The organism is Paraplanobispora siamensis (assembly GCF_016863175.1).
Classification (GTDB): domain Bacteria; phylum Actinomycetota; class Actinomycetes; order Streptosporangiales; family Streptosporangiaceae; genus Planobispora; species Planobispora siamensis.
Window position 1 is genome coordinate 1 of record NZ_BOOJ01000043.1, and the last position, 102,929, is coordinate 102,929.

Below are 102,929 nucleotides of genomic sequence, written 5' to 3' on the forward strand. Positions count from 1 at the left end.
CCCCGGCTGAGCCGCATCTCCCGCCGGGCCGTATCCCCGGCTGAGCCGCATCTCCCGCCGGGCCGTACGGCCGTGACGCGGCCGCGAAGCACGCCGTACACGTCGTGCGTGCCGCCGCCGTCCCCCCGCCTGACCGTCGGATCGCACCACCTCCTCAGAGCTGGCCATAAGGGCTGTCCACAAAACGGGGCAAGCCGTGTATATTTTCCGGCATTGAGCTGGTTCTGAGGGAGGATTTATCGTGAGGGCGTTCCCCCGAGTGCTGTTCGACGAGGCGCACAGCGAGTCCTGGACCATCCGGCGGGACACGGCCGAGACGATGAACCCGGGCCATCCCGACGACAACAGCTACGCCCGCGCCGCCGAGCTGCTGCGCCGCCTGGGCCACACCGTCGAGGCGCACACCGAGGGCCCCGTCACCCCGGCCGTGCTGGCCGCCGCCGACGCCTTCGTGATCGCCCACCCGTCGGCCGGCCGCTGGGAGCGCACCACCGGTCTGGGCAGCCCGGTCTTCTCGGCCGGCGAGCTCGACGCCATCGAGGACTACGTGGCCGACGGAGGCGGTCTCGTCGTCCTGGCCGAGTACGAGCAGGACAAGTACGGCAACAACCTCGCCGAGCTGCTGGCCCGCTTCGGCGTCGGCGTCGAGCACGTCACCGTCCAGGACCCCCGGAGCGCGCACAACGGCGTGCCCTCCTGGGTCCTGGGCGTGGCGGGGGAGGGCGGCGAGGAGGACCTGCTGGCCGGGGCCCGCCGGGCGTGCTTCTACCGCACGGGAGTGCTGACCGCCCCCGAGGGCGCGGACGTGCTGTTCTCGACCTCTCCGACCGCCGATCCCGCGGGCCGCCCGCTGGCGGTGGCCGTACGGCACGGCGCGGGACGGGTCGTGGCGCTGGCCGACTCCGACCTGTTCGGCGACGACTCGATCGCCGACTACGACCACGCCGCCCTCTGGGGCAACCTCATCACCTGGGTCTCCCGCATCCCCGCGAAGACCGCGCCGGCCGTCTCGGAGAGGGCCGGGGCGCCGGACGAGGCGCGCCTGGCGTTCGGGCGGCTCAAGGACGCGGTCGAGCGGCTCAAGCCGCTGCAGGCCAAGGACGGCTCGATCGAGGGCGACCGGGACGAGGCCGTCGCGCTGATCTCGGAGATCGTCGGGCACGTCACGGCCCTCGCGCCGCGCTTCCCGCACGACGCGGCCTACCTCGCCGCGGTCGTGGCCGACTTCCGCAAGTGGGTCGAGCAGGGCCTCGGCGTGCCGGACTTCCTCGACTCGCTCGACGCCTTCCACCCCGACACCCAGCGGGTCGACGGCCTGGAGCACCTCGTCGTCTTCCCGATGTACACCCAGAACGGCACCACCTCCCGGCACGTCGAGGCCGTGTGGATCCGGACCGTCTGGCCCGAGTGGCTGGCCGAGCTGGAGCGCACCCGCTACGACAACCCGATGTTCGTGCCGATCGCCTTCGAGGACTTCACCTCCGGCTACGACACCAACTCGGCCGTGCTCTTCCCGGAGACCGTCGCGGTCCGCCAGACCCCGGCCCGCTTCACCTGGGGCGGGATCTTCTGCGACCGTGAGGCCGCCCGCTTCCGCAAGGTCAGCCGGGCCGCCGCGGAGACGCTGAAGCTGGCGCTGCCGCCGGACGCCGCCCGCCTGCTGCAGTCGCAGGAGCTGGCCCAGGACACCTTCGTGCTCTGGGACCTGGTGCACGACCGCACGCACAGCCACGGTGACCTGCCGTTCGACCCGTTCATGATCAAGCAGCGGATGCCGTACTGGCTCTACTCCCTGGAGGAGCTGCGCTGCGACCTGACCGCGTTCGGGGAGGCCGTGAAGCTGGAGGCGGAGGGCGTGCCGCACGCCCGCTACGTCCAGTACGCGATCCTGTTCGACCGGCTCTTCCGCTTCCCGATCACCGGTGACCGGGTCCGCAACTACGACGGCCTCGGCGGCCAGCTGCTCTTCGCCTACCTGCACCGCAACGACGTCGTACGGTGGACCGACAACCGCCTCAGCGTCGACTGGTCCCGGCTCGCGGGCTGCGTGGCGGACCTGCGCGGCGAGGTGGAGAAGCTCTACCGCGACGGCATCGACCGCTCCAAGCTCGCGCACTGGCTGGCCGCCCACGAGCTCGTCGCGACCTATGTCGAGCCGCACCCGGCCTCGGTCTGGGCCAGGGGCGTGGACGCCCTTCCGGTCGAGGGCTTCCCCAAGGCCGTGGTGGACGCGGTGCTGCCCGACGAGTTCCCGCTGAGCATGTTCTACGAGGCCCTGCGTCGTAAGCTCGGCGAGGTCGTCGACTCCACGAAGGGGATCCGAGCATGATCATTCTTGTTGCCGGCGCGGCCGGTCCCGCGGGCCGGGCGGTCGTCCGGCGCTTCGCGGACAAGGGGCACACCGTCATCGGCCTCGACAAGTCCGGCGCCGAGGGAAGCCTTCCCGTCGATCTCCTCGACTTCGACGCGGTGAAGAAGCTCGCCGCGGACGTCGAGGCCGAGCACGGCCGTCTGGACGGCATCGTGCACCTGGTCGGCGGCTGGCGCGGGTCGAAGACCTTCGCCGAGACGAAGCTGGAGGACTGGGCCCTCCTGCACGACCTGCTGGTACGGACCCTCCAGCACGTCACGCTCGCCTTCGAGCCGCTGCTCAAGGCGAGCGAGCGCGGCCGGTTCGCCATCGTCTCCGCCAAGGCCGCCGAGAAGCCCACCCAGGGCAACGCGGCGTACGGCACCGCCAAGGCCGCCGCCGAGGCGTGGACGCTGGCCTTCGCCGACGCCCTGGAGGGCACCGGCGCCACCGCCAACATCCTGGTCGTCAAGGCGCTGGTGCACGAGGCCATGCGCGCGGCCGACCCCGACAAGACGTTCCCCGGCTTCACCGACGTCGACGACCTGGCAACGGCGATCGAGGGCCTGTGGGACACCGACGCCAACGGCACCCGAATGGACCTCACCCTGTGACAGACGCAGTACCCGGTTCCGCGATCGGCGCCGTGACCGACGCGGTCCGCAGGCACGACCCGGCGGTCAAGGGCTTCGCCAGCGACAACTACGCCGGAGTCCACCCGGAGATCCTCGCCGCGATCGCGCTCGCCAACGGCGGTCACCAGACCGCCTACGGCGACGACGTCTACACCGAGGCGCTCCAGGGGGTCTTCCGCCGGCACTTCGGCCCGGCCGCCGAGGCCTGGCCGGTGTTCAACGGCACCGGCGCCAACGTGGTCGCGCTGCGCGCGATGACCGCCCACTGGGAGGCCGTGGTCTGCGCGGAGTCGGCGCACATCCACACCGACGAGGGCGGCGCCCCCGAGCGCACGGCCGGGCTCAAGCTGCTGCCCGTGGCCACCCCGGACGGCAAGCTCACCCCCGAGCTGATCGACCGGCAGGCGTGGGGCTTCGGCGACGAGCACCGAGCCCAGCCCAAGGTCGTCTCGATCACGCAGACGACCGAGCTGGGCACGCTGTACACGCCCGGGGAGATCGCGGCGATCTGCGAGCACGCCCACGGCCTGGGCATGCTCGTCCACCTCGACGGCGCCCGGATCGCCAACGCCGCCGCCGCGCTGGACGTGCCGCTGCGCGCGTTCACCGCCGACGCGGGCGTGGACGTGCTGTCCTTCGGCGGGACCAAGGCCGGGCTGATGTTCGGCGAGGCCGTCGTCGTGCTCAACCCCGAGGCGGTGCGCGGCCTGCGCTACCTGCGCAAGAGCGCGATGCAGCTGGCCTCCAAGATGCGCTTCGTCTCGGTGCAGTTCGAGGCGCTGCTCGCCGGGGACCTGTGGCTGCGCAACGCCCGCAACGCCAACGCGATGGCGCTGCGGCTGGCCGAGGCGGTCCGCGGCGTCCCGGGCGTGCGGATCCCGCGCCCGGTGCAGGCCAACGCGGTCTTCGCGATCCTGCCGCGGGACGTCACCGAGCGGCTGCAGAAGCGCTTCCGCTTCTACACCTGGAACGAGGCCACCGGCGAGGTCCGCTGGATGACCGCCTTCGACACCACCGAGGCCGACGTCGACGCCTTCGCCGCCGCCGTGGCCGAGGAGATAGAATCCCCCGCATGAGCCACCGCAGTCTGGGTCTGTGGCGGGCCGCCTCCCGGCGGACCCGCTAGCCAGCCCAGCCTGCGCACAGAAAACGGCCGCCGTTCACCGGCGGCCCTTTTCTTTTCCCCCGGCCGGCGGTCCGGCGGTCCCTCGACACCGAAGGGGACACACGATGACACCGACTCTCGCACCGACACCGGCCCCGGCGGACGGGCGGCCGACGACCACGCGGGTCTTCTCCGCCTTCCAGGCGACCGGCCGGCTGACGCTCGGCAACTACCTGGGCGCGATCCTGCCCGCCGTACGGCTCCAGGACGAGGCCGACTGCGTCTACGCCGTCGCCGACCTGCACGCCCTGACCGTCAGGCACGACCCCGCGGCGCTGCGCACCCGAACCCGCGAGGTGGCGGCCCTGCTGCTGGCCTGTGGGCTGGACCGCTCCCTGCTCTATCTGCAGTCGCGGGTTCCCGCCCACACCGAGCTGTCCTACCTGCTGGAGAGCACGGCCCACGAGGGCGAGATGCGCAGGATGATCCAGTTCAAGGAGAAGTCGGCGACCCAGAAGGAGGTACGGCTGTCGCTGCTGACCTATCCCGCGTTGATGGCCGCCGACATCCTGCTGCACCGGGCGGACCTCGTGCCGGTGGGGGACGACCAGCGCCAGCACCTCGAACTGACCCGGGACCTGGCGCTGCGCTTCAACCACCTGTACGGCGAGACCTTCGTCGTGCCCCGGGCGGTGCATCCCCGCTTCGCCGCCCGGGTGATGGACCTGGCCGTGCCCACCGCGAAGATGAGCAAGTCCAGCGCCTCGGACGCCGGGACGATCTATCTGCTCGACCCGCCCGCCGACGTCCGGCGCAAGATCATGAGAGCGGTGACCGACTCCGGGACCGAGGTCCGCCACGACCCGGCGGCCAAGCCGGGGATCTCGAACCTGCTGGACCTGCTGGCGGCCTGCTCGGGGCGGCCGGTGGAGCCGTCGTCCTACGGCTCCTACGGCGCGCTCAAGAAGGACGTCGCCGAGGCGGTCACCGAGACGCTGGCGCCGATCCGGGAACGCTTCGAGCTGCTGTCGGCCGACGCCGCGGAGCTGGACCGCCTCCTGGCGGCCGCCGCGGCCGAGGCGACCGAGCGGACCTCCGGCCTGCTGGCGGCCGCCCGGCACGCCATCGGCCTGGCCTGAAGGCGGGTCCCACCGCCCGGCACGCCGTCCGCCCGGCCCGGGGACGGGTCCCACCGCCCGGCACGCCACCGGCCCTGTTCGGAGCGGACGCGCGCGGGGGCGGAGCCGGAAACGCCCGTGCCCGGGGCCCGCCGCATGCCGTGCGGCGGATCCCGGGCGCGGGGCTCACTTCTGGCCGGTCTCGTTCTCGTACTGGGTGAGCTGCTGTTCCAGGGCCTTCATCAGCTCGAACACCTGGCTCGGCGGGATGCGGATCCGGCTGACGATCCGGGTCGGCACGCTGACGAAGTGCTGACCCGAGGACGGGTCGTTGGCGAGCTGGGGCGGTCTGGTGATCACCGCGAAGTCCAGGACGAACCCATCCTGGGTATGCCATACCGAAGCGAAGTTGGCGTACTGCCCCATCTCAACCTCGGCGGAGATGCTCACCTCCAGGCGGTTCTCCGGCTCGTCGTTCACCACTTGAGTCTCCTCCGGCCAGGCTGGCTCCCCGCTGCCCCGGCCGCAATCCGGCCGCGCTGGGGACCACCGGCGTTATTCACGTATGGAAGGCAGCGGCTGGGCACCCCGCTGCCTGAGCATGTCGGTCATCAGCTTGATCTCACCACTCTGCCCGTCGACGATGTGCTGGGCCATCGTGGCGACCTCGTCGCGGTCGGACAGTTTCAGCAGGGCCTCTCCCATCATCACACCCCCCTCATGGTGGCGGATCATGAGCTGGAGGAAGAGGACCTCCTGGTCCTTGCCGGTGGCCTGGCGGAGCCTCGTGAGCTCCTCCTCGGTGGCCATGCCCGGCATCCGGCCCGGCGTCCCGGCGGTCGTCCCGGCCGTGCCGCCGTGGCCGTGACCGGCCATCCACGCCATCGACGGCCGTTCGGAGGCCTGGTCGAGCCCCCACTGCTGCAGCCAGCCCATGAAGATGCCGCGCTGGGCGGTCTGCGTGACGATGATGTCGTAGGCGAGCAGCCGGAGCTTGTCGTCGGTGCTGCCGTCCCTGGCGATGAAGGCCATCTCCACCGCCTGCGAATGGTGGACGGCCATGTCGCGGGCGAAGCCGGCCTCGGGGGAGGCGTCGCTCGGCTCGGCGGTCCGCCCGATGATCAGCCACACGATCGCGACCACGGCCAGGCAGCCCAGCAACACGCCGAGCACCAAGCGGCGTCTGGGGTTCGGAGACTTCTCAGCAGGGCTTTCCATTACCGACCAAGCCTACTCATCCCGGGGAACCCCGCGTTATCGCGCACTGCGCGTCCCTTATTCTCCACATACGGCGCGAGGGCATAAGGTGACCCGGAGTTGTGTGCCGGGTGGAGGAACGATGTCGAAGGACAAGACTCAGGCGAGGCGGGAGCACCTCGCCAAGATGCGCGCCGATCAGAAGGCCAAGGAGCGCAGGACGGCGCTGCTGATGTGGGGGGCCGGAGGCGCGGTCGTCCTCCTGCTCGTCGGATTGGTCGCCTTCTATCTCATCAACCAGGCCAAGGTGACCTCGCTGGACGCCGTCACCAGCGCCAAGTACCCCGGCAGTCTCCACGTCGAGACCAAGGTGAACTACAAGGAGACCCCGCCCATGGGCGGGGAGCACAACTCCACCTGGCAGAACTGCCAGGTCTACGACGCGCCGATCAACAACGAGAACGCCGTGCACTCGATGGAGCACGGCGCGGTGTGGATCACCTACCAGCCCGACCTGCCCAAGGAGCAGGTGGACATCCTCAAGGAGCTGGCCTCGGCCGACTACATGCTCCTGAGCCCGTACCCGGGCCTGCCGTCCAAGGTCGTGATCAGCTCCTGGAACAAGCAGCTCAAGGTCGACAGCGCCGACGACCCGCGCCTGCCGAAGTTCATCCAGAAGTACAAGAACGGCCCCGAGACGCCCGAGCTCGGCGCCTCCTGTGACAGCCCGCTGACCACCACGACGGCCGAGAACCCCATCCCCGAGGCCAGCCCCACGGCCAGCGCCAGCCCGTCCGCGTCGCCGACCACGACGCCCTGACCCTCTCGCGGGGACCCTCACGAGGTCTTCCCGCGCCGGGTACGGCCGCCGCCCCGCGGCGCCGTACCCGGTCGTCGGCCGGCTCCCAGGTCGGCGCCCGCCTCAGGCCAGCACCTGCTCCAGGGGCACCGCCTCCAGCCCGTGCGCCTCGGCCACGGGCTGGTTGGTCAGGTGCCCCTCGTGCGTGTTCAGGCCCAGGGCCAGCGCGGGGTCGCCGCGCAGCGCGTCGCGCCAGCCCGACTCGGCGATGGCCGCGGCGTAGGGCAGGGTCACGTTGGTCAGCGCGTAGGTCGAGGTGTGCGGGACCGCGCCCGGCATGTTGGCCACGCAGTAGAAGACCGAGTTGTGGACCTGGTAGGTCGGCTCGGCGTGGGTGGTCGGCCGGGAGTCCTCGAAGCAGCCGCCCTGGTCGATGGAGATGTCCACCAGCACCGAGCCCGGCCGCATCCGGGAGACCAGCTCGTTGCTGACCAGCTTGGGGGCCTTGGCGCCGGGCACCAGCACCGCGCCGATGACCAGGTCGGCGTTGAGGACCGCGCGCTCGACCTCGTAGGAGTTCGACGCGACCGTCTGGCAGTGCCCCTTGTAGACGACGTCGGCCTGGCGGAGCCGGTCGATGTTGCGGTCGAGCAGCACCACCTCGGCGTGCATGCCCAGCGCGATGACGGCGGCGTTCATCCCGGACACCCCGGCGCCGATCACCACCACGTTGGCCGCGTGCACGCCCGACACGCCGCCCATGAGCACGCCGCGTCCCCCGCCCTGCCGCATCAGGTGGTAGGCGCCCACCTGCGGGGCCAGCCGCCCGGCCACCTCCGACATCGGGGCCAGCAGCGGCAGGAATCCGTTCGGGGTCTGCACGGTCTCGTAGGCGACGCCCGTGACGCCGGAGTCCAGCATGGCCCGGGTGCACGTCTCGGAGGCGGCCAGGTGCAGGTAGGTGAACAGGACCTGCCCCTTGCGCATCCGGTGGTACTCCTCGGGCACCGGCTCCTTGACCTTCAGGACCAGGTCGCCCTCCGCCCACACGTCGTCGGCCGAGGCGAGGATGGTCGCTCCCGCGCTCTCGAAGTCGGAGTCGGGGATCGACGACCCGGTGCCGGCGTCCTTCTCTACGAACACGCGGTGACCGTGCCGGACGAACTCGTGGACCCCTGCGGGAGTCAGGGCCACACGGTATTCGTGGTTCTTCACCTCGCGGGGAACTGCGATCTTCACAACCCCTCCAGGATTCGCGCCTGTCTCCTCTTCACTCTGCGTTCCCGAGAAAAGGGTCACCATGCACAACATGCAAGCAATCGATCGCTTCTGGTAACACTCTGTTAGCTTCCGCGGCTGTCCGTGTTGTCCGCGGGTTCTGTCGGACCGGCCTTGACCGGTTGATTACACGGTCCTTGCATAGATCGGTAGGCTCGCGGCCAGCAGATGTGAGGAACGCTGGATATGACGATGGAGACGCACGCGGGCGGGCCGCCCGGACCCGGGGAGCCTGCCCCCGGTCCTTCCGGTCCCGCGCAGCCCCCGCAGGGGACGGGGCGGCAGCCGTACGGCCCACCGGGATCCCACGTCCCGCAGGGGCCCCACGACCGGGGATTCCAGGGACCCGGCGGCCCGCAGGGCGCCGTGCCCGGGGGACCCCGTGGTCCGCAGGGGGCCGGGCCCGAGGGGCCGGCGAGCCCCCGCGACCCCGGGGCGGGGCCGTCGGACGGGATGCCGCAGGAGCCCCGCGCGAGCCGGGCCACCACCGTGACGCTGATCGTCGCGCTGGTCCTCGTGGTGCTGATCACCGGTGTGCTCGGCACCATCGCCGTGCTCATGACCAGGAACCCCGACACGCCGCTGGGCGCCCCGCCGCCGCGACGGCTGGCGACCCCCATCCACTTCGTCCCGGTCACCTCGGCCCAGCCGGGTCCCTGCACGTCGCCGGAGGGCTATCCCGACGACACGGGGCAGTTCTGCTACATCGTCGCCGCCGGGGTCGAGATCACCGCGGTGCGGAAGATCGAGTCGATCCGCGAGAGCAACGGCACCTACTCCGTCAGGATCGCCTTCGCGCCCGCGTTCCGCGACCAGATCAACAGCGTGACCGAGGAGGCGGCCCGGCAGCAGCTCGCGATCGTCGTGGGCGGCAAGGTCGTGGCGGCCCCCCGGGTGGGCGAGGTGATCACCGAGGACACCCTGCGGATCTCCGGCTCCCTCACCCGCGAGCAGGCCGACGCGATGGTCGTCCGGCTGGGCGGGCCCGTGGCGACCTCCGGGGCGACTCCCGGGGCGAGCCCCGGCACGCCCACCCCCTCCGCCGGGCTCCAGCAGCCGCTCCAGCCCTCCACCGGGACGGCGGCCCCCTCCGGCGGCCCGGCGCCTGCGACCACCGCCCCCGCCGCCGCGCCGACGGCGACCGCCAGGGCCGAGGTCACCGCCCCGGCCGGCGGGCCGACGGCGACCCCCTCAGCCACCGTCACGGCCAGTCCCAAGGACGCGGCCACCGGACGTCAGACGGGCGGCGGGGACAACGACCCCCGCTACCCCAGCTGCAAGGAGGCGGCCAAGGACGGCTACGGGCCGTACTACAAGGAGACCCACGCGGAGTACCACTGGTACGTCGACAAGGACCGCGACGACGTCGCCTGCGACCTCGACGACATGCGGTGACCCGCCGGGGGGCTGAGCGCCGGCCGGTCCGGCGCTCAGCCCTCCAGGAGGGCCTCGATCCCTCCGACGCAGAAGAAGACCACGAACAGGGCCGCGACCGCGTACAGCAGCGGGTGCGCCTCGCGCCACCGGCCCGTCCCCGCCTTGATCACCACATAGGCGATGATCCCGCCGCCCAGCCCGGTGGTGATGCTGTAGGTGAACGGCATCAGCACGATGGTCAGGAAGGCCGGGATCGCCACGCTCAGGTCGTCCCAGGGCACGTTCTTGGCCTGGGTCATCATCAGCGCCCCCACCAGCACCAGCGCGGGCGCCGCCGCGGCGGCGGGGACGACCGTCGCCAGCGGGGTGAACAGCAGCGTCACCGCGAACAGGCCGCCGGTCACGAGGGCCGCCAGACCGGTCCTGGCCCCCTCGCCGACGCCGGCCGCCGACTCGACGAAGACCGTGCCGGCCGAGGCGCTGGACAGGCCGCCGATCGCCCCGGACACCCCGTCCACCGTCAGTACGGCCCCCAGCCGGGGGACCCGTCCCCGCTCGTCGACCAGCCCGGCCTCGTCGCTGACCCCGATGACGGTCCCCATCGCGTCGAAGAACCCCGACAGCACGAGGGTGAACAGCACCACCGTGGCGGTCACCGCCCCGGCGCGGGCGAACCCGCCGAACAGGTCCACCTGCCCGATGAGCCCGAAGTCCGGCGCGGCCACAGGTGAGTCGGGCAGGCGCGGGGCCACCACCCCCCAGGAGGCCGGGTCCACCTTCGCGACGGAGTCGACCACGACCGCCAGCACCGCGGTGACCGCGATGCCGATCAGGATGGCGGCCGGGGTCCTGCGCACGTACAGCACGATCATCAGCAGCAGGCCGAAGCAGAACAGCGCCACCGGCCAGCCCGACAGGTGCCCGGTCGCGCCGAGCTGCACCGGCGTCCCGGTGCCCGCCGCGACGAACCCGGCGTCCACCAGGCCGATCAGCGCGATGAAGGTGCCGATCCCCACGCTGATCGCGTGTTTGAGCGGGAGCGGGATGGCATTCATGATCAGTTGCCGGAGCCCGGAGACCGCCAGCAGCACGATCACCAGGCCCTCCAGCACGACCAGCCCCATGGCCTGGGCCCAGGTCATGTACGGCGCGGCCTGGTAGGCGACCACCGCGTTCAGCCCCAGCCCCGCCGCGAGGCCGAACGGCGCGTTGCCGGCCAGCCCCATCAGGATCGTGCTGACCGCCGCGGCGAAGATGGTCGCCGTGGTCAGCTGCGGGATCGACAGTTTCGCGCCGGTGACGTCGGTCGCCCCGCCCAGGATGATCGGGTTGAGCAGGATGATGTAGGCCATCGCCATGAACGTGGTCAGGCCGCCCCTGACCTCCCTGCCGACCGTCGTGCCCCGCGCCGACAGCTCGAAGAACCGGTCCACCCGTCCCCCTCTCGCGCCGTGGGGGACTTCTCGCTTCCTACCCGCTCAGCGCGATGTCATGGGGGCGGATCGGCACCCGGGGAAGGGCCCTGCCGGTCGCGGCCCGTACGGCGGCCGCCACCGCGGGGGTGGACGACAGCGTGGGAGGCTCGCCCGCGCCGCGCAGGCCGTACGGCGCGTGCGGGTCGGGGTTCTCCAGGATCGACACCTTCATCGGCGGCATGTCGAGGACCGTCGGGATCAGATAATCGGTGAACGACGGGTTGCGCACGACGCCGCCGGAGACCTGGATCTCCTCCATCAGGGCCAGTCCCAGCCCCTGCGCCGTGCCGCCGTGGATCTGGCCCTCCAGCGCGATCGGGTTGAGGATCTTCCCGACGTCCTGCACCGCCGCCAGCTCCACCACCTTGACCAGGCCCAGCTCCACGTCGACGTCCACCACCGCGCGGTGCACGCACAGCGCGAGCTGGGTGTGGGAGTCGCCCTGCCCGGTCACCGGGTCCATCGGGAAGGTCGGGCGGTGGCGGTAGACCCGGGTCTCCTCGACCGGGCCCGTGCGCTCCAGGACCTCGGCCACCGTCGCGCCGTCGGCCCGCAGCTTGTCCAGCCGCTCCCGTACGGCCTCGCACGCGGCCCTGACCGCGCCGCCGGTGACGTAGGACTGCCGGGAGGCCGAGGAGGAGCCCGCCGAGCCGACCGCCGTGTCGGCCGTGGCGACCGTCACCCGGTCGATGCCCAGCTCGGTGCGGGCGATCTGCTCCTGGACCGTCACCAGGCCCTGCCCGACCTCGGCCGCCGCGGTGTGCACCAGCACGTGCGGCTGGCCGCCGAGCAGCTCCACCCGGACCCGGGCGGTGGAGTAGTCGTCGAAGCCCTCGGAGAAGCAGATGTTCTTGATGCCGACGCCGTAGCCGACGCCGCGCCGCACGCCCTCGCCGTGGGTGGTCTGCGAGACGCCGCCGGGCATGTCCAGCAGGTCGTCCCCGGCCGCGGGCGGCAGCGGCATCGCGGCGAGCTCGCGCAGCATGCCGGCCAGCGGGGCGGGGGAGTCGATCACCTGCCCGGTGGCCAGCCGCGAGCCCTGGGAGACGGCGTTGCGGACCCTGATCTCGACCGGGTCCAGCCCGCACGCCTCGGCCAGCCGGTCCATCTGCGACTCGTAGGCGAAGCACGCCTGCACCGCGCCGAAGCCGCGCATCGCCCCGCAGGGCGGGTTGTTGGTGTAGACGCCGTAGGCGTCGATGCGGACGTTGTCCACCTCGTACGGCCCCACCCCGAGCGAGGCGGCGTTGCCGACCACCGCGGGGGAGGAGGAGCAGTAGGCGCCGCCGTCCAGCAGGATCTCCGCCTTGACGTAGAGCAGCTTCCCGTCGCGGGTCGCGCCGTGCTCGTAACGCATCCGGGCCGGGTGCCGGTGCACGTGCCCGAAGAACGACTCCTCCCGGCCGTAGACGATCTTCACGGGCCGGCCGGTGCGCAGCGCCAGCATGCAGGCGTGGACCTGCATGGACAGGTCCTCCCGGGCGCCGAAGGCGCCGCCCACCCCGGCCAGCGACAGCCGTACCTTGTCCGCGGGCAGACCCAGGCACGGCGCGATCTGGTCGCGGTCGACGTGCAGCCACTGGGTGGCGACGAACAGGTCCACCCCGCCGTCCTCCGCGGGCACGGCCAGCCCGGACTCCGGCCCCAGGAAGGCCTGGTCCTGCATGCCGACCTCGTACTCCCCGGAGACCACGACCGGGGCCGTGAACTCCGCGACGTCGAGGCCGACCCGGACCGGCTGGTGGCGCAGCACGTTGCCGCCCTCGTGGACCCGGGGGCAGTCCGGGTCGAAGGCGGCCCGCCACGGGTCGGTCACGGCCTCGCGGACCTCGTAGTCCACCACGATCGCCTGCGCCGCCCGCCGCGCCCGCTCGGGATGGTCGGCGGCCACCAGCGCCACCGGCTCGCCCTGGTAGCGGACCCGGTCGACGGCGAGCACCGGCTGGTCCTTGCGCTCCAGCCCGTAGAACTTCTCACCCGGCACGTCCTCGTGGGTGAGCACGGCGAACACCCCCGGCATCGCCAGCGCGGGCCCGATGTCGATCGACCGGATCCACGCCGACGGATGCGGGCTGCGCAGGGTCGCCCCCCAGATCATGTCGGCGAGGTACAGGTCGGAGGAGTAGGCGAACTCGCCCGTCACCTTCAACGTCCCGTCGGTGCGCAGCACGCTCTCCCCGACGCCGCGTCCCTGCCGTGTCTCGGTCTCGCTCATTTCAGCAGTACATCAAGCGTGTCCGGGGGCCGCCACGGCAGACACCGCGAAACACGCGGCCCGGTATTGGCGAGTGTTGCGGTCACCCCGGGCGCAGGTCCACCGCCGTCGCCTCCCGGGCGGCGAGGACGGCCCGCTCTTCTTCCAGAGCTTGTCTCTCCAGATCCCGGTTCTCCACCGCACGGGCTGTTTCGAGGCTTCGAACCACGTAGAGCGCGGCCTGATCGAATTCGCCGAGAAGGCGGGTGGCACGGGCGAGGGCGAGGAAGAGGTGGGGTTCCGCGATGACCAGCTTGACCTTGCGCGCGAGGGCGAGCGCGTCGGTGAGGTAGGTCATGGCCAGTTCAGGGTTTTCCATATCGAGGGAGACGAGGCCGAGGTGGTTGAGGAAGGCTGTCTCGTAGTAGGTGTCGCCCTGGCCCCGGACCTGGTCCAGCGCCTGCTCCAGTATGGTCATCGCTTCATCGAGCCGACCCAGACGGTGGTGTGCTTCGCCGATCACCGTGAGCGCGTAGTACTCACCTCCCGCGTAGCCGATCTCTTTGGCGAGCGTCTGCTGAGCTCGCGCGTAGTCGATGGCCGTCTCGTAGTCACCCAGCTCGAAATGCATCTTGGCGATGCTGCCGAGTGCTCGCTGTTGCGCATGCATGTCGGATGTCTCGCGAGCGATCGACAACTGCCGCTCGAAATGGACGAGCGCCTGCCGGAAGTCATCTTTCAGTGAGAACGCGACGCCGATGTGGTTGTAGGCGTTCACTGCGATATGCGGATCCTTCAGTCTCTCCGCCGCCTCCAGGGCCCGCCGGCTGGTGGAGAGGATGTGCGAGCCGTAACCGCCATACAGGAGATTCCAGTAGATCCCGATGGCCAGAGCCGCTCCGCGGCGCACGACCCGTTCGTCGGCGGCCGACATGCCCTGGGATGAAGCGGACAGCAAGTTGACCTGTTCCCTCTCCCACCAGATGCGCGCCTGCTCATCCGAGGTGAGAGGGACGGGAGACACTGCGGGATCGATGGAGGGAAACGGGGTGCGAGGATATCCGGACAGTTCCGCCGCATGACGAGCCGTGGCGGCGTAGAGGTCCAGAACGCGCGCCAACGCGACGGCCTGCTCGTCCGCCTGCTCGATTGCGGCCCTCTCGCGGGCGAAGAGCCGTACCAGGTCGTGCAGGCGGTACCTGCCCGGCTCGTCGCACTCGGCGAGGTGGGCGTCCACCAGCCGTTCCAGCGCCCGCTCCGCGAGATCGGCCGGGCCGTCCAGCATGGCCGCCACGACGTACGGCGTCACGTCGGCCACTTCGAGCAGGCCGATCAGGCACAGGGCCCGGGCCGCAGTCCGGTCCAGGGAGGCGCCGCCGGAGAGCAGGTCGTAGCTGACCGCCAGGCTGGAGCGGACCGCCACGTCGCCGACCTCCAGTTCGCGCAGCCGCCTCCCCTCGTCCTCCAGGCGTTCCACCAGGTCGGCCACCGTCCACCCCGGCCGGTTCGCCAGCCGGGCGCCCGCGACGCCCACGGCCAGCGGAAGCCTTCCGCACAGATCGATCAGCCTGCCCGTCGCCTCGCCGTCGACGGCGGCGCGTTCGGCGCCCACCAGCTTCGCGAACATCGCCGACGCCTCGGCCCGGTGCATCCGCCCGATCCGCACCCGGACGCAGTCGTCGACCAATGCGAAGTTCTCCCGGCTGGTGGCCAGGATCGCGTTGCCCTCCGGCACCGACAGCAGCGGGCGGATCTGGGCCATGTTCGCGGCGTCGTCCAGCACGACGAGGATCCGGCGTCCGTCGAGGTGACTGCGCCACATGGCCGCGGCCTGATCCAGGTCGTCCGGTACGGCCTGCGGGGGAGTGCCCAGGTCCCGCAGGAAACGGCCCAGCACGTCCAGAGGGTCGAGCCTGCGGATGCCCGGTGTGGCCCCGTGCAGGTTGGCGTAGAGCTGCCCGTCGGGGAAGGCACCGGCGACCGCGTGGGCGGCCCGGACGGCCAGGGCCGACTTGCCCGACCCGGGCGCTCCGGTGATCGCCACCACGTGGTGCGGGCGGCCGCCGTCCGAGGGGGCGAGCAGGGAGCGCAGCCGGACGAGTTCCTCCGTACGGCCGACGAAGCCGGTGAGATCGCGCGGAAGCTGACGCGGGGGTACGGCTCCACCGGGAGAAGACGAGCCGGCCGGATCGGGGACCGTGGAACCGGAGGCGGACGGATCGGGGGCCGGGGAGCCGGAGGTGAGGATGCGCTGGTGGAGTTCCTGGATCGCCTCGCAGGGCTCCAGGCCGGTCTCCGCCACGAGGGCCTTCCTCAGGCGCTGGTAGGCGCGTAACGCGGCGTTCCGGTCCCCCGAGAGGTGGAGGCCAAGCATGAGCCGCTCCCAGAGCCGCTCGCGCAGCGGATGCGCGTCGGCCTCCGTCCGGAGCCGGGAGACGGCCTCCACATGTCTGCCCATGCCGAACTGCAGTTCCGAGAGCTCCTCCACCACCTCGAGCCGCTCCTCGCAGAGGCGGTTCGCGGCCTCGTCGAGAAGCAGCGTCCCCCGGGCGTCCTGCAGGGCCTCGCCGCGCCACAGGTCGAGAGCGTTCTCGAAGTGGTTGCACGCGGCCTCGCCGTCATCGGTGCGCGTCGCCTGCCTGCCGCGCCGTACGAGGTCGCGGAAGACGAGCAGGTCCAGCTCGTCCGGCCGGACGGCGAGGAGATAGCCGCTTCCGCGGGTCTCGATGGGCGTCGAGCGCGGCTCGCCGGGGGAGAGCAGCTTGCGGAGGGTGTGGACGTAGGTCTTGAGGTTCTGCCCGGCCGAGGCCGGAGGGGAACCGTCCCACAGAGCCTTCGTCAGGTCGTCGGCGGAGACCGGTGTGCCGGCTCTCAGGAGGAGCAGCGCCAGGAGCTGGCGGTGCTTGAGGCGCGCCAGCGGGACGGCGTCACCGTCGGTACGGCGCACCGCCAGGTTGCCGAGGATCGAAAATCTCACGTAGCGGCCTCGAATGGCGGTAACCCGCAGAGCATCTGAAATGTCCAAAAAATAGCCCTATGAGGCTAACTGTGGAAGGTTTCCCAATCAAGCTGCGATCTCGGAAGATGATACGGCGGCATAATGTATCGGCAGTGTATTTCTTCGACCGATCGCGCTTTCGTGAATGGCGCGCACCGGCAAGTGGTCGCTTACGGTGTTGTCATGGTCACCCTTCGCATAACTGCCGGAATGTGTTCGGCGGGCGTGCTCGCCCTGCCTGGGAGGTGGGCTGTCGTTCGGCGCTGACCTGCGGGGTCGATGACTCGGGGAAGGCGGATCTCACGGGTGATTCCATGGCCGGGATGGTTACTGATGAGTTAACCAGTTACGCCGCTATCGGTTGACGGGCCCGCCATCCGGTAATCTCGTTGACCGCCTTCCCGGACTTCTCTTGTGTCGGGCGGTGAAGTTTGGTTTTCTTGCAGTACGTGATTGGTGTCGGAGGAATGCTCAAGACGGGCGGCTGGGGCGCGGGCGGCCCGTTCGCAAGACGGCTGGCGTAGGCCGGGTTACGGGGTGGAGGATGACAGGGGGTTCTGCGGGTGACTTCGCGACTTCGCGCTCGGTGTGCCACCTGAGAAACCGGAGCAAGCCGTTCAGGAGTTGTTGTCCGGATGGGCGGGCCCGAAGAGTGGGTTCCGCAAAGATCGCGGAACCCATAGGCGGCGAAAGAGGACCTTGCTGTGTCAGATGGGCCACTGCCAAGGGCTGGCTTGCTGAGCGGGAACACCCTTTGGAGCAGACGAATCGGCGGTTGCGGCCGTAGCATTACCCATGACGGCCACTGAGGCCGCGAACAGGACGGCGAAGGCAGACAAGGCAAGACGTCGATGCACGGGGAGACTCCTGTCGTAGGCGCTGCTCAATTGACATCTTTCAAGGGGTAACGTGGCTGGTCAAGACTTGGTGGGACAGCGTATCAAGGCTGTCCGGCGTCAGCGCGGACTCTCTCAGGCTCAGCTCGCGCACCCCGAACTCTCCGACAGTTACGTCTCTCTGATAGAGAGCGGCAAGCGCACTCCGACTCCCGCCGTCCTGGAATTGCTCGCTGCGAAGCTGGACTGTTCGCTCACGTATTTGATCAATGGCGTGACGGCCGAGCAGATGGAGGAGATCGAGCTCGGCCTGAGATACGCCGAGCTGGCCCTGCAGAACGGCGAAGTGGTCGAGGCCCGCACCCGCTATGCCGAGCTGCTCGACGGCGGAGGGCTCGCCGGCCTGCCCCAGCTGCGGCAGGACGCCGAGTACGGCCTCGCGCTGGCGACGGAGGCCTGCGGTGACCTGGACGAGGCGATCGCCCTGCTGGACAGGATCCGGCGCTCCGATCCCTCGGAAGTGTCACCTGAGCGGCACATCAGCATCGCGATCGCCCTGTCCCGGTGCCACCGGGAGCGCGGTGACCTGACGCAGGCAGTGGAGGTCGCCGAACGGATTCTGGGCGGTGCCGTCCGTCCGGCATGGAACGAAAAGCTGATCGAGCTCGGCACGACCCTGCTGGCCGCCCATGTGGGGCGCGGCGACCTGCTCCGCGCCCAGCAGATCGTCCCCGAACTGCTCTCGGCGGCCGAGTCGGTGGGCACGCCACGGGCGATCGTCCTCGCGCAGTGGGCGGCCGCGATCGTCGCCGTCGAGGCCGGAAGGGGCGACGAGGCCGTCGCCCTGATGGACAAGTCGCTCGCCATCCACTCGGAGAACGCCGACGTCCGGAGCCTCGCGGTCTTCCGCTGCGACTACGCCTCGGTCCGGCTCATCGCGCGCCCGCTGGACGCGAAACTCTGCCGCGACATGCTGGTGCGGGTGGAGGCGGAGATCCAGGACAGTGCGACCACCGTGCTGCACAAGCTGCGCTGGGCGCTGGGCCTGGCCCGGGCCGAACTGCTGCTCGGGGCTCCCGATCGGGCGGAACCTCAGATCCGGGCCGTCTGCGGGATGCTGGACGGCATCCCGAGTGAGCTGCAGACGGACGCCCGCCTGGTGGCGGGTCAGACCTTCGCCGAGCTCGGCAGATCGGAGGAGGCCCTCCGCGAGCTGGCGGAGGCGGCCGATCTCCTGGAGTCGCTGCCGACCACCCGGTACATCGCCCAGTCCTGGCTGACCACCGCGCGGATCCTCGAGCGCGTCGACGAGCCGGACCGCAGTGTCGAGGCCTACCACAAGGCTCTGGACTGCGTGGGGCTGTAGATCTTCGCCCATTCGAGAGATGGGGCGCGGGACCGGCCCGGTGCGTCGGTAGCCTTGGGGTTGCCATGAAGACTTCCCCTTTCGCCGCCGTGCTCGCCCTGCTGGCCACCCTCGTGCTCGGTACGGTCCTCGCCCCGCCGGCCCTCGCCCATGACACGCTCAAAAGCAGCAACCCCGCCAAGGGGGCGAAGGTCGAGAGCCTGCGGGAGGTGAAGCTGACCTTCACCGCCACGGTGCGCTTCCCCAAGGTCGTCGTACGGACCGGGGACGCGGCCTACCAGGACGGCAAGGCCGCCGTCGACGGCCCCGCGGTGACCCAGAAGGTCAAGGACGACCTCCCGCCGGGCGAGTACGTCATCGCCTACCGCGTGGTCTCCTCCGACGGGCACCCCATCGAGGGGGAGATCCCCTTCACTCTGGAGGGGACCCCGGAGCCGAGCGCCACCCCCGAGGCGTCCGCGACGGACGCGGGTTCGGCGAGTGCGAGTGCGGCTCCCCCGCCGCCGGCGACGGCCTCCGCGCCGCCGAGCTCGCCGCCCGCGGCGGAGCTCGCCTCGGACGAGGAGGATTCCGGCGGCATCCCCGGCTGGGCCTGGCTCGTGGTCGGCGGCCTGACCGGCGTCGGCATCGGGCTGTTCCTCAGCATGCGCAACAAGAAGCAGCCATGAGCAGCACCCCGCGACGGGATGGGACGGGACGGGCGATGAAGGCCGCGCAGGACGGAAACGGCCGGACGACGGAGGCCGCGGGAAACGGCCGGACGGTACGGCTGGCGCTCGCGGGCGCGGGCGTCGCCGTCGTCGCGCTGGTGGTCGCGATGATCGCGGGCGGGGCGGCGTTCCCGCGGATCATCCCCGGCCTGTCCGACGAGGGCGCGCTGACCCGCTGGGGGCTGCCGCTGGCCAAGCTGACCATGGACGCCATGGGCGTGCTCACCGTGGGCACGCTGCTGGCCGCCGCGATCTTCCTCCCCAGTGACAAGGGCCTGCTCGGCAAGCCCGCCCAGGCCTACGTCCGGGCCGCCTCCTGGTTCGCGCTCGCCTGGGCGGCCGCAGCGGTGGCGGCGATGGTCTTCAGCCTTTCCGAGGTGCTCGGCATGCCGGTCACCCAGGTGCTGGGCGGCGACGAGCTCACCAGCTTCGCCAGCCAGGTCTCCCAGGGCATCGCGCTCACCCTGGTCGTGCTGTTCGCGGTGGCCATCGCCCTGTTCGCCCGCGGCGCGATCACCGTGGGGGCGGCGGGCGGCCTGCTCGTGCTCTCCCTGGCGACCATGCTCCCGCCCGCGCTCACCGGCCACTCGGCCTCCTCGCCCAACCACGACCTGGCCACCACCAGCGTCGCGGTGCACCTGGTCGTCCTCGCCCTGTGGGTGGGCGGGCTCGCCGTACTCTGCGCCCACGCGCTGCGCGGCCAGCCGCACCTGGAGGTCGCCGCCGCCCGCTTCTCCTCGATGGCGCTGTGGTGCTTCGTCGGAGTCGGCCTGTCGGGCCTGTTCAGCGTGGTGGCCAGGCTCACCTCCGTCGCCGAGCTGTTCACCTCCGCCTACGGCCTGCTGCTGCTGGCCAAGACCGCGGCGTTCGCGGTGCTCGGCGTCGCCGGCTGGTGGCACCGCAGGCGGACCCTGCCCCGGCTCGCCTCCGGCGGCTCCGGCCCGTTCGTCAGGTTCGCCTCCGTCGAGGTGCTGATCATGTTCGCGGCCGTGGGGCTGGCCGTCGCGCTGTCGCGCACCGCGCCGCCCCCGGCGATCCTGCCGGTGGACCGGGCCTTCGAGGTGCTCGGCTACTCGATGCCGCCGGAGATCTCCCTGGCCAACCTTGCCTCGCTGTGGTGGTTCGACCTGTTCTCCGGCACGCTGATCGCCCTGCTCGCCGGTTTCTACCTCGCCGGGGTCGTGCGGCTGGTCAGGCGCGGCGACTCCTGGCCGTGGGGCCGTACCCTCGCGTGGTTCACCGGCGTGGTGATCCTGCTCATCGCCACCCAGAGCGGCGTCGCCCGTTACGCCAAGGTGCTGTTCAGCGCGCACATGGCCGAGCACATGACACTGTCCATGCTGGTCCCGATCTTCCTGGTGCTCGGCGCCCCGGTCACCCTCGCCCTGCGCGCCCTCAAGCCCGCCGCACGGCGCGGCGACCGCGGGCCGCGCGAGTGGCTGACCACGATCCTGCACAGCAGGTTCGTGCGCTTCGTCGGCCACCCGGCCATCGCCACCGCGATCTTCATCGTCTCGACCTACGCGCTGTACTTCACGCCGCTGTTCGCCTCGGCGATGGAGGAGCACCTGGGCCACATCGCGATGACGGTGCACTTCCTGCTCAGCGGATGCCTGTTCTTCTGGGTGATCATCGGGGTGGACCCGGCGCCGCACCGGCTGCCGCACGTGGCGCGGCTGATCCTGCTGTTCGTGACCATGCCCTTCCACGCGTTCTTCGGCATCGCGCTGATGAACATGGGCACCCCTCTCGCCGCCGACTGGTACGACCAGCTCGGCCGCACCTGGGGCGCCTCCGCGATCGCCGACCAGCGGACCGGCGGCGCCATCGCCTGGGGCTTCGGGGAGATCCCGACGCTGATCGTGCTGATCGCGCTGGCCTTCCAGTGGTGGAGGGCCGACGACCGCAGGGCCCGCCGCGCCGACCGGCGCGCCGACGCCGCCGCGGCGCGCACCGGAGGCAGCGGGGACGCCGAGCTCGACGCGTACAATGATTACCTGGCAGAACTCAACAAACGGCATCGCGCGGAGTAGCCGGACGGCTACTGACCTCTATCCTTCGTCTGGTGCTCCGCCCACCTCCGGGTAACCTTTCAGCAGGAGTTTGGGCATCGCCGCAGCGGGTGCAGCGCCTGCTCGTCACGCACCACGCTCGTTTCACGTGTCCGGTCGGGGGGACCGGTGACCGGACACGTGCCATCAGGAAGGTTGAGGAGTGTCCGAAGAACTCCGCATGCGCGAAGGGCGCAGCCTGGCCCAAGCCCTAGAGGAACATCTCTCCGACTGGTCGAGCCGCACCGGGATCACCGTGGAGATCTGGGCGTTGCCCGCCCACGACGCCCCTCCCCGCATCGCCCGCGCCGTCCTGGCCACGCTGAGGGAGGCGCTGTCCAACGTCGAGCGGCACAGTCAGTCCCAGGTCGTCTCGGTGGCCGTCACCCTCGGCAAGGGCGGCCTGCGCATGACGGTGAGCGACAACGGCGCCGGTTTCACCGGCTCGGTCGCGGGCCGGGGCATCACCGCGATGCGGACCCACCTCAAGGAGATCGGCGGCACGCTGTCGGTCAGCGGGGTCGCGGGCGAGGGCACCACCGTCACCGCCGCGGTGCCCCGCAGCCGGGAGGCGTCCTAGGCTGTGCTTCCTCCGGATCCCCGGCAGAGCGGAGATCCGGAAACGCCCTGATCCGGAAACGCCCTAGGGAAGGGTCAGGATCTCGTGACCGGTCTCGGTGACCAGCACGGTGTGCTCGAACTGGGCGGTCCGCTTGCGGTCCTTGGTCACCGCGGTCCAGCCGTCGGGCCAGATGTCGTAGTCGATCGTGCCGAGCGTCAGCATGGGCTCGACGGTGAACGTCATGCCGGGCTCGAGGGTGACCGCCAGCGACGGGTCGTCGTAGTGCGGGACGATCAGGCCGGAGTGGAAGGTCGTGCCGATGCCGTGGCCGGTGAAGTCGCGGACCACGCCGTAGCCGAAGCGCTTGGCGTAGGCCTCGATGATGCGGCCCACCACGTTGAGCTGGCGGCCGGGGGCGACGGCCTTGATGGCCCGGCTGGTGGCCTCGCGGGTGCGCTCGACCAGCAGGCGTGACTCCTCGTCCACCTCGCCCACCAGGAAGGTGGCGTCGGTGTCGCCGTGCACGCCGTCGATGAAGGCGGTGATGTCGACGTTGACGATGTCGCCGTCGCGCAGCACGGTGTCGTCGGGGATGCCGTGGCAGATCACCTCGTTGATCGAGGTGCACAGGGACTTGGGATAGCCCCGGTAGCCCAGGGTGCTGGGGTAGGCGCCGTGCTCGATGAGGAACTCGTGGCCGATCCGGTCGAGCTCGTCGGTGGTGACGCCCGGCGCCACGTGCCTGCCGACCTCCTGCAGGGCCTGGGCGGCAATCCTGCCCGCGACCCGCATCCGCTCGATGATCTCGGGGGACTTGACGTCGGGCTCGCCGGTCTTCGGGACCTTCTTCCCGACATACTCCGGCCGCCGGATGTGGGCGGGGACCTTGCGCATGGGCGAGACCCGCCCGGGCTGGAGCACTGTCGTCATGGTTGCCAAGTCTAGTTGGGGTTCACACCGGGCAGGATGGTCGCATGGGTGATCAGTGGTGGTTCTGCCTGAAGCACATGGCGGTCGAGCCCGACAAGGGCTGCCCCAACAAGGACCGGATGGGTCCCTACGAGACCCGTGAGGCCGCGGCCAACGCGTTGAAGACCGCGGCCGAGCGCAACAAGGAGTGGGCCGAGCAGGACAAGGACTGGAACAACGGCTGACCGGGCCGTGCCCCCGCGGGCCTCCCCGGTCCGCGGGGGACACGGCTCCCCGTTGCGGTCGGCCGCGTTCCCCTAGTCGTCGGCGATCGCGTAGGCCCGCACCGGGAAGGTCCCCATCCCCGCCACCATGGGCGGAGCGGCGTGGAAGCGGAATCCGGCGTCGGGCAGCGCGGCCAGGCCGGTCATGTGCTCCACGATCGGGATGCCCGCCCCCAGCAGCGCCGTGTGCGCCGGGCGCGGCCCGCGCGGCGGGGTGTCGTCGATGTTCAGCGAGTCGATCCCGACCAGCGCCGCCCCCTGCTCCGCGAGCCACCGCGCCGCCTCGGGTTCGAGGTAGGGGTGCTCGCGCAGATAGGCCTCGGTGCCGAAGTGCCGGTCCCAGCCGGTGTGGATCAGTACGGCCCTGCCGCGCACGTCGAGGTCCTTCAGCAGGCCGAGGCCGGCCGAGCGCAGGCCCTCGGCCCGCACGACCAGGCCGGGCAGGTCGGCGATCTTCTCCAGGGGCACCCCGGACAGGTCGGGGCCGTCGGGATAGCGGTGGTAGGGGGTGTCGAGGTAGGTGCCGGTGTTGGCGACCAGTTCGATGCTGCCGATGTGGAACTCGGTGCCCGGTTCGTAGACCTCGCGTGAGGCCTCCCGGCTCAGGTGCACGCCCAGCCGGGGGCCGGGCACGCCCGGATAGGTGACCATGCCCTCGGTGATCCGGTGGCTCAGCTCGATCAGTCGCGTCACGTGACGTTCACCGTCTTCTTCCTGGACCGGGCCGCGACCAGCTTGGCGACGGAGACCGCGCCGATCGCACCCCAGACGACGTTGAGAATCGCCGACGGCCAGGCGGCGTGATAGGCCGTGTTGATCATCAGGGCGACGGAGCCGGAAAGGTTGACCAGCTGGTACGGCATCCCGTCGCCGGGCATCCGGCCGGCCGAGACCATGGCGTAGCCGTACAGCAGGGCGGCGGCGCCGGCCCAGCCGAGCAGGTTGACGAGGAGGGACACGCGCTCACGCCCCGCCGGAGGAGATGTTCACGGAGCCATGATTTCGAGGGGTAGCACTGAAGGGCAAGTTAAGTCTTCTTACCTTCAACGTAAGCTTAGCTGTATGGACATCGATCCCCGGCGGCTGCGGGTGCTGCACGAGGTGGCCCGCCGCGGCGGTGTGATGCGCGCGGCGGAGGCGCTGCACCTGACCGCCTCGGCGGTCTCCCAGCAGCTCGCCCTGCTGGAGCGGGAGGTGGGGCTGGCGCTGGTCGACCGCTCGCAGCGCCGCATCGCCCTGACCCCGGCCGGCCGGATGCTCGCCGGATACGCCGAGCGGATCGAGGAGGAGCTCGTCGAGGCCCGCCGGGAACTGACCCGCTTCACCGAGCGCCTGTCCGGGCCGGTGTCCGTCGCGGCGTTCCCCACCGTCATCCGGCACCTGCTGGTGCCCGCCCTGGAGGTCCTGGCCGGACGCCACCCGCGGCTGACCCCCCGGATCGTCGAGCTGTACGGCCCGCGCGCGCTGGACGAGCTGCGGCTCGGCGGGATCGACCTGGCCATCACCGAGCACGACGCGGACGACCCCGGCCCGGCGCCGCCCTCGTTCGCCGTCCACCGGATCCATCTGGACCGCTACCGGATCGTCGCGCCGCCGGGCTGGGCCCGGACCCCTGGGGCACCGGAGATCCCGGAGGACGCCGCGGGGCTGGGCGAGGTCCCCTGGATAGCCGGGCCGCCGGGCCAGGCGTGCGCCCGCGCGCTGGACCGGATGGCCGCCCTGCACGGCTTCACCCCGCGCCGGGTCCACGTCATCGAGGAGTTCCCGCCCGTCCTGGCCCTGGTCGCGGCGGGCCACGGCGTGGCGATCGTGCCGTCCCTGGCGCTGCTGGAGGTCCCGGCCGGAGAGGTCGTGGTCACCGGCATCCCGGAGGTCGGCGCCCGCAGACTCGACGCGGTGACCCGCGTCAGCCGTACCGGCTCCGGAGAGCCCGATCCGGTCCAGGCCGCCGTCATCTCCGCCCTCCGGGAGGCCGCCGACGGCCTGGCCGCCCGTCTGGGAGAGCACCGCCGGATGTGACGGCGGTCCGGCGGTCAGTCGGGGACGCGGGGGCCGCTGAGGCGGTCGAGGAGGCGGGCGAGGCGGTCGCGGAAGCCGGGGCGGCGGGGGATCTCGCCGGCGGCCATGCTCACCAGGTGCTGGGCGCCGTCGAAGGAGAGCGGGGCGCGCTCGGGGACGGTCAGCGCGTCGTGGGCCAGGCCCTCCAGCTCGGGGTCGCCGCCGTCCAGGGCCAGGATCGTCGCCCCGACGCGGCGGGCGTCGCTCACCCGCTCCAGCAGCGTCTCGGGCGCCTGCTCCTGCGTCACCACGAACAGCGTCTCGCCGCGCTCCGCCCGCTCGATCCGCTCCAGGCCGACGCGCAGATGGGCGGGGGCGTCCGGGGCCGGGGCCCAGCGCACCAGGGTGGGCGCCAGCTGCGGCAGGCCCGACAGGCGCGCCTCGTCACCGAGGTGCGCGGTCAGGTGCCAGGGCTCCTCGGCGGGGGTGCCGACCACCAGCAGGCCGCCCGGGGAGCGCGTCGTGCGCAGGGCCAGTCCCAGCTCCCGGGTGCGCTCCACCCAGGTGGTCGACTCCAGGACCTCGCGTAAGAATGCCACCGACCCAGCGTCCATGCCGTCAATCGTGCCCCAGGCACCCTGGGACTGTCTGCGGAACCCAGACCTGGCATTATCTGGGCGTGGAGAGCGTGCGGCGAGCCTGAGGGCCCGTGGAGAGGGCCCGGCCCGGACGGCCGACAACGATGAGGAGCGACGAGTGAGCACTGACCTTCCGGACGTGAGCGGCGTCTCGATCGGCATCCTGGGTGGCACCGGCGACCAGGGCAAGGGCCTGGCCAGGCGCTTCGCCCTGGCGGGGCACACCGTGCTGATCGGGTCGCGCACCGAGGAGCGGGCGCGGGAGGCGGCGGAGAGCATCGCCGGAGCCGGGTCGGTGCGCGGCGCCGCCAACGCGGCCGTGGCCGCCGAGGCGGACGTGGTGATCGTGGCGGTGCCGTGGGAGGGGCACAGGGCCACCCTGGAGTCGCTGCGGGCCGAGCTGGCCGGGAAGATCGTCATCGACTGCGTCAACCCGCTGGGCTTCGACAAGCAGGGCGCCTACGCGCTGCCCGTCGAGGAGGGCAGCGCCGCCCAGCAGGCCGCGGCGGTCCTGCCGGACAGCCGGGTGGTCGGGGCCTTCCACCACGTCTCGGCCGTCCTGCTGCTGGACCCCGAGGTGGAGGAGGTCGACCTGGACGTGCTCGTCCTGGGCGACGACCGCGAGGCCACCGACACCGTCCAGGCGCTGGCCAACCGGATCGCCGGAGTCCGCGGCGTGTACGGCGGCCGCCTGCGCAACGCCCACCAGGTCGAGGCGCTCACCGCCAACCTGATCTCCATCAACCGCCGTTACAAGGCCCACGCCGGCTTCCGCGTCACCGACGTCTGAGCGTCGCGGGCCCGGAGCCGGCGGGTCCTCACAGGACCAGCGGCTGCAGGGCCCGGGACCGGCCGCTGCCGTCGTACTCGTGCCAGGCGGCGGCCAGCAGCTCGACGGCCGCGGTCAGCTCGGGCTCGGGGAACAGGAACGGCAGCCGCAGGAAGCCGCCGTGCCCGCCGGAGGGGTCGAACGACCGCCCCGGCGGGATCGCGACCCGGTGGCGCAGCGCCACCTGGGCGAAGGCGTCGGCGTCGCCGTGCGGCAGCCGTACCCAGACGGTCTGGCCGCCGAGCGCGGGCTCGACCCGCCAGGCGGGCAGCGCGCGGGCCAGCTCGGCCAGCAGGTGGTCGTGGCGCCGCCGCAGCACTGCGGTGCGCTCGCGGCGCAGCTCGCCGATGCGGGCGAGCAGCCGGGTGGCGGCCAGCTGGGACAGCACGTCGCCGCCCAGGTCGTGGATGGCCCGCAGGCGGGCGAGCCGGGAGATCACCGGTGGGGCCGCGCGGATCCAGCCGACCCGCAGGCCACCCCAGACGATCTTGCTCAGCGAGCCGACGGTGATGAGCTGCTCGCCCGGGTGGAAGGCGCAGAGCGGGGCGGGCGGCTCACCGGAGAAGCACAGCTCGGCCGGGACCTCGTCGTCGATGACCGGGACGTCGTGCTCGGCGGCGAGCCCGGCCAGGTGGCGCCGGACCAGGGTCGGCATGATCGAACCGGTGGGGTTGTGCCCGGTCGGGATCAGATAGCCCAGGGCGGGACGCTCGGCCAGCGCCGCGCCGAACTCCGCCGCGTCCGAGGCGGTGCGGAAGCGGGCGGCGGCCTCCCGGAAGGGCTCCAGCGCGCCGGGGTAGGTGGGGACCTCGGTCAGCACGGTGTCGCCCGGGGACAGGAACACGCTCGCCAGTAGCGTCAGCGCCTGCTGCGCGCCGTTGGTGACCAGGATCTCACCGGGAGAGGTGGGCACCCCGCGCGCCCGGTAGTAGGCGGCCAGCGCCTCGCGCAGCACCGGGTGCCCGGCGGGGTGGTAGCCGATGTCGTGCCTGATCTTCGCGAGGTCGGCGACGGCCTCGGTGTAGGCCTCGGCCAGCGCGGGCGGCGGCTCGTCGGGGGCCACGCAGGACAGCAGGACGACGTCGTCCGGCAGGTCCAGCAGGTGCAGGAGCAGGGGGTTGGCCACCGTGCCGGTCGGCGTCCGGGTGGCGGGCAGCGCGGCGGCGGCGACCCGGGTGCCGCTGCCCTGCCTGCGCACCACCTTGCCCTCCTGCTGGAGCTGGTCGTAGGCCGCGACCACGGTGCCCCGGCCGACCGCGAGCCGGCGGGCCAGGACCCGTTCGGGCGGCAGCGGGCTGCCGGGGGACAGCTCGCCGTCGTCGATCAGGGCGCGGATCCGCATGGCGAGCAGCAGGTACAGCGGGCCCCTGCCGGAGGACCAGCGGCCGAGCCGTACCGTCAGCTCGTCTAAATTGGTTCGCATGATGAGCCAATCTTGCCCGATTGGCTCTGACCGGCACCACGTTGAACGGACACCCTTGTCATATGACTGATCTTCGACCCGAGACCCGGACCGTCCACCTTCCCCAGCCGCCGCTGAACGGCAGCCGCCCGATCGCGACGCCGCTCTACCAGACCTCCGGCTTCGTGTTCGAGGACCCGGCCGTCTTCGCCGACGGCATGAAGCGTCCCGACGGGGCGTTCGTCTACGGCCGCCTGTCCAACCCGACGGTCCGCGCCCTGGAGGAGGCCGTGGCGGACCTGGAGAGCGGCGTCGCCGCCGTGGCCACCGCCTCCGGCATGGGGGCGATCAACTCCGTCCTGCTGGCGCTGCTGCGGCCCGGTGACCACCTGATCTCCCAGAACGCCATCTACGGCGGCACCGCCTCGGTGATCAACGACCTGGTGGAGCGGTTCGGGATCGAGGTCACCTACGTGCCCGAGGACGACCCGCAGGCGCTGCGCGAGGCGATCCGGCCGTCCACGAAGCTGGTCTACCTGGAGACGATCGCCAACCCGGTGACCCAGGTGGCCGACCTGCCGGGGATGTGCGGCGTGGCCCGCGAGGCCGGGCTGATCTCGGTGGTGGACAACACCTTCGCCTCGCCGATCCTGTGCCGCCCGCTGGAGCACGGCGCCGACGTCGTGGTGCACTCCACGACCAAGTACCTGAGCGGCCACGCCGACGTGCTCGGCGGCGTCGCGGTCTTCGCCGACGACGAGCTGTACCGCAAGATCTGGAAGTTCTCCACCAACCTGGGGGCGACCGCCGACCCGTTCGCCTCCTGGCTGACCCTGCGCGGCATCCAGACGCTGCCGCTGCGCATGGAGCGCCACTGCGCCAACGCCCACGAGCTGGCCCTGCGGCTCGACGCCCACCCGGCGGTCTCGGTCGTGCACTGGCCGGGCCTGCCCTCCCACCGCTCGTACGCGCTGGCGGGCAAGCTGCTGCCGGGCTTCGGCGGGGTCTTCTCCTTCGACCTGGTCGGCGGGCGCGAGGCGGGGGAGAAGTTCATGAGCTCGGTACGGCTGGCGCTGCTGGCCCCCTCGCTCGGCGGCGTCGAGACGCTCGTCATGCAGCCCTCGACCACCTCGCACAAGTCGCTGAACGCCGAGGAGCTCGCCCGGCACGGGATCGAGGAGGGGACCGTCCGGGTCGCGGTCGGCATCGAGCACGTCGAGGACCTGTGGGCGGACTTCGCCCGGGCGCTCTCCTGACACCCGGGCCGCCGCGGGCCCGTGCCCGAGGCGGGGGACGATCGGCCGCCGGGCGTGTCCGGCGGCCGATCGTTAGAGTGGGAACTTCGTGTCTTCCCGAGTGTCTTCGAGTGTCTGTCCGAGTGTCCTTCCGGGCCGAGAGGAGTCGCAGGTGAGCGTGTCGATCGGGGACGTGGAGCGGGCGGCGGAGCGGATCGCGGGACGCGCCCGCCGGACGCCGGTGCTGGAGCTCTCCCCGGGGCTCTTCCTGAAGCTGGAGTCGATGCAGCACTCCGGGTCGTTCAAGGTCAGGGGCGGATTCAACCGCGCGCTGGCCGCGCGGGAGGCCGGAGAGCTGCCCGGGGCCGGGCTGATCGCGGCCAGCGGCGGCAACCACGGCCTGGCGGTGGCCCACGTCGCGCGGGCGCTCGGCGTGCGGGCGGAGATCTTCGTGCCCACGGTGTCCAGCCCGGTGAAGGTCGCCGGGCTGCGGGCGCTTGGGGCCGAGGTGAACCAGGTCGGCTCGATCTACGCCGAGGCCTACGAGGCCTCGGCCAAGCGGGCCGCGGAGACCGGGGCCCTGGAGGTCCACGCCTACGACCAGCCCGACGTGGTCGCCGGGCAGGGGACGGTCGGCCTGGAGACGCTGGAGCAGACCGGGGGAGTGGACACGGTCCTGGTGGCCGTGGGCGGCGGCGGGCTGGTCGCCGGGATCACGGCGGCCGTGGCGGGCCGGGCCCGGGTGGTCGCGGTGGAGCCGGAGCTGATCCCCACCCTGAACCGGGCGCTGGCGTCCGGAGGGCCGGTCCAGGTCGAGGTGAGCGGTGTGGGCGCCGACGCGCTCGGGGCCAGCCGGATCGGCCGGATCGCCTACGAGGTCACCAGCGCCGCCGGGGTCGGGAGCGTCCTGGTCCCCGACGAGGCGATCATCGAGGCCCGCCGGGAGCTGTGGCGCTCCTGCCACGTCGCCGCCGAGCCCGCCGGGGCCGCCGCCTTCGCCGCCCTGCGCTGCGGCGCCTACACCCCGGCCCCCGGGGAGCGCGTGGCCGTCGTCGTCTGCGGCGCCAACACCGACCCCGCCACCCTGGCCTGATCCGCCTCGCCGTACGGCGGCGCCGGGAACGTCCGTGCACCGTCCCGCCGCACCGGCGCCGGTGGGGATGAGGCCGGTGGGCGGGTGTGGCGCGTGCTCGCCGTAGGGCGCCGGTGAAGGCGGGCGACGTCAGGGTGCCCGCCTTCACCGGCGCCGGGGCGGGTGGGTCAGTGGTAGGTGTGCTCGGGGGTGGGGAAGGCGCCCGCGGTCACCTCGTCGGCGAAGGCGCGGACGGCCTGGTCCATCTCCTGGGCCAGGTTGAAGTACTTCTTGACGAACTTGGCCGGGCGCTCGGTCAGGCCCATGAGGTCCTGCCAGACGAGGACCTGGGCGTCGGTGGACGGGCCCGCGCCGATGCCGATCGTCGGGATCGACAGGGAGGTCGTGACCCGCTCGGCCAGCTCGGCCGGCACGCACTCCAGGACGACCGAGAAGGCGCCGGCGGCCTCGAGGTCCTTGGCGTCGGCCATCAGCTCGTCACCGGACTGGCCGCGGCCCTGGACCCGGTAGCCGCCGAAGACGTTGACCGACTGGGGGGTCAGGCCGAGGTGGGCCATGACCGGGATGCCGGCCGAGACCAGGGCCTCGACCTGTGGGAGCACCCGGCGTCCGCCCTCCAGCTTGACCGCGTGCGCACCCGCCTCCTTCATGAACCGCACCGCCGTCTCCAGCGCCTGCTGGGGGGAGGCCTGGTAGGAGCCGAACGGCAGGTCGGCCACCACCATCGCGCGCGAGGAGCCCCGGACCACGGCCGCGGTCAGCGGCATGAGGTCGTCGACCGAGACCGGAAGCGTCGAGTCGTAGCCGTATACCACCATGGCGGCCGAGTCGCCGACGAGCAGCACCGGGATGCCCGCCTCGTCGAAGATCCGGGCGGTCATCGCGTCGTAGGCGGTGACCATCGGCCACCTCTCGCCGCGTTCCTTGGCGGCGGCGATGTCGCGGACGGTGACCCTTCGCCCCGCCTGGCCGCCGTAGAGCGCGGTCGGCCGGCTGGTTACGGAAGAGGACATGAGAACCCTCCAGAGTCTCGAGGCGCCCCTGTGGCGTCCCCGGACGTTTCTGATGATGGCATGCGTTCGTCTGGTTAAACACCCCCCGGCGCCCCGGTAATCCGGTGGCGGGAGTGTCGGAGGCGTACGCCACAATACGGGGGGAGGTAAGCAATAAAGATGGCTATCGAACCTTACCGTCGCCTGCTGGCCCTGCCGGGTGTCCGGACGCTGCTGATAGTGGGACTGGTCGCGCGGATCCCGTCCACCGCGATGGGCCTCACGCTGACGCTGCACGTCAACAAGAGTCTCGGCCTGGGCTGGTTCGAGGCGGGCGCGGTCGGCACCGCGACCACGGTGGGCATGGCCGTCGGCTCGCCGCTGGCCGGGAGGTTCGTCGACCGGTACGGCCTGCGGCCGGTGCTGGTGGTGACCGGCCTCGCGCAGCTCGTCTTCTGGGCCTCCGCCTGGGCGCTGCCGTACCCCGCGCTGCTCGTCGCCTCGGCGGTGGCGGGCCTGCTGGGCCTGCCGGTGTTCAGCGTGATCCGGCAGTGCCTGGCCGCCATGGTCCCGGTGGAGCAGCGCAGGACCGGCTTCTCCCTCGACTCGATGCTGGTCGAGCTGTCCTACATGGCCGGGCCCGCGTTGGCCACGGCCGGCACGGTGGCGCTCGGCAGCACGTGGACGATGTGCCTCGTCGCGACCGGCCTGGCCGGCTCCGCCGCGGTGCTGGTCCTGCTGAACCCGCCCACCCGTTCCGAGGAGGAGCGGAAGGAGGCGGTGGAGAAGGTCCCGCGGGGCGAGTGGCTGACCCCCGGTCTGGTCACCGTGCTCGGCACGGTCTCGGCGGCGACCTTCATCCTGACCGCCACCGAGCTCTCCCTGGTGGCGACGATGGACAGCGCCGGAGACACGGCCTGGATCGGCCTGGCGATCGGGGTGTGGTGCCTCTACTCGCTGGTCGGGGGTTTCGTGTACGGCGGGCTGCCGCGCGGGTTCTCCCCGCTGGTCCTGATCGGGGGCATGGGCCTGCTCACCATCCCGGTCGGGCTGATCGGTGGCGACTGGTGGTGGCTGGTCGTGGCCCTGATGCCGGCCGGGGTGCTGTGCGCCCCCGGGCTCTCCTCCACGGTGGAGGCGGTGAGCCGCTGGGTCCCCGCCGGGGCCAGGGGCGAGGCCATGGGCCTGCACGGCACGGCCCTGCTGGTCGGCGGCGGGATCGCGGCGCCGGTCGCCGGAGCGATCATCGACAACGCGGGGCCCGGCTGGGCGTTCGCCGCGGCGGGGCTGGTCGGCGTGGTGATGGTGCTGATCGCCCTGCCGTTCTGGCGCAAGGCCGACCAGCGGGGACAGGCCGGGCAGGAGGGCGTCGAGAGCCTCCAGGCCGCCTCCACCTGAGCCTCCCCGGCGGATCCGCCCCAGTGACCCGGAGTCGCCTCCCCGGTGCGGGGTAGGAGGGCGGGGGTGAACGGCACGTTAATACGAAACGAGCCCGTTGCGTATCGGAAGAGATAGCGATACGCTCGCGTTGCGAAACTTTGCCGTATCGAAAAACGGGGCTTTCATGGAACCGCAGCTCGGCCACCCACGCCGGTGGCAGATCCTGGGAGTGCTGGTCTTCAGCCTCCTGGTGGTCGTCCTCGACAACACCATCCTCAACGTCGCTCTGAAGACGATCGCCGATCCGCAGGACGGCCTGGGCGCCACCCAGAGTCAGCTCGAGTGGGCGATCAACTCCTACACGCTGGTCTTCGCCGGTTTGCTGTTCACCTTCGGAGTGATCGGCGACCGGACCGGCCGCAAGCGGATGCTGATGATCGGCATGGTCCTGTTCGGCCTGGCCTCGCTGGCCAGCGCCTACGCCCAGGATCCGACGCAGCTGATCGTCGCCCGGGCGTTCATGGGGATCGGCGGCGCCGCCATCATGCCGGCCACGCTGGCGATCATCTCCAACGTCTTCCCGCCGCAGGAGCGCGGCAAGGCGATCGGCATCTGGGCGGCCGGCGTGGGCCTGGCCGTGGCGATCGGCCCGATCACCGGCGGCCTGCTCCTGGAGCACTTCTGGTGGGGCTCGGTCTTCCTGGTCAACGTGCCGATCGTGCTGGTGAGCATGGTGCTCATCGGAGCGGTCGTCCCCGAGTCGCGCGACCCCAGGCCGTCCAAGCTCGACCCGGTCGGCGTGCTCCTGTCCATCGTGGGTCTCGTCGCCCTGACCTACGGCATCATCCGCGGCGGCGAACTGGCCACGGTCGCCAGCGCCGAGGTGATCCTCCCGACGGTCCTGGGCCTGGCGGTGCTGGGTGCCTTCGTCTGGTGGGAGCGCCGCATCGACCACCCGGCCTTCGACGTCACCTACTTCCGCGACGCCCGGTTCTCCACCGCGATCGGCATGATCGGCATCGTGTTCTTCGCGATGATGGGCGCGATGTTCTTCCTGGTCTTCTACCTGCAGATCGTCCGGGACTTCAGCCCGCTGCAGGCCGGGGCCCTGATGCTGCCCTTCGCGGCGGCCCAGCTCATCTTCGCCCCGCTCAGCCAGCAGATGGCCGGGCGCTTCGGCGGCAGGCTGACCGCCACCGTGAGCATGGTGATCGTGGCCGGCGCGCTGGCCTCCTACTCGCTGCTGAGCCCCGACACCCCGGTCGTGGTGATCGAGGTCATCTTCTTCATCCAGGGTGCGGCGATGGCCAACATCATGCCGCCCGCCACCACCGCGATCATGGAGTCGCTGCCCCGCGAGAAGGCCGGGGTCGGCTCGGCCATGAGCAACACCGTCCGCCAGGTGGCCGGCGCGCTCGGCGTGGCGCTGCTCGGCTCGGTGCTCTCGGCGGCCTACCGCGACGGGGTCTCCCCGGCGCTGGCCGGCCTGCCGGAGAACCTGCGGCACACGGCGGGCGAGTCCCTGCCCGCCACGATGGCCCTGGCCGAGGGCCTCGGCGAGCGCGGCGCCGCGCTGGTGACGCCCGCGGTGCGGGCCTTCATGGACGGCGTGCACATCACCGCCCTGGTCGCGGCCGGGATCGCCCTGCTCGGGGCCCTGATGGTGGCCCGGTGGCTGCCCGGCAAGGGCGCCCAGGCCCCCGCGGCGCCGGACCGGGATCAGGACAAGGAACCGGCGGTAGTGTAGGTCCGCTATGACGAGCACGGACGAGACGGCGAGCGTGGACGGGACCCGGGCGGCCCGCCCGGCGGGCCGTCCCCGCAGCGCCAAGGCGGAGAAGGCGATCATCGAGGCGACCCTCGACCTGATCGGTGAGAGCACCAGCCTCGCCGAGCTGTCGATCGAGGCCATCGCCGCCCGCGCGGGGGTGGGCAAGACCACGATCTACCGGCGCTGGTCCAGCAAGGAGGACCTGGTCGTCGACGCCCTCGCCGTGCTGAAGTCGCCCCTGCCCCCGCTGGAGGACGGGCCGTTCCGCGACCGGCTGGTCACCTACCTGGAGATCATGCGGCGGGAGGCGAGCGACGTGCGCAGCCGCTGCGTGATGAACATCGCGATGAGCGGCTACGACCGCGACCCCCACCTGGTCGAGCGCATCCGCGAGGTGACGATCAGGCCGCGCCAGGAGGCGCTGGCGGCCCTGCTGCGCCGCGGCGTCGAGACAGGCGAGCTGCGGGCCGACCTCGACCTGCCGGTCGCGATGGCGACGGTGGTCGGCACGGTGATGTGGTACGTCAAGTCGGCCGGCTTCGGCGAGGGCGGACAGCTGTCGGAGAACCTCGCCGAGCGCCTCGCCGACCACATCATGGCGGGTCTCCTTCCCCGCTGAGGTCTGCCCCGAGGTCTCTCCGGAAGCGCCCGCCGGGTCAGGCGTCGAACTCGCCGAGCTTGACGCCGCCGACGAAGGCGTCCCATTCGGACTGGGTGAAGAACAGCTTCGGGCCGTCGGGATCCTTGGAGCCGCGCAGCACGTGGAGCGTCCCCGCCCCCGCCTTGGGGCCGTCGGCGGGGGCCTCCACGACGGCCACCTCGACGCAGTCGCAGGGGGCCGCGCTCAGGGAGGATCTCCGCCAGCTCGCGCCGGGCGGATCCGCTGTCATCGATCGATCACCTTCATGAGGCCGGCCGACTCCGCCCCTCCACTATCCAGGCCCTCGCGGGGGCGCGCAACGGAGCCCCCCGCGACGGTGGCCGGACAGGTGGTCAGGACGGGTTCTCGCGCCACCGGTTGGTGATGGGCAGACGGCGGTCGCGGCCGAAGTTCTTGGGCGTGATCTTGGGGCCCGGGGGATACTGGCGGCGCTTGTACTCGGCCACGTCGACCAGGCGGATGACGCGGGCGACCAGCTCGGGGTCGTGGCCCGCGGCGACCAGCTCGGCCGAGCCCATGTCCTTCTCGACGTAGTCGTCCAGCAGGCGGTCCAGGATGTCGTACTCCGGCAGGGAGTCGGTGTCGCGCTGGTCCGGGCGCAGCTCGGCGCTGGGCTCCTTCTCGATGGAGTTCTCCGGGATCGGCGGCACCGGGAAGTCGTGCAGGAACGGGCTGGAGACGCCGACCTGCTCGTTTCGCCAGCGCGACAGCTTCCAGACCAGCGTCTTGGGGACGTCCTTGATCGGGGCGAAGCCGCCCGCGGAGTCGCCGTAGAGCGTCGAGTAGCCGGTGGCCAGCTCGCTCTTGTTGCCGGTGGTCAGGACGAGGTGGCCGTGCTGGTTGGACAGGCCCATCAGGATCGTGCCGCGCACCCGCGCCTGGAGGTTCTCCGCGGCCAGGCCGGTCAGCGCCAGCTCCTTGTCGAAGGCCGTCACGATGTCGCTGATCGGGACGATCCTGGCCTTGACCCCCTGCCGCTCGACCAGCTCGTTGGCGTCGCCCAGGGAGTGCTCGGAGGAGTACTGCGAGGGCATCAGCACCACGTGGACGCGGTCGGGGCCGATCGCGTCGGAGGCGATGGTGGCGGTCAGCGCCGAGTCGATGCCGCCGGACAGGCCCAGGATGACCGACTGGAAGCCGTTCTTGGCCACGTAGTCGCGCACCGACAGGACCAGGGCGGAGTAGACCTCGGCGGTGTCGTCGAGGTGCGCGGCGACGGCCGGGGGCTGCGGGTCGTACGGCTCCAGCGGGCTCGACGACAGCTCCACCCGCTCCACCGTGATGACGGTGCCGTCCCCGGCGTCCACCTCGGACGGGGCGGCGCCGTCGTGGCGGGCCTCGGGCAGCTCCAGATCCGCCACCAGCAGCTCCTCGGCGAACTGCGCGGCCCGCGCGATCAGCTCGCCCGAGGCGGAGACGATGATCGAGTCGCCGTCGAAGACCAGCTCGTCCTGGCCGCCGACCTGGTTGGCGTAGGCGAGGACGCAGCCCGCCTCCCGGGCCCGCCGGGAGACCAGCTCCAGGCGCGCGTCGTCCTTGCCCCGCTCGTACGGCGAGGCGTTCGGCACCACCAGCAGCCCGGCCCCGGCCTCGGCCGCCACCGCGACCGGCCCGCCGTCCTGCCACAGGTCCTCGCAGACCGCGATGGCCACGTCCACCCCGTGCAGCCGGAAGACCGGCATCCGGTCGCCGCGCACGAAGTAGCGGTACTCGTCGAAGACGCCGTAGTTCGGCAGGTGGTGCTTGGCGGTCTTGACGACCACCCGCCCCCGGTGCAGCAGCGCCGCCGCGTCGAGCGGGGCGCCCTTGGGCTGTCCGACCCGCGGGGCCAGCCGGGCGCGGTCGACGTATCCGACGACCACCGGGATCTCGCCGAGACCCTCCTCGGCCAGGCGCCGGGCCGCGGTCTCGACCGCCGCGACAGAGGCCTCCACGAACGAGGAACGCAGTACCAGGTCCTCCACCGGGTAGCCGGTGAGGAACATCTCGGTGAAGACCGCCAGGTGCGCGCCGCGGTCGGCGGCGTGCCGGGTCCACTCGACGAGCTTGGCGGTGTTGGCCGCCAGGTCGCCGACCGCGGGATTGGTCTGTGCAAGGGCGATTCGCAGTTGAGCCACGTTCTCACCTTAGTTCTCGCGCCTCGGACGGACGGGGCCGGGGTGATCCCCGGGAAAGGCGCCCTTTACCCGTGGAGGCGGGCCGTCACTCGTGGAACCAGGCCGTGCTGCCGCCGGCCACCGTCCCGGGCGGCGCGTCCTCGGAAGCGAGCACCGGCACGCCCCGGCCGGCCCGGTACGGCTCGTCGCCGAAGACGGTCACGCACACCATGCTGCCGCGCCGGAAGGCCAGGACGTCCTCGCGGCCGGTGGGCAGCCACTCCAGCGGGCCCTGGAAGCCCGGGCGCGCCAGCAGGGCGTCGCGGTGCAGGCGCCAGGTCGAGCCGTCCTGCTCGATCTGATCCTCGATGGCGAACTCGCCGAACCAGGAGGGCTGGGGCAGCCAGGTCTCCTCCGCGGAGGAGAAGCCGAACGAGGGCCCCTCCGCGGTCCAGGGCAGCGGGACCCGGCAGCCGTCGCGGCCGTGCTCGGTGCCTCCGGAGCGGAACCAGGTGGGATCCTGCCGGGCCTCGTCGGGCAGGTCGAGCACCTCGGGGAGACCGATCTCCTCGCCCTGGTACAGGTAGACCGAGCCGGGCAGCGCCAGCACCAGCATCGCCGCGGCGCGGGCCCGCCGTACGCCCAGCTCCACGTCCACGACGCCGCGCGGGCGGGTGTCCGGGCCGCCGGTACGGGTCACCAGGCCGAAGCGGCTCACCGTCCGGTGGACGTCGTGGTTGGCCAGCGTCCAGGTGATCACGGCACCGGTGGAGACGATCTCCTCCAGCCCCCGGTCGATGGAGGCGCGGAAGCGGGCGGCGTCCCACGGGCAGACGAGCAGGTCGAAGTAGAAAGCCTGCTGGAGCTCGTCGGGCCGCAGGTAGAGCGCCAGGTCGCCGACCGTCGGCACCCAGATCTCGCCGACGAGCGTGCGGCCGTGGGCGTCGGCGAGCTTGCGCCAGCGGCGCAGCACCTCGTGCACCTCGGGCTGGTTCTGGGCGAGGATGTTGTACTCGGGGTGGTGCGGCCAGTCGGGCAGGTCGGGGTGCTTGAACAGCATGTGGACCACGTCGATGCGGAAGCCGTCCACGCCCCGGTCGAACCAGAAGCGCAGCACGTCCTCGAAGTAGTCGCCCACCTCGGGGTTGCGCCAGTTGAAGTCGGGCTGACCGGGGTCGAAGCTGTGCAGGTACCACTGGTCGTCCACCCGGGTCCAGGCCGGGCCGCCGAAGACCGACTGCCAGTTGTTGGGCGGCTCGTCTCCGCGGCCGGGCCGGAAGACGAACCGCTCCCGGGCGGCCGGGTCGCCGGCCAGGGCCTGCCGGAACCAGGGGTGCTCGACCGAGCAGTGGTTGGGCACCAGGTCCATGAACACCTTCAGCCCGTGGTCGTGGGCGTCGGCCAGCAGCCGGTCGAAGGCCGGCAGGCCGCCGTATCGGGCGTCGATGTCGGTGTAGTCGGCCACGTCGTAGCCGTGGTCGGCGCCGGGGGAGGGATAGCACGGGTTGAGCCAGATCCCGTCGACGCCCAGCGAGGTCAGGTGGTCCAGCCGGGCCCGCAGCCCGTCTAGGTCGCCGACGCCGTCGCCGTCGGCGTCGTTGAACGAGCGCAGGTACACCTGGTAGATGACGGCGTCACGCCACCACATGGGTTCCCCCTTCAGAGCCCCGGACGGTATCCGCAGGGGTTCCTCCCCTTCCGCGCGGATCATATCCACGGTGCTCCGTTCCAGGTGGGATGCCCCGTTCTGAGGGGGAGGCGTACGGCGCCTCCGGCCGACAGGCGGCCGCACGCCCGGCCGGGGAGATCACCGCCCGGCCGGGGGACGTCGCACGCCCGGCCGGGATCGGCCGAGGAGCGGCCGGGAGTCAGCCGAGGATCCGCAGCAGCCCGTGCCCGCGGTCGGCGGCCTTCTCGCTCACGCTCTGCAGCCGCTTGCCCGAGGGGCTGAGCACCACCAGCGTGTTGGCGGGGGAGCCCGCGACCCGGACCACCAGGCGGCCGTCCTCAAGGTAGTGGGCGCCGATCAGCCTGCCCCCGACGGGGATGGAGATCTTCTTGCCGGTCTTCGTGTCGTAGATCGACGGGGTGAAGGACAGCGGCCAGGAACCGTCCCCGGCGTCCGCGTTCGCGCCGATCGCGTTCACCACGACGCGGCGGCCGTCGGGGGACAGGCTCTCCACGTGGTTGGCGAGCTTGACGCCGGGGACCTTCCTGGAGACGCGCGAGCCGGTGTCCAGCAGGTGGACGCCCGCGGTGTCGCCGGCGTATCCGGCCAGGGTGCGGCCGTCGGCCGACCAGGTCAGGTGGCAGGGGCCCGGCGTCGTGCCGAGCCTGCCCAGACCCCTGCCCCCGGCGCCGACCACGGCGACGGTCGTGCGCTCGGCCGAGCCGGCCAGCGGGAAGGCGATCCGCCTGGAGTCGGCCGACCAGGCGGGGGTCATGCACGGGCCCCCGGCGGCCGCGCCCTTGGCGATGATCTTGTCGGTGGCCTTGCCGCCGTCGAGGCCGGAGACGTGCAGCCGGCCCTTGCCGTCGATCCAGGCGACCTTCCTGCCGTCGGGGGAGGCGGAGAACTGCCCGGTGAACGAGGCGCCGCGCGCCGTCCACAGCGTGCGGCCGCCGGAGAGCACCCGGATGTCGTTCCCATAGCTGAGGTAGACGCCCTTGCCGGTCAGCGGCGCCGGTGCGGCGGCCTGTGCCGGAACGGCGGCGGTGGTCACGGCGAGTGCGGCGCCGGCGGCCAGAGCCCAGTACTTCACGGACGATCTCCTCATCAGCGGTAGATATCGGTGGTTAGAACCCTGGAGAGGAGAAAAGGTTCACCGGCCGTCCGGGAATTGTCCCAACCGAAACCTGGGACGGCGGAGCGCCGCCGGACCCGGGGTCGGGGCCGGGGTCAGCGGGTGATCGGCAGGACGGCCTCCACGGCCGTGCCGCCGCCGGGAGCCGGCCCGATCACGCAGGTCCCGCCCAGCTCGGTGGCGCGTTCGCGCATCGAGATCAGGCCGATGCCGGACCGGGCCTCCTCGGGCAGCCCCCGCCCGTCGTCGGTGATCCGGACCGAGAGCAGGCGGTCCTCGCGCCGCAGCGAGACCGTCGCCGAGCCGGCCCGCGCGTGCTTGCGGACGTTGGTGAGCGCCTCCTGCGCGATCCGGTAGGCGGCCACCTCGGCGGCCGCGGGCAGGTCGGAGAGGTCCCCCTCGGCCTCCACCGTGACCGGGAGGCCGCCCTCGGCCGCCAGGCTCCGTACGGCTCCCGCCAGGCCGAGCTCGTCCAGCGTGGGCGGGCGCAGGCCGTACACCAGCTCCCTGATCTCCTGGCCCACCGCGTCCATCCCGCCGCGCAGGTCGAGCAGGAGCCGGTCGGCCGAGGCGGGCGCGGTGCGCAGGCTGATCCGGGCCATGTTGATCGCCATGGCCATGTCGGCCAGCGCGTGGCCCAGGCCGTCGTGCAGGTCCCGGCGCAGGCGGCGGCGCTCCTCCTCGCGGGCGGTCAGGATGCGCTCGCGCGAGCGCTGCAGGTCGGCGGTCATCCGTACGGCGTGCACCACGTCGGCGACGTACGGCGTGACCACGGCGATCAGCCGGTCGTTGTGGGCGGCGGCGAACCTGCGCGGTCCCGGCGGGCCGAGCAGCAGCCGGCCGACCGGCTCGCCGTGCCAGACCAGCCGGACCACCCGGGGCGCCGGCCCCAGCGTGCCGATCTCCACCCGCCGGCTCGCCAGGTCGCGCACCTCGACCGCGACCCCGGTGACGCCGAGCCCGTCGCGGATCACCGCGGCGACGGCGCCCAGCGCACCCGCGGGCTCGGCCTCGCCGACCTGCCGGGCCAGCCGGGCGGCCAGGACGGCGGGGTCGCCGTGCGTGCCGTACATGAGCCGGTCGACCAGGTGCCGCAGCCGGTTGCGCAGCGGGTGGAAGAACACCCCGGCGACCAGCGCGGCGGCCAGGCCGCCGATCCGGTCGTAGCCGGACAGGAACACCCCGGCCACGGCGCCCGCGCCGAAGTAGACCAGGCTGACCGCGGCGACCAGCCCGGCGGCCACGAAGGCCCGGCTGACCACGGTGTCGATGCCGTACAGCCGGTAGCGCAGCGCGGAGAAGGCGATCGCGACGGCGGCGAGGACGGTCCACAGCGTGGACATCAGCCACCAGTCCGCCCCGCCCATCAGGAAGAGGGCGTAGACGGCGAAGGCGGACATCGGCCAGGCGATCTGGCGCCGCCCGGCCGGGTCGGCCCGGCGGAAGCGCAGCACCAGCGAGACCACGGCCACCACGACGAGCCCCACGAGGATCGCCTGTATGACCGCCTGCACGGTGCCGGCGTGGGGGGCGAGCGCCTCGACGCCGATCGGGTTGGGGATCGGCTCGGGCCAGCGCGACTGCTCCCGGGACGGCGAGGGGAGAAGGAGCTGGTAGCAGGTCTGGAAGACGATCATGAAGATCGACAGCGCCAGCACCGGCCGCCAGCGTCGCGACGGCAGGCGGCCGTCGGGGGAGAACAGCGGCATGATGACGCCCAGCAGCATGCCGCCGATCCCCCAGCCCACGCTCGTCAGCAGGCGGAAGTGCCCCGAGGCGGCCATGTCGCCCGCGGCCCCGGCCGCCAGCGTCGCCGACGTCGCGAAGGTGTTGACCGCGCAGCCCAGCCCGCCGGCGCACATCAGCCAGCCGGTGATCCGGGGCGCGCCGTGCGCCAGCAGGAAGACCCCGATCACGGGGAAGACCAGGCCCGCCGCGGTGTCGGGAGTGGCCGGGATGCCGGTGTTCCACGCGGGCGGCAGGCCGAGGCCGACGACGAACCCCCATACGGTGAGTACGGCGGAGGCCAGGGCCATCACGACGGCGAGGACTCCCCTGGGGGAGGAGACGAACGCGGCCATCGCACTCGGTCGCGGTCCGTCGAAGTCGACGGTCCCGGCGGATCCGTCCGCCGTGACCGCTTCGCGCCCGGGGACCTCCGGAATCCGCACGACCGGCCCGTACCCGCCTGCCGCCTCCGGCTCATGTGCAGGGTTCACCGCGAGCAGCGCGTCCGGCTCGCGCCCCGGGTTCTCCTGGAGTCGCGCGTCCGGCCCCGGTCCGCCCGCCGCGTCCTGCGCGCCCGAGCCGTGCTTCGCGGCCTGCCCGCCGGGAGTGGCGCGCCGGTCTCCCCCCGCCTGCACGAACATCGGTTACCTGCCCACGTCACCGGGGTTGACCAGGCCGGACTCGTAGGCCGTGACGACGAGCTGGGCGCGGTCGAAGAGGCCGAGGTGGTCCAGGAGCCTGTTCACGGACTGGGCCACCGACTGCTCGGGGACCGCCAGGGTGGCCGCGATCTGCCGGTTGGTGAGCCCGCGGGCGACCAGCTTGAGCAGGTCGAGCTCGGCGTCGCCGAGACCGGCCAGGGCGGGTGGGGCCGAGGGGTCGGTGCGCCCGGCGAAGGCCGAGATGAGGCGGGTGGTGACGGCCGGGTCGATCAGCGCGTCACCGGCCTGCGCGGCGCGCATGGCGGTGATGAGCTGCTCGGGCGCGGAGGTCTTGAGCACGAAGCCGCTCACCCCCGCCCGCAGCGCCGAGTAGAGGTTGTCGTCGGTGCCGAACGTGGTCATCATGATCACCTTCGGCGAGTCCTCGTCGGCGAGGATCCGCCGCGCGGCGGTCAGGCCGTCCAGGCGCGGCATCTGGATGTCCATGAGCACCACGTCGGGACGGGTCTCGCGGACCACCGCGATCGCCTGCTCTCCGTCGCCCGCCTCGCCGGCGAGCTCGAAGCCCGGCTCGCTGTCCAGCACCACCCGCAGGCCGGTGCGCACCAGCGCCTGGTCGTCGACCACGACGACGCGCAGCGGCGGCGGTCCGGCCGCCGGAGGGGGCGCGGAGGGCGCCGCAGGCACGGCGGGCGTCTCGGCCGGGAGTGCGGTGACCGGATGTCCCGCGGGCAGGTCCAGATGGGAGGCCTGGGCCAGGATGTCGGACTCCAGACGCTGGAGCGTGGCGCCGAGGTCGAGGCCCAGCTCCTCGCGGACCACCGCCCTGGCGCGTCGGAGCGCTCCCAGCGCGTCGCCCTGCCGGCCCCCGCGGTACAGGGTCAGGGCCAGCAGCCGCCAGCCCTCCTCCCTGAGCGGGTGGGCCGACACGTGCGCCTCCAGGTCCGCGACCAGGGCCGCCGAGTGGCCCAGCGCCAGCCCCGCGTCGGCGCGCCGCTCGACCGCGGCCAGCCGGAGCTCCTCCAGCCGCCCGGCCTCGGTCACCGCCCACGACAGGTCGGAGAACTCGGCCAGCGCGGGTCCCCGCCACAGGGAGAGCGCCTCCTCCATGCGCTCCCACACGGCGGCCGGGGGGCCCTCCATCTTGACCGCGTTCTCGAACCGCCAGGCGTCCACCTGACCGGTCTCGGTGCGCAGCGCGTAACCGGGCGGGGCCGAGACCAGAACCTCGGCCTCCTCGCGGGGCGCGCGGCCCGGCTCCAGCGCGCGGCGCAGCCGCGACACGTAACCCTGGATGGTGGACAGCGCCTGGGCCGGGGGCTCACCCGGCCAGAGCTCGTCGATGAGCACGCTCACAGGGACGGCGCGGCCCTTGGCTACGAGAAGCCGGGCGAGCACCGCCATCTGGCGTTGACCGCCCAGATCGAGCACCACGTCACCATGGCGCGCCTGGAACGGTCCTAGGGCACGGAATGTCAGCATCGCAGCAGTAAGGGTACGGCTACCTGGACTAACGTCATACGGCAACATTCACCATCGTTCGCTCGCTGTGACATCTCCCTGTGAGATCCCATTGTGAGATCCGCTGTGAGAGCTGTGGGTTCTGTGAGACATCGGCTCAGTGGCAGGGCTCCGCGTCGAGGGTCAGGGGCAGCACCGCCTCGACCACCGTGCCGCCCCCGGGCGGCGATGTGATCATGCAGGTGCCGCCGAGCTCGGCGGCGCGCTCGCGCATCGAGGCCAGCCCCACGCCGGAGCGCCGGTCGGGCGGCACGCCCGTCCCGTCGTCGCTCACCCGGACGCCCAGCTGCCCGTCGCGCTCCAGCGAGACGCGCACGACGGAGGCCCCCGCGTGCTTGCGGACGTTGGTCAGCGCCTCCTGGACGATCCGGTAGGCGGCCACCTCGGTGGCGGCCGGCAGCCCGGTCAGGTCGCCGCTCACCTCGACCTGCACGCCCGGCCCGGCCATCTCCCTGATCGCCCCGGCCAGGCCGAGGTCGTCCAGGGCCGGGGGGCGCAGGCCGTACACCAGGTGCCTGATGTCGCTGGTGACGCTGTCCATGCCGGAGCGCAGCCCGTCGAGCAGCCGTTCGGCGTTCTCGGGGGATTCGTGCAGATAGCCGCGGGCCGCGTTGATGGACATGGCCATGCCGCTGAGCGACTGCCCGAGGCCGTCGTGCAGGTCGCGGCGGAGGCGGCGGCGCTCCTCCTCGCGGGCGGCGATGATCCGCTCGCGGGAGCGGCTCAGCGCGCCGACCAGCCGGACCGCGTGGGCGGCGTCGGCCACGTACGGCGTGAGCGCGGCGATGACGCGTTCGTTGTGCGCGGCGGGCAGCCGCCGGGCCCCCGGCGGGCCTATGAGCAGCCGGCCCACCGGCTCGCCGTGCCAGACCAGCTCGACCTCGCGGGCCACCTCGCCGAGCTCGCCCGAGGTCGTCCGCGCGGGCCACTCGCCGGCCCGCCCGCCGGCGGGGGACTCCTCGGCGAAGCGCACGGCCACCCCGGTGACGGACAGTCCCTCCCGCAGCACCTCCAGCGCCGCGGGCAGGCCTTCGGCGGGGTCGATCCGCTGCAGCCGCCGCCGCAGCTCCCCGGCCAGTGCCACCGGGTCGCCCTTGCTGCCGTAGAGCAGCCGGTCGACGCCGCGCTGCAGCAGCGTGCGCAGCGGATGGAAGAAGGCGCCGGCGCACAGGGCGGCGAGCAGCCCGCCGATCTCGTACACGTCCGACAGGAGCACGCTGGAGGCCGCCACCGCCGCGACGTAGACGCCGCCGACGACACCGACGAGGCCCGCGCCGACCAGGGCGCGGCTGAGGAGGGTGTCGATGCCGTAGAGCCCGTGCCGCAGGATCACGAACGCGATCGCGGCCGGGATGAGCGGGACGGTGAACGAGGCCAGCCACCAGACCGAGCCTCCCATCGCCCACGGGACGATCAGGCCCGCGAACGCGAACAGGGGCCAGATGATCTGACGCCGCTCGACCGGTCCCGCGCGCCGCAGGCGGATCGCCAGCGAGGCGAACGCCAGGCCCATCACTGCGGAGGTCAGCCCGTGCAGGAGCTCCGTGAGAGCCGGCATGGGCGGGACCGTCTCCAGCAGGACGAGCGCCGATCGCAGGGCGTCGGCACCCAGGACCAGCACGGCCGCGGCGATCAGATACCGCCAGCGGGGCGAGGGCAGGCGGCCGGTCGGATACAGCAGCGGCAGCAGCACGCCCAGCAGGAAGGTCGCCAGGGCCCAGCTCTGGCCGACGATCACCCACAGCGGCTTGGGCGCGCCGAAGGCGTAGGGGGTGGGCGCATGAAGCAGGGCGGTGTTGGCCGCCAGGATGTTGACCGCGCAGGCCAGGCCGCCCAGCGCCAGCAGCCAGCCGATGAGCAGCCGGGGCCGCCGGAGGATCAGCAGCGCACCGAAGATCGGGAAGGCCGTGCCCGCCATGTCCTCAGGAGCGAAGGGCAGGGGGGTGTAGTCGGGCTGCGGCAGCTCGGCGGTCACCACGATGTTGGTGCACTCGAGGGCCACGGACAGGACGGCGATCAGTACCCCGCCCAGGCGCATGCGGCCGTTCGCCCCGGCGAAGAAGCCCGCCGGGGCCGATCCGCCCAGCTCGCGCGTCATATGACCCCTTTATGTACTGACTTAGAGGGACATTAGCCGCAGCGAGCAAATGTTCAATCAAAATGCGTTCAACGCGATGTTGATCCGGTACGGCGGCGCAGCGCCGGGCCGATCGCGAGCAGGCCGGCGGCGGCCACCAGCTCGATCGCGCCGATGGTCAGCCAGAGGGCGGTGGGACCGACGTCGAGCAGCCGGGTGCCGACCAGCGGAGCCAGCATGGTCCCGGCCGACCAGGAGAAGCCGTACATGCCCGAGTAGCGCCCGCGCAGGTGCGCCGGGGCGAGCGAGGCCACGATGGCGCCGGGGATGCCCGCGGTGACGATCTCGCCCAGCGTCCAGACGACCACGGTGAGCACGTACCCGGCGACGCTGGAGACCAGGGCGGTCAGCGCGAAGCCGCCGCCGATCACCGCGAACCCGGTCGCGAGCATGGTGCTGTGGTCCCGCCGGCCGAACCAGTCGGCCGTCAGCGGCTGGATCAGCACGATCAGGATGCCGTTGACGGCCATGACCAGGCCGTAGTCGACCTCGCGGAACCCCGCGCCGGTCATGGCCAGCGGCAGGGTCGTGAACGCCTGGACGTAGACCAGGTTGGAGAGCACGCAGATCACGAGGTAGGCGACCATCAGCCGGTCCTTGAGCACCGTGCCGAACCCGCCGCCCGCGGCGCCCTTCCGCCGGTCCGGCTCCGGCCGGGTCTCCGGCACCGCCCGCCACACCAGCAGACCGAAGATCATCGCGGTGGTGGCGTTGAACCAGAACATCCAGGCGTGATCCGCCTCGGCCAGCCAGCCGCCGGCGACCATCGCCACCGCGAAGCCCAGGTTCAGCGCCCAGAACAGCAGGCCGTAGGCGCGCGGCCGGTCCTCGGGGGAGACCAGGTCGGCCACCAGCGCGTTGGAGGCGGGCCGGTAGGCGTCGATCGTCAGGCCGAGCACGAACATCGAGGCCACGATCGCGGGCAGCGAGGTGCTGGCCCCCAGCGCGACCATGGTCACGGCGGTCGCGACCATGCCCCCGGTCAGCGTGATCCGCCGCCCCAGCCGGTCGGCCAGCCAGCCCGCCAGGATCTGCGAGATCAGCGAGCCCGCCCCGAAGACCGCCATCACCACGCCCGCGGCCGCCAGGGACATGCCGCGCGCCTGGGTCAGGTAGACGCCGATGAACGGCTCGACCATCATGCCCACCCGGTTGACCAGCGTCCCCGCCCACAACGCCCAGAAGGCCCGGGGCAGGCCGCCGATCTTGGATTGCAGGAAGGTGGGCTTGGAGAGGGTCGTGCTCGTCATGGGACCAGCGTTGGACAGGTGCTCCCGGAGGTGCCAATCTTTTAGCGGTGCCTAAAAGGGTGCGCGGGGACCCGGGGCGGGGGAGGCGGCGAGGTGGGCGGATTCGGCGGCCTGGACGGATCGCCGGGCTCGGGTGGATCGCGGAGTGCGGCGGGAGCGCGGGGACCGGGTGCGCCGCCGGATCGGGCGGCGGGCCGGCAGGAGGGCGGGTTCCGGAAGAACTCCTGCCACGTCGAGTGGATCTTCGCCCCTCACGACGTGGCCCGCATCCGCTTCGCCTTCTCGCCGATCTGGGAGCTGGTGGCCAGCCTGCGCACGCTCCGCGACCCGGCCAGGCGCTCCCTGCACCTGCCCTGGGTGCGCGCCGTACGGCCCCGCCTGGCCGGGCTGGACCTGTCCGAGCTGTTCGCGCTGGTCCCCAAGAACGGCTATCTGGTCGACTTCATGACCCCCACCCCCGAGACCCCGGTGCCCGACTTCGCCGCCGAACTGGAGCGGGTACGGCGCACGCCGCCCGACCGGGCCGCCGCGGAGGCCGGCTGGGTCTCCGGAACCGACCCGCGGATCATCGAACGGTTCGTCGCCGACCCCGCGGCCGGGGTGGCGCGGGTCGCCGACACCCTCCAGCGCTACTGGGAGGTGGCCTTCGCCGAGTTCTGGCCCCGCGTGCACGGCCTGCTGGACGGCGAGGTGACGCGCCGCTCCCGGCAGCTGGCCGTGGGCGGCGCCCAGGAGCTCTTCGCCGACCTGCACCCGAACGTCGCCTGGCGCGGCGACCGGCTCGCCGTCGCGCGCCGGTGGGAGTACTCCGCCCCGCTGGGCGGCGACGGCCTGGTGCTCGTGCCGACCGCCTTCTGGTGGCCGGACACCGCCGTGATGGTCGAGCCGTACCAGCCGATGCTCATCTACCCCGCCACCGGTGTCGGCACCCTGTGGACCACCGGCCCGCCGCCCGCGCCCGGCGCCCTGGCCGCGCTGATCGGCCGCACCCGCGCGCAGATCCTCACCGCCCTCGCCGACCCGGCCACCACCTCGTCCCTGGCCAGGCGGATGGACCTCACCCCCGGAGCGGTCAGCCAGCACCTGACCGTCCTGACCGACGGCGGGCTGGCGGCCCGCCGCAGGCTCGGCCGCGAGGTCGTCTACAGCCGCACCCCGGTCGGCGACTCCCTGGTCTGCTCCTCCTGACCCTTTGGTCAGGACCCTTGGTCCGGACCCCTGATCCCGGCGGCCCGGCACGATTCCGCGCGGGCGCGGCGGGAAGGACACTGGGATCGGGGCCGTGACGAGGCCGATGCGGCATCGCGGCGCCGTTCCTCGTAACGTGTGCGAAACACGCAGCGGGCAGACTGATAGACGACCAGGCGTGTCGCACCGCGCCGTCAGTGGAGGAGAGGCCTTGGACCGCCAGCAGGAGTTCGTTCTCCGGACGCTCGAGGAGCGCGACATCCGGTTCATCCGGCTCTGGTTCACCGACGTTCTCGGGTTCCTCAAGTCCGTCGCCGTGGCCCCGGCCGAGCTCGAGGGAGCCTTCGCCGAGGGCATCGGCTTCGACGGCTCGGCCATCGAGGGCTTCGCCCGCGTCTACGAGTCGGACATGCTGGCCAAGCCCGACCCGGCGACCTTCCAGATCCTGCCCTGGCGCAGCGAGAACCCGGGCGCGGCCCGGATGTTCTGCGACATCCTCATGCCGGACGGCTCGCCCTCGCACGCCGACCCGCGCTGGGTGCTCAAGAAGACCCTGGCCAAGGCCTCCGACATGGGCTTCAGCTTCTACACCCACCCCGAGGTCGAGTTCTTCCTGCTGAAGCACCGGCCCGAGCGCGGCACCCGGCCCGAGCCCATCGACGAGGGCGGCTACTTCGACCACACCCCGCACAGCTCCGGCCACGACTTCCGGCGCCAGGCGATCATGATGCTGGAGTCGATGGGCATCTCGGTCGAGTACAGCCACCACGAAGGCGGCCCCGGCCAGCAGGAGATCGACCTGCGCTACGCCGACGCGCTCACCACCGCCGACAACATCATGACCTTCCGCCTGGTCATGAAGGAGGTCGCGCTGGAGCAGGGCATCTGGGCGAGCTTCATGCCCAAGCCCTTCACCGAGTACCCCGGCTCCGGCATGCACACCCACATGTCGCTGTTCGAGGGCGACCGCAACGCCTTCCACGAGCCCGGCGCCGAGTACCAGCTGTCCAAGACCGGCCGCGCCTTCATCGGCGGCCTGCTGGCCCACGCCGCCGAGATCACCGCCGTCTGCAACCAGTGGGTCAACTCCTACAAGCGCCTGTGGGGCGGCGCCGAGGCGATCGCCGGTCAGGGCGGCGAGGCCCCGAGCTACATCTCCTGGGGCCACAACAACCGCTCGGCCCTGGTCCGCGTGCCGATGTACAAGCCGCACAAGAGCGGCTCCACCCGCATCGAGTTCCGCTCGCTCGACTCCGCCTGCAACCCCTACCTCGCCTTCGCGGTGATCCTCGCCGCCGGTCTGAAGGGCATCGAGGAGGGCTACGAGATGCCCCCCGGCGCCGAGGACGACGTCTGGGCCCTGACCAGCGCCGAACGCCGCGCCCTGGGCATCGCCCCGCTCCCGCAGTCCCTGGACGAGGCCATCGCCACCATGGAGCGCAGCGAACTGGTCGCCGAGACCCTCGGCGAGCACGTCTTCGACTACTTCCTGCGCAACAAGCGCGCCGAGTGGAGCGAGTACCGCCGCCAGGTCACCGAATACGAGCTCGGCCGCTATCTCCCGGTCCTGTGACCTGTTCAACCAAGCTGCCGACGAGCGTTCCCGCGTGAGCAGGGAAGCTCGTCGGCAGGAGGAGCACGCGGTGAACCGCATCATCGACAAGATCGCATGGATCCACCTGGACGACGGCAAGATCCTCAGCACCCGCTCACGGGGCAAGGACGCCTACTACCTCCCCGGCGGCAAACGCGAACCCGGCGAAACCGATCTCGACACCCTCATCCGCGAGATCGACGAGGAACTCTCCATCACCGTCATCCCCGCCACCGCCACCCACGTGGGCACCTACCGGGCCCAGGCGCACGGCCACGCCGAGGGCGTCACCGTGCAGATGACCTGCTACACCGCCGACCATCACGGAGTGCCGACGCCCAGTGGCGAGATCGAGGAAATCACCTGGCTGGGCTACGCCTACCGCGACCGCGTATCCCCGGTCGACCAGATCATCTTTGACGAGCTGCACCGGACCGGACGACTTCACTGACCCGGCGACACCCGAACCGATCCACAGGCGCCGGCTGTTGCTCCATCCGACGCGGTTGACCAGGTGAGGAGCGCGGAGGCCCTCTGTTTCCTCGGGGATCCTCCGCGTCCTCGTACGGAAGGATTCCGAAGGCCGTACGATCGCTTCCCCGGAGAGGTCCGCCGGCGGACCCGGCCCGCTCCGGTGAACTCATCCAGGCCGTTCAGAGGGGCTGATCAGCCGGTGCTCGACGAAGTCATCGCCCGCTACGCCGACATGCTGAGTGATCTCGACACCTTCGCATACACGGTGACGATCCCCGACTCCGGCGTCCTCACGGCCGAAGAGGCCGCGCGACGCTTCGGAGCCGATCCCGCCGCGCTGCAGGCCCCCGGGCAACCGCAGAGTCCCGGCGGTATCTCCCTCCACCGGGTCGGCACCGGTGTCGTCACTCTGGACTGGGTCAACCCGGGTGACGGCCGCCAGGAGGCGACCGAGCGGCTCGCCGGCGACGGGTTCCGGCACTGGTATCTGTCGTTCGACATCGAGGGCAACACCGTCATGTACGTCCGCTACGGAGACGCCGAGGGGTTCCTCGAACACCCGGAGCCGGGCGGGATTCCCTTCACCGACTGGACGGATCACCTCGGTCCTCTGAGCGCGTACACCGAACTCCTCCGGACGGGTTACGACAGCGAGGAGGCGGAGGCGGAGGTGGACATCACGGCGGCGTGCCTGGCCGTGATCGAGCTGGAAAGCGGCGTCGCCTGGACTATGAGCTGATGGAACGGCGCCCTCACCTGGTGCTGCCGGCCCCGGCATTCTGACGCGAGGGCTCATCTCCACCGATCGCCGTGATCTGCCGCCGTGTTCGCCCGATCTTCATGATTCGACGCGGTGTTCGCCCGACCGTCGTGATCCGTCGCCGTGTCCGCCATGGTGTGACAGGCGGGTCCGTCCGGGGACGGCGGCCAGGTTCACCTGCCGCCGGGCGCAGCCTGGGGTGGGCAACACGTGGCCCACCGGGGAGGTGCCCCACGGGGGGTGATACGCGCCCTACCGGGGGTGTGTCCCACGGGTGGGCGTATCGGCTGCTACACGCTGCCGTACCTCCCTCCGCCACCCCTATCCGCAAGCCACAGGCCCCTGCTTCGCGGGAGAAAGGCGATCTTTCGCCCGTGCGGCCGCGGTTCGGTCGATAGTGTGGCGGTGTCGATCACCGTGCCGCCGATCGCGGGGAGGCGTTCCCCGCTGGGAGTGCAGATGACCGTGACCGCGGACTCCGCGCGTCCGATGCCCTTCGACGCGCTCTGCCCGCTGGTGGGGGTGGAGGAGGAGTACTTCGTCGTCGACCCTCTCACCCGCGAGGCGGCGCCCCGGGCGGCCGCGGTGCTGGAGCGGGCCTCCGCCGAACTCGGCGGGACGGTCAGCTCGGAGATCACCCGGTACCAGGTGGAGGCCAAGACGGCGCCGTGCGCGCGCACCTCCGAGCTGGAGGGGCGGATACGGCGGATGCGGACGGCGATGGCCGCCGCGGCCCGGGACGAGGGGCTCGCCGTGGTCGCCTCGGGGACGCCGGTCCTGGGTGACGTCGTCCCGCCGCTGATCACCGACGACCCCCGCTACGAGGTGGGCATCGCCACCTACCGGGCGCTCCACGACGAGCAGGCCATCTGCGCCGGGCACGTCCACGTGCACCTGCCGGACCGGGAGCGGGCGGTGCTCGTGGGCAACCACCTGCGGCCGTGGCTGCCGGTGCTGCTGGCGATGACGGCCAACTCCCCGCTGTGGGCCGGGCGCGACACCGGTTACGCCAGCTGGCGGGCCCTGTGCTGGGGCAAGTGGCCGGTGGCCGGGCCGCCGCCGTACTTCGCCTCCCTCGCCGAGTTCGAGGAGGTCATCGCGGCGCTGACCGAGTCGGGGGCGCTGGTCGACCCCGGGACGATCTTCTGGGACGTACGGCCGTCGGCGCGGCTGCCGACGCTGGAGGTCCGGGTGACCGACGTTCCGGCCACCGCGGGGGAGTCGGCGATGCTCGCGGCCGTGGTACGCGGACTGGTGGTGACGTCCCTGCAGCGGGTGGAGCGCGGTGACCCGGGCCCGCCGCTGTCGGCCGAGCGGCTGCGCGTGGCCTACTGGCGGGCGGCGCGCGACGGCCTGGACGGGCACGGCGTCGATCCGGTCACCGGCCGGCTGCGGCCCGCCGGGGAACTGCTCGACGCGTTGCTGGGGCACATCCGCCCGGCCCTGGAGGAGACCGGCGATCTGGAGATGGTCGGCAGGCGGATGGCGTGGCTGCGCGCCGCGGGCACCGGGGCGGCGCGGCAGCGGGCCGCCCTCGGCCGGCGCGGGCGGCCCGCCGACGTGGTCGACGACCTGGTGGCGAGGCTGGTGGACCGGGACGCCGCTCAGACCGAGTGAGCCTCTCCCGTGGCTTCCCCTACGGCGTCCCCCCTGGCGAGCCGCGCGGCCAGGAATTCGCGCAGCGGCCGCACATGCCGTACGGGATCCAGCCAGCGGGCCATCAGGTCCTCCAGCAGGTGCCGCTCGCCCGTCTGCTCACGGTGCCGCCAGGCCCGCACGACCGGGTGCAGGAAGGCGCTCTCGTGGGCCCGCTCGGGGGTGGGATGCCGCCGGATGGCGAACACGTCGGGATGGTCCCGGCGTCCCCAGCGCAGGGTGACGGTGAAGTACAGCGGGTGCCCGCCGAAGCGCTCGACCGCGTAGTCCTCCGGCAGGTCCTCGTAGCGCGTGACCTCCCCGGTGGCCTCGTCGACCACGTACACGTCGCACAGATACTCGAACTGCGTCCACAGCGCCGAGCTGTAGTTGACCCGCTCCAGCATGGCGGCGGTCAGCCCGTCGGGGTCGGCCGGAAGGGTCCGCCGGTCGAGCGGCACGCCCTCGTAGCGCTCGCGCAGCAGGGCGGTCATGGTGCGCAGGTTGTAGCGGAACCCGTCGATGAACGCCGAGGAGGCGCGTTTGAAGTCGCGGGCCTGCATCAGGGTGCCCGCGAAGTACAGGCCGTCGACGTTGACCGACTGGAAGTCGGGGCGGATCGCCGGGAGCCGTCCGCCGGGGGCGCGCTCGGGCAGGCAGGAGCCGTCGAAGACCGAGGTGTCCATGGTGAAGCCGGTGCAGCGCAGCACGCTGTCGTACTCCAGCAGCGCCTGCTCGCCCTCGGCGAGGGTGTAGGTGATGGCGACCTTGAAGTGGTCGCCGTCGCGCCAGATCCGGTCGACGTCGCACTCCAGCACCCCGTGCAGGGTCTTGAACCAGTAGCTGTCCAGCAGCGCGCCGTACTGGCCGCGCACGTGACCGGGATGCTTGCTCGTCCAGGCCAGGCGCACCGGGCTCGGGCTGGCCAGATGGACCACGGCGGCATGGCCGAGCATGGCCTGGGCGGTCTCGAACGCCGAGTTGCCCTTGCCGATGATCAGGACCCGTTGGTCGGTGAACTCCTCCCCGGAGACGGGCATGTCCTCATATCCCTGGGCCAGCTCGATCCCGGGGATGTCGGGGACGTACGGCCCGCCCCAGCCGGCCGCCACGATCACGCACTCGGCGTGGAAGACCTCACCCCCGGCGTGTACGGCGAAGCGGTCCCCGGTCTTCTCGATCCGCTCGACGGGCGTGGAGAAGCGCACGTTGAGCCGGTGTCCGCGCTGGAAGTCGGCGAGATAGCGGACCAGGTCGTCGGCCCGGGGGAAGTACTCCTGCGAGTAGCGGGGGAACATCAGCTCCGGCTCGTCGTTGAGCAGCGAGTTCCAGTCCCAGCGCAGGGCGATCTCCGGATCCTTCTGGCCGGTGTGGACCTTGTTCAGCGAGATCAGCCTGCGGTGGCGCGGATAGTGGCGGAAGAACCCCCCGGGCCCGGCCTCGCGCTCCAGGGTGAGATAGTCGGCTCCGGCGCGCTGCAGGAAGTAGCTGAGCTGCAGCCCGCCCGGCCCGGCACCGATGATCAGATAGCGATGGGCGCGCCCCCCGGCTCCGGCCGTCATCGGCTCTGCTGCTCCGCCGGGGCGGCCTCGCGCGCGTACCCGGCCGTGACGATCACCTCGGCCATCGCGGCGTAGGCCGCCGGGTCGTCGGGGGCGAAGGTGCCCAGGCCGTCGACGTAGCGGTTGAACATGCAGAAGGCCGCGGCGATCAGCACCGTGTCGTGGATCTCGATGTCGGTGGCGCCCTCGCGCCGGGCGTCGACGATCAGGTCCTCGGTGACGGCCCTGCCGCTGCGCTGGACCGCGCCGGCGATGGCCAGCAGGGCCTTGATCTTTTCCGGGATCGGCGCTCCGGCCGGATCGGCGAGCGTCTGCTCCACCAGCTCCATGCCCTCGGGCAGCTGGGCCGCGGCGAAGGCGGAGTGCGACGAGCAGCAGAAGCGGCACTCGTTGAGGCCGGAGACGTAGGCGGCGATCAGTTCACGCTCCCCGCGCGTCAGCGTGCTCTCTCCGCGCAGCAGCACCTCGGCCAGCTGGTTCAGCGGCCGGGCCGTCTCCGGGCGGAAGCGGAACAGGCCGCGGATTCCCGGGTCGTCGGAGTTGAGGGAGATGTGCGGCATGGCGCTCCTTATACGGACGCGTGGAAAATCCACTTACGCGACGAACGAATCCGCCCGACCGGTCTTGATGATCGCCACACCGCCGTCCGGCTGTCAATGCCGGGTTCACCCCTATCGTCAGAATAAGGGTCCGCTGCTATTCCGGGAATTGGTGGGTCCGGCTGGCCATACGGTAAGTCTGTTATTGCCGTATTGTCGATTTCGGTGAATCGGGCGTAGCGTCACTCACGTTCCGGAAGGCTCATCCCACCGCAAGGAGTTCCTTTCATGTCAGAACACCCGGACGTCACGGTCGTCCGTGAGAGCTACGAGGCCCTGGCCAAGGGCGACCTGGACCGGTTCCGCGACGACCTGCTCGCCGACGACGTGACGTTCCACATCCCCGGCCGGGGCGCGCTGGCCGGCGACTACCGCGGCAAGGAGGAAGTCGCCGGCTACCTGGCGAAGTTCATCGAGCTCGGCGGCGTGCTGAGATTCGAGCCGGACGCCTTCCTGTCCGACGACGGGCAGGTGGCCGCGCTGCTGCACATCCGGGGCGAGCGTGAGGGGCGGGTCCTGGACGAGCGGGGCGTGCACGTGTTCCGCGTCACCGGCGGCAAGATCAGCGAGCGCTGGAGCTTCCCCCAGGACGCCTACGCCGTCGACGAGTTCTTCGCCTGACGGACCTGACGACCCCGCTGAGCACGTTCCCCTGAGAGCTTTCGGCTGATCAGAGCTTTCGGCTGAAGGCCCGGCGCCGCCGGTGTGCGCCACCGGCGGCGCCGGGTCCTCACCCCTGACGCAGTGCCTCGGCCAGCACCGCCACGTACCCCTCGGTCAGCCGCGCCCGCTCGGCGTAGTGGGCCGGGTCGTCCGAGGCGACCGTCCCGAGGCCGTCGACGTAGCGGTTGAACATGCAGAAGGCCGCGGCGATCAGCACCGTGTCGTGGATCTCGACGTCGGTGGCGCCCTCCCGCTTGGCCTCGGCGACCAGGTCCCCGGTGACGGCCCTGCCGCTGCGCTGGACCGCGCCGGCGATGGCCAGCAGGGCCTTGATCCTGGCCGGGATCGGCGCCCCGGCCGGGTCGGCGAGCACCCGGTCCACCAGCTCCATCCCCTCGGGGAAGCGCACGGCGGTGAACGCCGCGTGGGTGGAGAAGCAGAACCGGCACTCGTTCAGCGCCGACACGTAGGTGGCGATCAGCTCGCGCTCCCCGCGCGTCAGCGTGCTGTCGCCGCACAGCAGCACCTCCACCAGCTGGTTCAGCGGCACGGCAGTCTCCGGGCGGAAGCGGAACAGCCCGCGCACCCCGGGGTCGTCGGAGTTGAGGGAGATGTACGGCTCAGGCTTCCCCTCGTGGTTGACCCACCTCTCCGGTTCGGGCCACTGGACGTCGCAGGAGACCAGATCGGGCAGGACCGTGATCGACGGTCTGGCGGTGGCGCGGAGAGCGGAAGGATGAGCCGCTGCGTTCGTCATTTCTCACACCTTTCACGCGTTTTCGGTTTTCCTCACGTCATCGAATGTGCGCTCCCTGGCTCCCCGAAAACAGACAAAACAGGATCATCATGTTGTTCGCGGGTGCCGCTTCCTGCCACTCCGGCGCTTGACGCCGCGCGATTCCCCCATTCATCGACCGGCCGGGAGGCCCGGCGGGCTTTCACGGCGGATGAGTTCTCTTTGTGAGCGCGCGGGCCTTCGTGAGAACGGGCGGGGATCGTTCCGGTTCCGGTGCGAACAACCGGCTCCCCCCGTGCGTCCAACCACCGGTAGGTGTCGTGGAGGTGTGCGGTGGGACGCAGTGGGCTCGCTCCGGGGGATCCGGAGCGGCTGGGGGGATACTGGCTGGCCGGGAGGCTGGGCCAGGGTGGCCAGGGGGTCGTCTACGACGCCTACGACGAGACGGGCCGCCGGGTCGCTGTCAAGGTGCTGCACGGCGACGTGGCCGCCGACCCGGTGCTGCGCAACCGCTTCGCCAGGGAGGCGGCGGCGGCGCAGCGGGTCGCCTCCTTCTGTACGGCGCGGCTGATCGCGGCCGAGACGACCGGGCCCAAGCCGTACATCGTCAGCGAGTACGTCGAGGGCCCGAGCCTGCGCCGCTCGGTGGAGATGGGCGGGGTGTTCGAGGGCGACCGTCTCATACGGCTGGCCGTGGCGATCGCGACCGCGCTGACCGCCGTCCACGAGGCGGGCGTCGTGCACCGCGACCTCAAACCGGACAACGTGCTGATCGGTCCCGACGGGCCCCGCGTCATCGACTTCGGCATCGCCAAGACCAAGGAGACCTCGCTCAGCTTCCCCGCCCAGGTCGTCGGCACCCCGCCGTACATGGCCCCGGAGACCCTGACCGCCGCGCGGGTGGGCCCGGCCGCCGACGTCTTCGCCTGGGGGGCGACGGTCCTGTTCGCGGCGACCGGGCACAGCCCGTTCGAGGCGGACAGCGTGGGCGCGGTCATGCACCGGGTGCTCACCCGCGAGCCGTCGGTGGACATGCTGCCCGAGCCCCTGCGCTCCCTGACCGCCGCCGCGCTGGACAAGGACCCCGAGGCCCGCCCGGCCGCCCGCGACCTGCTGCTCGGGCTGGTCGGCAAGGGGAGCGGCCTGCTCGACGAGGGGGCCAGGGCCGCCGCGGGCCTGCGCTCCCCGCGCAGCGCCGACACCGTCTCCCGCGGGCTCGGGACGGTCGCCGAGGACGTCTACACCGCGCTGGGCCCGGCCGAGCGGGAGGCGGTGCCCCGCATCATGCTGCGCATGGTGGTGCCGGGCGACAGCGGCGCCGACACCGTGCGCCACGCCTCCCTGAGCGAGTTCGCGCCGGGCGACGAGCCGGTGCTGGCCGCCTTCACCAGGGCGGGACTGCTCTTCAGGGACGAGAGCACGGTCCGGCCGGCCAGCGCCGCGCTGCTGCGCGCCTGGCCGCGTCTGCACTCCTGGCTGGAGGCCGAGCGCACGGGGCTGCCGATCCACCGGCGCCTGGGCGAGGCCGCCCGGCTGTGGGAGGAGCACGGCCGCAAGCCCGGCGACCTCTACCAGGGCACCCCGCTGGAGATCGCCCGCGAGTGGGCCACCACCGGCCGCCACTACGTGGACCTCAGCGCGCTGGAGACCCGGTTCCTGGACGAGGGCGTGGCCGCCACGCGGCGCGCCGTACGGCGGCGCAGGCTGTTCACCACGGCGCTGGCCACGCTGACGGTCGTCGCGGTCCTGGCCGGCCTCCTGGCCGAGCAGCAGCGCCGCGCCGCCGACGCCGAGCGGGTGAAGGTCGCCGCGCGGCTGGACGAGGCGGTGGCCCGCTCGCTGGCCGGGCAGGCCGGGCGGCTGCGCCCGGTGGCCCCGGAGACCGCCCGGCTGCTCGGCGTGGCGGCCTGGAGGACCGCCCCGGTCCCCGAGGCCCGCACGGCGCTGCTGGAGTCGGCGGGGCAGCGGGAACTGGCGGCCTTCACCGTCCCCGCGGGCGAGCTGCCGGTGAACGTGGAGGATCCCCCCGCCACCGTGATGGACGTGCGCGGCGGGCGGCTGGCGGTCGTGGCCGGTTCGGAGGGGCGGATCTGGGACCTCGCCACCCGCAGGCAGGTCGCGAAGATCACCGGCATCCCCCGGGACGTGTACGGCTTCCAGCTCAGCCCCGACGGCACCCGGCTGGCGATGCGGGGCGACCTCAACCGCGTCTGGGATGAGCGGACCGGGCGGGTCACGCCCTCGGAGCTGTCGTCCGACGGGTTCGAGGCGTTGCTGGCGCAGTGGCGGGACTCCGGCGACGGCACGCCGCCCGCCTGGTTCCCCCGGACGTCCACGGAGCACTGGGGCTCGGTCAGCAAGGACGGCCGGTACGGCGCGCTCGTCCGCTACGTCACCGACATCCAGATCTGGGACCTGAAACGGCGCACCATGATCGGGACCGTCCCCGAGAAGGGCGGCTGGCCCTCCCCGGCCTCGGGCGACCCGGCGATGTACACGGAGTTCAGCCCCGACGGCAGGACCCTGGCGGTGCTCAGCGAGCCGGGGGTGGTGAAGCTGTACAGGCCCCGCGAGAGCCCGGAGTGGGCGTTCATGACGCTGCGCTACCAGCCGGGGGAGAACTTCGGGGGGATGCAGTTCAGCGGGGACGGCCGGTTCCTGGCGATCGGCGGCGGCCACGAGGTGACCATGTGGCGGATCGACCACGCGGCGTGGGCGCCCTACGACGGCATCCGGGTGCTGCGCCACCCGCTGGCCCTGGCCGACCCCGAGGAGGTGCGCTTCGGTCCCGACGACCGGACCATGGTGATCGGCGACGGCGTGTCCGTGCGCGTCCTGGACGTGGCGGACCTGACCAGACCGGAGCTCGCGACCGGCGGGGAGGGCTTCCTGGCGGACGCCGCCTTCAGCCCGGACGGGAGGCTGCTGGCCACGCTGCGGGTGCGGAACCCGCGCGACTACCGCAGCCGTACGGCCACGCTCACGCTCTGGGACACCGCGACCGGCCGGCGCGAGGCCCGGCTCACCGGCCCCTGGGCCGATCCCAACACGGACGAGTTCCTGCCGCCGGGCGAGACGAACACCGATCACCGCCTGGCCTTCAGCCCGGACGGGCGCACGCTCGCCGTCGCGGGCGCCGAGATCACCCTGGTCGACGTGGCGGCCGGGAAGGCCGCCGGGAAACTCGCCCGGAGCGGTCCCCGCCTGCCGCCGCAGGATCCGGCGACGCTGCCGAAGCCGGACATCACCCTGCCCTCCTTCGACCCCGCCGGGCGGCGCCTGGTCGCGGTGGACCACGACGCGATCGTCTCCTGGGACGTGGCCGGGCGGCGGCAGGAGTCGGCGACGGCCCTGGACCGCCCGGAACAGGGCTGGGGACTGGCGGTGCGGCCCGACGGCGGGGAGCTGAGCGTGTTCGGGGACAAGGGGGTCAGCGTCGCCGCGATCACCGGTGCCGCCCGCCCGGCGTTCCCCGCCACCCGCAAGAGCGCGGTCCTGCGCTACAGCGGGGACGGGCGCACGCTGCTCGTCGGCGAGCCCGACGGCTCGGTCCGCCTGTGGGACGCCGGGAGCCGGCAGGTCACCGACCCGCCGCTGCGGGGTCACTCCGAGCTGGTGACGACCACCGCCCTGGCCGGGAGCACGCTGGCCACCGGCTCGCGCGACGACACGGTCCGGCTGTGGGACCTGAGCACCCGCGAGCAGGTCGTCACCCTCTCCGGGCACACCGACGACGTGGTCGCGCTGGCGCTCACCCCGGACGGGACGCTGCTCAGCGCCGGGCGCGACGGGGTCATCGGGCGCACCGACCTCGACCCCGAGCGGGTTGTCCGCGCGGTCTGCGAGCGGGCCGGCCGTACCCTCACCGCGGAGGAGTGGGCGCGTCACGTGCCCGGCCGGCCGTACCGGGACGTGTGCGCCGCGGCCGGGCCCTGAGCGGGGATTCCCCGGGAGCCTGAGCGGGGATTCCTCCGGGGAGAGAGCCGGGAGGGGATTCACGGCCGTGTCAAGGGTAGATCGTCGTTCGGGATAGGGTCTTCGGTCACCCCTGATTGGGGGTGCCGACCCATGTTCCGGTAAAATCGGTCGGTCCCTATGCAGGTTATATATCTGGATCAATCGCCTTAAAGGCGACAGGAGGTGCGGCATGACGACGGCTGCCGGTCTGCAGACCGTGGTGACCGTCCCGGCACGTTTCCGCGGCCCCGAGGGCTCGGCGAACGGCGGATGGATCGCGGGCACGGTCTCCGAGGCGCTTCACGGCGCCCGCCACGACTCGGCCGTCGAGGTGACGCTGCACGCGCCCACGCCGCTGGAGACCGAGCTGGACCTGCGCCAACTGGCCAACACCGCCACCCTCACCCACGGCGAGAACCTCCTGGTCGAGGCGATCACCGTCGCCGAGGACATCGAGGCCCCGGCGTTCGCGCCCTTCGCCGAGGCGGCCCGCGCCGAGCGCGGCTTCGCCGGTCTGAAGGGCCACGCCTTCCCCGGCTGCTTCACCTGCGGCCTGCGCGAGCCCGGCGACGGCCTGCGGATCTTCCCCGGCCCGCTGGAGGGAACCGACCTGGTCGCCGCCGGCTGGCGGGTGCCGATGACCGTCACCGACCAGGACGGCGTCGTCCCCGACGCGGTCGTCTGGTCCGCGCTCGACTGCGCCACCGGCTGGGCCCACTTCGCGCCCGGCGAGTTCGCGCTGCTCGGCCGCCTGACCGCCCAGGTCCACCGCCGCGTCTACCCCGGCGGCACCTACTCCGTGGTCGCCCGCGCCACCGGCCGCGAGGGCCGCAAGCTCTTCGGCGAGAGCGCGATCTACGAGGTGGACGGCACCCTGGTCGCCGCCGCCAAGGCCACCTGGATCGTTCCGGCCTGAGACCGGGACGGCCCGGACCGGGACGTTCTGCGGCCCGGCCCCTCCCGCGGGATCGCGGGAGGGGCCGGGCCGCTTTATGAGCGGCGTGATAATTTCCGCCGGATAAATCGCCGTCCGGGGCGGAGAGTTCATCGCGGGACGCGACTACCTTCGGCGGACATGGCCTCCCCTTCCGCCGCACCGTCGGACCTCGCCGCCGCACCCGTGCCGTGGTTCGAGCGCCTTCTCGTCGTCCTGTTCGTCGTCGTGCCCTTCCTGGCCGTGCTGGCCGCGGTCCCCTTCGCCTGGGGCTGGGGACTGGGCTGGCGGGACGTGGTCATCGCCGTGGTGATGTACCTGATCACCGGCTTCGGCATCACCGTCGGCTACCACCGGCACTTCACCCACCGCTCCTTCCAGGCGAAGACCTGGCTGCGGGTGGTGCTCGCGGTCGCCGGCGGCATGTCGCTGCAGGGGCCGGTGATCCGCTGGGTGGCCGACCACCGGCGCCACCACAAGTACGCCGACCGGGACGGCGACCCGCACTCGCCGTGGCGGTTCGGGCCGGGGTTCGTCGGTCTGAGCAAGGGCCTGTTCCACGCCCACGTGGGATGGCTGTTCCGTCCCGAGCGCACCTCCCGGCGGCGCTTCTGCCCCGACCTGCTCGCCGACCGGCCGATCAGGTTCCTGTCCCACAACCTGGCCTACGTGCCGGTCGTGCTGCTCTCGCTGGGGCTGCCCACCCTCGTCGGCGGGCTGTGGGGCGGCTCCTGGCACGCGGCGCTCACCGCCTACTTCTGGGGCGGGCTGGTGCGCATCTTCGCCCAGCACCACGTGACGTGGTCGATCAACTCGATCTGCCACACCTTCGGCAAGGAGGAGTTCACGGTCAGGGACCGCTCCCGGAACGTGTGGTGGCTGGCCGTGATCTCGCTGGGCGAGGCCTGGCACAACCTGCACCACGCCGACCCCACCTGCGCCCGGCACGGCGTGCTCCGCGGCCAGGTCGATCCCAGCGCCCGGCTGATCTGGCTGTTCGAGCGCTTCGGCTGGGCCTGGGACGTGCGCTGGCCGGACCCCGGGCGCCTGGCCGCCCGGCGGGTGGGCGCCGCCGCCTGAGGCGGGGCCGCTGCCTGAGGCGGGCCTGCCTGCGACAACCCCGACCTGCGGCAACCCCGGCCTGCGACGATCCGGGAAAACCGGTTATACGCCCCATAATTACCGCATGAGGATTACCGTCATCGAGCACGAGGCCGCAGCCGGTCCCGGGTATCTCGCCGAGTGGCTGACCGAGGCCGGAGCCGTCTGCGAGGTCGCCCGGCCGTACCTGGGCGAGGCGGTGCCGGAACGCGCGGCCGACGGGCTGGTCGTGCTCGGCGGCGAGGCCGCGGCCTGGGAGGACGAGCAGTATCCCTGGCTGCCCGCCACCCGCGACCTGTTGCGCCGCTCGGTCGCCGACGGCGTGCCGACGCTGGGGATCTGCCTCGGGGCGCAGCTGATGACGCTCGCCTGCGGAGGGGCCGTCGAGCGCGGCGGCCGGGGTCTCGAAGTCGGAGCGTGCCGCGTCCTGCCGCTCCCGGCCGGACAGGACGATCCCCTCCTGCGCGGACTGCTCGACGGCCCGGAGCCCGCGGTGGCGGTGCAGTACCACCGCGACGCGATGACCCGCCTGCCCGAGGGGGCGGTGCCGCTGGCGACCGGGGAGGTCTACCCCAACCAGGCCTACCGGCTGGGAGATCGGGCCTGGGCGGTGCAGTTCCACCCCGAGGCCACCCCGGAGATATTCGTCAACTGGGCGAATGACTCCGCCGCCTACCTGACGGGTCAGGACTACCGCGTTGAGGACCTCAACGCGGAGGTCAAGGCCGCCGAGGCCCGGCTCGTCGCGACCTGGAGGCCCTTCACCGAGCGCTTCGCCTCCGTGGTCGGGAAGCCGTGATCGGCTGATTACGCGGAGAAACCGCTGACGACTCCACGCCGTTTCCGAACTACCGTGGCGGCGACGCTCCGACGACGTGGCGTGTTTGCCTTTGATCCTCTGGTGCAAGATTGAGGAAGGTCAGTGGTGCTTGCGATCGGAGACGAGGAAGGGGCGGTGGAGACCGTGCCCCGCATGCAGACGACCGCCGGACGGCTGGCCCGGCTCGGCTTCGCCGACGGGGCCAGGGCCGAGCGGCTCCTCGACGAACTGGGACCCGAGGCCGTCGGCGACGTCGCACTGCTGGACTCCCTCGTCGGCGCGGCCGATCCCGACCTGGCGCTCACCTCGCTCAACCGGCTCGCCGAGCGGGACCCGAGCGTTCTCGGAGCGCTCCGTGCCGATCCCGGCCTGCGGGACAGGCTCCTGGGCGTCTTCGGCGTCAGCGCCGCCCTCGGGGACCACGTGGTCCGGCATCCGGAGCACTGGCGCCTGCTGGAGGGCGAGGCGGCCCTGCGCCGCCCGTCGGAGGAGGAGCTCCGCACCGAACTGCTGCTGGCGGTCGGGGCCGAGCCCGAGGACTCCGAGCCGCGTGCCCGCGACGCCTCCACCGGGACGCTGTCCGCGCTGCGCGTCGCCTACCGGGGCCGCCTGCTGCACCTGGCCGCCCGGGACGTCGCCGGGGAGGCCGCGCTGTCCGAGGTCACGGCCGAGCTGTCCGCCCTGGCCGGCGCCGCGCTGGAGGCGGGACTGGCCGTCGCCAGGTCCGAGCACCCCGAGGCCGGGGGCGTACGGCTGGCCGTCATCGGCATGGGCAAGTGCGGGGCCCGCGAGCTCAACTACATCAGCGACGTCGACGTGATCTTCGTGGCCGAGCCCCGCGGGGACGCCGGGGAGGGCGTCGACGAGACGCAGGCCGTACGGCTGGCCACCCGGCTGGCCCAGGGGATGATGCGCGCCTGCTCGACGACCACCCCCGAGGGCTCGCTGTGGGAGGTGGACGCGGCGCTGCGTCCCGAGGGCAAGGCGGGGCCGCTGGTGCGCACCCTCGCCAGCCACCAGGCCTACTACCGGCGCTGGGCCAAGACCTGGGAGTTCCAGGCGCTGCTGAAGGCCCGGCCGGTCGCCGGGGACCTCGAACTCGGCGGCCGCTACGTCGCCGCGATGAACGAGATGGTCTGGCAGGCCGCCACGCGCGAGAAGTTCGTCGAGGACGTGCAGGCGATGCGCCGCCGGGTGGAGGCGCACGTCCGCGTCGAGGAGGCCGAGCGGCAGATCAAGCTCGGCCCCGGCGGGCTGCGCGACATCGAGTTCGCCGTCCAGCTGCTCCAGCTCGTGCACGGCCGCCTGGACCCCATGCTGCGCCGCCGCGCCACGCTGCCCGCGCTGGCCGCGCTGTCGCGAGGCGGCTACGTCGGCCGCGACGACGCCAAGGCGCTGGCCGAGGCCTACAGCTTCCTGCGTCAGGTCGAGCACCTCATCCAGCTGCACCGGCTGCGCCGTACCCACGTGGTGCCCGAAGGAGAGAGCGACCTGCGGCGGCTCGGGCGCGGGCTGGGCATGACCACCGACCCGGTGGGGGAGTTCACCACCCGGTGGAGGCGGCACGCGATGGAGGCCCGCCGCCTGCACGAGAAGCTGTTCTACCGGCCGCTGCTGCAGGCCGTGGCCCGGCTGCCCGAGTCGGAGGACCGCCTGTCCACCGCCGCCGCCCAGGCCCGCCTGGAGGCGCTCGGCTACACCGACCCCGCCGGGGCGCTGCGCCACATCAGCGCGCTGACCAGCGGTGTCTCGCGCCGGGCCGCGATCCAGCGCACGCTCCTGCCGGTCATGCTCGGCTGGTTCGCCGACGCCCCCGACCCCGACGCCGGGCTGCTGGGATTCCGCCAGATCTCCGACAAGCTCGGCACCACCGCCTGGTACCTGCGGCTGCTGCGCGACGAGACCGCGGTGGCCGCCCGGCTGGCCAGGCTCCTGGGCACCAGCAGATACGTCACCGGCCTGCTGATGCACGCCCCCGAGGCCGTGGCGATGCTCGCCGCCGACGCCGAGCTGGAGCCCCGGCGCCCCGAGGCGCTGCTGTCGGAGGCGCGGACCGTGGTCGGCCGCCACCCGCACCAGGCCGAGACGGCGGTCGCCGCCGTGCGCGCGCTGCGGCGCAGGGAGCTGTTCCGTACGGCGGTCGCCGACCTCGACGGGATCATCGACATCGAGCGGGTCGGTCAGACGCTGTCCCATCTCAACGACGTGACGGTCCAGGCCGCGCTGGACGCGGCGATCGCCAAGGTCGAGATGGAGCGGCGGACCCCGCTGGGCACCCGGTTCGCGGTGATCGCGATGGGCCGCCTGGGCGGCCTGGAGTGCTCCTACGGCAGCGACGCCGACGTGATGTTCGTCCACGAGCCGCTGCCGGACGTGCCGGAGAAGGAGGCGACCGACGCCGCCCACGCCGTGGCCAACGAGCTGCGCCGGCTGCTGGCCCTGCCCGCCCCCGACCCGCCGCTGACCGTCGACCCCGACCTGCGCCCGGAGGGCCGGCAGGGGCCGCTGGTCCGCACGCTGGCCTCCTACGCCGCCTACTACGGGCGCTGGTCGTCGCCGTGGGAGGCCCAGGCGCTGCTGCGCGCCCGCTTCTGCGCCGGGGACGCCGAGCTCGGCGTGGCCCTGCTGCACCTGGCCGACCCGCTGCGCTACCCGCCCGAGGGGGTGTCCGACGCCGCCGTACTGCAGATCCGCAAACTGAAGGCGCGGATGGAGGCCGAGCGGCTGCCGCGCGGGGCCGACCCCACCCTGCACACCAAGCTCGGCCGGGGCGGCCTGTCGGACGTGGAGTGGGTGGCCCAGCTCATCCAGCTGCGCCACGCCGGGCCGCTGCCGTCCCTGCGCACCACCCGGACCCTGGAGACGCTGCGCGCGGCGGTCGCCGAGAAGCTGCTCGACCCCGCCGACGAGGCCGTGCTGGCCGAGGCCTGGTGCTTCGCCTCCCGGATCCGGGACGCGATCGTCCTGGTCAGGGGCCGCGCGGCCGACTCCATCCCGGCGGACGTCCGCGAGCGCGCGCTCATCGCCCGCGCCCTCGGCTACCCGCCGGAGGGCAGCGAGGACTTCGTGAACGACTATCTGCGCGTCACCCGCCGCGCCCGCACCGTCGTGGAGCGCGTCTTCTACGAGGACTGAGGGCTCCGGAAGACCGATATGTACGGGGTTCCGGCTTCCTGTTGCGCCTGCTCTGAGCGGCGTGTATCAACAGTCCGGGTGATCCGTTTTGATATCCGTTTACGCTGATCTGGCCATCGGCCTCGTCCTGGCCTTCCTGCTGCTGTCCCTCCTGGTCAGCGGGATCAACGAGGCCTTCGTCAGGCTGCTCGGGATCCGCAGCAAGTTCCTGTGGGCCTACCTGCGCGACACCATGGACGGCGGGTCGGAGGAGGGCAAGTCGTGGATCCCCACCAAGGTCGCCGACGTCTTCGCCAAGCTGCCCTTCTCCAAGGACGACCCCCGTCCGGCGCACAGCCCCGACCCGGCTCCCCCCGTGGTCGAGCCGGTGCCGGTTGACCCCGCCACCGTGCTGGCCGCAGACGGACCGCCCCCCGAGATCGACATGACCGAACGGCTCTACCGGCGGCTCCAGGAGATCGACCATCCCAAGGGGAGACGGACCACCATCTCCGACATCCCGCCCGAGCGCTTCTCCGGCGCGGTGATGGAGCTGGTCTCCGCCGAGGAGGACGGGGTGGAGGGCCTGCTGGCCAAGCTGGAGGCCATCAACAGCCCGCTGGCCGGGCATCTGCGGGGCGTGTGGGAGGGCGCGCAGCGGGACCTGGAGAAGTTCCGCCGCGGTGTGGAGAGCTGGTTCGACGGGGAGATGCAGCGCCTGTCCAACCTCTACCGGCGCTACGTCAAGTGGGTGGTGTTCGCCCTCGGGGTGGCGCTGACGCTGCTGTTCGGCATGGACGCGCTGGAGTACGGCAAGACGCTGCTGCGGGACAACGCCTTCCGGGCCGGGGTGGCGGCCATCGCGGGCGGCGGCGAGGGGGGCCTGGACGCGCTGGAGGAGAAGTGCGCCGGCGCCAAGCCGTACGACTGCGTGACCGAGTCCCTCAGCTCGCCCGCCCTGGTCAAGATCTTCGACCACGCCCTCGTGAGCATCACGATCCCGCCCGGCGACGGCGACCCGTCCCTGAACTGGAACGGCGCCGTCTGGTGGGACCGCCTGACCAGCCCGGGGCACTGGCCCGGCTTCATCCTGACGATCGTCGCCCTGCTGTTCGGCGCGCCCTTCTGGTGGGACGTCCTGCGCCGCCTGACCGGGTTCCGCAACCGTTCCTGAGCGCGCCCCGGAGCGGTTCGCCCGGGGTAGGGCGCCACCCGGTCCTCCGGGCGGCGCCGTACGCCGGATCAGCGCAGGACGGGCAGGATCCGGTCGACGTGGCCGAGGGGATCGGACCCGATCGGGCGCAGCACCACGGTGCCGGCCCCGGCCTCCCCCAGCGACCTGACGACCCCGGCCGCGGTCTCGGCGGATCCGGCGGCCATGGGCACCTCGTCCGGCGCGACGCCCAGGAACTCCGCCTGCCCGGTGGCCGCGGGCAGGACGGCGGCGCGGACCTCCCCGGGGTCGTCGCCGACGTAGAGGTGGACGAACACCACCACCTCGTGGTCGCCGCCGGTCTCGCCGATCATCGCGCGGGCCTGCCGTACCCGCTCGGCGTCGAACCCCTCGGGCAGGATCGTGCCCTGGGCCACCCGGCCGGCCAGCTCAAGCGAGCGGGGCCGTACCACACCGGCCAGGACCGGCGGCGGCACGGCGGGCGGATGCACCAGACCGATCCCGTCCAGCCGTACGGCGCGGCCGTCGCAGGTGACCGTCTCGCCGCGCAGCAGCGCCCGCACCGCCACGATGGTCTCCTCCAGCAGCGCCAGCGGCGAGGGCGCGAGGGCGCCGACGCCGCGCATCCAGTCCTGCACGCCGTGGCCGATCCCGGCGGCCAGGCGGTGCGGGTGCACGCGGGCGAGGTTGCCCAGCTCCATGGCCAGCAGCGCCGGGTTGCGCAGCGGGGCCGGGGTGATCCCGATGCCCACGCGCAGCCGCTCGGTGACGGCCAGCGCCGTGGCGGCCGACGAGATCGAGCCCGTCCAGCCCAGGTCCTCCACCACCCACAGGTCGTCGACCTCCGCGACGCCGTCCAGGCGGCGGGCGAAGGGGACGAGATCCTCGGGGGGAAGGTCGCGGTCGAACATCACGCCCAGGCGCATGGCTCTCCTCGGTGGCGGGGGTCATCACGGACCGGGACCGGGACGATCACCGGACTCCGGCCGGTCAAAGGTAACGGAAGAACCCGGCGAAGCCCTTGACCCGGGTCAGGGGGTCGATCCTGACCTTGGTGCCGGTCCGCAACGCATTGATCATCTTGCCCTCGCCGATGTAGATGCCGACGTGGTGGGTCCGCACCTTGCGCCTGCTCACCGTGCCGTAGAAGACGAGGTCGCCCGGGCGCGCCAGCGAGGCCGGGACCTTCGTGAGCCGGCGGATGTGGTCGTCGGTGTTGCCCGGCCCCAGGACGTCGCGGCCGTAGGCCAGGTGATAGACCCAGCGGGCCAGGCCGGAGCAGTCGAGGCCGCGGGTCCTGGTGGCCGGGCACGGCTTGATCGAGCCCCGGTAGCCCCGGCAGGTGCCCAGCGAGGGGCCGGGCCGTCTGGCGTGGCCGCCTCCCCAGGAGTAGGGGATCGCCCCGCCGGACCAGCCGGGCCGCTCGTGCCCGGCCCGGATCGCGTGGGCGATGGCGGTCAGCCGGTTCGGGGTGACGGCGGGCAGGATCGGTATCGAGGCGCTCGCACCCAGCAGCACGGCCACGAGCACGGCCGCCGCGGCCATTCTCCGGCGTGACGGTGCGGCCGCCCCCCGGTGTGCCGGCGCCCTTCCGGACCCCCGGACCGTCCCCCGGTGACGGGCGGACGTCCTTCCGGAGAGTCCGGCCACCTTCACCCACCCCGTTTTATCGCGCTATATCGAAATTATTCTGCCGAACGAAACCCCGATCCGCGTGACGTGACCGGGGTGCGGCGTGCGCGCGGGGACGCTGACGTGCTCAGTCGCAGTCGTCGATGTCGACGTCGACCTTCTTCTTGGTCTTCGACTTCTGGTTCGAGGAGGAGCCCTTGGGGCCCTTGGTGGCCTGGGCGAACGGGGCGATCGCCGTACCGCTGGCCGAGGCGGCGCACGCCTCGTCGTCGGCGGTGCAGGCGACGAGCGAGGACAGGGCGATGACGATGGCGCCTGCGGTGAGGGCGACGGTGCGGAACACGGTTGTTCGTTCTCCTGCTTGTGCGGTTTCTTGCCCTCTATGGATATCCGAAGTCACTTGCATCGCGCTGAAACGTCACTTGTGTCCTGAATCGGATGAGGTGCCTGGGACGTGGACGCCGCGCTCGAAGAAGGTCTCCAGCACCACGACGGTCTGCGTCCCGGTCACCCCGTCGATCTCGAAGACCCTGCGCAGCACGTCCTGCAGCTCCCGGGTGCTCGAAGCGCGCACCTTGACCAGCAGCGAGGCCGGTCCGGCGATGACGTGGGCCTCCTCGATCTCCGGGACCGCCGCCAGGGCCTCGCCGGTCCCGCCCATCCAGGTCTTCCCGTCGATCATCACGTACGCCAGCACGCCCCGGCCGGCCGCCACCGGGTCGATGTCCACCGTGGTCCGCCGGATCAGCCCGCGCTCGCGCAGCTTCCTGACCCGCTCGTGGGCCGCCCCGGCCGACAGGCCCACCGCCGCTCCGAGCGCGGCGTACGGCCGCGCGGCGTCCTCCTGCAGCAGGCTGATTATCATCCTGTCGACGTCGTCCATTCCATGGACCGTATCAGGAAATTTCATGTTTGACGGAACCAGGTTCGGCGATGTTTGCTCTTCTCATGACAGAGCTCATAAGAGAGACCATCCCGGCCGAGTTCCGCGTCATGGAGAAGCGCTCCACCAGGGTGGGCGGTGACGAGCGGGTCGAGCGCATCTACCACGGCTGCCGCTGGGCCGAGGGGCCGGTGTACGTCCCCGCAGGCCGCTATCTGCTGTGGAGCGACATCCCCAACGACCGCATGCTCCGCTGGGACGAGCTGACCGGCACCGTCACCCCGTTCCGTTCCCCGGCCGGATACGCCAACGGCCACACCCTGGACGCCCAGGGCCGCCTGATCTCCTGTGAGCAGGGCAACCGGCGGGTGACCCGTACCGAGCACGACGGCTCGATCACCGTCATCGCCGACCGGTGGGAGGGCAAGCGCCTCAACAGCCCCAACGACGTGGTGGTGAAGTCCGACGGCTCGATCTGGTTCACCGACCCCTCCTACGGCATCCTGAGCGACTACGAGGGACACCGCGCCGAGAGCGAGATCGGCGCGGACAACGTCTACCGCGTCGACCCGCTCACCGGCGAGGTGCGCCTGGTGGCCGACGACTTCGCCCGCCCCAACGGGCTGGCCTTCTCCCTGGACGAGCGGCAGCTCTACGTCGTCGACACCCCCCGCAAGCACCTGAGGGTCTTCGACGTGCACGACGACGGCACGTTGTCGGGCGGCAAGGTGCTCGCCGAGTGCACGGCCGGCTCCTTCGACGGGATCAGGCTCGACGACACCGGCCGCATCTGGGCCGCCACCGACGAGGGCGTGCACTGCTTCGTCCCCGACGGCACGCTGATCGGCAAGCTCCTGCTCCCGGAGAAGACCTCCAACCTGGTCTTCGGCGGCCTGAAGCGCAACTGGCTGTTCATGACCGCCTCGACCTCCGTCTACGCCATCATGCTCAACGTCCGCGGCGCCCGGCCCGTCTACGCCTGAGCCCTCCACCTCCACGACCTCCGGATCGGATGACATTTGTCACCGCGCTCACCCGCAAGATCCACGTGTGTCCGGTGATATCGGCGACTGTCTGCGCGCGCGGGAGCGGGACAGGATCTTCCCTGTAAGGAAACCGCAGCTCCTCGACTCCTTCAGGGATTTTCAGATCATGAAGAGAACGCCCGCGCGTCCTGTGAAGATCACGGCGATGGCCGCGACCCTGCCCCTGGCCCTGTCCCTGGTCGCCACCGGTGGCCCGGCCGCCGCGGTGAGCGCCGGCCCGAGCGCCACCGGCCAGGGATGGATCACCTGGGGATCGTGCGCCGGCATGCGGCCCGCCGAGGGGCGGCAGCTTCCCCCGGGCACCGAGTGCGGCACGCTCGCCGTCCCCCTCGACTACGCCGATCCCCGCGGCGGGACCATCGATCTGGCGCTGATCCGCGTCAAGGCCACCGACCCCGGCAGGCGGCTGGGGTCGCTGGTGTTCAACTTCGGCGGTCCCGGCGGCTCCGGCGTGGACATCCTCCCGATGGCCGCTCCGGCCTACACCTCCCTGAACGCCCGCTACGACCTGGTCTCCTTCGACCCGCGGGGGGTGGAGCGCAGCTCCGGTGTCCGGTGCGGCGGCGCCGAGGAGATGGAGAAGTACAACGCCGCCGACGGTTCCCCGGACACCGCGGCCGAGCGGGCGCGGCTCAGGCGGGCCACCGCGGAGTTCGTGCGGGCCTGCCGGAAGAGCTCCGGCGCGATCCTGCCGTATGTGGGCACCGTCGACGCCGCCCAGGACCTGGAGCGGCTGCGCACGGCGTTGGGTGAGGGCAGGCTGAACTACTTCGGCATGTCGTACGGCACGCATCTGGGCGCGGTCTACGCCACGATGTTCTCCGAGCAGGTGGGCCGCTTCCTGCTGGACGCCCCGCTGGACCCGACGCTCTCCTTCCGTCGGCGCACCCTCGACCAGATGAGGGGGTTCCAGCGCTCGTACGAGGCGTTCCTCGCCGACTGCGCGGCCAAGGGCGCCGGCAAGTGCGCGCTCGGCGAGACCCGGAAGGCGGCGGACAGGACGGTCCACGCGTTGTGGAAGCGCCTGGACGCCGAGCCGCTGAAGGTCGGCGGGCGGAAGCTCACCCAGACGCTGGCGACCACCGGCATCGGGGCGGCGCTGTACGCCCGGCAGGCCTGGCCGGTGCTGGAGCAGGCGCTGGGCGCGGCGCTCAAGGGCGACGGCCGCCTGCTGCTGGACATGGCCGACAGCTACACCGGCCGCAGGGCCGACGGCACCTACTCGACCATGCTCACCAGCTTCCCGGCCATCAGCTGCGCCGACAGCGCCGAACGGCCCGGCGCCGCCGAGCTGGCCAGGACCGAGGCCGCGGCGCGGAGGATCGCCCCCATGTTCGGCGGCGCCGGCCTCGGCAGCCTCTGCGCGAAGTGGCCGTTCGCCGGCGGCGACCTGGCCAAGAAGGTCGACGCCACCGGTTCGGCCCCGATCGTGGTGGTGGCCACGACCGGTGACCCGGCCACGCCGTACGCGTGGGGACCGAAGCTGACCGAGCAGCTCAAGACCGCCGTCCTGGTCACGTCCGAGGGCGAGGGGCACGGCGCCTACGGGGTCAACGCCTGCACGACGAAGGCCGCCGACGCCTACCTGCTCGACGGGAAGGTGCCCGCCAAGGGCACGGTCTGCCGGTCCTGACAGCGCGACCGGCCCGGGACAGGGTGCCGCCGGTGGACCGTGTCCACCGGCGGCCCGGTGTTTGTCGGTGGCGCGGTGCAGGATTCGGGGCGTCGGTCCACGGCGAGGATGGGAGATCGCGATGCCGCTCACGAACCAGAAGGTGCTCGACCACGTCTTTCTCAAGGAGATGTACGACGACGGATACTTCCCCGACCACGTCGTCGACAAGGGCAGGGCGATCCTGCTGAGGCTGTGCGAGCGGATCGAGGCCGAGCGGCCGGCGGACCTGGCGGCGCTGTACGCGCTCACCAAGCCCGCCACGGAGGAGTTCAACGCCTTGGAGGAGGAGTTCGAGGCGGCCGGCAGCATGATCGACACCATCGGACGAGAGATCATCGGTGATCACTTCTGGTTCGTGGCGCTGGCGTACGGCTTCACCGACGCGGACGGGGAGGAACTGATCGCCGCCCGCGAGTGGTGAGGACGCTCTCACTCCCGTCCGGGTCCGGCACGCTGTCACCCCGATACAGGGGCCCGGGTGACCGTGCCCGCCGAGGGCGGAGGATGATTGCGATCATGGCGTTGTCGACGGCGTTCACGAAGATGTTCAACGTACGGCACCCGATCGCCCTGGCGCCGATGGGCGGGTCGGCCGGCGGCGCGCTGACGGCGGCCGTCTCCCGCGGCGGCGGGCTCGGGCTGCTGGGCAGCGGCGACGGCGATCCCGACTGGCTGGCCCGTGAGGTGCCCATCGTCGTCGAGGGCACCGACAGGCCGTGGGGGATCGGCTTCCTGGCCTGGGCGGTCGACGTGGCCGTGGTCGAGCGGGCGCTGGAGTACAACCCCCGCGCGGTGATGCTCTCCTTCGGGGACCCCGGCCCGTTCGCCGAACGCGTCCGCCGGGCGGGTGCGGCGCTGATCGTCCAGGTCACCGACCTGGAGGAGGCCCGGCGCGCGGTGGACGCGGGCGCCGACGTCATCGTGGCGCAGGGGACCGAAGGCGGTGGGCACGGCGCCCGGCACGGACGTTCGACGCTGCCGTTCGTGCCGGTCGTGGTGGACCTCGTGGCGCCGGTGCCGGTGCTGGCGGCCGGTGGGATCGCCGACGGCCGCGGTGTGGCCGCCGCCCTGGCGCTGGGGGCCGCCGGGGCGCTCGTCGGCACCCGCTTCCAGGCCACGGCCGAGGCCCTGGTCGCCCCCTCGACCACCGAGGCGATCATCGAGGGACGCGGACAGGACACCGAGCGCAGCAGCGTGCTCGACATCGCCCGGGGATCCCGGTGGCCGTCGAAGTACACCGCCCGCACCCTCGGCCATCCCTACCTCGACCGGTGGCGGGGCCGGGAGACAGAGCTCGCCGCCGACCCCCGGGCCAGGAAGGACTACCGGGACGGCGTGGCGCAGGGCCGGATTCCCCCGCTCCCGGTATGGGCCGGCGAGGGCGTCGACCTCATCGACGACGCGCCCTCCGCGGCCGGGCTCGTCCACGCCCTCGCCGTACAGGCCGAGGAGGCCCTGGCCCGCGCGAGCGGACGCTGATCGATCTCCCTGCGCTCGCGATAAACCGTCAGGGTATCCTGACGCTTATGACGTTCGAGTCCCCTGACATCCCCGACCACAAGGGTTTCGCCGCTCCGGTGCTCCCCACCGGTGAGCCGGCCCCCTCCGCCGAAGCCTTCACCAGGACCTTCGTCGGCTACCAGGCCGCATGCTCCTGCGAGTGGACCGACCGGCGCCGGTTCCCGGCCACGCCGGAAGGGGCCAAAGAGGCGGAGTACCGGTGGTGGAGCCGGCACGCCGCCCCGCTGATGGCCGCCGCACCGCCCGGCGAGCTGGTGGCCAAGTCGAACCTCCTGTGCGAACGGATCGTCAAGCTCGCCGCCGAACGCCCTCTCGCCGCCCTCACTCTGCTGTCTCAGGTGGAGAGCTGGCAGCGCACCCTGCTCGACCAGGCCGTCACCAGGGCCCGCGAGGCCGGCGCCTCCTGGGCGCAGGTGGGCGAGGCGATGGGGATCTCCAAGCAGAGCGCCCACGAGCGGTTCAGGACGCATGCGAACTCATGACTCAGGCGCCTGGTCCGACCGGATGGGTGAGTCCTGAAGCTGAGAGCGGGACGCCGAGGGGACTTCCGCGGTGCTCACGTCCAGCACTCCGAGGACACCGGCTGTTCAGCTCGGCTCGACGCCGCGGTCTTCGCGCTGCATGTCGCCGGTGGCGGGGGTCCCCTCGCCGAGGCCGTACCGCAGGAGCACGGCGCCCTTGGGTGAGGTGACGGGCGGCTCGAGGAGCACCAGGTTGGCGGGGGCCGCGCCGCCGTCGAACACCTTCTTGCCGACGCCGAGCGTGATGGGGAAGATCCACAGGTCGAGCCGGTCGAAGAGGCGCTCGCGCAGGAGGGTCTGCACCAGGTTGAGGCTCCCGATCACGTGGACGTGCTGGTGCTTGTCACGCAGCTCGCGTACGGCGCCCGCCAGGTCGGGCCCGAGCTGCATCGAGCCCGCCCAGCTCAGGTCCGGGTTGCCGCGCGAGGCGACGTACTTCGGGATGCCGTTGAACAGCGTGGCGATCCCGCCGTCGACGCCGTCGGCCTGGTTCGGCCAGTACGCGGCGAAGATGTCGTAGGTCCTGCGGCCCAGGAGCAGGGCGTCCATGCCCTCCATCCCGGCGCCGATGTGCCGGCCGACCGTCTCGTCGAACAGGGGCGCCTGCCACCCCCCGAACGGAAAGCCGTCGGGGTCCTCCTCGGGACCACCCGGCGCCTGACCGACGAGGTCGAGCGTCGCGAACAGATCGATGTGGATCATGCCCATGGTGTCCTCCCCAGTGTGTCCCGGCCCGGACGCGGGCCGGCGTCCGGATGCGAACCCATCGAACGGTTGTTCGCCAACCCATGGAATGATCGTCGAAGACCGCGGCCCTGTCCACCCCGTCGGCCACGGAAGGCCCACTGTCGGAAAAGCCCACTGTCGGAAAAGCCCGCTGCGGGAAAGCCCGCGGCAGGGTTCGGGCCTTCCCGCGGGCTTTCCGCTTCCGGCACGGCCCTACAGCGGTCCCGTAGAAGGTATGTACGGCGAGGTCGTGGAGCGGGCGACGGCGTCGGCCGGTGAGGGGGCCGGGCAGAAGCGGTCCCGCGCGGGCAGCGTCCCGGTGGCGAGGAAGGAGCTCATGGCCTCGTCGGCGCAGCTGCCCAGCCCGACGACGCCGTGGCCGCCCTGGTCAACCGTGATCATGACGGCCCGCCGTCCGAGCGCGGCGCGCAGGCCGCGTGCGCTCACCAGGGACGTGGAGGGGTCGCGGGTGTTCTGCAGGATCAGCACGTTGCGCGGTCCGTGACCGGTGACCTTCACCGGCGGCTCCACCGGCCGGGTGGGCCACGCCGCGCACGGCCAGAGATTCGACGGCATGCCCGCCGTCGCCGGCCACGCCCGCCGGTCGGCCGCGACCTGCCTGGCGTACACCGCCACGCCGCGCGGCCAGGCGACGTCATCGCAGAGCACCGCGTAGAGCGCGGCGGTGCGGTTGTCCGCCGGTACCTCCGATGTCCCGGTGCCACCGCCGTCACCGGTCCCACCGGCCCCACCGGCCCCACCGGCAGAGCCCAGCCGGTCCAGCCGGTCCAGCCGGTCCAGCCGCGCCAGGATGGCGTTGTCCACGGTGGCGCTGTCCACGGTGGCGCTGTCCACGGTGGCGCTGTCCACGGCGGATCCTGGGACGGTGGCCGCGAGCTCCTGCCACGTCTCGGCCACGAGGGGGAAGTAGCCGTCGAAGTAAAGCCCCGATCGGGTGATCTCGCGCAGTGCGTTGCCGTCGATCAGGGGGCCGTCCGGGATCGGCAGGGGCTGCCGGTCGAGGGCCGCGATCAGCCGGTCGAACGTGCGCCCGACCTCCTGCGGCGTCGTGCCGAGGTGGTAGACGGCGTCCCGCTCGGCTGCGAAGGCCAGGAAGTCGGGCAGGCGCACCGCGACCGCCTCGTTCCAGGTCCGCAACATGTCCCGCCACACCAGGTTCGGATCGACGGCGCTGTCCAGCACGATCCGGTCGGCGCGTCCGGGGAACATCGAGATGTAGACGGCTCCCAGATAGGTGCCGTAGGAGAGGCCGAAGTAGGACAGCTCCGGCTCGCCGAGTGCGGCCCGGATGCGGTCCATGTCCCGGGCCGTGTTGGCCGTGGTGATGAACGGGAGCAGATCGCCGGAGTGCTCGGCGCATGCGGCCGCGGTGTCCCGGGCGAAGGCGATGTTGCGCTCGATGCCGCCGTCCGGCGCCGGGTAGGGCAGCCGCAGCGTGAAGTGCCTCACGAGATCGAGGCCGCAGGTGACCGGGGTGCTGTGGCCGACCCCTCGCGGATCGAAGCCGATCAGGTCGTACTGATCCAGGACCTGGCGTGGCAGTACGACCGCCAGCCGGCTGGGCAGGTCCAGGCCGCCGTCACCCGGGCCGCCCGGGTTGGACAGCAGGATCCCGCGACGCGACCCGGGTTGCGCCGTGCCGATCCGGGAGATCGCGATCTCGATGCTCCGCCCGCGCGGGGCGCGGTAGTCCAGCGGCACCCGCAAAGTCGCGCACTGCTGGCGAGGGTCGCGCGGGATGCCGGATTCCCCCGGCGGGCACTCGCCCCAGACCGGAGCCGCCCTCCCGGCTCCGGTCGCCGCCGGCTCCGGCGTGCCGGTCCGGGCCCCGGCCGGCGTGGGCGCGCCCGCCGTCATGGCGGCCACCGTCACCGCGGCGAGCAGCAAGGTCAGACCTGATCGCAGACTTGATCGCACCGCTACCCCTTTTCGAAAGGAACAGATGCTTTCCCGACGACTGTGAAATCGGCGCTGCCGGGTACGCGGGATCCTTCGCCTGATCACGCAGAGAGACGAAGGCCGTGGTCCGCGGTGGGAGTCGAGCGGGGGGACGTCGCCCGTGATCGGACCGCTCCCGGCAGGCCGCGGGGCTTGATCGACGAAGGAACGGCCGGAGGTGTCAGCGGGCCGGTGCCCGGTGGCGATCCGTGGGCCATGACGCCCCCTTTGTCGCAAGCTTTGTATCATCATGGTGCGTCATACCTTGCGACAAAGTCAACACTCCGCAGGCAGGTCCCGGCTCGGTGGAACAGGCGTCGTAGTAGAGCTCGAACTCTCTTCGGCTCTTTGCCGGCCTGCGTCTACGGCCGGCTGAAGCCGGTACGTCATCGGCCGCGGACCGTCGATGATGACATCCGCATCCAAGTGGATCACAAGCGATGTCCCCTATATCCAGGGACGTGACTGAACTCCACCCACGGCAACGCCGATCTGTGTCCCGCCGCACGCTGCTCCTGGGCGGGCTCGGGGCCTTGGCCGCGGTCGGCGTGCCGACCGCGATCGCCGTCCTGCCCGGCTCCGCCTCCGATCCGGTACCCGAGTCCGTCGTGCTCGCCGACGACCTCGGCAGCGTCCGCTCGATGGCTTTCAGTCCGAATGGCGAACTCCTCGCCGCCGGTGGCGACGGCACGGTCTGGTTGTGGGACGTGGCCGCCCGAAAAACCGTCGCCACCCTCACCGATCACACCAGCATCGTCTACGCGGTGGCCTTCAGCCCGGACGGCAAACTCCTCGCCACCGGCAGCGGCAGCGGTGATGACACGGTGCGGTTGTGGGACGTGGCCACCCGCAAGACCATTGCCACCCTCACCGGCCGCCCCAGCGCCGTCTACTCGCTGGCCTTCAGTCCGGACGGCAGAACCCTCGCCACCGGCGGCAGTGAGACGGTGCGGTTGTGGGACGTGGCCAGCCGCAAAACCGTCACCACCCTCACCGAGAACATCGATTGGGCCCTCTCGCTGGACTTCACCCCCAGCGGCAGAACCCTCGCCACCAGCAGTCGTGAAAAGGTGATGTTGTGGGACGTGACCGACCGCGAAGCCGTTGCCGCCCTCACCACCATCACCGGCCACATCGCCTACAGCGGTCATATCCGCGAGGTGGCCTTCAGTCCGGACGGCACGATCCTCGCCACCGGCGGCGACGATCGCACGGTGGTGTTGCATGACGTGACCGGCCGCGGAGGCTCGACCACCCTCACCAACGACACCGGCGCCATCAGCGCGCTGGCCTTCAGCCCGGACGGCGGAACCCTCCTCACCGGCAGCCTCGACGACACGGTGCGACTGTGGGACGTGGCCGGCGGCGAAACGGTGGCCATCCTCACCGGCCACACCGGCAGTGTCTTCTCGGTGGCCTTCAGCCCGGACGGCAGAACCTTCGCCAGCGGTGGAGGGGATCACACTGTGCGGTTGTGGACGAGACCACTGAAGTCACATCGCTGAGGCGTGGCGATCGTCCGCAGAACGGAAAGCCCGTGGCAAGGTGCGAGACCTTCCACGGGCTTCCGATTCCACGACTTGCGGCACCACCTCACCGCGCGGTGACCGGTCAGACGTCGTAGTACAGCTCGAACTCGTGCGGGTGCGGGCGCAGGCGGATCGGGTCGACCTCGTTCTCGCGCTTGTAGGCGATCCAGGTCTCGATCAGGTCGGCGGTGAAGACGCCGCCCTCCAGCAGGTACTCGTGGTCGGCCTCCAGGGCGGCGAGCACCTCGGGCAGGGAGCCGGGGACCTGCGGGATGTTGCGGGCCTCCTCCGGGGGCAGCTCGTAGAGGTCCTTGTCGACCGGCTCGACCGGCTCGATCTTGTTGCGGATGCCGTCGATGCCGGCCATGAGCATGGCCGAGAAGGCGAAGTAGGGGTTGCAGGACGGGTCCGGCACGCGGAACTCGATGCGCTTGGCCTTGGGGTTGGAGCCCGTGATCGGGATGCGGATGCAGGCCGAGCGGTTGCGCTGGGAGTAGACCAGGTTGACCGGGGCCTCGTAGCCGGGGACCAGGCGGTGGTAGGAGTTGACCGTCGGGTTGGTGAAGGCCAGCAGCGACGGGGCGTGCTTGAGCAGGCCGCCGATGTAGTAGCGGGCGGTGTCGGACAGGCCCGCGTAGCCGACCTCGTCGTAGAACAGCGGCGAGCCGTCCTTCCACAGCGACTGGTGGCAGTGCATGCCGGAGCCGTTGTCACCGAAGATCGGCTTGGGCATGAAGGTGACCGTGTGGCCGTACTCCAGGGCCGTGCTCTTGATGATGTACTTGTACAGCATCAGGTTGTCGGCGGTCTTCAGCAGCGTGCCGAACTTGAAGTCGATCTCGGCCTGGCCGGCGGTGCCCACCTCGTGGTGCTGCATCTCGACCTCGATGCCCGCCTCGATGAGCCGGCGGACCATCTCCGAGCGCAGGTCGGTGAAGTGGTCCATCGGCGGGACGGGGAAGTAGCCGCCCTTGTAGCGCGGCTTGTAGCCGAGGTTGCCGCCCTCCTGGGCCTTGCCGGTGTTCCAGGCGCCCTCGATGGAGTCGATGTGGTAGTAGCTCTCGTGGGCGCTGGTCTGGAACCGTACGTCGTCGAAGATGTAGAACTCGGCCTCGGGGCCGAAGTAGACGGTGTCGGCGATGCCGGTGCCCCGCAGGTACTCCTCGGCCTTGCGGGCCACGTTGCGGGGGTCGCGGGTGTAGGCCTCACCCGTCAGCGGGTCGTGCACGAAGAAGTTGAGGTTGAGCGTCTTGTGCTCGCGGAAGGGGTCCAGCACCGCCGTGGACGGGTCGGGCAGCAGCAGCATGTCCGACTCGTGGATGGCCTGGAAGCCGCGGATCGAGGAGCCGTCGAACATCAGTCCGTCGGTGAAGACGCTCGCGCCGAAGTTCTCGGCGGGGAAGGTGAAGTGGTGCGTCGTGCCGGGCAGGTCGGTGAACCTGACATCGACGAACTGAACTCCTTCGTCCTTGATGAAATTCAGGACGCCGTCGGCGGAGTTGAACACGCGAACCTCCCAAGGGGCACGGGCTATCGGACCGAAAGTAGGCCTGTGCCGTTACCGCCCCGTGTCTCGTTTGTTTCACTCGTGTTAAGGGGGAGCATCCCACGGTAGCTCCCCCTAGCCGGGTGGGACGGGGGGAAACTCTTCTTTTGCCCGGGTTTCACGTTCCGGCCGGGCCTCACGTCCCGGTCGTCAGCTGGCAGCCCTCGGTCTCCTTCTTCTCCAAGTCGTACGGATCGACCGGGGCGCCGGTCGCCTTGACCACTTCCTCGTCCGGGGGAGAGTCGTCGTAGAACGGGCGCACGAAGCCGTCGTCGATGTCGCAGCGGACCCCCGAGACGCCACCGTTGTTCCACTGCCTGAGCCGGATCGCCGGCCTGCCGTTCTCGCGGTAGGCGAAGAGCTCACCCTTGCTGTGGGCGACGACCCGCATGGCGGTCTCCGGCTGCCCCGGCCGCCGGACGGCGTAGACGAACAGATAGTTCACCTTGATCCGGACGCCCGAACGCCCGTTCTCGCGGGAGGGGGAGAAGGCGGTCTTGCCGTGCACCTTGATCACGTCGGTGACGAGCTCGGTGGTCTTGGGGGCGAAGCTGGTCAGCATGTAGCGGCTGCTGTAGTAGTCCTTCTTGTTCTTCTTCGTCTTCTTCGGGTCGAGGTTCTTCAGGAACCACACCCGGTCGGAGGGCTCCAGAAGCCTGGCGAAGGGCTTGAACCCGGACTTGAGCAGGACGCGCCGGTCGAGGTGGGTGGCCTTGAGCAGGGCCTTGGTGCGGCCCAGCACGGTGGCGACCTCCTTCTCGCTCAGCCCGCCCGTCGCCTTGGGCCGCGGCATCGTCAGGCCCTTCTCCCCGTCGGCGTACTCCATCGCCGGGGATCCCTCGAAGGGGGAAACGGCGACCGGCTCCGTCTCGACGGGCGTCGTCTCCTCGGGGACCGGCCCGGAGGCGCGGTCGACGCCGGTGGGCCGGGCGTCGGGTGCGGCGTCGGCCAGGGCGGAGGTCAGGGCCGTACCGGCCTGTCCCAGGATCTCCGGGCGCCAGGCGACGAACGCCCCGGCGCCCGCGACCGCCACGGCCGCCACCGCCGCGGTGATCCGCCACCTGCGGCGGCGCCTGTAGCGGGGCAGATGAGCCCATTCCCGCTGGGCCGCCTTCTTCATCTTCCGGCGTTCCTGCCGGTCGATCTGCTCCACGAGAGCTTTGAAACGTTCGTCGAGGTCGTTATCTGACACTGGGGGGTGCTCCGCAACGAAAGCGATAAAAGGGACTGCTGCTGCATATGATGTACGGCTTTCGCCTCATCCCGGTAACGGGTTCGGGCGGGTTAGAGGGCGGCCCCCCGGGCGGATACGGTGGGGATATGAGCAGCAGGCAGCAGCCCCGTTGGACCCAGACCTGGCTCGGCGGCGTCAGGTCGGCCGGAGTCGACCTGGGCTACCCGGGACAGCGGCTCGGACTGCCCGAGGAGGGCAGCGGCGCGGTGGCCCGGTTCGGCCGCAGGATCGGCGCACTGCTGATCGACTGGCTGATCTGCACCTGGGCGATCACTCAGGGCCTGCTGCGGGTCAATCCCGCCGAGCAGGGATGGGTTCCCCTGGTGGTCTTCGGAGTGGTGAACATCCTGCTGGTGGGGACCATGGGGATGACCTTCGGCATGCGCCTGCTGCGCATCCGGGTCGCCGCCCTCGACGGGGGCAACCCCGGCTTCCTGCCGGCCGTACTGCGCGGCCTGCTGCTGTGCCTGGCCGTGCCCGCGCTCATCTGGGACCGCGACCAGCGCGGCCTGCACGACCGGGCGGCCAACACCGTGGTCGTGCGCATGTGAGGCCCCGGCCCGCGGATCTCAGGCGGGCCGTTCGCAGGTGAAGATCGCGGTACCGGGCAGGTGACGGCCGCGCAGCGGGCTCCAGCCTCCCCACACCCGGTCGTGCCCCTCGGGCCACTCCGGTTCGGTCAGCGCGGTCAGGACCAGTCCCGACGCCACGATGTGCCCCACCCAGTCGGCCATCGTGCGGTGGTGCTCGACGTAGCTCGGCCGCCCCTCGGAGTCGAACTCCACGTACGGCGCGCGGTCGAAGTAGGAGCGGTCGGAGGTCAGCCCGCGGGGCCCCGGATCGTCGGGGAAGGCCCAGCGGACCGGGTGGCTGACGGAGAAGACGAAACGGCCGCCGGGCCGCAGGACCCGGCGGGTCTCGGCGAACACGGCCGCCGGATCGGCGACGAACGGCAGCGCGCCGTACGCCGAGCAGGCCAGGTCGAACGAGCCGTCGGCGAAGGGCAGGGACTCGGCGTCGGCCTGCACCACCGGGAGCGGCGTGCCGAGGTCGAGGTCGATCCGGCGCGAGTGCTGGAGCTGACGGAAGGACAGGTCGAAGGCGGCCACCCGGGCGCCCCGGCCGGCCAGCCACCGCCCGCACTGGCCCGCGCCGCAGCCGATCTCCAGGAGGTCCCTGCCCTCGACGTCGCCCAGCAGGCGGGCGTCGGCCTCGTCGAGCCCCTCGGGGCACCAGACGAAGCCGGAGTCGCGCAGGAACCCGCCGTGCTCGGCCTGGTACTCGTCGGCGGCGCCGTCCCACCAGCCGCGGTTGGCCCGCGAGGTCGCCGTGGCGCCGACCTTGTGACGGCCGACCCCCTCCGGCGACATCAGCGCATCTTCGGACGGGGCATCTTGGCCCCGCGCGGCAGCGGGCCCTTGGGCATCGGCAGCGTCTGGGGGAGCGCCTTGAGCCGGTTGTTGACCTCGTAGACGGCCGGCTTCTTGAGGTTGCGGGGCAGCTTCATCAGGTGCCGCTGGAGCTTGCCGATCGGGATCTGGCCCTCGCCGTCACCGGCCTGGACGTCGTAGACCGGCACGTCGAGCGCGATCCGCTGGACCCGCTTCTTCTCGGCGACGAGCATCTTCTGCACCCGGCTGCCCGGACCCTCGGAGACCAGGATGATCCCCGGGTAGCCGACCACGCGGTGCACGATGTCCTGGTCCCGGTTGACGGCGACGGCCGGAGTGACCTCCCAGTTGCCCCGCATGCCCTGGAGGACCGCGGCGGCGGCACCCGGCTGGCCCTGCAGCATGGAGTACTGCGCCTTCTGGGCGAGCTGACCGAAGACCACCAGGCCGACGGTGAGAGCCAGCATGACACCCATGATGTACAGCGGCCACCAGCCCGTGACCAGGCCCAGCACGACGAACAGCACCAGTGTGCCGAGCGCCGAGGCGTAGACGATCGGCATGCCCTTCGGGTTGGCCTGCTTGATGATCTTCGCGATCATGCGGAGCTGCTTGATGCGCCCCATGCTCTCCGGGTTTTCCGGCTTCTTCGCCATGTATGAAGGATACAAATCCCGGAGTCAAGAAATGAAAACGTGACCTCCGCCGGAGCGCCCCGATCCCGCCCGCGGAGGCGCGACGGGACTCCGGCGGGCTTCCGTGAGCGCGGGGCACGGCGGGGCTCAGACGGACACGACGACGCCGAGCGGCCGGTCGGCGACGCTGCGGCCCGCCTCGACCGTGTAGTCGCCGGAGACGGTCCTCCAGCCCCCCTCCGTCCACACCTGGAAGGCGCGCTCGGGCAGGGTGACCGTCGTGATCACCGTCTGGCCCGGTTCGGCGTCGACGACGTCGAAGCCGGCCAGCCAGCGGGCGGGCCGTCCGGCGTCGCGCTCCACGGGCGAGAGATAGAACTGCACCACCTCCCGGCCCGGTCGGCGGCCGGTGTTGGTCACCGCCACGCTCACCGTCCTGGCCGTCGCGGTGATGGTGCCGTAGGACCAGGTGGTGTACCCCAGGCCGTGCCCGAACCAGAAGGCGGGCTCGCGCCCCGCGCGCTCCCAGGCGCGGTAGCCGATGAAGACGCCCTCGTCGTAGGAGACCTCCCCGTCCACCGGGGTCACGTCCAGCACGGGCACGTCGGCCTGGGCCACGGGCCAGGTGGTGGGCAGCCGGCCGCCCGGCTCCACGTCGCCGAACAGCACGTCGGCCAGCGCGTTGCCGGCCTCCTGGCCGGGGAACCAGGTCAGCAGGACCGCCGGGACCCGCTCCAGCCACGGCATCTCCACCGGGGACCCGGCGTTGACCACCACGATCGTGCGCGGATTCGCCCCGGCGACCTTCGCGATCAGCTCGTCCTGGCGTCCGGGCAGCGCCAGGCCGGTGCGGTCGAAGCCCTCGCTCTCGACCTCCGGCGTGGTCGAGGCGACCACGACGGCCACATCGGCGCTCGCCGCGGCGCGTACGGCCTCGGCGATGAGCGCGTCGTCGCCGGGGGAGGGGGCGGCGTGGCCCAGGGTGAACGCCACGAAGGCCATGCCGCCGACCGTCCCGGTCGGGTGCCGCAGGCTCAGCTCGACCGGGACGCCCTCGGTGAGGGTGACCGCGATCCGCCGCTCCGGAGGGGACAGGAAGGCGGCGCCGGGATCGTCGCTGTCGGGGACGAGGATCTCGTCGAGGACCGCGGCCCCGTCGACCGCAAGGGTGTACGCCCCGGCGCCCGCGACAGAGAACTCGTGCGCGCCGCCGGCGACGGGGGTGTGGCGGAGGCGGATCTCCACGGCGGCCAGGCGGTCGCCGTCCACGTCCGCGGGGAGGCCGCCGAGCCAGCGCACCTCGGCGGAGGCCAGGGGGTGCTCGGCCAGGACCTCTCCCGCCGGGTCCAGGAACAGCACGCGGGCCGGTCCGGCCAGCGGCGCGAGCCGTACCCGGGGATCGGTGCCGAGGGCGTACCGGACCTCGACGCCCTCCCGGGCCCGCAGGCCGTCCAGCGGCGAGACGATCCGGTCGGGGAACACCCGGGCGCTGCCCCCGCCCATGATCCTGGCCTCCCCGGCCGCCGACCCGATCAGGGCCACACTGCGGATCCCTTCGAGCGGGAGCAGCCCACCCTCGTTGCGCAGCAACGTGAACGAGCGCCCGGCCGCCTCCCTGGCGAGCGCCGCCCCGTCGATCGCCGTACGGCCGGCGCCGGAGACGCCCGCGACGCCGCCCGCCGTACCGGCGTCGAGGGGTTTCAGGGCGCCGACGCGGTGGGCCAGGCGCAGGACGCGGCGGACCTGGTCGTCGACGATCTCCTCGGGGACGCGGCCCTCGCGGACGGCGGCCTCCAGCCTCTCGCCCCAGGGGCCGGACGGGCCGGGCATGGCGACGTCGAGGCCGCCCTCGGCGGTGGCCTCGGTGGAGCGGGCGGCGGTCCAGTCGGAGACGACGAAGCCGTCGAAGCCCCACTCGCCCTTCAGCAGGTCCCGCTGCAGGGCGCGGTGCTCGGTCATCGTGATCCCGTTGACCGCGTTGTAGGCCGCCATGACGCCCCAGGCGCCGGCCCGCACCACCCGCTCGAACGGCGCCAGATAGACCTCGCGCAGCGCCCTGTCGCTCACCTTCACGCTCACCGTGAACCGCTCGGTCTCGAAGTCGTTGGCCACGAAGTGCTTGGGCGTGGTGGCCACGCCGCCCTCCTGCACGCCCTCGACGTAGGCGGCGCCGATCTCACCGGTCAGGTACGGGTCCTCGGAGAAGCACTCGAAGTGGCGTCCGCCCAGCGGGCTGCGGTGCAGGTTGACGGTCGGGGCCAGCAGCACGTGCACACCCTTGCGCCGGGCCTCCTGGGCGAGCAGCCGCCCGGCCCGGCGGACCAGCCCGAGGTCCCAGGTCGCCGCGAGCGCGGTGGGGCTGGGCAGGGCGATCGAGGGGTCGGCGGAGGTCCACTGCTCGCCGCGCACGCCGATCGGGCCGTCGCTCATCACCAGCCGATCGAGCCCGATCTCCGGCATCGCCGGCAGGGACCAGGTGTCCGCCCCGGTCAGCAGGCGCACCTTGGCACGCAGATCGAGCTTCGCGATCAGTTCTTCGATGTCCACGGCGTCAGTCTCACCCGGCATACCGAGCATCCGGTAGGCGCCGGGACCCGATCGTTACAGGTGGGGCCGGGCCGCCGGCCCGGGTGAACGGGAAAGGGCCCCGCGCGGGTGCGCGGGGCCCTCCTCGTCCGGCGACGTCCGGCGGCGTTCGGTCCGGCGGCGCCTAGGCGTGCTGGCGGGCCTCGATGGCCTGCTTGTACAGGCGGCCGGCCCGGTAGGAGGAGCGGACCAGCGGGCCGGACATGACCCCGGCGAAGCCGATCGCCTCGGCGTCCTTCTGGAACTGCACGAACTCCTCGGGCTTGACCCAGCGCGTCACCGGGTGGTGGCGCGGGGTGGGCCGGAGGTACTGCGTGACGGTCAGCAGGTCGCACCCGGCCTCGTGCAGGTCGCGCATGGCCTGGACGACCTCCTCCGGCTCCTCGCCCATGCCCAGGATCAGGTTGGACTTGGTCACCAGCCCGGCCCGGCGGGCCTTGGTGATCACTTCCAGGGAGCGCTCGTAACGGAAGGCCGGGCGGATGCGCTTGAAGATCCGCGGCACGGTCTCGATGTTGTGCGCGAACACCTCGGGCCGGGCGGAGAAGACCTCCTCCAGCTGCGCGTCGTCGCCGTTGAAGTCGGGGACCAGCAGTTCGACGCCGCAGCCGGGCAGCAGGGCGTGGATCTGCCGGGCGGTCTCGGCGTACAGCCACGCGCCGCCGTCGGGCAGGTCGTCACGGGCGACGCCGGTCACCGTGGCGTAGTTGAGGCCCATCTGGCGGACCGACTCGGCCACGCGGCGCGGCTCGTCGGTGTCGTACTCCTTGGGCTTGCCGGTGTCGATCTGGCAGAAGTCACAGCGCCGGGTGCACTGGTCTCCGCCGATGAGGAAGGTCGCCTCGCGGTCCTCCCAGCACTCGGAGATGTTGGGGCAGCCGGCCTCCTGGCAGACGGTGTGCAGACCCTCGCGCTTGACCAGCGCCCGCAGCTCGGTGTGGTTGGGGCCGGTGCGGAACCGGGTCTTGATCCACTCGGGCTTCTTCTCGATGGGGGTCTCGGCGTTGCGAACCTCCAGGCGGAGGAGCTTGCGGCCGTCCGGGGAAACGGTCATGCTTCCTCCTTCGCCGGTCGCACGACCAGGGTGTTGTGGTGCCGGTCGGTTCGCTCGCTGCGCTCGCTCACGTGTATCACCCTACGCTTTGCGGAACCTGGGATCGCCAGGGGGTCACCGGATTATCCTACGTCTCCGCCGAGCCTCGGCACGCCCCGGGTCAGCGCCGGAAGAGGTCCTCCTCCGGCAGGTCGTAGGCCTGCATGCCGAGCGCCTCGGCCAGGCGCTTCTCGGCGTAGGGCATGACGTCGTCGACCACGATCCGGCGGCCGGTCTCGGCCGACAGCGAGGAGACCCCGGCGCCGCTGATCCCGCAGGGGTCGATCCGGTTGTACCAGCTCGGGTCGTTGACGCAGTTGAGGGAGTAACCGTGCATGGTGACGCCCCGGGTGACGCGGATGCCGATCGCGCCCACCTGCCGGTCGGGCAGGCCGTGGGAGGCGTCGCCCGGCGCCCACACCCCGCTGAGGCCCTCGACCCGGCGCGCCTGCACCCCGAAGTCGGAGCAGACCTGGATGAGGACCTCCTCCAGCAGCCGGACGTAGGCGACGACGTCCAGCCGCTCGCCCAGCCGGATGATGGGATAGCCGACGAGCTGGCCGGGGCCGTGCCAGGTGATCCGGCCACCCCGGTCGACGTCGATGACCGGGGTGCCGTCGGAGGGCCGCTCGTGCGCGGCCGTACGTCTGCCGGCGGTGTAGACCGGGGCGTGCTCGAGCATCAGGCAGGTGTCGGGCGCCTCTCCGGCCGCCCTCCGGGCGTGGATCTGCCGCTGGAGGTCCCACGCCTGCTCATAGGGGACATCGACGCCAAGTCGGACGATCGCCAGCTCGCTCACGGACAAAGACTAGTTGACCCGCTCGCCGTCACGACATGAGAAGCCTGGGCTCGATGCGGAACTCCTTGACCCCGCCGGCCCCGTCGTGCTCGACCCTGTAGGCGTAGCCGCCGGGGCTCACGCTGACGGCCTGGATGAAGTCGGTGCCCACGTAGTGCAGGGCGACGCCCTCGTCGGCGGCGTAGCCCGGGGGAAGCTCGCCCGAGGCCACCGAGGCGTGCAGCAGCTCGCGGCGCTGGGGGTCGGAGTCGTAGTGCACGCCGCAGGAGTAGGGCAGCATGGCCAGGCCCTCCGCCCACGGCTGCAGCCTCGGCCCGAAGGAGTCGGTGTTGCCGCCCACGTGCCAGCACAGCGCGCCCGCGCTCTGCCCGGCCAGCACCACACCCGCCCGCCAGGCCTCCTCGAAGACGTCGTCCAGGCCGTGCAGCCGCCACAGCGCCACGAGGTTGGCCACGCTGCCGCCGCTGACGTAGATCATGTCCTGGCTCAGGACCCACTCGCGCGGGTCCTCCACGTTGGGCATCGGGAAAACGGTCAGGTGGCTGACCTCGACGTCCCAGTCGCGGAACGCCCCGTACATCTTCAGCAGCCACTCCGAGTCGTCACCCGTCGCGGTGGCCAGCAGCCCCAGTCGCGGGCGGTCCTGGCCGGTCAGGTCGAGACCGTAGCGCAGCAGGGCGCTGGCCTCGATGAACCCGTAACGGGCCGACGGGCGGAACGAGCCGCCGCCGATCGCGAGGATGTGGGACTGACCTGACCGGCTCATGCGTGATCTCCTGATGACTCTCCGTACGAACTGCGCCCCTAGAGTACGGCGAAGAGTGCGTCGTTGAGGTGGTTATGCCGGAACGCGTAGCCCGTCCCCACCAGGCGCCGGGGTATCACGCGCTGCCCGGCCAGAACGCCCTCCTGCGCGAACTCCCCGACCGCGGCGCGCAGCACCGGTCCGGGAACGGCCAGCGGCATCGTGGGCCGGTGCACGGCCCGGCCCAGGGCCTTGGTGAACTCGGCGTTGGTCACCGGCTCCGGCGCGGTCAGGTTCACCGGGCCCTCGACATCCCCGGTTCGCAGGAGGTGCCGTACGGCCTCCACCCAGTCGTCGACGGAGATCCACGACCAGTACTGCCCGCCCGAGCCCAGCGGCGCGCCCAGGCCGAGCTTGAAGATCGGCAGGATCCGGGGCAGCATGCCGCCCTCGCGGCTCAGCACCAGCCCGGTGCGCAGCAGCACCGTCCGGACGCCCGCCGCGGCGGCGACCTCCGCCTCGGCCTCCCACGCCCGGACCACCTCGGCCAGGAAGCCCTCGCCGGAGGGACTCGACTCGTCCACCTCGCGGTCGCCGGTGTCGCCGTAGTAGCCGATCGCGGACCCGGACAGGAACACCCCCGGCGGGGCCGACAGCTTCGCCAGCGCCGCGGCCAGCGTCCGGGTGCCCTCCACGCGGCTGCGCATCACCTCGCGCTTGTGCTCCTCGGTCCAGCGGCGGTCGCCGATGCCCGCGCCGGCGAGGTGGATCACCGCCTGCGCGCCCTCCAGGGCGGCCGGGTCGATGAGCCCCTTGGCCGGGTTCCAGAACGACTCGTCGCCGCCCTGCGGCGCCCGCCGCACCAGTCTGACCACCCGGGAGCCGTCAGCCCGCAACGCGCTGACCAGGGCCGAACCGAGCAGCCCCGAGGACCCCGTCACGATGATCGTCATGTTCTCCAATGTAACCGACCTCCTCCCTCCCCTTCGGGAGGCGGGGTGCGCCGGTTGCCCGCCGCCGGGCCGGTCGCCCGGGAACGGGACGGGCCGGTCCGCGGGATGCGGACCGGCCCGTGGGCGTCGAGCGGAAGGCTAGGCGTTGAGGCCCAGCTGGTTCTCGAAGCGGCCCTCCTCCAGGCGGCGCTTGATCGTCACCAGGAAGCGGGCGGCGTCGGCGCCGTCGACCAGGCGGTGGTCGTAGCTGAGCGCGAGGTACACCATCGAGCGCACGGCGATGACCTCGCCCTCGGGGGTGTCCACGACGACCGGGCGCTTGACGACCGCGCCGGTGCCCAGCATGCCGACCTGCGGCTGGTTGAGGATCGGCGTGTCGAACAGCGCGCCGCGGCTGCCGGTGTTGGTCAGCGTGAACGTGCCGCCGGTGATCTCGTCCGGGCTCACCTTGTTGGCCCGGGTGCGCTCGGCCAGGTCGGCGATCTTACGGGCGAGACCGGCGATGTTGAGGTCGCCGGCGTTCTTGATGACCGGGACGAGCAGACCGCGCTCGGTGTCCGTCGCGAAGCCGAGGTGCTCGGCGTCGAAGTAGGTCACCTCGTTGGTCTCGCTGTTGATCGTGGCGTTCAGCTTCGGGTGCTGCTTGAGCGCCTCGACGGTGGCCAGGGCGAAGAACGGCATGAACGAGAGCTTGACGCCCTCGCGCCGCTGGAACTCGGCCTTCGCCCGGTCGCGCAGCCGCGCGATCTTGGTGACGTCGACCTCGACCACGGTGGTGAGCTGGGCCGAGACCTGCAGCGACTCGACCATGCGCTTGGCGATGGTCTGCCGCAGGCGGGACATCTTCTCGGTACGGCCGCGCAGGGTGGTGTCCACCTCGACCGGCTCGGGAGCCTGGGCGGCGGCGGGCTGCGCCGGGGCGGCGGCCTGCGGGGCCGGAGCCGGGGCGGCCTGCGGGGCCGGGGCGGCGGCCCGCTCGCGCTGGGCGCGCGCGGCCTCCAGCACGTCCTGCTTGCGGATGCGGCCGCCGACGCCGGTGCCGTTCAGGCTGTCGAGGTCCACGTTGTGCTCGCTGGCGAGCTTGCGGACCAGCGGCGTGACGTACGGGCTCTCACCGGAGGACGGCGCGGGAGCCGGAGCGGGGGCCGCCGGCTGGGCCGGAGCCTGCGGGGCCGGAGCCGGGGCCTGGGGAGCCGGAGCGGCCTGCGGGGCCGGGGCGGGCTGCGGCGCGGGAGCCGGGGCCTGCGGGGCCGGGGCCTGCTGCGGGGCGGGCTGCGGGATCGAGGAGATCGGCGCCTGCGGGGCCGGGGCCGGCTCCGGCTCGGGCTGCGGAGCGGCCTGCGGGGCCGGCGCGGGCTCGGCCGGGGCGGCGGCGCCCTCGGTGGCGTTCTCGTCGATCAGAGCCAGCTCGGTGCCGACCTCGACGGTCTCGTCCTCGGCGACAATGATCTTCGTGAGGACGCCCGCCGCCGGGGACGGGATCTCCGTGTCGACCTTGTCGGTGGAGACCTCCAGGAGCGGCTCGTCGGCCTCGACGCGCTCGCCCTCCTTCTTCAGCCAGCGGGTGACGGTGCCCTCGGTGACGCTCTCGCCGAGCTGGGGCATCTGTACGGACTTCGGCATGGTGTCTTCTCTCGCGCTTTCGAGTGAGGGCTTCGGCTAGTTGTGGACGTGCAGCGGCTTGCCGGCCAGGACGAGCATCGCCTCGCCGACGGCCTCGGACTGGGTCGGGTGGGCGTGGATGAGCTGGGCGACCTCGGAGGGCAGGGCCTCCCAGTTGTAGATCAGCTGGCCCTCGGTGACGAGCTCGCCGATGCGGCGGCCCACCATGTGCACGCCGAGCACCGGGCCGTTCTTCTGGGCGATGACCTTGACCGCGCCCTGGGTGCCGAGGATCTGGCTCCTGGGGTTGCCCGCCAGGTCGTAGGTCGCCTCCACGATCTCGTAGCCGCGCTCCTGGGCCTGGGCCGAGGTGATGCCGACCGAGGCGACCTCCGGGTCGGAGTAGGTGATGCGCGGGATGCCGTCGTAGTCGATCGCGGGCGGGTTGAGGCCGGCGATGTGCTCGGCCACCAGGATGCCCTCGGCGAAGCCGGCGTGCGCCAGCTGCAGGGTCGGGATGAGGTCGCCGACCGCGTAGACGCCCGGGACGCTGGTCTGGCAGTGCTCGTTCACCACGACGGTGCCGCGCTCGATCGCGATGCCCGCCTCCTCGAAGCCCATGCCGGCGGAGACGGCGCCGCGGCCGACGGCCACCAGCAGCAGCTCGGCGTCGATGGTCTTGCCGTTGGCGAGAGTGACGACCACGCCGTTGTCGGTGGTCTTGACGCCCTCGAAGAAGACGCCCAGCTCCTGCTTGATGCCGCGGCGGCGGAAGGCCCGCTCCAGCAGCTTGGAGCTGGACTCCTCCTCCAGCGGGAGCAGGTGGGGCAGGGCCTCGACGATGGTCACCTCGGCGCCGAAGGAACGCCAGACGCTGGCGAACTCCACGCCGATGACGCCGCCGCCGAGCACGACCACCGAGGACGGCACGCGGTCCAGCTTGAGCGCGTGCTCGCTGGTGATGATCCGCTCACCGTCGATCTCCAGGCCGGGCAGCGACTTGGGCGCCGAGCCCGTGGCCAGCACGATGTTGCGGCCCTCGTAGATCGTGTCGCCCACGGCGACGCGGTTCGGGCCCGCGAGACGGCCCTCACCCTCGATGATCGTGATGCCCTTGCTCTTGAGGAGGCCCTGCACGCCCTTCCAGGCGCGAGTGACGATCTTGTCCTTGAACGCGTGGACGGCGGGGACGTCGATGCCCTCGAAACGCGCCTTGACGCCGTAGGTCGCGCCCTCCCGGGTCTCGTCGGCGACCTCCGCCGAGTGCAGGAGGGCCTTGGTGGGGATGCATCCCCGGTGCAGGCACGTACCGCCGATCTTGTCCTTCTCGATCAGGGCGACCGTCTTGCCCAGTTCCGCCGCCCGGAGGGCACAGGCGTAGCCGCCGCTGCCCCCGCCCAGGATGACGATGTCGTAGGGGCCGCTGCCATCAGCCACAGGAATGCTCCTTGTCGGATTGGTATGCCACCGAGGTCTCGCTGTCGGCCCGGCCCCGGCAACCGCATCTTTTCACTTGTCCGCGCCACTCGTGCCCCGCTGCGCGGGGCGGATGCGGGCCCCGTCCGCCCCGCCGGGAAGCGGGGCGGACGGGAGCGCTCAGCCCGCGTAACGCTCGGCGATGCCGACGAGGGTCCGGGTGATCGCACCCGTCCCGCCCTTCGGCGTGTAGCCGTGCGGTTCGCCCTTGTTGAAGGCGGGTCCGGCCATGTCGATGTGCGCCCACTTGACGCCGTCCGGCACGAACTCCCGCAGGAAGATGCCCGCGGTGAGCATGCCGCCGAAGCGCTCGGGGTGCAGGTTGGCGATGTCGGCGACGGGGGAGTCGAGGCCCTTGCGCAGCTCCTCCGGCAGGGGCATGCCCCAGGCGGCCTCGCCCTGCTCGCCCGCCACCGCGACGACCTCCTCGCGCAGCGCGTCGTCGTTGGCCATGACGCCCGCCGTACGCCAGCCGAGCGCGACGATCTGCGCGCCGGTGAGCGTGGCGATGTCGACGATCAGGTCGGGGTCGTCCTGGCCCGCCCTGGCGATGCCGTCGATCAGGACCAGGCGGCCCTCGGCGTCGGTGTCGAGCACCTCCACGGTCTTGCCCGCGAAGCTGGTGAACACGTCGGAGGGGCGCTGGGCGGTGCCGCTGGGCATGTTCTCCGCCAGGCAGAGGTAGCCGACCGCGTTGACCTTCAGGCCCAGCCTGGCGATCGCGACGAGCGCGCCGAAGACGGCGCCCGCGCCGCCCATGTCCGACTTCATCCAGTCCATGGAGGCGGTCGGCTTGAGCGACAGGCCGCCCGAGTCGAAGGTGATGCCCTTGCCGACGAAGGCGACGGTCTTGGCCGCCTCCGGGTGGCTGTAGGCCAGGCGGACCAGGCGCGGCGGGTTGACCGAGCCCTGGCCGACGGCCACGATGCCGCCGTAACCGCCCTCCTTGAGGGCCGTCTCGTCGAGGACCTCGACCGACAGCCCGACCTCGGTGCCGGTCTGCTCGGCGATCTCGGCGAAGCGGGACGGCCACAGGTCCGACGGCGGGGTGTTGACGAGGTCGCGGACCAGGGAGACGGAGGCCGCGACGGTGGAGGCGCGCTCGACGGCCGCCTCGGCGCCGTCGGCCCCGCTCAGCACGGTCAGCTCGGACACCGGGGTGACCTGCTGCTCGCCGGTCCGGTATTTGGTGAAGGAGTAGGCGCCGAGCAGCCCGCCCAGGGCCAGGGCGCCGGCCTGCTCCGCGGAGGCGGCGGGCAGGGCGAGCGCCACGCGGGCGGTCCCGGCCAGGGCGCGGGTCGCGACGCCCGCGGCGCGCCGGAGGGCCTCGGCGTCGTAGCCGCCCTCGGGGGCGTCGCCGAGACCGACGACGACGAGGAGCGGAGCGGTGAGGGCGCCGAAGGTCGGGACCTTGGCGATCTCGCCGGGCTTGCCCTTGACGCCCACTGCGTCGAGGGTCGCGGCCAGTCTGCCGCCGAGCGCCTCATCGAGCCCCTCGGCGCCGGGGGCGGCACGCAGGCCTTCCGGGCCGGTGTGGATCCCGACGACCAGCGCATCGGTGTCGAAAGAGACGACGTTGTCACTTGGGTTCAGCCGCACAGTGGTCACGTAAGGAGATGCTAGTCCTCGCCGCCTCGTATACGGAAACGCGGGTTCATCCTACCTATCGGTAGTCTTCGGAATGGTGCTAACCGGATTGGCTCCATTTTCTCGATGGTGCTATTGTCGATAGCACCATGTTGCTCACTCTGGATCTGAACGATCCCCGCCCGCTGCACGAACAGGTGGCCGGGGCGATCCGCCGCGCCATCGCCGACGGGTCCTACGTGCCGGGGGACCGCCTGCCGCCCGCCCGTGATCTGGCGGGCGCGCTCGGCATCAACGCCAACACGGTGCTGCGCGCGCTGCGCGACCTGCGCGACGAGGGCCTGCTGGAGTTCCGCCGCGGTCGCGGCGTCAGCGTGCTCGGCCGTCCCGACGCCCACGCGGTGCTGGTGGAGGCGGCGCGCGAACTGCTCGCCGAGGCCGACCGGTACGGCTACGGCCCGGAAGAAGTGATCCACATCATCAGGGAGCTCTCATGACCACGCCCATCCACGCTTCCGGCTAGAACGCCCCCACCCCTCGAACGGGAGAAAAGAGGAAACATGCGCGCCTCCTCCACCGGCCGGAACATTCCGGCGCCGTCCCCGCCCGCGGACGGGCCGGTCCCCTCGCGGGGCCCCGCGATCGCGGTCGCCGCCGTCTGGGGCTCGCTCGTCACCGCGGTCATGGTCGCGGTGCCGCTGGCGCTCCGCGACCGCCTGCCCGACCCGATGGCGACGCACTGGAGCGGGGGGTCGGTCCCCGACGACAGCAAGTCCTTCACCGTCAACCTCGTCGTCGACCTGACGCTGTGGGGAGTGGTCTGGATCGTCCTGCTCGCCGCCGCGCTGCACGGTGCGGGCCTGCGCACCCGGATCATCCGGATCAACTGGTGGGCGTTCCTGTTCGGCTGGGCCGTGTTCGCCCTCGGCGTCCAGGGCTCCACCCTCTACGCCAACCTCGACGCCGCGACCTGGCGGGAGGCGGAGCTGCCGCCGTGGATGATCTTCGCCGTGCTCCTCGCGGGCTTCGCGGTGGGAGCGCTCGCCGGATATCTCGGCCGGGGGGCGCCCGACCCCGCCACCGGACGCCCGGCGGGGCCGCCGCCGGCCCTCCGGCTGAGGCCGGGGCGGCACACGGTCTGGGTGAGCCGCGTCTCCAACCGCTGGCTGACCTCACTGGCCGTCGCGGCCCTGGTGGCGGCGCTGGTCGTCGCCGGGCTCATCATGGTGGGCGTGGCCGACACCCCCGCCGCCTGGTCCTTCCTCGCCGCCGCCGTCCCCATCGCACTGCTCGGCGTCGCCACGGCCACCGTCCGTGTCACGGTCGACCCCCGCGGCCTCCGCGTCGGCCTCGGCCCCTGGGGATGGCCCGCGCGCCGTACCCGCGTCGAGTCGATCGAGTCGGCCTGGGCCGAGCGGCGGACACCGGGCGAGGTCGGCGGCTGGGGGATCCGCGGCATCCCCGGCACCGGGCGGGTCACCCTCATGCTGCGCGCCGGTGACCATCTGGTCGTCCGCCGGACCGGGGGAGGGGAGTTCGCGGTCTCCGCCGACGACGCCGAACGCGGCGCCGCCCTGCTGAACGCATACATCGCCGAGGCCTCCCGCTCCTGAACGCCCGCATCGCCGGGACCGGCGACTCCTGCGCGCCGAGACCGCCGAGATCACCAGCTGAGATCGCCGAGAGCACCGGCTCCTGATCCGCCGCCTCTCCGCCCGCCGCCTCCCTTCCCCCCTCCCTTCCCCCGCCTCCCTTCCCCCGCCTCCCTTCCCGGGCTGCCCCGTCCCGGCCGGGAGGCCGTCTCCCCATGCCCGAAGAAAGGTGCCGTCGTGCCACGCCGTTACCCGGACCTGTGGTTGTTCCTGCTCGTCGCGTTCGGCCTGTCCTGGCTGCTCGCGCTGCCCCTCTGGGCAGGGGAGGTCGCCTTCGGCTCCCCGCCCGCCGCCGCGATCAGCGTGGCGATCATGTTCACCCCGGCGCTCGGCGTCCTGGCCGTCTGGCTGTACGGCAGGCGGCGCGGGCTCCCCGGCACGACCCGGCGCGAGTGGGCCGGGCGGACCGGTCTGACCCTGGGGGAGAGCAGGAAACGCACGATCGCCCTCTTCGCGCTCGCCTGGTTCGGCACCCCGCTGCTGACGGTCGCGGCGATCGCGCTCAGCGCCGCCCTCGGACTGCTCACGCTGGACCTCGACGGGCTCAGCCTGTACCGCCGGACTCTCACGCAGGCCGCCTCCGGACAGGGAGTCCCCGACCCGGCGGTCCTGGCCGCGGTACAGGTCGTCTCGGCGGTGACGGTCGCCCCGCTGATCAACTCGATCGCCGCGTTCGGCGAGGAGTGGGGCTGGCGGGGCTGGCTGCTGCCGCGCCTGATGCCGCTGGGCACCGCGCGGGCGCTGCTGCTGTCGGGGATGATCTGGGGCGCCTGGCACGCCCCGCTGACCCTGCGCGGCTACAACTACCCCGAGCTCGGGGCCTGGGCCGCGCCGATGTTCGTCGTCTTCTGCGTCGCCTACGGGGCGCTGCTCGGCTGGTTCCGGCTCCGCACCGGCAGCGTCTGGCCCGCGGTCGTCGGCCACGGCGCGCTGAACGCCTCGGCGGGCCTGACCCTGCTGCTGGGCGACGCCTCCGCCCCGCCGAACCTCGCGGTCGCCGGGATCACCGGCCTGGCCGGCTCGGCCCTGCTGGCGGTGATCTCCGCGGCGCTGTTCGCCCGCCGGCCGGTACGGCCGTCCGCCCCGGTCACCGCCTGACCCGGGAGGTCCCGGGGCGGTCGGTCACCACACCGCCGCGCAGACCACCAGCGCGGCGGCGGTGGCGGTCTCGACGAGCGCGCCGAGCACGTCCCCGGTGATCCCGCCCAGCCGCCGCACCGCCCTGCGCCGCAGCGACCAGGCCGCCAGCAGGCCCGCGGCCACCGCCGCCGCGGGCAGGACGCCGAGAAGGAGGAACGCTGTCCAGGACGGGCCGGTGACGGTGACCCCCGCGACGGAGACCTCCAGCGCGTCCGCGTAGGCCGTGCTCATCCCCACCCCCTTCAGCGGCTCGTAGGAGCCCTCGTAGAGGATTTCGCCGGGATCCAGCGCGGTGTACTCCGCGTAGCGGCGCTCGAAGCCGTCGACGGCGGAGGACAGGCCGAGGGTCCCCATGCAGAACGTGAACGTCAGAGCGGTCACGCTCGCGAGCGAGAGCACGGTGGCGGCCAGCGCGGGGCCGCGCCGTACGGTTCCCGCCACCATGGAGCCGAGCCCGCCGGGCCGGGCGGCGGGCACGTGCTCGCGGCAGGCCCAGGTGAGCGCCAGCCGTCCGGCGACGCAGGCCGTCACCAGCGCGGGCGGCCCGATCCCCACCGTCGCCGCCTCGGTCAGCGTCGCCACCTGGACCAGCAGTGTGAGGACGAGCGTCACCACGCCGAACGGGCCGATGTCGGAGCGCTTCATGATGTCCAGGGCCCGGTCCGCGGGCTTGCCGCTGCCCAGCCCGTCGGCCAGGTCGGCCAGCCCGTCCAGGTGCAGCGCCCGCGTGAGCAGCGCGAGGGTGCCCACGGCCAGCACCGAGGCGAGCAGCGGGGAGATCCCCAGCCACAGCGCGGCCACCAGCACGGCCGCGGCGGCCACCCCGAGCGCCGCCCCCACCAGCGGGGCGAGCACCATCGCCCGCCCCCCGGCCCGGCGGTCCACCACGCCCGGCCGTACCGGGAAGACACTCAGCGTGCCGACCGCCAGCCGGAACCCGTCGGCGAGCGTGGACGGCCGCTCGGGGACCTCCGGGGGCGGTGTGTCGGGCACAAGCGGTGATCGTAGCGCCGGTCCCGTGGGGGAAGGCGGGCAGGTACGGGGGCGCGCCGAGGAGGGAGCGGCCGCCGGGGGCCTGACGGGGTCAGGCGGGGAGGGCGACGGCCGGGGGCGGGGTCAGGCCGGCAAGGGTGCAGGCGGCCCGGGGCGGGGTCAGATCGGGAGGGGGAGGAGGCGGCCGGCGACGACCAGGGCGACGTCCTCGGACTCGGCGGCCAGGCGCTGGTTCAGCCGGCCCAGGGCGTCGCGGAAGGCCCGGCCGCTGGAGGTGGCCGGGACCACGCCCAGGCCGACCTCGTCGGAGACGGCCACCACGCGCGAGCGTGTCTGCCGCCACGCGGCCACCAGCTCCTCGCAGCGGGACTCCACCCGCTCCCGGGCCGCCGCGCCGCCCTCCCACGCCCCGCACTCGTCGAAGACGGCGGTGATCCAGGTGCCGAGGCCGTCGATGAGCAGCGGCGTCCGCGTGGTCCGCAGCAACCCGGCCAGGTCGGTGGTCTCGGCCGTCTCCCAGTGGGCGGGGCGGCGCTCCCGGTGAGCGCGTACCCGCGCCAGCCACTCCGGGTCGTCCCCGCCGGACGGCCCGGTCGCCACGTAGACGACCCCGGGTTCGGCCAGCAGCCGCAGCTCCGCCTCGGCCGACTTGCCCGAGCGCGACCCGCCCAGCAGGAGCGTCCGGCGCGGCTGCGGGGGCCGGGCGGGCGCGGCCTCGCGGGTGTCGAGCACCGTGCCGTCGGGTACGGCGCGCGCCCCCCACAGCGCGAGCCTGCGCTCCAGCTCGGCCTCGGACGGCACCCGGTGGTCGATCCCCACGGCCACGACGACGGTGTCCTCCCCGGCCAGGCCCCGGCGGCGCAGCTCGCCCAGCCGTTCCGGCCGGTCCAGCACGTCGATCAGCACCAGGTCGCAGGGCCCGTCCCCCGCGGGGGCGTCCGCGGGGTCGAACCCCGCCGGGGCGTACAGCAGCCGGGTGCCGTCGGGGAGGACGACGGCGCCGCCGTCCGGCGGGATCGGCGTGCGGCCGTCGGCGACGGCAACGAAGGGCCGGCGGGGAGAGGGCCGGCGGGCGCAGGACGCGCAGCCGCACTCCGGGACGGGCCAGCCGAGCGGCCCGGCCGTCCCCTCGATCAGGACTTTCACCCCGCAAGGGTCGCACGCCCGGGACGGGGTCCCGGCCGCGCGGGGATCCACGGGCTGGACGGGATCGCCGCAGGGGAGGAGCGTGCGGAACCGGAGGACGCTGATGACCGGGAGAGGGGACGAGGGTGCGTGATCCCGGGGTCGGAGCTGGAAGATCCGGGGATAGTAGGGTTCGCTGAGCCGTCAAGGGCGACGGCGACAACCGGCGAGAGGGGCGTGTGGAATGACGTGGCGCTGGCGTTACGAGAACGCTGACGGTGGCGAGCTGGCCGGTGGGGCCCTGCCGGCCGACACGTTCCCGAACCAGGCCGACGCGGAGTCCTGGCTCGGTGAGAACTGGCGTCAGCTGCTGGAGGCCGGGGTGGAGCGGGTCAGCCTCCTGGAGGACGGCCGGCCGGAGTACGAGGGGATGTCGCTGCGCCCCGAGTGAGCCGGTCCGGCTCGTCGGCTCCGGCAACGACGGAAACGAGGGAAACGGCGGAAACGGCGGAGCCCCCGGATCTCTGGGCGAAGGGGAGATCCGGGGGCTCCGTGGCCGGCCGGGTCGTGCTCGGCGGACGCCACCCCGCCGCCGGCCGGGCGGCGTCCACCGGCCCCTACGAGTCCCCTACGGGCGCTTGGCGGGGCTGACGGTCTTGGCCGGGTCGCGCTCGACGATCGGGCCGAGCACGTCGTCGATCTTCTTCAGCACCTCGGCGTCCAGCTTCACACCGGCGGCCTTGACGTTGTCGCGGACCTGCTCCGGCTTGGTGGCGCCGATGATCGCGGAGGCCACGTTCGGGTTCTGCAGCACCCACGCCACGGCGAGCTGGGCCATGGTCAGGCCGAGGTCGGCGGCGATCGGCTTGAGCTCCTGGACGCGGGTGAGCACCTCGTCGGTGAGCATCCGGGAGATGAAGTTGCCGCCGGTGGGGTCGGTGGCCCGGGAGCCCGCGGGCGGAGGCTGGCCCGGCAGGTACTTGCCGGTGAGCACGCCCTGCGCGATCGGGGACCAGACGATCTGGCTCAGGCCCTCCTTCTCGCACAGGGGCACGACCTCGGACTCGATGACCCGCCACAGCATGGAGTACTGCGGCTGGTTGGAGACCAGGCGGTCGAAGCCCATCTCGTCGGCGATCTTCAGGGCCGCGGCGATCTGCTCGGCGTTCCACTCGCTGACGCCGACGTAGAGGACCTTGCCCTGCCGTACGAGGTCGTCGAAGGTCTTGAGGGTCTCCTCGAGAGGAGTCTCGACGTCGAAGCGGTGGGCCTGGTAGAGGTCGACGTAGTCGGTCTGCAGGCGGCGGAGCGAGCCGTGGATCGACTCGGTGATGTGCTTGCGGGACAGGCCGCGGTCGTTGGGACCGGAGCCGGTCGGCCAGTAGACCTTCGTGAAGATCTCCAGCGACTCGCGCCGCACGCCCTTCAGCGCGCGGCCGAGCACCTCCTCCGCGCGGGTGCCGGCGTAGACGTCGGCCGTGTCGAAGGTGGTGATCCCCTCGTCGAGCGCCGCCTTCACGCATTCCTTGGCGGCGTCCTCCTCGACCTGGGAGCCGTGCGTGATCCAGTTGCCGTAGCTGATCTCGCTGACCATGAGACCGCTGCGGCCAAGGTGACGGAATTCCATGCTCCGACCCTAGTAGGCGCCCTGCGGTGGATTGATTCGGGATACCCTGCCCGGCGTGCGGCGGTTGATCAGTTCTCGATGGGTACGGCTCGCGCTCGCGGCCGCCGCCACGGCGGCCGTCGTCGTGGCGGTGCTCCGGCTCCGGCGCCTCCCGGCGGCTCCTGAGGTCCGGAAGCCCCCGCGGGCCCCGCTCTCTCCGGAGGGAGCGGCGGGCTCCGTCGCCGTGTCCGACGCCGTGCCCGGGCGGGAGACGCCGGTCGGCGCAGGCCCGGCGGACCACACGGCGGACCGCGCACAGGGACGTCCCGCGCCCGAGGCGCCCGCGGCCCGAGACGAGGCGGTCCGCCGCCGCGTGGTCCGCTGGGGGTCGGTCGCGATCGCGCTCTGCGTGCTGATCTTCGCCACCCAGGCACTGGAGAGGGCGGTCTTCTCCCAGGGGACGGCGGCGGAGGATGTGCAGCCGGAACACCTCAGGGAGACTCCCATGTCCCTGGAGGAGCTGTGCGCCCAGTTCGGCGACAGGCCGATCGACAGAGGCACCGCCGAGCTGTGCGAGCGGGAGTGGGGGACGGCGGCGGTCTATGTGGGCGAGGCCCCGGACGGCCTCCCCGGCGAGGAGCCCCCGGTGCCCTCCGTGGAGGACTCCTCCGTCGGGATCTCCACCGGGGCCACCGGGGAGCCCACCGCCGCACCGTCCGCAGACTCCTCCGGCCCGGCGGCTGACGAGGACTGCCGGCCGGAGACGGCGACCCCGGCGGTGCGCGAGGTCGACCCCCGGGTGAGCCGGGCGGTGAACCGGCAGTGGCGGCGGATCGAGCAGTGGCTCAAGGCCAACGCGCCCAAGACCCACCGCACGCTCTCCCCGCCCGCCCGTGCCCGGACGATCGCGATCGCCGAGTCGCAGATGGGCCTGCGCTTCCCCGACGACCTGCGGGCCTCGCTCCTGCGGCACAACGGGAGCGTCTTCCGGAAGAGCTCCGGACTCACGATCTTCCTGTACGACGGCATGAACGTGCGCGACATCCGCGACGCCTGGCGGATGCTCTGCGGGATCGACACCGATGACTACGGTGATCCGCGTGGAGACTGGTGGGACGGGCGGATGATCCCGGTCGGCTCGGACGGGCTCGGCAACCACCTGGTGGTCGACTCGGTCCGGCGTGACGTCGGGGAGACCGACCACGAGGGGGTCATGGACTTCGAGCCCGGGGGCATCCGGATCCGCTCCTACTACGCGCTGCTGAGGATGACGGCCGACGCGCTGGAGAAGGGCGGGACCGTGGGTCACTGGAAGCCCGTAGTCAACGGGGACACGTTGAGCTGGGAGATCGTCGGGAACTGAGGCGGCCCGGCGCGGTCGTCCCCCGAAGAGGCTCGGGCATCCGAGAGCCTCGTCACGCGGAGGGCCCGGACACGCGGAAGCCCCGGACACGCGGAAGCCCCGGACACGCGGAAGCCCCGGACACGCGGAAGCCCCGGACACGCGGAAGCCCCGGACACG

At 72.2% G+C, this 102,929-nt stretch carries 86 protein-coding genes; 42 read left to right on the plus strand and 44 right to left on the minus strand.

Features of this window, described 5'->3' with window-relative positions; all coding sequences use genetic code 11:
• Nucleotides 1-241 precede the first annotated feature (241 nt).
• The 4 genes from Psi01_RS25520 (at nt 242) to trpS (ending at nt 5,229) form a co-directional block, all read left to right on the plus strand.
• Nucleotides 242-2,329 carry a DUF6421 family protein gene (locus Psi01_RS25520; RefSeq protein WP_239128016.1) on the plus strand — a complete coding sequence of 696 codons (2,088 nt, stop codon included), beginning with the start codon at nt 242-244 and terminating at the stop codon, nt 2,327-2,329.
• Nucleotides 2,326-2,964 carry an SDR family NAD(P)-dependent oxidoreductase gene (locus tag Psi01_RS25525; RefSeq protein WP_204066638.1) on the plus strand — a complete coding sequence of 213 codons (639 nt, stop codon included), beginning with the start codon at nt 2,326-2,328 and terminating at the stop codon, nt 2,962-2,964. Before Psi01_RS25520 ends, Psi01_RS25525 begins: the two co-directional genes overlap by 4 nt.
• 32 nt (nt 2,965-2,996) lie before the next feature.
• Nucleotides 2,997-4,061: a threonine aldolase family protein gene (locus Psi01_RS25530; protein WP_204066639.1), complete on the plus strand. Its 1,065-nt coding sequence runs from the start codon at nt 2,997-2,999 to the stop codon at nt 4,059-4,061.
• A 154-nt stretch (nt 4,062-4,215) separates the two neighbouring features.
• Complete coding sequence (gene trpS / locus Psi01_RS25535) at nt 4,216-5,229, plus strand: tryptophan--tRNA ligase (protein WP_204066640.1); 1,014 nt, start codon at nt 4,216-4,218, stop codon at nt 5,227-5,229.
• A 165-nt stretch (nt 5,230-5,394) separates the two neighbouring features.
• On the opposite strand, the gene Psi01_RS25540 is transcribed toward trpS, so the two are convergent.
• Nucleotides 5,395-5,688, minus strand: coding sequence for a DUF3467 domain-containing protein (locus Psi01_RS25540; RefSeq protein WP_204066641.1), 294 nt, complete (start codon nt 5,686-5,688; stop codon nt 5,395-5,397).
• Between the two features lie 75 nt (nt 5,689-5,763).
• Nucleotides 5,764-6,381, minus strand: coding sequence for a DUF305 domain-containing protein (locus Psi01_RS25545; RefSeq protein WP_239128017.1), 618 nt, complete (start codon nt 6,379-6,381; stop codon nt 5,764-5,766).
• A 166-nt stretch (nt 6,382-6,547) separates the two neighbouring features.
• Between Psi01_RS25545 and Psi01_RS25550 the strand changes: the two genes are divergently transcribed.
• Entirely contained in the window at nt 6,548-7,225 is a 678-nt protein-coding gene (locus Psi01_RS25550) for a thioredoxin-like domain-containing protein (RefSeq protein WP_204066643.1), read from the plus strand.
• A gap of 102 nt (nt 7,226-7,327) precedes the next feature.
• Here the strand turns inward: Psi01_RS25550 and ald are convergent, their stop codons facing one another.
• The gene (ald, locus tag Psi01_RS25555) at nt 7,328-8,443 is read right to left on the minus strand and encodes an alanine dehydrogenase (protein WP_204066644.1); all 1,116 of its coding nucleotides are present in this window, start codon (nt 8,441-8,443) and stop codon (nt 7,328-7,330) included.
• Nucleotides 8,444-8,935: 492 nt separating this feature from the next.
• On the opposite strand from ald, the gene Psi01_RS25560 reads away from it, so the two are divergent.
• The gene (locus tag Psi01_RS25560) at nt 8,936-9,877 is read left to right on the plus strand and encodes an excalibur calcium-binding domain-containing protein (RefSeq protein WP_204066645.1); all 942 of its coding nucleotides are present in this window, start codon (nt 8,936-8,938) and stop codon (nt 9,875-9,877) included.
• Nucleotides 9,878-9,912: 35 nt separating this feature from the next.
• On the opposite strand, the gene Psi01_RS25565 is transcribed toward Psi01_RS25560, so the two are convergent.
• The 3 genes from Psi01_RS25565 to Psi01_RS25575 form a co-directional block, all read right to left on the minus strand.
• Nucleotides 9,913-11,292, minus strand: coding sequence for an NCS2 family permease (locus Psi01_RS25565; RefSeq protein WP_204066646.1), 1,380 nt, complete (start codon nt 11,290-11,292; stop codon nt 9,913-9,915).
• A gap of 37 nt (nt 11,293-11,329) precedes the next feature.
• Nucleotides 11,330-13,549, minus strand: a complete 2,220-nt coding sequence (locus tag Psi01_RS25570; RefSeq protein WP_204066647.1) for a xanthine dehydrogenase family protein molybdopterin-binding subunit — start codon at nt 13,547-13,549, stop codon at nt 11,330-11,332.
• A gap of 82 nt (nt 13,550-13,631) precedes the next feature.
• Nucleotides 13,632-16,505, minus strand: a complete 2,874-nt coding sequence (locus tag Psi01_RS25575; protein ID WP_204066648.1) for an AfsR/SARP family transcriptional regulator — start codon at nt 16,503-16,505, stop codon at nt 13,632-13,634.
• Nucleotides 16,506-17,453: 948 nt separating this feature from the next.
• Between Psi01_RS25575 and Psi01_RS25580 the strand changes: the two genes are divergently transcribed.
• From Psi01_RS25580 to Psi01_RS25595, 4 genes are all read left to right on the plus strand, one after another.
• Nucleotides 17,454-18,728, plus strand: coding sequence for a helix-turn-helix domain-containing protein (locus Psi01_RS25580; RefSeq protein WP_239128024.1), 1,275 nt, complete (start codon nt 17,454-17,456; stop codon nt 18,726-18,728).
• Between the two features lie 65 nt (nt 18,729-18,793).
• Nucleotides 18,794-19,396, plus strand: coding sequence for a copper resistance CopC family protein (locus tag Psi01_RS25585; protein WP_204066650.1), 603 nt, complete (start codon nt 18,794-18,796; stop codon nt 19,394-19,396).
• Between the two features lie 35 nt (nt 19,397-19,431).
• A complete protein-coding gene (locus Psi01_RS25590) occupies nt 19,432-21,471 on the plus strand; it encodes a bifunctional copper resistance protein CopD/cytochrome c oxidase assembly protein (RefSeq protein WP_204066651.1) in 2,040 nt (679 codons plus the stop codon).
• Nucleotides 21,472-21,652: 181 nt separating this feature from the next.
• Nucleotides 21,653-22,069, plus strand: a complete 417-nt coding sequence (locus tag Psi01_RS25595) for a sensor histidine kinase (RefSeq protein ID WP_204066652.1) — start codon at nt 21,653-21,655, stop codon at nt 22,067-22,069.
• Between the two features lie 63 nt (nt 22,070-22,132).
• Here the strand turns inward: Psi01_RS25595 and map are convergent, their stop codons facing one another.
• The gene (gene map / locus Psi01_RS25600; RefSeq protein WP_204066653.1) at nt 22,133-22,981 is read right to left on the minus strand and encodes a type I methionyl aminopeptidase; all 849 of its coding nucleotides are present in this window, start codon (nt 22,979-22,981) and stop codon (nt 22,133-22,135) included.
• A 44-nt stretch (nt 22,982-23,025) separates the two neighbouring features.
• Here map and Psi01_RS25605 point away from each other — a divergent pair, with 44 nt between their 5' ends.
• A complete protein-coding gene (locus Psi01_RS25605; protein ID WP_204066654.1) occupies nt 23,026-23,205 on the plus strand; it encodes a hypothetical protein in 180 nt (59 codons plus the stop codon).
• Nucleotides 23,206-23,277: 72 nt separating this feature from the next.
• On the opposite strand, the gene Psi01_RS25610 is transcribed toward Psi01_RS25605, so the two are convergent.
• Both Psi01_RS25610 and Psi01_RS25615 read right to left on the minus strand, forming a co-directional pair.
• Nucleotides 23,278-23,937 carry a cyclase family protein gene (locus Psi01_RS25610; RefSeq protein ID WP_204066655.1) on the minus strand — a complete coding sequence of 220 codons (660 nt, stop codon included), beginning with the start codon at nt 23,935-23,937 and terminating at the stop codon, nt 23,278-23,280.
• Nucleotides 23,934-24,203, minus strand: coding sequence for a CBU_0592 family membrane protein (locus tag Psi01_RS25615; RefSeq protein ID WP_204066656.1), 270 nt, complete (start codon nt 24,201-24,203; stop codon nt 23,934-23,936). The genes Psi01_RS25610 and Psi01_RS25615 overlap by 4 nt, the downstream gene beginning before the upstream one ends.
• Before the next feature lie 103 nt (nt 24,204-24,306).
• Between Psi01_RS25615 and Psi01_RS25620 the strand changes: the two genes are divergently transcribed.
• On the plus strand, nt 24,307-25,263 hold the full coding sequence (locus Psi01_RS25620; protein WP_204066657.1) for a LysR family transcriptional regulator: 957 nt from the start codon (nt 24,307-24,309) through the stop codon (nt 25,261-25,263).
• Nucleotides 25,264-25,277: 14 nt separating this feature from the next.
• Here the strand turns inward: Psi01_RS25620 and Psi01_RS25625 are convergent, their stop codons facing one another.
• A complete protein-coding gene (locus Psi01_RS25625; RefSeq protein ID WP_204066658.1) occupies nt 25,278-25,856 on the minus strand; it encodes a hypothetical protein in 579 nt (192 codons plus the stop codon).
• A gap of 142 nt (nt 25,857-25,998) precedes the next feature.
• On the opposite strand from Psi01_RS25625, the gene npdG reads away from it, so the two are divergent.
• The gene (gene npdG / locus Psi01_RS25630) at nt 25,999-26,670 is read left to right on the plus strand and encodes an NADPH-dependent F420 reductase (RefSeq protein ID WP_239128018.1); all 672 of its coding nucleotides are present in this window, start codon (nt 25,999-26,001) and stop codon (nt 26,668-26,670) included.
• Between the two features lie 28 nt (nt 26,671-26,698).
• Here npdG and Psi01_RS25635 read toward each other — a convergent pair whose 3' ends face one another.
• Complete coding sequence (locus tag Psi01_RS25635) at nt 26,699-28,132, minus strand: aminotransferase-like domain-containing protein (RefSeq protein ID WP_204066660.1); 1,434 nt, start codon at nt 28,130-28,132, stop codon at nt 26,699-26,701.
• 62 nt (nt 28,133-28,194) lie between these two features.
• On the opposite strand from Psi01_RS25635, the gene Psi01_RS25640 reads away from it, so the two are divergent.
• A complete protein-coding gene (locus tag Psi01_RS25640) occupies nt 28,195-29,367 on the plus strand; it encodes a trans-sulfuration enzyme family protein (protein WP_204066661.1) in 1,173 nt (390 codons plus the stop codon).
• Nucleotides 29,368-29,518: 151 nt separating this feature from the next.
• Nucleotides 29,519-30,439, plus strand: a complete 921-nt coding sequence (locus Psi01_RS25645) for a threonine/serine dehydratase (protein WP_204066662.1) — start codon at nt 29,519-29,521, stop codon at nt 30,437-30,439.
• A gap of 167 nt (nt 30,440-30,606) precedes the next feature.
• Here the strand turns inward: Psi01_RS25645 and panB are convergent, their stop codons facing one another.
• The gene (gene panB / locus Psi01_RS25650; protein ID WP_204066663.1) at nt 30,607-31,452 is read right to left on the minus strand and encodes a 3-methyl-2-oxobutanoate hydroxymethyltransferase; all 846 of its coding nucleotides are present in this window, start codon (nt 31,450-31,452) and stop codon (nt 30,607-30,609) included.
• Nucleotides 31,453-31,611: 159 nt separating this feature from the next.
• On the opposite strand from panB, the gene Psi01_RS25655 reads away from it, so the two are divergent.
• From Psi01_RS25655 to Psi01_RS25665, 3 genes are all read left to right on the plus strand, one after another.
• Nucleotides 31,612-32,829 (plus strand): MFS transporter, encoded by a 1,218-nt coding sequence (locus Psi01_RS25655; protein ID WP_204066664.1) that lies wholly within the window; start codon nt 31,612-31,614, stop codon nt 32,827-32,829.
• Nucleotides 32,830-32,995: 166 nt separating this feature from the next.
• Nucleotides 32,996-34,558, plus strand: coding sequence for an MFS transporter (locus Psi01_RS25660; RefSeq protein ID WP_204066665.1), 1,563 nt, complete (start codon nt 32,996-32,998; stop codon nt 34,556-34,558).
• Between the two features lie 7 nt (nt 34,559-34,565).
• Nucleotides 34,566-35,201: a TetR/AcrR family transcriptional regulator gene (locus Psi01_RS25665; protein WP_204066666.1), complete on the plus strand. Its 636-nt coding sequence runs from the start codon at nt 34,566-34,568 to the stop codon at nt 35,199-35,201.
• 37 nt (nt 35,202-35,238) lie between these two features.
• Here Psi01_RS25665 and Psi01_RS25670 read toward each other — a convergent pair whose 3' ends face one another.
• The 8 genes from Psi01_RS25670 to Psi01_RS25705 all read right to left on the minus strand — a co-directional run bounded on the left by Psi01_RS25670 (nt 35,239) and on the right by Psi01_RS25705 (nt 47,441).
• Nucleotides 35,239-35,472, minus strand: coding sequence for a DUF397 domain-containing protein (locus Psi01_RS25670; protein WP_204066667.1), 234 nt, complete (start codon nt 35,470-35,472; stop codon nt 35,239-35,241).
• A gap of 103 nt (nt 35,473-35,575) precedes the next feature.
• Nucleotides 35,576-37,360: an NAD+ synthase gene (locus Psi01_RS25675; protein WP_204066668.1), complete on the minus strand. Its 1,785-nt coding sequence runs from the start codon at nt 37,358-37,360 to the stop codon at nt 35,576-35,578.
• 85 nt (nt 37,361-37,445) lie between these two features.
• Complete coding sequence (locus Psi01_RS25680; RefSeq protein ID WP_204066669.1) at nt 37,446-38,987, minus strand: glycoside hydrolase family 13 protein; 1,542 nt, start codon at nt 38,985-38,987, stop codon at nt 37,446-37,448.
• A 220-nt stretch (nt 38,988-39,207) separates the two neighbouring features.
• Nucleotides 39,208-40,101: a PD40 domain-containing protein gene (locus Psi01_RS25685; RefSeq protein WP_204066670.1), complete on the minus strand. Its 894-nt coding sequence runs from the start codon at nt 40,099-40,101 to the stop codon at nt 39,208-39,210.
• A 137-nt stretch (nt 40,102-40,238) separates the two neighbouring features.
• A complete protein-coding gene (locus Psi01_RS25690; RefSeq protein ID WP_239128019.1) occupies nt 40,239-42,512 on the minus strand; it encodes a sensor histidine kinase in 2,274 nt (757 codons plus the stop codon).
• A 3-nt stretch (nt 42,513-42,515) separates the two neighbouring features.
• Complete coding sequence (locus Psi01_RS44420; RefSeq protein ID WP_204066671.1) at nt 42,516-44,015, minus strand: BTAD domain-containing putative transcriptional regulator; 1,500 nt, start codon at nt 44,013-44,015, stop codon at nt 42,516-42,518.
• A 136-nt stretch (nt 44,016-44,151) separates the two neighbouring features.
• Nucleotides 44,152-46,152, minus strand: a complete 2,001-nt coding sequence (locus Psi01_RS25700) for a sensor histidine kinase (RefSeq protein WP_204066672.1) — start codon at nt 46,150-46,152, stop codon at nt 44,152-44,154.
• Nucleotides 46,153-46,220: 68 nt separating this feature from the next.
• On the minus strand, nt 46,221-47,441 hold the full coding sequence (locus Psi01_RS25705) for an MDR family MFS transporter (protein ID WP_204066673.1): 1,221 nt from the start codon (nt 47,439-47,441) through the stop codon (nt 46,221-46,223).
• Nucleotides 47,442-47,534: 93 nt separating this feature from the next.
• Here Psi01_RS25705 and Psi01_RS25710 point away from each other — a divergent pair, with 93 nt between their 5' ends.
• The 5 genes from Psi01_RS25710 to Psi01_RS25730 all read left to right on the plus strand — a co-directional run bounded on the left by Psi01_RS25710 (nt 47,535) and on the right by Psi01_RS25730 (nt 53,074).
• A complete protein-coding gene (locus Psi01_RS25710; RefSeq protein WP_239128020.1) occupies nt 47,535-48,629 on the plus strand; it encodes an ArsR/SmtB family transcription factor in 1,095 nt (364 codons plus the stop codon).
• Between the two features lie 211 nt (nt 48,630-48,840).
• Nucleotides 48,841-50,202, plus strand: a complete 1,362-nt coding sequence (gene glnA2 / locus Psi01_RS25715) for a gamma-glutamylpolyamine synthetase GlnA2 (protein ID WP_204066674.1) — start codon at nt 48,841-48,843, stop codon at nt 50,200-50,202.
• A gap of 70 nt (nt 50,203-50,272) precedes the next feature.
• Nucleotides 50,273-50,674 carry an NUDIX hydrolase gene (locus Psi01_RS25720; RefSeq protein ID WP_204066675.1) on the plus strand — a complete coding sequence of 134 codons (402 nt, stop codon included), beginning with the start codon at nt 50,273-50,275 and terminating at the stop codon, nt 50,672-50,674.
• A gap of 222 nt (nt 50,675-50,896) precedes the next feature.
• A complete protein-coding gene (locus tag Psi01_RS25725) occupies nt 50,897-51,436 on the plus strand; it encodes a hypothetical protein (RefSeq protein WP_204066676.1) in 540 nt (179 codons plus the stop codon).
• Nucleotides 51,437-51,862: 426 nt separating this feature from the next.
• Complete coding sequence (locus tag Psi01_RS25730) at nt 51,863-53,074, plus strand: carboxylate-amine ligase (RefSeq protein WP_239128021.1); 1,212 nt, start codon at nt 51,863-51,865, stop codon at nt 53,072-53,074.
• Here the strand turns inward: Psi01_RS25730 and Psi01_RS25735 are convergent.
• Nucleotides 53,062-54,654 carry an NAD(P)-binding domain-containing protein gene (locus Psi01_RS25735; RefSeq protein ID WP_204066677.1) on the minus strand — a complete coding sequence of 531 codons (1,593 nt, stop codon included), beginning with the start codon at nt 54,652-54,654 and terminating at the stop codon, nt 53,062-53,064. The genes Psi01_RS25730 and Psi01_RS25735 overlap by 13 nt on opposite strands.
• Nucleotides 54,651-55,214, minus strand: a complete 564-nt coding sequence (locus Psi01_RS25740) for a carboxymuconolactone decarboxylase family protein (RefSeq protein WP_204066678.1) — start codon at nt 55,212-55,214, stop codon at nt 54,651-54,653. The genes Psi01_RS25735 and Psi01_RS25740 overlap by 4 nt, the downstream gene beginning before the upstream one ends.
• A 267-nt stretch (nt 55,215-55,481) precedes the next feature.
• Between Psi01_RS25740 and Psi01_RS25745 the strand changes: the two genes are divergently transcribed.
• Entirely contained in the window at nt 55,482-55,874 is a 393-nt protein-coding gene (locus Psi01_RS25745; RefSeq protein ID WP_204066679.1) for a nuclear transport factor 2 family protein, read from the plus strand.
• A 109-nt stretch (nt 55,875-55,983) separates the two neighbouring features.
• Here Psi01_RS25745 and Psi01_RS25750 read toward each other — a convergent pair whose 3' ends face one another.
• Nucleotides 55,984-56,673, minus strand: coding sequence for a carboxymuconolactone decarboxylase family protein (locus Psi01_RS25750; protein WP_204066680.1), 690 nt, complete (start codon nt 56,671-56,673; stop codon nt 55,984-55,986).
• Between the two features lie 312 nt (nt 56,674-56,985).
• Between Psi01_RS25750 and Psi01_RS25755 the strand changes: the two genes are divergently transcribed.
• The 6 genes from Psi01_RS25755 (at nt 56,986) to Psi01_RS25780 (ending at nt 67,752) form a co-directional block, all read left to right on the plus strand.
• Nucleotides 56,986-60,588 (plus strand): WD40 repeat domain-containing serine/threonine protein kinase, encoded by a 3,603-nt coding sequence (locus Psi01_RS25755; protein ID WP_204066681.1) that lies wholly within the window; start codon nt 56,986-56,988, stop codon nt 60,586-60,588.
• Nucleotides 60,589-60,799: 211 nt separating this feature from the next.
• Nucleotides 60,800-61,525, plus strand: coding sequence for a PaaI family thioesterase (locus Psi01_RS25760; protein WP_204066682.1), 726 nt, complete (start codon nt 60,800-60,802; stop codon nt 61,523-61,525).
• Between the two features lie 159 nt (nt 61,526-61,684).
• The gene (locus Psi01_RS25765; RefSeq protein WP_204066683.1) at nt 61,685-62,623 is read left to right on the plus strand and encodes an acyl-CoA desaturase; all 939 of its coding nucleotides are present in this window, start codon (nt 61,685-61,687) and stop codon (nt 62,621-62,623) included.
• Between the two features lie 106 nt (nt 62,624-62,729).
• Nucleotides 62,730-63,443 carry a type 1 glutamine amidotransferase gene (locus tag Psi01_RS25770; protein ID WP_204066684.1) on the plus strand — a complete coding sequence of 238 codons (714 nt, stop codon included), beginning with the start codon at nt 62,730-62,732 and terminating at the stop codon, nt 63,441-63,443.
• A gap of 174 nt (nt 63,444-63,617) precedes the next feature.
• Entirely contained in the window at nt 63,618-66,599 is a 2,982-nt protein-coding gene (locus Psi01_RS25775; protein WP_204066723.1) for a bifunctional [glutamine synthetase] adenylyltransferase/[glutamine synthetase]-adenylyl-L-tyrosine phosphorylase, read from the plus strand.
• An 88-nt stretch (nt 66,600-66,687) separates the two neighbouring features.
• Complete coding sequence (locus Psi01_RS25780) at nt 66,688-67,752, plus strand: hypothetical protein (RefSeq protein ID WP_204066685.1); 1,065 nt, start codon at nt 66,688-66,690, stop codon at nt 67,750-67,752.
• Between the two features lie 68 nt (nt 67,753-67,820).
• Here Psi01_RS25780 and Psi01_RS25785 read toward each other — a convergent pair whose 3' ends face one another.
• The 4 genes from Psi01_RS25785 to Psi01_RS25800 all read right to left on the minus strand — a co-directional run bounded on the left by Psi01_RS25785 (nt 67,821) and on the right by Psi01_RS25800 (nt 70,267).
• The gene (locus Psi01_RS25785) at nt 67,821-68,678 is read right to left on the minus strand and encodes an LLM class flavin-dependent oxidoreductase (protein ID WP_204066686.1); all 858 of its coding nucleotides are present in this window, start codon (nt 68,676-68,678) and stop codon (nt 67,821-67,823) included.
• 64 nt (nt 68,679-68,742) lie between these two features.
• Nucleotides 68,743-69,297 carry a C40 family peptidase gene (locus tag Psi01_RS25790; RefSeq protein ID WP_204066687.1) on the minus strand — a complete coding sequence of 185 codons (555 nt, stop codon included), beginning with the start codon at nt 69,295-69,297 and terminating at the stop codon, nt 68,743-68,745.
• Between the two features lie 214 nt (nt 69,298-69,511).
• Nucleotides 69,512-69,727 carry a hypothetical protein gene (locus tag Psi01_RS25795; RefSeq protein WP_204066688.1) on the minus strand — a complete coding sequence of 72 codons (216 nt, stop codon included), beginning with the start codon at nt 69,725-69,727 and terminating at the stop codon, nt 69,512-69,514.
• A 75-nt stretch (nt 69,728-69,802) separates the two neighbouring features.
• Nucleotides 69,803-70,267 carry an Lrp/AsnC family transcriptional regulator gene (locus Psi01_RS25800; protein WP_204066689.1) on the minus strand — a complete coding sequence of 155 codons (465 nt, stop codon included), beginning with the start codon at nt 70,265-70,267 and terminating at the stop codon, nt 69,803-69,805.
• A gap of 65 nt (nt 70,268-70,332) precedes the next feature.
• On the opposite strand from Psi01_RS25800, the gene Psi01_RS25805 reads away from it, so the two are divergent.
• From Psi01_RS25805 to Psi01_RS25825, 5 genes are all read left to right on the plus strand, one after another.
• Nucleotides 70,333-71,250, plus strand: coding sequence for an SMP-30/gluconolactonase/LRE family protein (locus Psi01_RS25805; RefSeq protein ID WP_204066690.1), 918 nt, complete (start codon nt 70,333-70,335; stop codon nt 71,248-71,250).
• 169 nt (nt 71,251-71,419) lie between these two features.
• Entirely contained in the window at nt 71,420-72,946 is a 1,527-nt protein-coding gene (locus tag Psi01_RS25810; protein ID WP_204066691.1) for an alpha/beta hydrolase, read from the plus strand.
• Nucleotides 72,947-73,067: 121 nt separating this feature from the next.
• On the plus strand, nt 73,068-73,409 hold the full coding sequence (locus Psi01_RS25815; protein ID WP_204066692.1) for a DUF5713 family protein: 342 nt from the start codon (nt 73,068-73,070) through the stop codon (nt 73,407-73,409).
• 95 nt (nt 73,410-73,504) lie between these two features.
• Nucleotides 73,505-74,467, plus strand: a complete 963-nt coding sequence (locus Psi01_RS25820) for an NAD(P)H-dependent flavin oxidoreductase (protein WP_204066693.1) — start codon at nt 73,505-73,507, stop codon at nt 74,465-74,467.
• 47 nt (nt 74,468-74,514) lie between these two features.
• A complete protein-coding gene (locus Psi01_RS25825; RefSeq protein ID WP_204066694.1) occupies nt 74,515-74,991 on the plus strand; it encodes a hypothetical protein in 477 nt (158 codons plus the stop codon).
• Between the two features lie 105 nt (nt 74,992-75,096).
• Here Psi01_RS25825 and Psi01_RS25830 read toward each other — a convergent pair whose 3' ends face one another.
• Nucleotides 75,097-75,732 (minus strand): dihydrofolate reductase family protein, encoded by a 636-nt coding sequence (locus tag Psi01_RS25830; RefSeq protein ID WP_239128022.1) that lies wholly within the window; start codon nt 75,730-75,732, stop codon nt 75,097-75,099.
• 237 nt (nt 75,733-75,969) lie between these two features.
• Nucleotides 75,970-77,694, minus strand: coding sequence for an alpha/beta hydrolase (locus tag Psi01_RS25835; protein WP_204066696.1), 1,725 nt, complete (start codon nt 77,692-77,694; stop codon nt 75,970-75,972).
• A 515-nt stretch (nt 77,695-78,209) separates the two neighbouring features.
• On the opposite strand from Psi01_RS25835, the gene Psi01_RS25840 reads away from it, so the two are divergent.
• Nucleotides 78,210-79,220 (plus strand): WD40 repeat domain-containing protein, encoded by a 1,011-nt coding sequence (locus tag Psi01_RS25840; RefSeq protein WP_204066697.1) that lies wholly within the window; start codon nt 78,210-78,212, stop codon nt 79,218-79,220.
• Between the two features lie 106 nt (nt 79,221-79,326).
• On the opposite strand, the gene glnA is transcribed toward Psi01_RS25840, so the two are convergent.
• Together glnA and Psi01_RS25850 are read right to left on the minus strand one after the other, a co-directional pair.
• Nucleotides 79,327-80,751, minus strand: coding sequence for a type I glutamate--ammonia ligase (gene glnA, locus Psi01_RS25845; protein ID WP_204066698.1), 1,425 nt, complete (start codon nt 80,749-80,751; stop codon nt 79,327-79,329).
• A 175-nt stretch (nt 80,752-80,926) separates the two neighbouring features.
• On the minus strand, nt 80,927-81,982 hold the full coding sequence (locus tag Psi01_RS25850; RefSeq protein WP_204066699.1) for a hypothetical protein: 1,056 nt from the start codon (nt 81,980-81,982) through the stop codon (nt 80,927-80,929).
• A gap of 128 nt (nt 81,983-82,110) precedes the next feature.
• Between Psi01_RS25850 and Psi01_RS25855 the strand changes: the two genes are divergently transcribed.
• Complete coding sequence (locus Psi01_RS25855; protein WP_204066700.1) at nt 82,111-82,575, plus strand: RDD family protein; 465 nt, start codon at nt 82,111-82,113, stop codon at nt 82,573-82,575.
• Between the two features lie 18 nt (nt 82,576-82,593).
• Here the strand turns inward: Psi01_RS25855 and Psi01_RS25860 are convergent, their stop codons facing one another.
• From Psi01_RS25860 to Psi01_RS25905, 10 genes are all read right to left on the minus strand, one after another.
• Nucleotides 82,594-83,394, minus strand: a complete 801-nt coding sequence (locus Psi01_RS25860) for a class I SAM-dependent methyltransferase (RefSeq protein WP_204066701.1) — start codon at nt 83,392-83,394, stop codon at nt 82,594-82,596.
• Nucleotides 83,394-84,071, minus strand: coding sequence for a DUF4191 domain-containing protein (locus Psi01_RS25865; protein WP_204066702.1), 678 nt, complete (start codon nt 84,069-84,071; stop codon nt 83,394-83,396). The genes Psi01_RS25860 and Psi01_RS25865 overlap by 1 nt, the downstream gene beginning before the upstream one ends.
• Before the next feature lie 126 nt (nt 84,072-84,197).
• Nucleotides 84,198-86,627, minus strand: a complete 2,430-nt coding sequence (locus tag Psi01_RS25870; protein ID WP_239128023.1) for a beta-glucosidase family protein — start codon at nt 86,625-86,627, stop codon at nt 84,198-84,200.
• Between the two features lie 133 nt (nt 86,628-86,760).
• Nucleotides 86,761-87,690 carry a lipoyl synthase gene (gene lipA / locus Psi01_RS25875; RefSeq protein ID WP_204066704.1) on the minus strand — a complete coding sequence of 310 codons (930 nt, stop codon included), beginning with the start codon at nt 87,688-87,690 and terminating at the stop codon, nt 86,761-86,763.
• A gap of 160 nt (nt 87,691-87,850) precedes the next feature.
• Nucleotides 87,851-88,528, minus strand: coding sequence for a lipoyl(octanoyl) transferase LipB (gene lipB, locus Psi01_RS25880; protein WP_204066705.1), 678 nt, complete (start codon nt 88,526-88,528; stop codon nt 87,851-87,853).
• Between the two features lie 28 nt (nt 88,529-88,556).
• Nucleotides 88,557-89,294 carry a Type 1 glutamine amidotransferase-like domain-containing protein gene (locus Psi01_RS25885; RefSeq protein ID WP_204066706.1) on the minus strand — a complete coding sequence of 246 codons (738 nt, stop codon included), beginning with the start codon at nt 89,292-89,294 and terminating at the stop codon, nt 88,557-88,559.
• Between the two features lie 38 nt (nt 89,295-89,332).
• Entirely contained in the window at nt 89,333-90,226 is an 894-nt protein-coding gene (locus tag Psi01_RS25890) for a TIGR01777 family oxidoreductase (protein WP_204066707.1), read from the minus strand.
• 138 nt (nt 90,227-90,364) lie between these two features.
• Nucleotides 90,365-91,849, minus strand: a complete 1,485-nt coding sequence (gene sucB / locus Psi01_RS25895) for a 2-oxoglutarate dehydrogenase, E2 component, dihydrolipoamide succinyltransferase (RefSeq protein WP_204066708.1) — start codon at nt 91,847-91,849, stop codon at nt 90,365-90,367.
• 36 nt (nt 91,850-91,885) lie between these two features.
• Nucleotides 91,886-93,265, minus strand: a complete 1,380-nt coding sequence (gene lpdA / locus Psi01_RS25900; RefSeq protein ID WP_204066709.1) for a dihydrolipoyl dehydrogenase — start codon at nt 93,263-93,265, stop codon at nt 91,886-91,888.
• Between the two features lie 159 nt (nt 93,266-93,424).
• Nucleotides 93,425-94,912 (minus strand): leucyl aminopeptidase, encoded by a 1,488-nt coding sequence (locus tag Psi01_RS25905; protein ID WP_204066710.1) that lies wholly within the window; start codon nt 94,910-94,912, stop codon nt 93,425-93,427.
• A gap of 128 nt (nt 94,913-95,040) precedes the next feature.
• Between Psi01_RS25905 and Psi01_RS25910 the strand changes: the two genes are divergently transcribed.
• The 3 genes from Psi01_RS25910 (at nt 95,041) to Psi01_RS25920 (ending at nt 97,641) form a co-directional block, all read left to right on the plus strand.
• Nucleotides 95,041-95,388 (plus strand): GntR family transcriptional regulator, encoded by a 348-nt coding sequence (locus tag Psi01_RS25910; protein ID WP_204066711.1) that lies wholly within the window; start codon nt 95,041-95,043, stop codon nt 95,386-95,388.
• Nucleotides 95,389-95,451: 63 nt separating this feature from the next.
• The gene (locus Psi01_RS25915; protein WP_204066712.1) at nt 95,452-96,504 is read left to right on the plus strand and encodes a hypothetical protein; all 1,053 of its coding nucleotides are present in this window, start codon (nt 95,452-95,454) and stop codon (nt 96,502-96,504) included.
• Nucleotides 96,505-96,720: 216 nt separating this feature from the next.
• Nucleotides 96,721-97,641, plus strand: coding sequence for a CPBP family intramembrane glutamic endopeptidase (locus tag Psi01_RS25920; protein WP_204066713.1), 921 nt, complete (start codon nt 96,721-96,723; stop codon nt 97,639-97,641).
• Nucleotides 97,642-97,665: 24 nt separating this feature from the next.
• Here Psi01_RS25920 and Psi01_RS25925 read toward each other — a convergent pair whose 3' ends face one another.
• Both Psi01_RS25925 and Psi01_RS25930 read right to left on the minus strand, forming a co-directional pair.
• Nucleotides 97,666-98,676, minus strand: coding sequence for an adenosylcobinamide-GDP ribazoletransferase (locus Psi01_RS25925; protein ID WP_204066714.1), 1,011 nt, complete (start codon nt 98,674-98,676; stop codon nt 97,666-97,668).
• 159 nt (nt 98,677-98,835) lie between these two features.
• Complete coding sequence (locus tag Psi01_RS25930) at nt 98,836-99,822, minus strand: bifunctional adenosylcobinamide kinase/adenosylcobinamide-phosphate guanylyltransferase (protein ID WP_204066715.1); 987 nt, start codon at nt 99,820-99,822, stop codon at nt 98,836-98,838.
• Nucleotides 99,823-100,045: 223 nt separating this feature from the next.
• Between Psi01_RS25930 and Psi01_RS25935 the strand changes: the two genes are divergently transcribed.
• Nucleotides 100,046-100,252 carry a hypothetical protein gene (locus Psi01_RS25935; RefSeq protein ID WP_204066716.1) on the plus strand — a complete coding sequence of 69 codons (207 nt, stop codon included), beginning with the start codon at nt 100,046-100,048 and terminating at the stop codon, nt 100,250-100,252.
• 177 nt (nt 100,253-100,429) lie between these two features.
• Here Psi01_RS25935 and Psi01_RS25940 read toward each other — a convergent pair whose 3' ends face one another.
• A complete protein-coding gene (locus Psi01_RS25940; RefSeq protein WP_204066717.1) occupies nt 100,430-101,428 on the minus strand; it encodes an aldo/keto reductase family protein in 999 nt (332 codons plus the stop codon).
• A 55-nt stretch (nt 101,429-101,483) separates the two neighbouring features.
• On the opposite strand from Psi01_RS25940, the gene Psi01_RS25945 reads away from it, so the two are divergent.
• Nucleotides 101,484-102,770, plus strand: a complete 1,287-nt coding sequence (locus Psi01_RS25945) for an SMI1/KNR4 family protein (protein ID WP_204066718.1) — start codon at nt 101,484-101,486, stop codon at nt 102,768-102,770.
• Nucleotides 102,771-102,929: the final 159 nt, after the last annotated feature.

Excerpts from the sequence above, each read along its gene's own strand:
- Psi01_RS25910 (WP_204066711.1), top strand. The coding sequence starts at position 95,041 with ATGTTGCTCACTCTGGATCTGAACGATCCCCGCCCGCTGCACGAACAG.
- Psi01_RS25940 (WP_204066717.1), bottom strand. The coding sequence starts at position 101,428 with ATGGAATTCCGTCACCTTGGCCGCAGCGGTCTCATGGTCAGCGAGATC.
- Psi01_RS25890 (WP_204066707.1), bottom strand. The coding sequence starts at position 90,226 with ATGACGATCATCGTGACGGGGTCCTCGGGGCTGCTCGGTTCGGCCCTG.
- Psi01_RS25525 (WP_204066638.1), top strand. The coding sequence starts at position 2,326 with ATGATCATTCTTGTTGCCGGCGCGGCCGGTCCCGCGGGCCGGGCGGTC.
- lipA (WP_204066704.1), bottom strand. The coding sequence starts at position 87,690 with ATGACCGTTTCCCCGGACGGCCGCAAGCTCCTCCGCCTGGAGGTTCGC.
- Psi01_RS25625 (WP_204066658.1), bottom strand. The coding sequence starts at position 25,856 with ATGGACGCTGGGTCGGTGGCATTCTTACGCGAGGTCCTGGAGTCGACC.
- Psi01_RS25740 (WP_204066678.1), bottom strand. The coding sequence starts at position 55,214 with ATGCCGCACATCTCCCTCAACTCCGACGACCCGGGAATCCGCGGCCTG.
- Psi01_RS25760 (WP_204066682.1), top strand. The coding sequence starts at position 60,800 with ATGACGACGGCTGCCGGTCTGCAGACCGTGGTGACCGTCCCGGCACGT.
- Psi01_RS25620 (WP_204066657.1), top strand. The coding sequence starts at position 24,307 with ATGGACATCGATCCCCGGCGGCTGCGGGTGCTGCACGAGGTGGCCCGC.
- Psi01_RS25770 (WP_204066684.1), top strand. The coding sequence starts at position 62,730 with ATGAGGATTACCGTCATCGAGCACGAGGCCGCAGCCGGTCCCGGGTAT.
- Psi01_RS25665 (WP_204066666.1), top strand. The coding sequence starts at position 34,566 with ATGACGAGCACGGACGAGACGGCGAGCGTGGACGGGACCCGGGCGGCC.
- Psi01_RS25700 (WP_204066672.1), bottom strand. The coding sequence starts at position 46,152 with ATGACGCGCGAGCTGGGCGGATCGGCCCCGGCGGGCTTCTTCGCCGGG.
- Psi01_RS25800 (WP_204066689.1), bottom strand. The coding sequence starts at position 70,267 with ATGGACGACGTCGACAGGATGATAATCAGCCTGCTGCAGGAGGACGCC.
- Psi01_RS25785 (WP_204066686.1), bottom strand. The coding sequence starts at position 68,678 with ATGCGCCTGGGCGTGATGTTCGACCGCGACCTTCCCCCCGAGGATCTC.
- Psi01_RS25560 (WP_204066645.1), top strand. The coding sequence starts at position 8,936 with ATGCCGCAGGAGCCCCGCGCGAGCCGGGCCACCACCGTGACGCTGATC.
- Psi01_RS25605 (WP_204066654.1), top strand. The coding sequence starts at position 23,026 with ATGGGTGATCAGTGGTGGTTCTGCCTGAAGCACATGGCGGTCGAGCCC.
- Psi01_RS25550 (WP_204066643.1), top strand. The coding sequence starts at position 6,548 with ATGTCGAAGGACAAGACTCAGGCGAGGCGGGAGCACCTCGCCAAGATG.
- Psi01_RS25805 (WP_204066690.1), top strand. The coding sequence starts at position 70,333 with ATGACAGAGCTCATAAGAGAGACCATCCCGGCCGAGTTCCGCGTCATG.
- Psi01_RS25790 (WP_204066687.1), bottom strand. The coding sequence starts at position 69,297 with ATGGCCGCGGCGGCCGTGCTCGTGGCCGTGCTGCTGGGTGCGAGCGCC.
- Psi01_RS25585 (WP_204066650.1), top strand. The coding sequence starts at position 18,794 with ATGAAGACTTCCCCTTTCGCCGCCGTGCTCGCCCTGCTGGCCACCCTC.
- Psi01_RS44420 (WP_204066671.1), bottom strand. The coding sequence starts at position 44,015 with ATGCTGACATTCCGTGCCCTAGGACCGTTCCAGGCGCGCCATGGTGAC.
- Psi01_RS25935 (WP_204066716.1), top strand. The coding sequence starts at position 100,046 with ATGACGTGGCGCTGGCGTTACGAGAACGCTGACGGTGGCGAGCTGGCC.
- Psi01_RS25885 (WP_204066706.1), bottom strand. The coding sequence starts at position 89,294 with ATGAGCCGGTCAGGTCAGTCCCACATCCTCGCGATCGGCGGCGGCTCG.
- Psi01_RS25775 (WP_204066723.1), top strand. The coding sequence starts at position 63,618 with ATGCAGACGACCGCCGGACGGCTGGCCCGGCTCGGCTTCGCCGACGGG.
- Psi01_RS25570 (WP_204066647.1), bottom strand. The coding sequence starts at position 13,549 with ATGAGCGAGACCGAGACACGGCAGGGACGCGGCGTCGGGGAGAGCGTG.
- map (WP_204066653.1), bottom strand. The coding sequence starts at position 22,981 with ATGACGACAGTGCTCCAGCCCGGGCGGGTCTCGCCCATGCGCAAGGTC.
- Psi01_RS25745 (WP_204066679.1), top strand. The coding sequence starts at position 55,482 with ATGTCAGAACACCCGGACGTCACGGTCGTCCGTGAGAGCTACGAGGCC.
- Psi01_RS25810 (WP_204066691.1), top strand. The coding sequence starts at position 71,420 with ATGAAGAGAACGCCCGCGCGTCCTGTGAAGATCACGGCGATGGCCGCG.
- Psi01_RS25870 (WP_239128023.1), bottom strand. The coding sequence starts at position 86,627 with ATGCTCGGTATGCCGGGTGAGACTGACGCCGTGGACATCGAAGAACTG.
- Psi01_RS25690 (WP_239128019.1), bottom strand. The coding sequence starts at position 42,512 with ATGTTCGTGCAGGCGGGGGGAGACCGGCGCGCCACTCCCGGCGGGCAG.
- Psi01_RS25635 (WP_204066660.1), bottom strand. The coding sequence starts at position 28,132 with ATGCGAACCAATTTAGACGAGCTGACGGTACGGCTCGGCCGCTGGTCC.
- Psi01_RS25860 (WP_204066701.1), bottom strand. The coding sequence starts at position 83,394 with ATGTCGCCGGAGGGGGTCGGCCGTCACAAGGTCGGCGCCACGGCGACC.
- Psi01_RS25750 (WP_204066680.1), bottom strand. The coding sequence starts at position 56,673 with ATGACGAACGCAGCGGCTCATCCTTCCGCTCTCCGCGCCACCGCCAGA.
- Psi01_RS25765 (WP_204066683.1), top strand. The coding sequence starts at position 61,685 with ATGGCCTCCCCTTCCGCCGCACCGTCGGACCTCGCCGCCGCACCCGTG.
- Psi01_RS25855 (WP_204066700.1), top strand. The coding sequence starts at position 82,111 with ATGAGCAGCAGGCAGCAGCCCCGTTGGACCCAGACCTGGCTCGGCGGC.
- Psi01_RS25640 (WP_204066661.1), top strand. The coding sequence starts at position 28,195 with ATGACTGATCTTCGACCCGAGACCCGGACCGTCCACCTTCCCCAGCCG.
- Psi01_RS25815 (WP_204066692.1), top strand. The coding sequence starts at position 73,068 with ATGCCGCTCACGAACCAGAAGGTGCTCGACCACGTCTTTCTCAAGGAG.
- Psi01_RS25735 (WP_204066677.1), bottom strand. The coding sequence starts at position 54,654 with ATGACGGCCGGAGCCGGGGGGCGCGCCCATCGCTATCTGATCATCGGT.
- Psi01_RS25915 (WP_204066712.1), top strand. The coding sequence starts at position 95,452 with ATGCGCGCCTCCTCCACCGGCCGGAACATTCCGGCGCCGTCCCCGCCC.
- Psi01_RS25820 (WP_204066693.1), top strand. The coding sequence starts at position 73,505 with ATGGCGTTGTCGACGGCGTTCACGAAGATGTTCAACGTACGGCACCCG.
- panB (WP_204066663.1), bottom strand. The coding sequence starts at position 31,452 with ATGTCCTCTTCCGTAACCAGCCGGCCGACCGCGCTCTACGGCGGCCAG.
- trpS (WP_204066640.1), top strand. The coding sequence starts at position 4,216 with ATGACACCGACTCTCGCACCGACACCGGCCCCGGCGGACGGGCGGCCG.
- sucB (WP_204066708.1), bottom strand. The coding sequence starts at position 91,849 with ATGCCGAAGTCCGTACAGATGCCCCAGCTCGGCGAGAGCGTCACCGAG.
- Psi01_RS25825 (WP_204066694.1), top strand. The coding sequence starts at position 74,515 with ATGACGTTCGAGTCCCCTGACATCCCCGACCACAAGGGTTTCGCCGCT.
- Psi01_RS25705 (WP_204066673.1), bottom strand. The coding sequence starts at position 47,441 with ATGACGAGCACGACCCTCTCCAAGCCCACCTTCCTGCAATCCAAGATC.
- Psi01_RS25680 (WP_204066669.1), bottom strand. The coding sequence starts at position 38,987 with ATGTGGTGGCGTGACGCCGTCATCTACCAGGTGTACCTGCGCTCGTTC.
- Psi01_RS25590 (WP_204066651.1), top strand. The coding sequence starts at position 19,432 with ATGAAGGCCGCGCAGGACGGAAACGGCCGGACGACGGAGGCCGCGGGA.
- Psi01_RS25830 (WP_239128022.1), bottom strand. The coding sequence starts at position 75,732 with ATGATCCACATCGATCTGTTCGCGACGCTCGACCTCGTCGGTCAGGCG.
- Psi01_RS25670 (WP_204066667.1), bottom strand. The coding sequence starts at position 35,472 with ATGACAGCGGATCCGCCCGGCGCGAGCTGGCGGAGATCCTCCCTGAGC.
- Psi01_RS25660 (WP_204066665.1), top strand. The coding sequence starts at position 32,996 with ATGGAACCGCAGCTCGGCCACCCACGCCGGTGGCAGATCCTGGGAGTG.
- Psi01_RS25865 (WP_204066702.1), bottom strand. The coding sequence starts at position 84,071 with ATGGCGAAGAAGCCGGAAAACCCGGAGAGCATGGGGCGCATCAAGCAG.
- Psi01_RS25655 (WP_204066664.1), top strand. The coding sequence starts at position 31,612 with ATGGCTATCGAACCTTACCGTCGCCTGCTGGCCCTGCCGGGTGTCCGG.